Source organism: Saliphagus sp. GCM10025317, from assembly GCF_042663665.1.
Lineage (GTDB): Archaea > Halobacteriota > Halobacteria > Halobacteriales > Natrialbaceae > Natronosalvus.
The window spans coordinates 1,445,783-1,536,266 of record NZ_JBHTAQ010000007.1; the positions used below are offsets into that span (position 1 = coordinate 1,445,783).

The 90,484-nt window shown below is 64.6% G+C and carries 67 protein-coding genes, 1 tRNA gene, 4 rRNA genes and 12 pseudogenes (1 of these 84 only partly in view); 35 read left to right on the forward strand and 49 right to left on the reverse strand.

Features of this window, described 5'->3' with window-relative positions; translation table 11 throughout:
• Both ACFQS4_RS21795 and ACFQS4_RS21800 read left to right on the forward strand, forming a co-directional pair.
• Positions 1-1,506, forward strand: the 3' portion of a protein-coding gene (locus tag ACFQS4_RS21795; RefSeq protein ID WP_500196550.1) for a S8 family peptidase. It extends 1,305 nt beyond the left edge of the window; the window shows 1,506 of its 2,811 coding nt (coding positions 1,306-2,811); its start codon lies off the left edge, out of view; the stop codon is at positions 1,504-1,506.
• 93 nt (positions 1,507-1,599) lie between these two features.
• On the forward strand, positions 1,600-3,786 hold the full coding sequence (locus ACFQS4_RS21800; RefSeq protein ID WP_500196552.1) for a S8 family serine peptidase: 2,187 nt from the start codon (positions 1,600-1,602) through the stop codon (positions 3,784-3,786).
• Between the two features lie 77 nt (positions 3,787-3,863).
• Here the strand turns inward: ACFQS4_RS21800 and ACFQS4_RS21805 are convergent, their stop codons facing one another.
• Positions 3,864-4,979, reverse strand: a complete 1,116-nt coding sequence (locus ACFQS4_RS21805) for a Gfo/Idh/MocA family protein (RefSeq protein WP_500196554.1) — start codon at positions 4,977-4,979, stop codon at positions 3,864-3,866.
• A 155-nt stretch (positions 4,980-5,134) separates the two neighbouring features.
• Here ACFQS4_RS21805 and ACFQS4_RS21810 point away from each other — a divergent pair, with 155 nt between their 5' ends.
• The gene (locus ACFQS4_RS21810; RefSeq protein ID WP_500196556.1) at positions 5,135-6,370 is read left to right on the forward strand and encodes a trans-sulfuration enzyme family protein; all 1,236 of its coding nucleotides are present in this window, start codon (positions 5,135-5,137) and stop codon (positions 6,368-6,370) included.
• A 56-nt stretch (positions 6,371-6,426) separates the two neighbouring features.
• Here the strand turns inward: ACFQS4_RS21810 and ACFQS4_RS21815 are convergent, their stop codons facing one another.
• Positions 6,427-7,512: a M48 family metalloprotease gene (locus ACFQS4_RS21815; protein WP_500196558.1), complete on the reverse strand. Its 1,086-nt coding sequence runs from the start codon at positions 7,510-7,512 to the stop codon at positions 6,427-6,429.
• A 127-nt stretch (positions 7,513-7,639) separates the two neighbouring features.
• On the opposite strand from ACFQS4_RS21815, the gene ACFQS4_RS21820 reads away from it, so the two are divergent.
• The 6 genes from ACFQS4_RS21820 to ACFQS4_RS21845 all read left to right on the forward strand — a co-directional run bounded on the left by ACFQS4_RS21820 (position 7,640) and on the right by ACFQS4_RS21845 (position 14,179).
• Complete coding sequence (locus ACFQS4_RS21820) at positions 7,640-8,776, forward strand: DUF4129 domain-containing protein (RefSeq protein WP_500196560.1); 1,137 nt, start codon at positions 7,640-7,642, stop codon at positions 8,774-8,776.
• Positions 8,773-9,435 carry a DUF7269 family protein gene (locus tag ACFQS4_RS21825; RefSeq protein WP_500196563.1) on the forward strand — a complete coding sequence of 221 codons (663 nt, stop codon included), beginning with the start codon at positions 8,773-8,775 and terminating at the stop codon, positions 9,433-9,435. The genes ACFQS4_RS21820 and ACFQS4_RS21825 overlap by 4 nt, the downstream gene beginning before the upstream one ends.
• Positions 9,432-11,078 (forward strand): DUF58 domain-containing protein, encoded by a 1,647-nt coding sequence (locus ACFQS4_RS21830; RefSeq protein WP_500196565.1) that lies wholly within the window; start codon positions 9,432-9,434, stop codon positions 11,076-11,078. The genes ACFQS4_RS21825 and ACFQS4_RS21830 overlap by 4 nt, the downstream gene beginning before the upstream one ends.
• Positions 11,075-12,718: a DUF7519 family protein gene (locus ACFQS4_RS21835; protein ID WP_500196567.1), complete on the forward strand. Its 1,644-nt coding sequence runs from the start codon at positions 11,075-11,077 to the stop codon at positions 12,716-12,718. The genes ACFQS4_RS21830 and ACFQS4_RS21835 overlap by 4 nt, the downstream gene beginning before the upstream one ends.
• 222 nt (positions 12,719-12,940) lie before the next feature.
• Positions 12,941-13,531, forward strand: a complete 591-nt coding sequence (locus tag ACFQS4_RS21840) for a 50S ribosomal protein L15e (RefSeq protein WP_500191642.1) — start codon at positions 12,941-12,943, stop codon at positions 13,529-13,531.
• A 213-nt stretch (positions 13,532-13,744) separates the two neighbouring features.
• The gene (locus ACFQS4_RS21845) at positions 13,745-14,179 is read left to right on the forward strand and encodes a universal stress protein (protein ID WP_254157156.1); all 435 of its coding nucleotides are present in this window, start codon (positions 13,745-13,747) and stop codon (positions 14,177-14,179) included.
• A gap of 58 nt (positions 14,180-14,237) precedes the next feature.
• Here the strand turns inward: ACFQS4_RS21845 and ACFQS4_RS21850 are convergent.
• From ACFQS4_RS21850 to ACFQS4_RS21860, 3 genes and pseudogenes are all read right to left on the reverse strand, one after another.
• Positions 14,238-14,830 (reverse strand): annotated as a pseudogene (locus ACFQS4_RS21850) (NUDIX hydrolase).
• A 12-nt stretch (positions 14,831-14,842) separates the two neighbouring features.
• Positions 14,843-15,493: a DUF7109 family protein gene (locus ACFQS4_RS21855; RefSeq protein WP_500191634.1), complete on the reverse strand. Its 651-nt coding sequence runs from the start codon at positions 15,491-15,493 to the stop codon at positions 14,843-14,845.
• Between the two features lie 26 nt (positions 15,494-15,519).
• Positions 15,520-16,658 (reverse strand): annotated as a pseudogene (locus ACFQS4_RS21860) (glycosyltransferase family protein).
• 230 nt (positions 16,659-16,888) lie between these two features.
• On the opposite strand from ACFQS4_RS21860, the gene ACFQS4_RS21865 reads away from it, so the two are divergent.
• Positions 16,889-17,059, forward strand: a complete 171-nt coding sequence (locus ACFQS4_RS21865; RefSeq protein WP_253436567.1) for an HVO_0758 family zinc finger protein — start codon at positions 16,889-16,891, stop codon at positions 17,057-17,059.
• Here ACFQS4_RS21865 and ACFQS4_RS21870 read toward each other — a convergent pair.
• The 4 genes from ACFQS4_RS21870 to ACFQS4_RS21885 form a co-directional block, all read right to left on the reverse strand.
• Entirely contained in the window at positions 17,056-18,168 is a 1,113-nt protein-coding gene (locus ACFQS4_RS21870; RefSeq protein ID WP_500196570.1) for an aldo/keto reductase, read from the reverse strand. The genes ACFQS4_RS21865 and ACFQS4_RS21870 overlap by 4 nt on opposite strands.
• Positions 18,169-18,258: 90 nt before the next feature.
• Positions 18,259-19,404 carry a DHH family phosphoesterase gene (locus ACFQS4_RS21875; protein WP_500191666.1) on the reverse strand — a complete coding sequence of 382 codons (1,146 nt, stop codon included), beginning with the start codon at positions 19,402-19,404 and terminating at the stop codon, positions 18,259-18,261.
• A gap of 137 nt (positions 19,405-19,541) precedes the next feature.
• Entirely contained in the window at positions 19,542-20,447 is a 906-nt protein-coding gene (locus ACFQS4_RS21880; RefSeq protein ID WP_500196572.1) for an SDR family oxidoreductase, read from the reverse strand.
• Positions 20,448-20,487: 40 nt separating this feature from the next.
• Positions 20,488-20,913, reverse strand: coding sequence for a DUF5791 family protein (locus ACFQS4_RS21885; protein ID WP_500191625.1), 426 nt, complete (start codon positions 20,911-20,913; stop codon positions 20,488-20,490).
• Positions 20,914-21,238: 325 nt separating this feature from the next.
• On the opposite strand from ACFQS4_RS21885, the gene ACFQS4_RS21890 reads away from it, so the two are divergent.
• Positions 21,239-22,252 (forward strand): outer membrane protein assembly factor BamB family protein, encoded by a 1,014-nt coding sequence (locus ACFQS4_RS21890; RefSeq protein WP_500191622.1) that lies wholly within the window; start codon positions 21,239-21,241, stop codon positions 22,250-22,252.
• A 21-nt stretch (positions 22,253-22,273) separates the two neighbouring features.
• On the opposite strand, the gene ACFQS4_RS21895 is transcribed toward ACFQS4_RS21890, so the two are convergent.
• From ACFQS4_RS21895 to ACFQS4_RS21905, 3 genes are all read right to left on the reverse strand, one after another.
• Positions 22,274-25,564, reverse strand: coding sequence for a DUF7286 family protein (locus ACFQS4_RS21895; RefSeq protein ID WP_500191618.1), 3,291 nt, complete (start codon positions 25,562-25,564; stop codon positions 22,274-22,276).
• Positions 25,552-26,577 carry a DUF7284 family protein gene (locus tag ACFQS4_RS21900; protein WP_500196574.1) on the reverse strand — a complete coding sequence of 342 codons (1,026 nt, stop codon included), beginning with the start codon at positions 26,575-26,577 and terminating at the stop codon, positions 25,552-25,554. Before ACFQS4_RS21900 ends, ACFQS4_RS21895 begins: the two co-directional genes overlap by 13 nt.
• 134 nt (positions 26,578-26,711) lie before the next feature.
• Positions 26,712-27,272, reverse strand: a complete 561-nt coding sequence (locus ACFQS4_RS21905; protein ID WP_500191615.1) for a DUF7285 family protein — start codon at positions 27,270-27,272, stop codon at positions 26,712-26,714.
• 88 nt (positions 27,273-27,360) lie between these two features.
• On the opposite strand from ACFQS4_RS21905, the gene ACFQS4_RS21910 reads away from it, so the two are divergent.
• Positions 27,361-28,446 carry a tubulin/FtsZ family protein gene (locus ACFQS4_RS21910; protein ID WP_500196576.1) on the forward strand — a complete coding sequence of 362 codons (1,086 nt, stop codon included), beginning with the start codon at positions 27,361-27,363 and terminating at the stop codon, positions 28,444-28,446.
• A gap of 109 nt (positions 28,447-28,555) precedes the next feature.
• Here ACFQS4_RS21910 and ACFQS4_RS21915 read toward each other — a convergent pair whose 3' ends face one another.
• The 5 genes and pseudogenes from ACFQS4_RS21915 to ACFQS4_RS21935 all read right to left on the reverse strand — a co-directional run bounded on the left by ACFQS4_RS21915 (position 28,556) and on the right by ACFQS4_RS21935 (position 32,142).
• Positions 28,556-28,912 (reverse strand): hypothetical protein, encoded by a 357-nt coding sequence (locus ACFQS4_RS21915; RefSeq protein WP_500196579.1) that lies wholly within the window; start codon positions 28,910-28,912, stop codon positions 28,556-28,558.
• Positions 28,913-29,016: 104 nt separating this feature from the next.
• A pseudogene (locus ACFQS4_RS21920) lies at positions 29,017-30,251 on the reverse strand (DR2241 family protein).
• A 55-nt stretch (positions 30,252-30,306) separates the two neighbouring features.
• Positions 30,307-31,188: a CbiX/SirB N-terminal domain-containing protein gene (locus ACFQS4_RS21925; protein ID WP_500191608.1), complete on the reverse strand. Its 882-nt coding sequence runs from the start codon at positions 31,186-31,188 to the stop codon at positions 30,307-30,309.
• Between the two features lie 108 nt (positions 31,189-31,296).
• On the reverse strand, positions 31,297-31,935 hold the full coding sequence (locus tag ACFQS4_RS21930; RefSeq protein WP_500191606.1) for a DUF7524 family protein: 639 nt from the start codon (positions 31,933-31,935) through the stop codon (positions 31,297-31,299).
• A gap of 9 nt (positions 31,936-31,944) precedes the next feature.
• The gene (locus ACFQS4_RS21935; RefSeq protein ID WP_500191603.1) at positions 31,945-32,142 is read right to left on the reverse strand and encodes a methytransferase partner Trm112; all 198 of its coding nucleotides are present in this window, start codon (positions 32,140-32,142) and stop codon (positions 31,945-31,947) included.
• Between the two features lie 411 nt (positions 32,143-32,553).
• Here ACFQS4_RS21935 and ACFQS4_RS21940 point away from each other — a divergent pair, with 411 nt between their 5' ends.
• Together ACFQS4_RS21940 and ACFQS4_RS21945 are read left to right on the forward strand one after the other, a co-directional pair.
• Complete coding sequence (locus ACFQS4_RS21940; RefSeq protein WP_500196581.1) at positions 32,554-33,963, forward strand: sensor histidine kinase; 1,410 nt, start codon at positions 32,554-32,556, stop codon at positions 33,961-33,963.
• A gap of 264 nt (positions 33,964-34,227) precedes the next feature.
• On the forward strand, positions 34,228-36,318 hold the full coding sequence (locus ACFQS4_RS21945; RefSeq protein ID WP_500196583.1) for a hypothetical protein: 2,091 nt from the start codon (positions 34,228-34,230) through the stop codon (positions 36,316-36,318).
• Positions 36,319-36,406: 88 nt separating this feature from the next.
• Here the strand turns inward: ACFQS4_RS21945 and ACFQS4_RS21950 are convergent, their stop codons facing one another.
• Positions 36,407-37,795, reverse strand: coding sequence for an adenylosuccinate synthase (locus ACFQS4_RS21950; protein ID WP_500196587.1), 1,389 nt, complete (start codon positions 37,793-37,795; stop codon positions 36,407-36,409).
• Between the two features lie 271 nt (positions 37,796-38,066).
• Here ACFQS4_RS21950 and ACFQS4_RS21955 point away from each other — a divergent pair, with 271 nt between their 5' ends.
• Positions 38,067-38,372, forward strand: a complete 306-nt coding sequence (locus ACFQS4_RS21955; protein WP_254157134.1) for a hypothetical protein — start codon at positions 38,067-38,069, stop codon at positions 38,370-38,372.
• Position 38,373: 1 nt separating this feature from the next.
• Here ACFQS4_RS21955 and ACFQS4_RS21960 read toward each other — a convergent pair.
• From ACFQS4_RS21960 to ACFQS4_RS21985, 6 genes and pseudogenes are all read right to left on the reverse strand, one after another.
• Positions 38,374-40,936: pseudogene (locus tag ACFQS4_RS21960) on the reverse strand (DUF7527 domain-containing protein).
• Positions 40,937-41,020: 84 nt separating this feature from the next.
• Positions 41,021-41,299, reverse strand: a complete 279-nt coding sequence (locus ACFQS4_RS21965; RefSeq protein WP_253436521.1) for a UPF0058 family protein — start codon at positions 41,297-41,299, stop codon at positions 41,021-41,023.
• A 119-nt stretch (positions 41,300-41,418) separates the two neighbouring features.
• A complete protein-coding gene (locus tag ACFQS4_RS21970; protein WP_500191593.1) occupies positions 41,419-42,108 on the reverse strand; it encodes a uracil-DNA glycosylase in 690 nt (229 codons plus the stop codon).
• 92 nt (positions 42,109-42,200) lie between these two features.
• Positions 42,201-42,422: a DUF7976 family protein gene (locus tag ACFQS4_RS21975; RefSeq protein ID WP_254157129.1), complete on the reverse strand. Its 222-nt coding sequence runs from the start codon at positions 42,420-42,422 to the stop codon at positions 42,201-42,203.
• Positions 42,423-42,451: 29 nt separating this feature from the next.
• Positions 42,452-43,561 carry an Mrp/NBP35 family ATP-binding protein gene (locus ACFQS4_RS21980; protein ID WP_500191590.1) on the reverse strand — a complete coding sequence of 370 codons (1,110 nt, stop codon included), beginning with the start codon at positions 43,559-43,561 and terminating at the stop codon, positions 42,452-42,454.
• A 93-nt stretch (positions 43,562-43,654) separates the two neighbouring features.
• Positions 43,655-44,002 (reverse strand): DUF7969 family protein, encoded by a 348-nt coding sequence (locus ACFQS4_RS21985; RefSeq protein WP_500191587.1) that lies wholly within the window; start codon positions 44,000-44,002, stop codon positions 43,655-43,657.
• A gap of 135 nt (positions 44,003-44,137) precedes the next feature.
• Between ACFQS4_RS21985 and ACFQS4_RS21990 the strand changes: the two genes are divergently transcribed.
• From ACFQS4_RS21990 to ACFQS4_RS22015, 6 genes and pseudogenes are all read left to right on the forward strand, one after another.
• Complete coding sequence (locus tag ACFQS4_RS21990) at positions 44,138-44,989, forward strand: eIF2B alpha/beta/delta subunit family protein (protein WP_500191585.1); 852 nt, start codon at positions 44,138-44,140, stop codon at positions 44,987-44,989.
• 7 nt (positions 44,990-44,996) lie between these two features.
• A complete protein-coding gene (locus tag ACFQS4_RS21995; protein ID WP_500191582.1) occupies positions 44,997-45,173 on the forward strand; it encodes a hypothetical protein in 177 nt (58 codons plus the stop codon).
• On the forward strand, positions 45,174-46,100 hold the full coding sequence (pyrB, locus tag ACFQS4_RS22000; RefSeq protein ID WP_500196589.1) for an aspartate carbamoyltransferase: 927 nt from the start codon (positions 45,174-45,176) through the stop codon (positions 46,098-46,100).
• Positions 46,090-46,578: pseudogene (gene pyrI, locus ACFQS4_RS22005) on the forward strand (aspartate carbamoyltransferase regulatory subunit); the annotation flags it as partial. The gene pyrB and the pseudogene pyrI, both read left to right, overlap by 11 nt.
• A gap of 247 nt (positions 46,579-46,825) precedes the next feature.
• Positions 46,826-47,653, forward strand: coding sequence for a hypothetical protein (locus ACFQS4_RS22010; RefSeq protein WP_500191577.1), 828 nt, complete (start codon positions 46,826-46,828; stop codon positions 47,651-47,653).
• A 65-nt stretch (positions 47,654-47,718) separates the two neighbouring features.
• Entirely contained in the window at positions 47,719-48,171 is a 453-nt protein-coding gene (locus ACFQS4_RS22015; RefSeq protein WP_500191573.1) for a universal stress protein, read from the forward strand.
• 21 nt (positions 48,172-48,192) lie between these two features.
• Here ACFQS4_RS22015 and ACFQS4_RS22020 read toward each other — a convergent pair whose 3' ends face one another.
• The 5 genes from ACFQS4_RS22020 to ACFQS4_RS22040 form a co-directional block, all read right to left on the reverse strand.
• The gene (locus ACFQS4_RS22020) at positions 48,193-48,639 is read right to left on the reverse strand and encodes an RNA-binding protein (RefSeq protein ID WP_500191571.1); all 447 of its coding nucleotides are present in this window, start codon (positions 48,637-48,639) and stop codon (positions 48,193-48,195) included.
• Between the two features lie 68 nt (positions 48,640-48,707).
• The gene (locus ACFQS4_RS22025; protein ID WP_500191568.1) at positions 48,708-48,941 is read right to left on the reverse strand and encodes a DUF1918 domain-containing protein; all 234 of its coding nucleotides are present in this window, start codon (positions 48,939-48,941) and stop codon (positions 48,708-48,710) included.
• Between the two features lie 84 nt (positions 48,942-49,025).
• Entirely contained in the window at positions 49,026-49,307 is a 282-nt protein-coding gene (locus tag ACFQS4_RS22030; protein ID WP_500191566.1) for a hypothetical protein, read from the reverse strand.
• Entirely contained in the window at positions 49,304-50,125 is an 822-nt protein-coding gene (locus ACFQS4_RS22035; RefSeq protein WP_500191564.1) for a succinylglutamate desuccinylase/aspartoacylase family protein, read from the reverse strand. Before ACFQS4_RS22035 ends, ACFQS4_RS22030 begins: the two co-directional genes overlap by 4 nt.
• A 112-nt stretch (positions 50,126-50,237) precedes the next feature.
• Positions 50,238-50,930 carry a type 1 glutamine amidotransferase domain-containing protein gene (locus ACFQS4_RS22040; RefSeq protein ID WP_500196591.1) on the reverse strand — a complete coding sequence of 231 codons (693 nt, stop codon included), beginning with the start codon at positions 50,928-50,930 and terminating at the stop codon, positions 50,238-50,240.
• Positions 50,931-51,178: 248 nt separating this feature from the next.
• On the opposite strand from ACFQS4_RS22040, the gene ACFQS4_RS22045 reads away from it, so the two are divergent.
• Positions 51,179-51,637, forward strand: coding sequence for an Hsp20/alpha crystallin family protein (locus ACFQS4_RS22045; RefSeq protein WP_500191560.1), 459 nt, complete (start codon positions 51,179-51,181; stop codon positions 51,635-51,637).
• A gap of 5 nt (positions 51,638-51,642) precedes the next feature.
• Here the strand turns inward: ACFQS4_RS22045 and ACFQS4_RS22050 are convergent, their stop codons facing one another.
• The gene (locus ACFQS4_RS22050) at positions 51,643-52,659 is read right to left on the reverse strand and encodes a DHH family phosphoesterase (protein ID WP_500191558.1); all 1,017 of its coding nucleotides are present in this window, start codon (positions 52,657-52,659) and stop codon (positions 51,643-51,645) included.
• A 310-nt stretch (positions 52,660-52,969) separates the two neighbouring features.
• Between ACFQS4_RS22050 and ACFQS4_RS22055 the strand changes: the two genes are divergently transcribed.
• From ACFQS4_RS22055 to ACFQS4_RS22065, 3 genes and pseudogenes are all read left to right on the forward strand, one after another.
• The gene (locus ACFQS4_RS22055) at positions 52,970-53,224 is read left to right on the forward strand and encodes a hypothetical protein (protein ID WP_500191554.1); all 255 of its coding nucleotides are present in this window, start codon (positions 52,970-52,972) and stop codon (positions 53,222-53,224) included.
• Positions 53,225-53,274: 50 nt separating this feature from the next.
• On the forward strand, positions 53,275-54,570 hold the full coding sequence (gene hisD, locus ACFQS4_RS22060) for a histidinol dehydrogenase (protein ID WP_500191552.1): 1,296 nt from the start codon (positions 53,275-53,277) through the stop codon (positions 54,568-54,570).
• Between the two features lie 55 nt (positions 54,571-54,625).
• A pseudogene (locus ACFQS4_RS22065) lies at positions 54,626-54,993 on the forward strand (HesB/IscA family protein).
• A 5-nt stretch (positions 54,994-54,998) separates the two neighbouring features.
• Here ACFQS4_RS22065 and ACFQS4_RS22070 read toward each other — a convergent pair.
• From ACFQS4_RS22070 to ACFQS4_RS22095, 6 genes are all read right to left on the reverse strand, one after another.
• A complete protein-coding gene (locus ACFQS4_RS22070) occupies positions 54,999-55,199 on the reverse strand; it encodes a dodecin (protein WP_254157105.1) in 201 nt (66 codons plus the stop codon).
• 243 nt (positions 55,200-55,442) lie between these two features.
• Positions 55,443-55,564 (reverse strand): 5S ribosomal RNA (gene rrf / locus ACFQS4_RS22075).
• Between the two features lie 69 nt (positions 55,565-55,633).
• Positions 55,634-55,755: ribosomal RNA gene (rrf, locus tag ACFQS4_RS22080) — 5S ribosomal RNA — on the reverse strand.
• A gap of 139 nt (positions 55,756-55,894) precedes the next feature.
• Positions 55,895-58,807 (reverse strand): 23S ribosomal RNA (locus ACFQS4_RS22085).
• Between the two features lie 209 nt (positions 58,808-59,016).
• Positions 59,017-59,088: transfer RNA gene (locus tag ACFQS4_RS22090), tRNA-Ala, on the reverse strand.
• A gap of 116 nt (positions 59,089-59,204) precedes the next feature.
• Positions 59,205-60,674, reverse strand: a 16S ribosomal RNA gene (locus tag ACFQS4_RS22095).
• Together the 16S, 23S and 5S rRNA genes with 1 tRNA gene alongside form the textbook arrangement of a ribosomal RNA operon.
• Before the next feature lie 985 nt (positions 60,675-61,659).
• On the opposite strand from ACFQS4_RS22095, the gene ACFQS4_RS22100 reads away from it, so the two are divergent.
• Positions 61,660-62,145 carry a plastocyanin/azurin family copper-binding protein gene (locus ACFQS4_RS22100; protein WP_500196594.1) on the forward strand — a complete coding sequence of 162 codons (486 nt, stop codon included), beginning with the start codon at positions 61,660-61,662 and terminating at the stop codon, positions 62,143-62,145.
• 98 nt (positions 62,146-62,243) lie between these two features.
• Here ACFQS4_RS22100 and lpdA read toward each other — a convergent pair.
• The 5 genes and pseudogenes from lpdA to leuS (ACFQS4_RS22125) all read right to left on the reverse strand — a co-directional run bounded on the left by lpdA (position 62,244) and on the right by leuS (ACFQS4_RS22125) (position 71,989).
• Positions 62,244-63,669: pseudogene (lpdA, locus tag ACFQS4_RS22105) on the reverse strand (dihydrolipoyl dehydrogenase).
• Positions 63,670-63,755: 86 nt separating this feature from the next.
• Positions 63,756-64,976 (reverse strand): threonine ammonia-lyase, encoded by a 1,221-nt coding sequence (gene ilvA, locus ACFQS4_RS22110; RefSeq protein ID WP_500196596.1) that lies wholly within the window; start codon positions 64,974-64,976, stop codon positions 63,756-63,758.
• 76 nt (positions 64,977-65,052) lie between these two features.
• Positions 65,053-65,721, reverse strand: coding sequence for a YqjF family protein (locus ACFQS4_RS22115; RefSeq protein ID WP_500196598.1), 669 nt, complete (start codon positions 65,719-65,721; stop codon positions 65,053-65,055).
• Positions 65,722-66,125: 404 nt separating this feature from the next.
• Positions 66,126-69,080, reverse strand: a complete 2,955-nt coding sequence (gene leuS / locus ACFQS4_RS22120) for a leucine--tRNA ligase (protein ID WP_497902117.1) — start codon at positions 69,078-69,080, stop codon at positions 66,126-66,128.
• Between the two features lie 246 nt (positions 69,081-69,326).
• Positions 69,327-71,989 (reverse strand): annotated as a pseudogene (gene leuS / locus ACFQS4_RS22125) (leucine--tRNA ligase).
• 267 nt (positions 71,990-72,256) lie between these two features.
• On the opposite strand from leuS (ACFQS4_RS22125), the gene ACFQS4_RS22130 reads away from it, so the two are divergent.
• Positions 72,257-72,604, forward strand: coding sequence for a hypothetical protein (locus ACFQS4_RS22130; RefSeq protein ID WP_497902118.1), 348 nt, complete (start codon positions 72,257-72,259; stop codon positions 72,602-72,604).
• Positions 72,605-72,903: 299 nt separating this feature from the next.
• A complete protein-coding gene (locus tag ACFQS4_RS22135; RefSeq protein WP_500196600.1) occupies positions 72,904-73,209 on the forward strand; it encodes a hypothetical protein in 306 nt (101 codons plus the stop codon).
• Between the two features lie 190 nt (positions 73,210-73,399).
• On the opposite strand, the gene ACFQS4_RS22140 is transcribed toward ACFQS4_RS22135, so the two are convergent.
• The 3 genes from ACFQS4_RS22140 to ACFQS4_RS22150 form a co-directional block, all read right to left on the reverse strand.
• Positions 73,400-73,819: an Hsp20/alpha crystallin family protein gene (locus tag ACFQS4_RS22140; protein WP_497902120.1), complete on the reverse strand. Its 420-nt coding sequence runs from the start codon at positions 73,817-73,819 to the stop codon at positions 73,400-73,402.
• An 89-nt stretch (positions 73,820-73,908) separates the two neighbouring features.
• Positions 73,909-74,715 carry a prephenate dehydratase gene (gene pheA / locus ACFQS4_RS22145; RefSeq protein ID WP_500196602.1) on the reverse strand — a complete coding sequence of 269 codons (807 nt, stop codon included), beginning with the start codon at positions 74,713-74,715 and terminating at the stop codon, positions 73,909-73,911.
• A gap of 90 nt (positions 74,716-74,805) precedes the next feature.
• Complete coding sequence (locus ACFQS4_RS22150; protein WP_497902121.1) at positions 74,806-75,795, reverse strand: AI-2E family transporter; 990 nt, start codon at positions 75,793-75,795, stop codon at positions 74,806-74,808.
• 228 nt (positions 75,796-76,023) lie between these two features.
• On the opposite strand from ACFQS4_RS22150, the gene ACFQS4_RS22155 reads away from it, so the two are divergent.
• A complete protein-coding gene (locus ACFQS4_RS22155; protein ID WP_497902122.1) occupies positions 76,024-76,743 on the forward strand; it encodes a DUF547 domain-containing protein in 720 nt (239 codons plus the stop codon).
• A 54-nt stretch (positions 76,744-76,797) separates the two neighbouring features.
• Here ACFQS4_RS22155 and fni read toward each other — a convergent pair.
• Positions 76,798-77,862 (reverse strand): annotated as a pseudogene (gene fni / locus ACFQS4_RS22160) (type 2 isopentenyl-diphosphate Delta-isomerase).
• A gap of 293 nt (positions 77,863-78,155) precedes the next feature.
• On the opposite strand from fni, the gene ACFQS4_RS22165 reads away from it, so the two are divergent.
• The gene (locus tag ACFQS4_RS22165) at positions 78,156-78,584 is read left to right on the forward strand and encodes a hypothetical protein (protein ID WP_497902124.1); all 429 of its coding nucleotides are present in this window, start codon (positions 78,156-78,158) and stop codon (positions 78,582-78,584) included.
• 98 nt (positions 78,585-78,682) lie between these two features.
• On the opposite strand, the pseudogene rpiA reads toward ACFQS4_RS22165, so the two are convergent.
• Positions 78,683-79,394: pseudogene (gene rpiA / locus ACFQS4_RS22170) on the reverse strand (ribose-5-phosphate isomerase RpiA).
• Positions 79,395-79,551: 157 nt separating this feature from the next.
• Between rpiA and ACFQS4_RS22175 the strand changes: the two are divergent.
• Together ACFQS4_RS22175 and ACFQS4_RS22180 are read left to right on the forward strand one after the other, a co-directional pair.
• The gene (locus tag ACFQS4_RS22175) at positions 79,552-80,469 is read left to right on the forward strand and encodes an ABC transporter ATP-binding protein (protein ID WP_497902126.1); all 918 of its coding nucleotides are present in this window, start codon (positions 79,552-79,554) and stop codon (positions 80,467-80,469) included.
• Entirely contained in the window at positions 80,469-81,782 is a 1,314-nt protein-coding gene (locus ACFQS4_RS22180; protein ID WP_497902127.1) for an ABC transporter permease, read from the forward strand. Before ACFQS4_RS22175 ends, ACFQS4_RS22180 begins: the two co-directional genes overlap by 1 nt.
• A gap of 28 nt (positions 81,783-81,810) precedes the next feature.
• On the opposite strand, the gene ACFQS4_RS22185 is transcribed toward ACFQS4_RS22180, so the two are convergent.
• Entirely contained in the window at positions 81,811-82,359 is a 549-nt protein-coding gene (locus tag ACFQS4_RS22185) for a DUF5518 domain-containing protein (RefSeq protein ID WP_497902128.1), read from the reverse strand.
• Between the two features lie 328 nt (positions 82,360-82,687).
• On the opposite strand from ACFQS4_RS22185, the gene ACFQS4_RS22190 reads away from it, so the two are divergent.
• From ACFQS4_RS22190 to ACFQS4_RS22200, 3 genes are all read left to right on the forward strand, one after another.
• A complete protein-coding gene (locus ACFQS4_RS22190; protein ID WP_500196604.1) occupies positions 82,688-83,428 on the forward strand; it encodes a hypothetical protein in 741 nt (246 codons plus the stop codon).
• 220 nt (positions 83,429-83,648) lie between these two features.
• Entirely contained in the window at positions 83,649-84,407 is a 759-nt protein-coding gene (locus ACFQS4_RS22195; RefSeq protein ID WP_500196606.1) for an ABC transporter substrate-binding protein, read from the forward strand.
• Positions 84,408-84,740: 333 nt separating this feature from the next.
• Entirely contained in the window at positions 84,741-85,007 is a 267-nt protein-coding gene (locus tag ACFQS4_RS22200) for a hypothetical protein (protein ID WP_500196608.1), read from the forward strand.
• A gap of 175 nt (positions 85,008-85,182) precedes the next feature.
• On the opposite strand, the pseudogene ACFQS4_RS22205 reads toward ACFQS4_RS22200, so the two are convergent.
• Positions 85,183-87,656 (reverse strand): annotated as a pseudogene (locus ACFQS4_RS22205) (ATP-dependent DNA helicase).
• Positions 87,657-88,190: 534 nt separating this feature from the next.
• Positions 88,191-89,535 (reverse strand): annotated as a pseudogene (gene hemL, locus ACFQS4_RS22210) (glutamate-1-semialdehyde 2,1-aminomutase).
• Positions 89,536-90,484: the final 949 nt, after the last annotated feature.

Here is a 90,484-nt window from a genome sequence, read left to right on the forward strand (position 1 = left end):
GGCCCGACCGAGGACCTGGGCCGACACGCCGCGGACTTCGCCGACCTGTTCAACATGCGCGCGGTCAACATGTCCTGGGGCTACGTCGGCGGCCTGCCACTGGGGGCGGCCGCGGGGACGCTCGATCGCATCCCAGCTCGGATCAAGGAGATCGCCGACGCGGGCGTGCTGACGGTCGCGGCGGCAGGAAACGCCGCGACGCCGGTAAACGGGAACGGTTCGCCGGCCGTCGCCGACGAGGCTATCTCCGTCGTCGCGACCGGTCCGCTCGACGGCATCTCGGCGTACTCGAGCGGCGGCATCGGTGGCATCGACGAGGAGGACTACGACACGTACATGAAGCCCGACGTCACTGCGCCGGGCGGGTACGTGACGGATACGGCCAACGCGGCCGACACCGGCGTCGCGGACCAGCCGGAGGACGAACAGCCGCCGATCCGGGGCTACACCGGCAAGGCCGGCACGTCGATGGCCTCGCCCTACACGAACGGCACCGCCGGGCTGGTCGCCCAGGCGATGGAGGAGGACGCCCCCTCGAGCATCGCGCTGCCCGAACCCGCGGAGACGGACTTCGACGACGTGATGCGCCTCAAGCAGGTGCTGCTCGCCACGGCGTCGGAGACGGCGCTCACCGCGGCGCCGTACCACCGCGCGAAGGCACCCACGTACGACTTCGGCGGGCGGGACCCGTTCGAGGGGTACGGCCGCGTGAACCCCGGCCCGGCCATCGACGCCGTTACTCGAGAACTGTCGGGCACCTCGAGCGAGGTCGTCGGCCTGAACGTCCCCGAAGACGAGCGCGCCGCGGCGGGGTACGTGCAGGCCGGACCGGGTACGGTTACCGCCAACATCGAGGTCAGTCACCTCTCGGGCGGCGACAAGGGCGCGGCGAAGGGCGACCCGCACATCGACCTGTTCGTCTACGACGCGGCGAACCCGGCCGACAACGGCGAACCGAACGTACTCGGACGGGCCCAGGGACTCCAGGGATCGGCCGAGACGTCCGTCTCGTTCGGCCGCGACGCGGGCGAGCAGACAGTGTTCGTCGTCGCGAAACTGGTCAACGTGCCGGGCTGCGTCAACGGCGACGACGTGCAGGTCCACCTCGACCTCTCGGTCGACGTCGAGGACGGCTTCTTCGTCGACGGCACCCGCGACGACGACGCCAGCGTCTTCACGGGCGGGCAGACCAACCACGTCCAGCTGACCGCGAACCCGAGCGCGGACGCTGAACTCCGGGACGTCGTTCCCGCCGAGTGGGACGTCCTGACCGAGTACTCCGACGACGTCGACCGCGTCGAGGCGGGCGAAGGCGTCCAGTACGTCTACTTCGGAACGGCCGCCGCCGACACCGAGACGTCGGTCGAGTACTTCGTTGAGGCGCCCGACGAACTGCTGCTGAGCGACACCTACGACTTCGGCCCGGCCGAGGTCGACGCGGGCGACGGCTGGGTCGCGATTACGGGAACGAGCGACTCGAACGTCGTCGTCGGTCAGAGCACCTAGAACCCGGTTCACCGCCTCGAGCCTCGAGTCCGCGGCCCGAACGATGGCTCGAGTCTCGAAGCGGACCACTACCGATACGAATCTACTTCCACGATGTCAGAGGACACGTCACGACACGTAAACCGACGCACAGTACTCAGGACCGCCGGCGCCACCGGCGCGGCCTCGTTACTCCCGTTCTCGGGAACCGCGGCAGCCGACACGGACACGTCGGTGCTCGACGGCCTGCTCGACACCGCGAGCGACGCGCTCCAGGAGGTGATCGTGGTCTTCGACGACGCCGAATCGGTCGGCCTCCTCGGAGACCTCGACCTGCAGGCGGGCCTCGTCGAGTACGAGGTGCTCCCGATGGCCTACACCGCCCTGACCGGCGACCAACTCACCACCGTCACCGACTGGGACGCGGTTCGGCGGGTCAGCAAGGCCGTCGAACTCGAGTTCTACAACGACGACTCCCGCGAGGCGACGGGCGCTGACGTGGTCCAGTCTGATTTCGGCTACGACGGCTCGTCGGTCGATACCGTCGTCATCGACTCGGGCTTTTCCGGCCCACACCCGGACTTCGACGGGCGACTCGAGTCGAACTGGCAGTGGGTCGATGATCCGCTGGGCGATCCCGACCCGGACTGGATCGACCTCGGTGCCGGCGCGGACACCGACGACCTGGGACACGGCACCCACTGCGCTGGCACCGTCGCCGGCGACGGCTCGGCGAGCGACGGGCAGTACCGCGGGATGGCCCCCGGGGCCCGCGTGTCGGTGTACTCGACCAACGAAGCCGTCTACCTGCCGTTCGTCGTCGGTGCGTGGGATCACATGCTGGCCCGGGCAGACGACCCCGACGACGACTTCGACCCCGACGTAGTGTCGAACTCCTACGGCGTCGCTCGCGACGTGCGGTACAACCCGAACGACCCCGTCAACGTCGCCTCCTGGGAGGCGTTCCGGCGCGGGATCGTCTCCGTGTTCGCGGCGGGAAACGACGGGCCCGATTCGGACACCCTCTCGCGGTTCGCCAAGGCCCCGCACGTCCTCGGCGTGGCGGCCACCCGCGACGACGCGCACGTGACGGACTTCTCCTCGCGCGGACGAACGCCGGACGAGGATCGCGAGACGAACTACGACCGCCGGACGGCCCTGCGAAACCTCGAGAAGTTCCACGCCGCGATGACTCGTGGGCAGTACGTCGTCGACACCGAGTCGTGGGCGGGCGAACTCGGCCCTACGGGTACCGGCAGCGACTACTACGAGTGGGTCGCGCCGAACAACGCGGACGTCCTCGAACTCGACCTCTCGTTGACGCCGGACGGCGAACAGATCACGCTCACCGTCCACCGGGATTCGAAAGACGGCGAGGAGGTCGCCAAACTCGGCGAAGAGCCGGTCTACCAGCACCAGACGCTGACGACGGACGTTGAGGGTGGCGAGACCTACTGGATCGAGGTCGAACCCGCGACCAACGTCCTGGTCACCTACGAAATCGCCCTCGAGGCGTTCGAGCAGCTCGGCGAACCGTTTCGGTACCGGCCGGTCGGGCTCTATCGCCCCGGCGTCGCGACCCCGGGCAACGCCGTGATGAGTACGGTCGGCCCAACCGACGCGCTGGACGCGCTCGAGCCGGACGAGGAACTCTACTACTCGCCGATGACTGGTACGAGCATGGCCTGCCCGGCCGCGGCTGGCATCTGTGCCCTGGTGATCGACGCCGCGCGCAAGAACGGCCACGACTGGTCTCCCGCGGACGTCATCTACACGGTCGAAGCTCAGGCCCGCGACGCCCACACCGCCTACACGCCGTGGAACGCCGGTGCCGGCTTCGTCGACGCGCCGTCGGCCGTTCGGCGAGCGGCAGCCGGCGACTTCGCGAAGCACAACGAGGTCGACCTGGTCGACCCCGACACGCCCGAGACGCTCGAGGTGGCGGGCGGTCGCGAGGACGACGGGTCGACGTTCACCGCGGGCCAGACCAATCGCGTCGACGTGACCGTCGAGTCGGTCTCACACGAAGCAATGGTGCGGGACGTCGTCCCCGTCGAGTGGTCGGTCGACGACGCCTACGGCGACGTGGAGCGAGTCGAGGAGGACGGCGACGTGCAGTACGTCTACTTCGGGACCGCGGTTCCGGGTGAGACGGCCACGTTCACCTACTTCGCGGAGGCACCTGAAGAGACGGGGACGTACACGTTCGGCCCAGGTGAGGCGAACGCAGCCAAAACGGACGACGACTGGGTGGCGTTCGGCGATGCCGACGACAACACCGTCCTCGGCGTGGAAACCTGAGGCGGCCCCTTTCCGTTTCGGTTCGAGGTTCGACTCGAGCGGCATCTTTCAGGAAACAGTTCCGCGACGCTTCCCGGCTACTCGAGGCCCACCCACTCGCCACGCTCGTCGCTTCGCTCGACGGCGTCGAGGACCCGCTGGGCAGCCAGTCCGTCCTCGAAGCTCGGTTCGTACGCCTCGCCCGCGTCGACGGCCGAGAGGAACTCGTAATTCTCGTGGACGAAGGTGTGCTCCCAGCCGATGACGTGCCCCGGGGGCCACCAGTGATCGACGTAGGGGTCGTCCTCGTCGGTGACCAGCACGGTCTCGTAGCCACGGTTGCCCTCGCGCAGGACCTCGAGTTCGTTCAGCCGCTCGAGGGAGAACTTCAAACTGCCCTTCGAGCCGTGAACCTCGATCGTGTGGTCGTTCTTGTGCCCCGTGGCGAACCGCGAGGCCTCGAGCGTGCCCATCGTCCCGTTTTCGAACTCGACTTGCGCGGAGTAGGCGTCGTCGACGGTGACCGGCCGCGTCTCCCCGTCCCCGGTGGGCCGTTCGTCGACGAACGTTCGGAGGTGTCCGCTGACGCGTTCGATCTCGCCTGCGAGGTCGTCGCTCTCGACGAGGAATCGCAGGAGATCGACCGTGTGCGAACCCAGGTCGCCGAGCGCGCCGGATCCGGCCAGTTCCTCGTCGTTTCGCCAGGACCACTCGGCTTCGGGGTCGACCAGCCAGTCCTGGAGGTAGCGCCCGCGGACGTGGTGGATCTCCCCCAGTTCGCCCGCCTCGAGCAGGTTCTTCGCGTACTGAATCGCCGGCACGAACCGGTAGTTGAACGCGGCGCCGGCGGGGACCCCGGCCTCGCGAGCGGCCGCGGCCATCTCCTCGGCGGTCTCGAGCGTCGGGGCGAGCGGCTTCTCACAGAAGACGGGGGTGCCAGCCTCGAGGGCAGCGATGGTTGGTTCGGCGTGGACATGGTTCGGCCCGAGGTTGTAGAAGACGTCGACCTCGTCGACGATGTCGGCCCAGTCGGTGGCCGTCGACGCGAAGCCCAGGCGGTCGGCGGCGCCCGCGAGGGCGTCCTCGTCCCGGCCGATCAGCACCTGTCGCTCGACGTCCGGCGCGTCGGGGAAGAACATCGGGAGCCGTGCGAACGCGTTCGCGTGTGCCCTACCCATGAATCGATACCCAAGTACGCCGACGGAGAGACTCATGGCCGTATATTCATTCGCACGGTAGTTATTGGTTTGCGTCTCGGCTCGATTCTTCCTGCCTTCGGGTGAAAGATAGCTACCGATAATACGAGAGCGAGGCAAATATTACTGGTAGATGGAAAGTTATTACCGGCAATCCATCGTGGACGTCGAGTATGGAACAGGAAGATCGCGCTGCGTTCGAGACCCGGGCCGTCACCACCGGCGAGGAGCCGTTCCACGTCGGGAGCGAGGCGGGCGACGTCACTACCCCCATCCACCTCTCCTCGACGTTCGCCCTCCCCGGACTCGACACCGACCTCAGCCTCGAGGACGTCGACCCCGACCGCGGCGAGTTCCTCTACTCTCGACTTTCGAACCCAACGCGACACGCCCTCGAGAAACGCCTGGCGAGCCTCGAGGGTGGTGAGCACGCGATGGCCTTCTCATCGGGTACTGCCGCAATCTTCACGACCCTGCTCTCGAGCGTCGAACCCGGCGATCACCTCGTCGCCGGCGACGACCTCTACGCCGGTACCCGACGGATGCTCGAGTTGGTGTTTCGCGACCGCCTCGACGTGGACGTGACGTTCGTCAACGGGAGCGACGCGGCGGCCGTCGAGGCCGCTGTCACCGACGAGACGGTCGTGATCTGGATGGAGACGCCGACGAACCCCCGGATGAGCCTGTGTGACGTGGCCGCGATCGCAGAAATTGCCGAGAGCTACGACGCTCTTCTGGGCGTGGACAACACCTTCGCCAGTTCCTACTTCCAGCGCCCCCTCGAGTTGGGCGCCGACGTCGTCGCGCACAGTACGACGAAGTACCTGAACGGTCACTCTGACTCGATCGGCGGCGCCGTCGTCACGAGTGACGACGACCTCGCGAATGAGATCAGGTTCCAGCAGCAGGTCGGCGTCGGCGACATGCTCGCGCCCTTCGACAGCTACCTCGTCCTCCGAGGGCTCAAGACGCTCCCGATGCGCATGCGCCAGCACGAGGCGAACGCGATGGCCGTCGCCGAGTTCCTCGAGGGCCACGACGCCGTCACCGACGTCTACTATCCTGGCCTCGAGTCCCACCCCCAGCACGACCTCGCCACTCGACAGATGGAGGGCTACGGCGGCATCCTCTCGTTCGAACTCGACGGCGAACTCGAGGACGCCAAACGGTTCCTCGAGGCGCTCGAGGAGTTCACCCTCGCGGTCAGCGTCGGCGGCGTCGAGAGCCTGATCGAACTTCCGGCCGCAATGACCCACGAACCGGTCCCGCGGGAAGAGCGAGAAGCCGTCGGTATCACCGACACGCTGATTCGTGTGTCCGTCGGGGTCGAGTCGGTCGACGACCTGCTCGCGGACCTCGAGTCGGGGTTCGTGGCGCTCGATGCGCCGTCCGTGGCGGCCGACGACTGAGGCCGTTTTTTTGGTTCTGTCTCCGATACCGTCTGAGGTATTCCTGTCCCGGAATTTTACTCCACGTAAGGCGTGCGTTCTAGTTCAGCAGCCAGTTTTCGAAGCCGCGCGATACGCTCGGTCGTCGAGGGATGGGCGTAGGTGTCCACCTGGAGCGGGCCGCCACCGTCCGTCGCTCCCTCCCGTGACCGCTCGAACCCGTGCGGAAGCAAGCACATTCCCTCGAGACCGCGGTAGTGCCCGCCGGACGTCGCCTCCGCATCGGTCCGCGCGTCTTCCACGGGGGCGCTCGAGCCTCCGTCGAGGCGCTCGAGGACGCTCGCGAGCGTCGCCGGGTCGCCGGTGACGATGGCGCCGACCCGGTCGGCGACGAACTCCCGCTGACGCGAGAGGCTGCGGCTGAGGAAGACGACGGCGGTTGCTACGACGCCGAGAACGATCCCGCCGACGACGACGGTGACCGCCAGGGCCACGGCGAGTTGCAGGAGTCCGCTCAGGGTGAACACGGGCGCGTCGATGAACGACGACCCGAGGAGTGCCGCGACGAACAGGAGTCCACCGTAGACGTACGGACGGGTCCACCGCGGCAGGTGGTCCCCGAAGACGACGTGTTCGTCGGCGATCAACGCCGGGAGGAACGAGGCGAGGGTCATCACCGCCGCATCACGGTTTTTCAGGTGGGCGAGTTCGTGGGCGAGGACGGCGTCGAGTTCGGCGGGCTCGAGCGCCTCGAGGAGCCCCTCGCTGACGACGATGGTCCCCGAGCGGACGCCGCCGACGGCGAAGCTGTTTGCCACGTCGGTGTCGGCCACCGCAACCGTCGGTACGGCAACGTCTAGCTGGGCGGCGAGTCGCGTCACGCGGTCGGTCAGTTCCGGCCGCTCGTCGGGTCCCAGTACCGCGGCGTCGGCTTCCTCCAGCAACTCGAGGCGTGCGTACCGCAACTGGACGGCGAGTAGACACCCCAGACAGAGCGCTGCCGAGAGAAGGTATACGACGCCGCGAGAGAGCCCGACGCCGTCGAAGACGGGGACGAGCCAGGGCTCGAGCAGTGCGACGAAGACGAGGGCGAGCACCAGGTTGGCAAGGACGACGGCGCCGAGGGTCGTCGCCATTCGCCCGAGGAGTTCGCGAGAGACCATGCATCGGGTTGAACCTGTCGCTCGAAAATAGTTTCGTCGCGCAGACGTCGCGACCGTCAAACTGTCCGATCGACTACCGGTCACAGTGGCAACATTTTTACGGGTCGACCACGCACGAAGCGATAGTGTGGGATACGACCGCCACAACGCCGCCCTCGTCGTCTGTTGTGTCCTCGCGATCGTCGCCGCCGCCGCGTTCCTCCCCGCGGCCGGCTACGGCGACTACCCCGACCAGGACGCCGTGAGCGACGACCACTACCTCGACCTCGAGTCTGGACCCGAGACCGACGGCGAGAACGGCACCGACGACCGCGACAGCGAGCGGAGCGACGGACCCGACGCGAACGAGTCGACGCCCGACGAGGAGAGCGACGACCGGGCGAACGACTCGAGCGACGAGCCCGACGACTCGGCCGACGAGGCGTCGAACGAGACGGACGGCGAAAACGAAACCGCTGCCGACGAGAGCGGTGGCGCCGATACTGACGACGGCAGCGCCGGCGTCGGTTTCCTTCCGGCCGCCGGTCTGCTCCTCACCGGGTTGCTCGTCGTCCCGATTGGCCTGCTCTGGCGGGCAACGCACCCCTCTCGAGCCCCCGGCGTCGCGAACGCCGACGTGACGATTCCGGACGGTTTCCTCCCCCGATTGCAGTTTCGACTCAAGCGAATTCCCCAGGTGACGATGACAGCGACGATTGGACTCACCCGGGTGACGCCAGCGGTCGTCGACGGCGTCGTCGGAACCGGGCGAGCCATCGGATCCGGGATCGGGCTGGTCGGTCGGGGTCTCGGGCGCGGGCTCGGCTCCGTGCTCGTCTCGATTCCGGCCGGTTTGTCGGGGACACTGGGTTCGCTCGGCGGGCTCTCGCTCTCCGGCGGCGTCGCGTCGCTCTTCGGTGGATTCACCCGTCGCCGGGCGTCCAGCCGTTCCGGATCGAGAACGGCCACTCGAGGCAACGGCGACGAAGACGAGGACGAGGACGAAACTCGGGACGACCCCGGTCCGCAAACGATCGAGGATGCCTGGGCCGCGCTGACCGAACTCGTCTCCGTGCGGCGGGATCGATCGAAGACGCCGGGCGAATACGCCAGTGCGGCGGTCGACGCCGGCTTCCCCGAATCCGCCGTGTCGACGCTCACCGAGACGTTCCGACAGGTACGGTACGGAAACTACCCACCGACGGACGACCGTATTCGTCGGGCTCGAGCGGCCTACGACCGAATTGTCGCGACGGCTTCCCACGAGGACGGTGATCGGGAGTGAAGCGAACGCTCCTGCTCCTCGTCGGGGCGGGCGCCCTGCTGGCGACGCTCCTGGCGACGACCGAATCGATCCCCTCGGCGGTGGGCGCCATCGCCCGGGATGGGGTCATCCTCGTCGGCGGCGGCGTCGCTGCCCTGCTGGGGCTGGGCGTCCTGCATTCGGCCGCGGGCGAGACCGATACCGGACCGAACGAACGATTCGGGTGGGCGGACGAGCGCGTCGAGTCGAACGTCGAGCGGATCGGCGCCGACCTCGAGCGTGCGCTCGAGCGAGGGCCCCTCGACGAGCCCCGGGACCAGCGTGTGCTCCGGGTGCGGGCCCGAAACCGGACCCGGGTCGCCGTAACCGACGCGGTGATGACGACGCTGATGGCCGACGGCCACGGCGTGGACGAGGCACGAGAGCAGGTGCAGTCGGGGACGTGGACCGACGACGTGCGGGCGGCCGCCTACCTGTCTGGATCGGTGTCGGTGCCGGCGAAGATGCAACTGTTCGACTGGCTCGCCGGTCGCCGAGAACAGCGACAGCTCGAGGCGGCGCTGGCCGAGCTAGCGGCGTTGCGGGAGGTACCGATCGAGAATCACCTCGCGACGCGGTCGGATTCCGGAACCCGTCGATTCGACGCGTCTTCCCGATCCCGAGGGAGGGCGGACCCATGAGCGACGCGAACGCGCTTGATCTCGGCGGCGACGGGGGTCGCAAGGGCGGCTCCGAGACGGTTCTCGACCAGGAGACCGGCGCCGACTTCCGTTCGGAAACGGGATCGCGGGTCTCACAGACGGCGGCTTCGACGGATTCTGGTACCACCTCCGGTGAAGAGAGCGAATTATCACGATCCTCGAGTGATGGCAGGAGCGGAGACGAGAGCGCTGGCGGGAGCGGAGAGGAGACCGAGCGTACAGGCGCCCTCACAGACGACAAACGGTCCGTTCGAACGGCGGGGACCGTCGCCGACCAGCAGACTGACTCGAGCGACCGCTGGACGGTCGCGCTCGGAATCGCTCTGCTCGCTATCGGCACCGGCGTCCTGGCTCGCGACGCAACCATCTTCCTCTCGTCCGTCGTCGCCTTCACGTACGCGGCTTACGGCTATGCGACGACACCGCCGTCCTCGACGTTCGACGTCGAGCGTCGACTCGAGCCGTCAGCCCCCGTCCCCGGCGAGTCCGTTTCGGTCTCCGTCGAGGTGACCAACCGGGGGAGCGGCGCCGTTCCGGACGTTCGGGTGGCCGACGAGCCGCCGGTCGACCTGGCGGTCGAGGGGGAAACCCGGGCGATTGGCAGTCTGTCTCCGGGCGAATCGGTCGCGCTCGAGTACGTCGTCCGCCCTCGACGGGGCACGCACGTCTTCGGTGACGTCGTCGTCGAAACCCGGAACGTCAGCGGGAGCGAACGGCGGGTGACGCGGTACGAGTTCGGGAGCGATGACGATGACGATGACGATGGCGACAGTACCGGCGACGGCGAAGACGGCAGCAATAGCGATGACGAGGGAGCGGAAGCGAACGCGGACCGCCTGTCGTGGGACGACGCACTCGAGCGGCTCCCGCTCGCAGGCCAGACGATCCAGCACACCGGCCGAGTCGAGACCGACGTCGGGGGCGAAGGGCTCGAGTTTTACTCGCTTCGCCCCTTCCAGCCGAGCGACCCGATGCGTCGCGTCGACTGGAAGCGACTCGCCCGCACCGGCGAGTTGACGACCATCGAGTTCCGCGAGGAACGGGCCGCGTCGGTCGTCGTGGTCGTCGACGCACGAGACGACAACGCGGTCGTTCGCGAACCGGGCGAACTCGACGCCAGGGCGCTCTCGATCCGGGCGACCGAGTGGCTGTCGACCACCCTGTTGGCCGAGAACAACCGCGTCGGCGTCGCCCTCTACGGCGGTCGCGGCGATTACCTCCTCCCACGAACCGGTCGCGACCAGCTGGCTCGCGTTCGCCGGTTGCTCGACGGGGAGTGGTGCGGATCGTTCGGTCGCCCCTCGTGGCTCGCCCACGGCGATCGCGCAGTCGACCGGTTCTGCCGGCACCTGGCCGACGAGAAACAGCTCGTCTTCGTGACCCCGCTTCTCGACGACGACCCGGTCGCGTCTGCCCGGCGATTCCGCGCGTACGGCCACGAGGTGACGGTCGTCTGCCCTGCGGTGGCCGAACGGTCCGACGGCACGGCGGCACTCGAGCGCCTCGAGGCGGACCGTCGGCGGTCGACGCTTCGCAGCCACGGCGTTCGCGTCGTCGAGTGGCACCCCGACGAGTCGCTCCACGTCGCGGTCGACCGAGGCAAACGGCGGTGGTCCTCGTGAGTGCGGAGTGCACGAACGAATCCGCGGATCTCGGAACGGCCGCCACACTCCTGGCGGTGCTGACGACGGTCGGCGTCTGCTGGGGGGCTGGCGTCGAACTTCCGGGGACGGTGGCTGGCCTCGGCGCACTCGGAGTAGTTTGGGGCGTCGCGCTCGCCGCGTCGGATCGGCTCGGTCGACGGGCCGTCGGCAGCGTGCTCGTTACGGGAGGTCTGTTCGCGGTTTTCGTCGGGTTCAACGTGGCCGTCGTCGAGGGTGTCGTCGAGGCGCTCCTGGTCGCCGGGGCTTCCCTGGCGATCCTCGCCGTCGGCGCCGCCGGGGTCGACGCGACGACCGACTGGGCGTCGTTCGCCTGGCCGGTTCGCGATTCCACGGTGACGTCCCTGCCCGTCGTGGCCGGGACGCACCTGCTGGCGACTGGCACTGTCGGCACGCTGTTTTTCGCGACGGCGGTGATACTCGAGGCGTTGACGAGCAGTACCCACTCGAGTGTTCTCTCCGTCCTCGCGTTGCTCGCCGTGGCGGTGCTCCTGGCTTCGTGTGCAGGGACCGTCCTCGAACTGGCCTGTCCCGACCGGACGTCACCGCAGACGTTTCGGTCGGTGGTGGGCCGCGTCGCCGACCTACCAACGGGTGCGTACTACGTCCTCGTCGTCGCCGGCTTCGTTCTGGCGGCCCCGGAAACGGGTGACGCGATTGACTCGGTGCTGCGGGCGATGGGACCAGTCGGACGGTTCGTGCTAGCCGTCCTGTGGAGCGGCGGCCTCCACGTCGTTCTCCTGGCCGTGGCCTTCGGCGCAGTGGTGATCTGTCTCGGCTGGCTGGCCACACCGCCGCTTCGCGCCTGGTTCGGTTCGTACCCGCTTCGAACGGCTGCGTTCGCGACTGGCGGCGTGGTCGTCCCACCCGTGGCGTTCCTCGTCGCATCGGTCGTCCCGTCGATCGACCCGCTGTTGGCGATCTGGGCGGTGTTCGGTTCGCTGCTGGCCGTCGTCGTCGTCGAGCTGGGGATCGCGTCGCTCGCCTCGGGAGTTGACGAACCGCGGAACTGGCTTCGACGACTCGGCTGTGGCTCGATACTGGGCGTCGCGTTCGTCGGCTCGCACGCGGGAACGAACTCGCTCGGGGTATTCCTCGCCGTCGCCGCGGCGATCTCGGTCTGGGACCTCACCGAGCGAACCCAGAGGATACGAACGCACCTCGGGCCGTCGATCGACAGCCGGCAGACGGAACTCGTTCACGCGACGGCGACGGTCGTCGTCGGGGGCCTCGGCGTCGGCCTCGCCGCTCTCGCGATGTACGGCATCGGCGCCGTCAATCCTCCGAGTCAGCGCTGGCACGCCCTCGCTCCGGTGACGCTGGCGCTCCTCGCCGTACTCGCGCTCGCCGGTTCGATCGGCGTGAACGCCGACTGGGCCTCGACGTCGACACTCAGCGGCGTCGCTCGAGACGGCCTCCGGAGCCAGGTCGCCGCCGTGCTGGTCGTCACCGTGGTCGTGCTGGCCGCCGCGACCCTGGTCGACGCGGTCGACGCGCTACTGGCGGTCGCTCTGTTGATCGGCCTGCCGATTGCGGCACTATGGATCGTCGGTCGGCTCTCCCGCGGCGACTTCAAACAGCCACCGCCGGGCGGATATTGACGAACGAATTCGGTGCCTCGAGCGATCCCGTTCAGTCGAGTGCACTCGCGAACGGACGGTTCGAAGCGCTTATACCCGCCACGCTGATAGCACCAACCGACTCGTCGGTCCGCGGGCGACGGCGGGCACCTGTTCGGCTCGCGCCACAGGTTGGAATGTGGAAGCTACTCGCGTGTCGAACGCGAGATCGCTTCTGAACCGGGAAACGCCCGCAGACTACCAATGGCACGAAGCTTCTACTCCCACATCAAGGAGGCATGGAAGAACCCGGGCGACGGTAAGCTCGGCGAACTGCAGTGGCAACGAAAACAGAAGTGGCGCAAAGAAGGCGCCATCGAGCGCATCGAGCGCCCGACGCGACTGGACAAGGCGCGCGAACTCGGCTACAAAGCGAAGCAAGGCATCGTCGTGACGCGCGTCGCCGTCCGTAAAGGGAACGCGCGCAAGCAGCGACACAAGGCCGGGCGCCGGACGAAGCGCCAGGGCGTCAACCGCATCGGGCGCCGGAAAAACATCCAGCGCATCGGTGAAGAGCGCGTCTCCCGAAAGTACCCCAACCTCCGCGTCCTCGCCAGCTACTGGGTCGGTGAAGACGGCGGGCAGAAGTGGTTCGAAGTGATTCTCGTCGACCCGAACCACCCCGCCATCGAAAACGACGACGACCTCAACTGGATCTGTGCCGACACGCACAAGAACCGCGCCTTCCGCGGGCTGACCAACGCCGGCAAGTCCAACCGTGGTCTCTACAACCGCGGCAAGGGAACCGAGCAGGTCCGTCCATCGCTGAACAGCGGCAAACGCAGTTCCGAGTAATCGCGGACTCGGCCACTCGAGCACTCGTCCATTCGAGCACTCGAGACTCACTTTCTGTGAACGCGTTCTGCTCTTCTCGAGCAGCGGCGCCATTTTCGTGGCGCGGTCGACCGTGCAAGAGACTTCAGCCTGCCGAGAACGGGAGATGCTGGCCGTTCCATCCCGCCGGGAACGGTGGCCGATATTAACATACTGGAGCGTATACGTTCACCCATGCGAAACCGAATCCTGGTTCCAGTCGACGGCTCCGACCGTGCGGCAGACGCCCTCGAGTTCGCGTTCGAGGAGCACCCGGACGCGACCATCGTCGGCCTCCACGTCATCGACCCGGCCGACCTCTACGGGGCGCCGGGTCTCGAGGGCGGCGCGATGATCAACTACGAGGAGATCCACCGACAGAGCAAGGAACGTGGCGAAACACTGCTCGAGAACGTCGCCGAGAAGGCGGCCGACCGCGGCGTCGACTGCGAGACCGAACTCGTTGTCGGTCGCGTCGCGCACTCGATCATCGACTACGCCGAGGAGCACTCGGTCGATCAGATCGTCATCGGGAGCCACGGTCGACGGGGTGCGAGTCGCATCCTCCTGGGGAGCGTCGCGGAGACGGTCGCTCGTCGGTCGCCGGTCCCCGTGACGATCGTTCGGTGAGTCGGTCAATACAGATCTTCTGGTACATACCTACCTACCCACCTACCACGGCGGGTCGTCAGTACTGCGAGCGTTCGACCCGCTCGGGCGCCTCGAACGGCGTCGACAGCTCGAGCAACTGGACGAGAATGCGCCCGGTTGCCCCCCAGACGGTGTAGCCGTCGACGTGAAAGTAGTGGATGACGATGTCGCCGTAGTAGGGGTGGTCGCGTCTGTCGTACTCGTAGTTGTCCGGGTCGAGAAATCCTGAGAGCGGCAGGACGACGATTTCGGCCACCTCGCGCTCGTCCGGGTCGTACGAACGATCCGGAATCCGCCCGACGAACGGCGTGACGGCGTACTCCGTGACCGTTCGAATGTCGTCAGCTGGCCGACCACGTCGACCGCCGACGGCTCGAGACCGATCTCCTCGTCGGCCTCCCGGAGGGCGGTCTCGAGGATCGAGCCGTCGTGTGGCTCCCTGCCGCCGCCGGGAAAACTCATCTGGCCGGGGTGTTCTCCGAGGTGGTCGGCCCGGCGCGTAAAGAGCAGGTGGTCCTCGCCGTCGCGGTCGACCACGGGGGCGAGTACGGCGGCATCGTACGGCTGGTCGTCGATCTCGGTGGGCTGAAAGTCGGTGACCGCCTCGAGTGTGAGCCGTCGTGTCGTCATACGGATCCCTGGTCAGGCGTCCCCGAGCGCCTCGACGAGTCTTGTTCGTTCGGCCGTCAGGTCGAGCGGAGCCCACGCCTCGAGGTCGTAGCTCAGATCGATCAGGTCCTCGATGGCCGTTTCGTCCACGCTCTCGGTTTCGTTGTCGCCCCCGTCTACGTTCTCGGTTTCGTCGTTATCCTCGTCCACCTTCTCGCTACCGTCGTCACGCCCGCCCTCATCCTCGAGCACCGCCTCGACGTCCGCCAGAAACCGGTCTCGAGCGGCCTTCCCGACCGCGTCCTGGTCAGGGTCGCGCGGAGACACGTCGAGGATGTGCGGAAGGTCCTCCGCGTGCTCGGGGGTGCGAGGGAACGCGGTCGGACCGGGGACGAAGAGTGCGTCCTCGTCCCCATTGCCGTTGCCGTCGACGTCGACGTCGCTGTCCTCGGCACCTCCGTCGGTGGCGTGACCGTCACCACGGGGTTCGTATCGAACCAACGCGAACGCGTCCAGCGACGCCTCGATCGCTCCCGCTGCAGCGTCCTCGTCGACCGACTGCCCGTCCGCGCGGAACGCGACCTCCGAGAGGGCGCGCTCGAGTTCCGTCCGGGTGAGGCCGCCGAAGAGGTCGACGATCCCGGCGAGTTCGTCGCTCGTCCGCTGGTCGAGTCCGGTCCCCATAGCTCCTGCAACGAACGAAGCGGTGATTAGTCTTGCGTGGTCGACTCGAGCGAGGCGGCCGAAGGCGTCCACGGTGTCGCCGCCTGGGCGAGCGCGTCCGGATCGATGGGAGCCGCCGTCCAGGGCGGGAACCGTCGTTCCCCTCCGGGTGGGGTGAGCGACCTCGCGTAGCGCGTTACCTGCTCTCGTTCCCCGTCTCGATCGTACGAGAGGTCGTTGAATGCGGCGTCGGCCCCGTACTGGTCGATCAGACGGTCGGCGACCGCGCGGTAACGCGTCGCCAGGGTCTCGTAGTCGATGTCGACGTCGTTGGCCTCGAGTACGCGAAGAATAGAGGAGGCGACGTCCCGACTCATTCCCTCGAGGCCGGATTCGCCGTCGACGGTTCGGTGATCGTGTCGGTGGACGCCGAGGTCGACCTGCGCGGATCCCTCGAAGCCAGCGTGCTCGAACGCGTCGCCGAGAGTCGCCACCTCGAGTCCCCACGCCCGGGGCGGCCGGAGTCGGCTGGCGAGGTCGGCCGTCATCCCGAACTCGCCCGCCAGCGCATATCGAAACGCGGCGAGGTACTCGACGACGGGGTCGTCGTGCTCGGTGCGCAGCGCCTCGACGAGGGGCTCGTAGAGGAGCCGACAGAGCCGCCCGTAGAGTTGGCCGTCTTCGACGCGCGCGTAGTACCCCTTCGAGAAGTCGTAGCCCATCGCCAGCGGCTGGAGCAACCGGGCGACGTGGTCCGGCCGAAAGCTCGTGGCGTCGGCGTCGTGGACGACGACGTACTCTCCCTGGGAAATCGCTGGACCGAGCGCGAGCCACACGTCCCGACCCTTCCCTAGATCGCCGTCGAGTCCCTTCCTCGCCAGCAGATTCTCGACGGCGGGTGCGTTACACCACAGCACCTGGACCGGCAGGTCGAACGACTTGGCCCACTCGCGAAACGACTCGATCCGGTCGGGGTCGGCCCGTACCGGAACGATCACGCGTTCGGGGGCCGCCGAATCGACTCGAGCGCCGACAGGACGCCCGTCGCCGCGGGACGCTCCTGTTCCCGATCGGTCATCGGCACGACGACGACGGTCCGCTCGAGAACGGGCTCGAGGCCGTCGAATCCGACGGGGGCCTCCGTCAGTCGGTGGAGAGTGGCGACGCGCTCCTGCGTGTACTCCATCGATGAATCGTTCGGCTGGAGGGTAAAAACGGCGACGAATTCGGCGAAGCCCGCCTCGAGGCTGTTATTTCGACTATCTCAACTCTACGAACGGGACGACCAGCCCGTACGCGGCCCGAAACCCGGTGGCAACGCGCTTTGGCCCGTATCTACGCGGGGTCAGTGACATTCGAATCGAAATAGTTCCGAGACACCGGTCTTTTTCTTCTCCACCTTCGTAGGTGGTCAACATGAAATCTATCCGGAAGGCGCTCCGCGAAGGGGAACTCGAGAAAGACACCTACGAGCGAGTAACCTGCGCCGAGTGCGGGAAACCGCTGAAGACGGAGAACGACCCGGACACGATCACCACGATCCGGCGGTGTCCAGACTGCGAGCGGGAGTGGAAGGAGATTCGCTAGGCCTCGCCGGAATCGCTGTCGGGCCCGACGAAGAGGTCGTCGAACGTCGACGCGCCGAGCGGGTCGAATCGCCCGGTATCGACGTTCTCCTCGACGTGTTCGGGCCGACTCGTGCCGACCAGCGACGTCGTTACCCCTGGCGCCGACCGCGCGAAGTTGATCGCCCGCTGGACCGGCGAGTCCCCCTCGAGAACTGTCGCCACGTCTTCTGGAAGGTCGCTCGCGAGTTCACCCTGGGCGATGCTCGCGCTCGTGAACACGTTGAGCCCAGCTTCGGTGGCAAACTGGAGGACGCTCTGGGGCCCCTCCGGACCGGGCTGACTCGCGACCGTGAACGCGTCGGCCATCGCGACGTTGAACGGCAGCTGAATCGCTCGGAAGTGCGTGCCACCCGTGCCCGCTTCGCGCGCGGCGGCGCGGGCCCGTTCGACGATTTCGCCGATAGAGAGGTACGACGGGTGATCCTCCGGGACCCGGAACGCCTCCCAGGTCGCCACGCCGTAGTGTGAGAGGTCTCCCGCGGCGGCCCGCTCCTCGAGACGGACGAACGTCGCCTCGAGCTGGTCGTAGACGGCCTCTCGGGACCGTTCTCGCAACTGGGTCTCCGGGTTGTGCACGTAGTAGAGGTCGACGTGCGTGTCGAGGTTCTCGAGGGATCGATCCAGCTGGTCCTCGATGTAGTCGGGAGCGATGCAGTGGCTCCCCGCAACGAGGTCCTCGCGGTCGACGAGCCCGGGCTCCACGTACGTTTCCCTGACGTACTCGCCCGGGTTGTCCGGGCGCTCGCCGTCGAAAGGGACGAAGCCGCCCTTCGTCGCGACAAAAATCGCGTCGCGGTCGATATCCGTCCGCTCGAGGGCCCGCCCGACGACGCGTTCGCTCCGCTGGCACCGGTAGTTGATCGCGGTGTCGATCACATTGCACCCTCGCTCGAGCGCTCGCAGGATGGCGGCCTCGTAGTCCTCGTCGACGTCGTCCGTCGGTTCGCCGAGGTAGGTCCCGAGACCGATGCTCGAGAGTAGCCCGTCGCCGTAGCGCCTGAAGTAGGTTCGCCCGAACTCCTCGTAGTGGTCGTCGCGGTATTCCCACGTCGCCGGTCCGGTAGCCATGCTCATGTCTTGGACTGTCGACGGTAAAAGACCGACTCTCCCCCGGGCTCTCGAGTCGTTCGGGTCGGTGGGCTGGCAATAGCGACGGCGTCAGGAACGCTCGCCCGCCATCGCCGAGAAGACGCGTTTTTCGAACTCCGGTTTGCTCACGCCGTCGGAGGGACCGATGCCGTTCATGTGATCGACCGACACTTGGCCGCCGCCCATACGCGCGTGACCGCCCGCGTTCGCCATCGGGATGTCGCTGACGGCGTGGCGCAGCGCCTCTCCCATGTGAACGCGGTCATCTCGAGAGCGACCGGAGAGGTGAATCGTGCCGTCGTGTTCGCCGTAGACCACGACCGCCGTCACGCCCTCCAGGTGCATCAACTCGTCTGCGGCCTGGGGAATCGCGTCGACGTTACCGATCTCGCCGACGTCACAGATGGCGAACGATCCCTCGATGCGCTTCTTCTGGATCGCGTCGGCCTTGATCTGGAGCACGTCGTCGCTCACCTGCGGGTTCGCGATCCGGTCGAGTTTCTCCTCGTCGATGGCCCGAAAGAGAAACGACGCGGCCTGGAAATCGGCCGCCGAACACCCTTTCGTGAGGTGGTTCGTATCCGAGAGGATGCCGTAGAGCAGCCCCGTCGCCAGTTCCTCGGTCAAGTCCACGTCGCCACCACCGGAGTCCTCGCTATCGACCAGGTCGACGCCGATCTCCTCGAGGTACTCGACCAGGATCGTCGACGCGGCGCCGTACTCCGTTCGCACGTCGGTAAACGTCGTTCCTGTACCGTTTCCAGGGTGGTGATCGACGACGACGAGCGGTTCGACCATCTGGGCGCCGGTGAATCCTCTCGGCGTGTTGTGATCGACCAGCACGACCGTCTCTGAGTCGATGTCCGAGGCCGATTCGACGGTCTCGAGTTCGAGTTCGAGTACGGTTCGAAACGCTCGATTCTCCTGGTGGCGGATCTCGCCCGGATAGTAGAGCGTCGCGTCGGTGTCGACGCTCTCTGCGATCGCCGCAACGCCCATCGCCGAGGCCATCGCGTCCGGATCGGGGTTCGGATGCATCACGACCGCCACGTCGTCGTACTTCGTGAGGAGTCGTCGCAGCCGATTCCCCGGCGATCGGTTGAACCAGCGAAGAACCCACCAGCCACCGAGTGCGAGTGCCACGAGTCCGACGACCCCCAGCGAGAGGACGAGCGGGTCGATCACCCGTAACGACTCGATGGACTCGCTGACCATCCCGACGCCACCACTCGCACCATCGGCCACGGGATCGATTCGTGTGCCGCCCCGGGTTCCCATACCCCACACTCAAATTGAATGCCCATGAAGGTTCCCCTCGATTGTAACGCCCACAAACCGCCCGTAACAACCGTCTACGAGGGCGTATTACCCGGATACGCCGCTATCGCTGACTCGTATCCCTCCTGATAGGTTGGGTACTCGGGCTCGTATCCCAGTTCGTGCAATTTTGCGTTCGAACACCGCTTGCTCGTCAGGATTCGTCGCCGAGCCGCCGCCGAGAGCTCCCCGGCCTCGAGTCGCTCCGCTTTCGTTCGCTTTTCGGGCAGTTCGAGCCCACTCTGCTCGGCCAACCAGTCCGCGAACGCCCACTTCGACGCCGGTTCGTCGTCGACCACTTGCACTACTTCGCCGCGACCGAGGTCGTGCTCGAGGAGGTATCGAACCGCACCGGCGGCATCGTCTCGATGGACCATGTTCAGGTACCCCGCGGTGACCGGTCCTTCGAGATAGCGCTCCAGGCGATACCGGTCCGGTCCGTAGAGGCCGGCAAAGCGGGCGACCGTTCCCTCGAAGCCGTCCCCGTACTCGGGCGGCCCCTCGAGGGCGATTCGCTCGGCCGCCGCCAGGACCTCGGTCTTTTCGGTGGTTGGCTCGATCGGTGTCTCCTCGTCGACCCACTCGCCGTTGTGGTCGCCGTGAACGCCCGTCGAGGACGTGTAGACGAGGCGTGTCGGCTGGTGGTCTCGTTCGCCGAATACTCGGATCGCAGTTTCGAGCCCCTCGACGTACACCTCTCGAGCGGCCTCCGCACCTCGTCCACCGCTGCTTGCGGCGAAGACGATTGCATCGACGTCGGGGACATCCTCCAGCGCCGACGCGTCGGTCACGTCGGCCTGGACGCCCTCAAAATCGGCGTCCTCGATCGCTTCGATTCCAGCCGCAGACCGACGAACGCCGATCGTCTCGTGGCCTCGTTCCTCGAGCTGACGGCCCAGTTCCAGGCCCACGTACCCACAGCCGAGAATAGCGACGCGCATATCTGTACTCGGGAAGCCGAGTGCATAACGACTGCGCTCTTCACATACCGCGATCGACGATCGCGTACTGAATCGCGACGTACTCCTCGAACGTCATCGGGGCGCGGCGCTCGATCTTCTGTTGAATCTCCGTGGCGCCGAGACCGCCGTCGAGGTCGGCCGCAAGCGTATCCACGTCGACGACGGCCGTCGTCATCCCCAGTAGCAGGTGTTCACCCGCGAGTTCGACGATCGTCTCCGGGTCAGGTTCGCCATCCTGAAGCGACTGAATTTGGGCAGCCTCCTCGAGAGTCAGGTCCGGTTCCTCCCCGTCGCGGAGCGCCTCCAGTTTCGATCGGTCGACGTCGGTTTCGGTCTCGGCTTGCTCGAGGCCAGCGTGCTCGAGTGCCGATCGAAGGTCGTCGTCGTATTCGGTTCGAAGCGAGTCGCGAGTGTCCGGGACGGAAAGACGCTGCTCGTAGAACATACGTGGGGAAAGGTCGGTCAACACCAAGTCGGTTTTCATCGACGTGTTTCGGTTCGATATTCCTATATGAAGGTTATAAAATCAAGTCAATACATTATTATAGTTTTACTGCATCTGTCGGTCAATGCCTTCCCAGACGAGACGACGATGGCTCGCAACGTGCGTTGGTGCAAGCGTCACGAGCCTCGCCGGGTGTACCGATTTTGGCAGTTCCGATTCGCCGAAAACCGACTCGAACGACTCTCAATCCACTGGCTCGAGCGATGGCGGACTCGTCTCGGGATTATCCGGCGAGGAACCGACTATCTCAAGCGACGAGTGGCCGATGGCCGGTGTCGACATCCAGAATACGGGATATCATCCGACCGCAACTGGCCCGACGGACTCGGTTTCGGAGCGATGGCGACTCGAGACTGGTGGCCGGATTACGGGTGGAGCGGCAATTGCTGATGGGACGGTGTATATTGGAAGTTGGGATTCAACATTTTACGCGATTGATTTGCTCGAGGGAGGAGTCGAATGGTCAGTAGATCGAGGTGCGTCAATGTTTCCAGAGAGTGCTGCAGTAAATGGGGAAGAGATCTTTGCGGTTGATGGAACAGGTAACTTAATTGCATGGAATAGACAAACCAGCAAACGCGTCTGGGATACGTTCAGTGAAAACCTTGCTATATTGAGTAGCCCACGAGTATTTGGGGAGACAATTTTTGCAAATACAGACGACAATCTAGTTGTTGCGATAAATTCTGAATCAGGAGAAATTCTGTGGACATACGAAGTCGAAGGTCGAGGATCAGAAGTGATCGCTGTATCGAACGATACCTTGTACGCAGCGAGTATCCCTTCAGCAGTATATGCTATCGACATTAACACGAAGGAGTTAGTATGGAAAACAGATATTGACGAAAGGATTATGGGGTTGTCTGTTGGAGAAAACCATGTTTACGCCGGGGTCCGTCAAAGTCAATCCGTATACGCATTAGACTTAGAGACTGGTGATATTGAATGGCAATGTGATGTTCGCAATACAATTGTCACTCCAATTAGTTATCATAATGGTTTCGTCTTTGTCACCACTCGAGACGGTGTTGCATGTGTAGACGCAATTGCTGGGGAACTACAGTGGACCACTCAAACTGGTGGAGTTTGGGGGAACGTTTCCCTCTCAAACGAATTAGCATATACGGGATCAAAAGATGGCGTCTATGCATTCGACAGAACAACTGGTGATGAACGGTGGTACTTCGAGACCGATGGAGAAGTCGCGTCGGAACCAGCTTTTGTTGATGACACCCTTCTCGTCGGAACGAGAGAGGGAACGATCTATGCACTCGAGTAAGTGGACTTTCGAAGAACTCTCTTAGGAGCCACAGGCTACTGTCTCGCTGTTTTCGAGATGCCCAACATCGGGCCACGTTTCCGTACATTCAGTTCTAACCCCTGTACGATCACCAACTCCTTGTCCACCAGGTGGAACAACAATTACGACGACCGTGCTCCCTCGAAACGATATCGCCTTATTCGAACCTAGTCGCTTCTGGTTGCCACCGATATTTACTGAAACGTTCTTGTCCTCTCGAACATAGGTCGTTCCTCCAGTAACCAGCGGCGTTCCAGTATTGGCTGCGATTTCAAATCGAGCGTACTTTGCTGCCACATCCACGTCCCAGACGTTCGCCGTCGCAACCCAGTATCCCGGAACAGGTGTAATTGGAATGCCAGCAGGAACACGTTTCGGTGCATCGCCTGTCAACCATTTCTCTTCATCATTAATGACAATATCGCCCTCTTCGTTGATGATCTCTGCATTTTCTAACCGTTTCTCGATTACGTCATCAGTTATCTGGTCAATCTCTGCTCGTATTTCAGCGTCTATCTCTTCTAATCCAGATTGGAAAGAGATAGTCTCGTTCGCGATATTCTCAGTAATAATTGGGCGGGAAATCGCCTTAACCTTTGCTTCCCATGCAGTTTGTCGCCCATCAAAGTCGCTGGGGTAATCATCAGCCACTTCTTCTACAATTGCTTCGGAAATTGGTTTCGTAATATTCCCATTCCCGAAGTCGATAGCTGTTTTATCGATCGATCCATGCCCGTCGAGATATGATTCAATAGCTGATTCGATGTTAACACGTTTCCGTTCAAAATTTGGATCTTCACCTCCATCTAACTCCGAAGAGACACTGTCTGAGATATCGTAAGAGATACTTGAGAACCCGGTTCCAATTGCAGATTCAATCTGTGTTATTTCCCCCTCTAAATCAGCCCCTACCGCCTCTGCCAACTTCGCCGCCCGCAACGTCTCCCCCGCCGTCCGCATCGGCACCCGCTGCTCTTCCTCCCCGAGATCTAACCTCGGAATCTTCGACAGAATACCCGTCATTACCGAATCGTACGGAATCGAGAAGTAGTTCGCATTTCGCGTCGCCATCGGCGCAAATTCCGAATCGTTCCCGACAGCCGGCACCCGCTCGGCCGTCACGTTCTCCGTCACCAGATACGACGGCGACCCCGACACCCGGTAGGTCACTCCCTCAAGCAACGGAACCTCCTCGATCGGCTCCGGCTCCGGTTCTGACGTACTCATCGCCTCCTGCATGTACGCCGTCGCATCCGCTAATCCGGAGTTCGCCTCCTCGAGTTCGTCGTCCAGTTCGGCCATCACGTCGTCGTGCGTTTCGGCCACAGCCTCCAGGTCAGAGAGCAGGAGTTCGAAGTATGCGAGCCGAGCCTCGTACATCGCCTTTTCCGCCGGGTCGGCGTACGGACTTTGTCGGTCGAGGTAGTCATCCCGTTCGGCCTCGACCTCCGCGATCAAATCCTCGACGGGTCCGTCCTCGCCAGGTTCTTTGATCATGTCTGCACGTTCGAAGGTCACCTCGAGGCCCTCCAAGTCGGCCTGGATCGCAGTGATATCCTCGACCACGTCGGCCTCCAGGACCCCGTACTCGTAGTCGGCGTCGAGTCGTTTTCGCGTCGGGATTGCGAGGGAACGCTCGAGGTCGGCTCCGGAGTGAGCCTCGACGGCGGCGTCCGAAAGTAGCCGTTCGAAACCGGCTCCGGTGCGTGCGCCGACGAACGCGTTCGCAGCCTTGTCTGGGACGTCGCTGAAGTCGCTCGAGTAGACGCCGGTCCCACCGTATTTTCGCTGAATGCCGTACTCGGTATGGGCCTTGATCCTCGAGTCCGGGCTGTGATCGGCTTCGTACAGACGAACGCGCACGTCGAACGTACTCGTCGCAGTCGCGTTCGTCTCGATCCGTTCAGTCTCGTTCGTGCGGGTGTCGTTCCAGGTCGCGGTGCGTTCGTAGCCGTTGACGACGGTGGCGTCGTAGGTGTAATAGGCACTCGCCCGACCTGAATCGCGGACGGTGACGTCGGTTACCGTCGTGGTACGATACGTTCTCGGCGAGCGGTCCAGACGCTTCCAGTGTGCGCCTTCGTCGGGCGGGGCGGGTTCTGCTCGCGTATGCGTCTCGTCGATCGTGACACTCGAGGCGGCGTCGACGGTGTAGACCCGATCGAACGCTGCCGGAATCGAATGCTCGTTTTCCTCGTCGAACATGTATCGAAGCGGCATGTACGCACTCTCGCTGACCGCGATCGTCTGTTCTTCGTCCATCCCGGGTGCGTGACCGGAGAGGTCCTGCAGTGACGGCGCCTCGGGCGGATTGCCGCCGACTTGATCGCCGTAGACGTACTGGAGGGAATCACACACGTCCTGGCTGTCGATGCTCGGCGACTCGCCGTCGTTGTAGCCACCGTAGAGGTCGTCGCCGTCTTTGGCGGCGAGACAGAGCCAGGCCTGGCGTATGGCGTCGCCACCGTCGACGTCCTGGGTCCCGAAGACGCCGCGCTGGGTCGCGTAGGCGGCGCTGTTGGCCGTCACCTCGACGTGGCGATTGGCGATCACCTCCGAGACCGGCATCCCGGCGTACTGGGCGTAGCCGCGGGCCCACGCGAGCGGGTACAGTCGCCCACTGAATTGCCGACCGAAGCCCGATCCCTCGAGCGCACCGGTGTTGAGAGCGGTCTCGTAGGCGGCCGTCCGGCGCTGGAGTTCGAATAGTGGCGTCGGCACGGAGACCGTCACGGGTTCGACGCGGCTTGCGACCGTCTCGCCGTCGCGTTCGACGGTCGTTCGGACGCCGTCGATCGTCACCTCGAGTCGGCCGGCGTCGTTCGCCGAGACCGTCACCCGGTCCATCCCACGTTCGAGCGACTCGAGGTCGTTCGCTGGCGGGACAGAAACGGTCGTGGTCGTTCCGCGGACGTCCTGCCCGGCGCCCGCGAGGTTCCTCTGTACGTTCAAGTAAATTCGAAGGGCGAGGTAGTTCTCGAGAATCTCGCGGTCGCTACTGGCGTTGACGAGGTCCCCGTAGGAAGTGTTCGCGGGCTCGATAATCGGCTCGCTGGCGACCTGATCGGTCGCGTCCAAGGTCGCGTGTCGGATGGCCGTTTGCGTCGCCGCGGTCGTTCGGTCCATCGCGACAGCGGGATCGACGTCGGTTTCGGGGGTCGGTCGCGACTCGAGCGCGCCGACGAGGGTGATACTGCTGACGAGCAACAGCACACCGATGAGCGCGAACGGGACTCGCCCGCGGTCGTCGTCCGCGAGCGAGATGGTGGGCGTTCGGGTCACGTCTCCCACACCCGTACGACGATGGTGACGTCCTCGACCGCGACGGCCTCCGCGGCTTCTTCGGGGGTATCGAACCGCGCTTCCATGTCGGCAGCCATCGACCGAGCGAGGGCGTCGACGAGGTGTGCGTTCGCCGCCTGTGCGTCGCTATTGGACTGTTCGAGTGGGTCCTCGAGGTCGGCAGGGTCGATGCCGTCCAGGGCGGTCGCGAACCGTTCGTATCGATAGACGGTTCGGTCCCGGTCGAGACCCCCGCGCTCGAGTACGAGCGACGTCTGTTCCGGCGGGAAGTATCCCTCGACGATCGCCGTGGAAACGCTGGTTGCGATAGGGTGGTACGCCTCGACGTCTGGATTCTCGTCGCTCCCAGCCTTGTTCTCACCCTCGCCCCCGTCCTCGCTCTCGGTGTCGTCCTCGTCTCCGCCGAAATCGGCGGAGTCGAAGCGGTCGAAATTGAAGCCGCTAGGTACGGTCATCGAGACGCTACTCACGTCGGCCGTCGGCGATGGGGTCGGGCCGATGCGCGCTCGTCCCTCGAGCGGCGCCCCCTCGTAGGGCGTCCAGTGGGCCGCCACGGCGACGTCACCGTCGACGACCGCGAACTCGCTGGCGATCGGCCCCTCGATCGCCATCGCGAAGAGGCGACCCTCGTGCGTGAGCGGTTCGTCCTCGAGCGACACGTTCGCGAGTGCGGCGTCAGCGAGGATGCCGGCGGCCGGGCCGTGTGTCACGCGCGTGAGTTCGCTCCTGGTGTAGTCGTCCGGGTCGTCGTAAGCGTCCTCGGAGGCGCGCTCGAGGGCCGGTCCGAGCGTGTATTCGACGCTGACCGTCGTCGAGCCGAGCAGTTCGACCGCGTGGGTCGCCGTTTCGGGGGTGTGGCTGGTATCCTCGTCGCCTGCGAGATAGATTCCGAGAATGCCGACGGCGGCACTCATCAACACGAGACAGAGTGCGACGTCGAGGACTGTACTGACGGCTCGGTCGTCGCCGATGCAGTGCCTCCGGGCGCCGGTATCAGCCACGGCCGTCTCGATATTATCGGTCGTGGACGGCTCGGTATCGTCCGTGGACGACACGATTTCGGCCGTGGACGACTCGAAACCAGATACTGACGACAGGAGGTCAGGCACTGATGACAGGCGGCCGGATGCTGACGTCACGACTGGACCTCCACGTGGAGCGTGGCGCTCGACACTTTCCCCGAGGGCTCGAGGATGGCTATCGCACGGGTCGCGGTGTCGTCAGCACTCCCTCCGGGTGTCGGGGCGGATGAGGGCGGGCGGTTACCCGTTGCAGAGCCACGCTCGTACTGACCGTCGACGTACTTCGCCCAGCGGCGCGTTTCTGGCTGGCCATCCTCGAGCGCCAGTACCGTCACCGTCACGGTCCGGTCGCTGGGCAGTCGATCCGTCGGGACCTTTGCGACCGGGTCGTCCGGCCCGTTCGGATCATAGACACCGTCGGCAGCGATGGTCGCGTGCACGGCCTCGAGCGTGGGCTCTGCAACGGAGCGATCGCTGCTCGTCTGCCCCATTCCTGAGAGTGCTCCAGCGTACACGCCGAGTGCGAGACAGACCGTGGCGACGGCCACGAGTGCGGCGAGCGGTTCGGTTTGCCCGCGCCGGTTCGAACGGTCCATCGGTGGAACCGTACTCGAGTGAGGCGAGCCCTCGCAGTACCGTCGAACCACCCGGCGGGCGGTGGGAAACAGGAACATGGCCCCCTCTGGCCGCGCCATCGCATATAAACGTCAGACCGTGAAAATGATCCGGAACGTTCAACTTGATTCCCTCGGATTCCTGAATATGAAAGTAGCCCTGATTGGTATCGGCCAGGCCGGTGGGAAGGTGGTCGAACGCCTCACGAAATTCGACGCTGAAATGGACTTCGACGCCGTCCAGGGAGCGTTCGCCATCAACTCCGCCACCCCGGACCTCCAGTCGCTCGAGCACGTCGAGACGCACCTGATCGGCGCCGACCGGGTGAACGGTCACGGCGTCGGCGGCGACAACGAACTCGGTGCGGAGATCATGCAGTCGGACGTCCAGGAGGTGCTCGGCGACCTCGATGGCCACGTCACCTCCAGGTCCGAGGCCATCTTCGTCGTAGCCGGTCTCGGCGGCGGCACCGGGAGCGGCGGCGCACCGGTCCTCGTCCACCACCTCCAGCAGGTCTACGACATCCCAGTCTACGCGCTCGGCATCCTCCCCGGGCGAAACGAGGGGTCGCTGTACCAGGCGAACGCGGGCCGATCGCTGAAGACGATCGTTCGCGAGGCCGATGCGACGATCCTCGTCGACAACGACGCCTGGCACAGCCAGGGCGAGAGCGTCGAGAGCGGATTCGAGTCGATCAATCAAAACATCGCGCAGCGATTCGGCCTGCTCTTCGCGTCGGGCGAGGCCGTCGAGGGCGTCGGTGAGAGCGTCGTCGACTCGAGCGAGGTCATCAACACACTCCGTCAGGGTGGGATCGCCGCGCTGGGGTACGCGAGCGCGCCGTCGAGCGACGATAGCACGCAGAACATTCGAAGCGTGATGAGCGTCTCCAGGCAGGCGTTGCTCACCGGGACGAGTTTGCCGGAGGCGCGGGTTGGCGACGCGGCGTTGCTGGTCATCGCGGGGAAGCCGGAGACGATTCCGCGCAAAGGAGTCGAGAAGGCACGGCGCTGGCTCGAGGATGAGACCGAGAGCATGCAGGTTCGAGGTGGAGACTTCCCCCTCGATAGCGATCGAATCGCCGCGCTGGTCCTGCTGGGCGGCGTCGAACGCTCCGACCGGATTCAGGAGTTCCTCGACCGCGCGCGTGCGGCCCAGCGAGTCGAGGACGAGAAAGCGGCCGGCGACCCGGCTGACGCCTTCGCGAACGACGAACTCGAGAATCTGTTCTGAGGGCTGTCGGCCTTCAGGAGCAGCCTGATTCCCTCGACCGTCGAGATCCCTCACTCATCAACCATCGATCACTCGACGCGGATCCCGCTCACCGTTGACCGCTGACCGCTCACTCGCTCGGATTTTCGTCCTGCACCTCGACGATCTCCGCCTGTTCGAACGTTTCGATGCCCCCCTCGAGCCTGACCTGGATGGTCTTTCCGGGGAGCGCCGAGTCGTCGTCCTCGTTCGATCGCTGGGGAACGGAGACGGCAGTGACGCCGTCGATTGTGACGTCGCGACGTTGGATGGGATCGCCCTCGTACTCGATGGTTTCCCAGGTTTCGACGTCGAAATCCTCGATATCTTCGCCGAAGTACTCCTCTGACTCCCGTTCGATCGAGTCCGCAGTCTGGGATTCACCGGTCGTTCGGTTGTCGTCGAACTGGACCTCCTCGTGTTTGTACTGCTCGAGCTGGACGAGCATGCCATCAGTTACCACTCGAGCGGGCAAAACGCTGTGTGCGGCGTATGCAAGAGACCAGTACCTCGAGCGTACGGAGAAGGAGCGGCGCTCGGGACTCGAGGAGGTCAGCGCTCGAGACTCGAGGAGGCCGACGATCCCATCTCGAGGGGTTTCGACTCGCAGCGACCGGCCGCTTCCTCGCCGAGCGAACCGTCGTCCATTCGCTTCGCGCGGAGGTATCGCGCACGGTAGCGGTTCGCGCCGTCGTAGACGTCCGCCTCGCGGATCTCGTCCACTCGTCCGTCGGCGACGGCGTCGACAATTTCGGCCAACTGATTCATCTCGGTGGTCGTCAACTCGAGTTCCCACGTCTTCTCCTCCTCGCTTTCGAGGATGGCCCACTTCCGGGCCGCCGCGATGACGAGCGAGCAGGGTTCCCGGCAAGGGAAGACGCCGTCGCCGGGGTCGGTGTCGATCGGATCGTCGGCCGCGTACTCCCACTCGCGGCGTTTGAGACACTGGGAGTCGACGCAGCAGGCCTCGGTCAGCCACTCGATGGCCTCTCGCGGGAGTTCGTCGATCACGTCGTAGATGCCGGTCTGGCGCTCGGCCGTCTCGAGCCAGTGGTCGACGTCGAGGTCGCCGCGTTGCTCGCGGTGCCAGTTGGCGACCGTGGCCGGGTAGATCGTGCGGACGGTTTCGACCAGGTCGTCACCCGACAGGCCGGCGAAGCGCCACCCCGTCACGAGCGTCGGAGCCGTCTTCAGCGGCCGGTAACGCCCGTCCTCGTCGTAGGTGACGATTTCGCGAGCGTCGCGAGGGTCGTCGTGATCCTCGAGCGTCTCGTCGGTGGCGTCGGCGTCCTCGACGTGTCGGATCTCGTAGCTGCGTTCGCCACGGCCAGCGCGGTCGCCGTTTTCCGTTGCGAGACGAGTCGTGGCTCGAGTTCGCCCCAGTGACGGACGACGCCCGACTCGAGGGCGTCGTATCGCTCGAGGACGTCGTTCGCGTCCGTTTTCGACGCTGCCTCGACCTCCGGATCGTCCAGCGGCGCTTCCTCACACCATCGCAAGAACGCGCGCCGGGCGGTTTCGTGGCCGCCGACCGTTCGCTCCCAGACGTACCAGTTCGTGACGAAGGGGGCGATCGGTTCGAGCGTCCGGCGGAGATTGTCTCTCGACGCTGAGCCTGCGTTCGCGTCGGCGACGGTCGATGCCTCGAGTTCGACGATCTCTGTCGGGGTCTCGAGTCGGTAGGCTGACCCGTCCGTGACCCGTTTCGTGATCAGTCCATCGAAGTCGATCGCTGGCTGGCCGTCCTCGTCAGACTCACGGATCGTCTCGAGGAGCGTCTCGAGCACCTCGTCGGCGACTCGTTGGTTCGACGCGTCAAAGTCGGGAGCGTCTTCGACCACGTCAGTCACCCGCCGCCGGCGTCTCCTTCTCGTTCGTCCAGGATCCGACTTGCTCGAGCGCGTCGCCGACGTCGGCGCCGGCGTCGACTGCGCGCTCCAGGATGACGTCAGCCATCAACGGTTCGGTGCCGACGGCCCCTGCGTACCAGATGCGCTGGCCGTCGACGATGCCGGGCACGTCCCAGCCCGTTCGGTAGTCCTCGGTGAGCCCCATGTCTTCGGGGATGTCCTCCTGGGTGTGAAAGCCGTCGGCGACGAACAGTGGGACGACGACGACGTCTTCGCTCTCGAAGTAATCGGTGACGTCGTCGACTTCCGGCTCCTCGTCCATGTAGAGGGCTCGCACTTCGTCGAAGCGATCCATCTCGCGGATGCGCTCGGTGTGGTGTTCGATGGCTTTCGCGGAGTTCTCGTTTCGCTCGGTCCCGTGACCGACGACCGCGAGTCCGAAACCGGGGCCGACGTCGGGGTCGTCGGTTACCGTCTCGGCGCGCTTGACGATCACGTCGGTCATCGCGTCGTGGGTCCCGACGGGGCCGCAGTAGTGGACCGTCTTCTCGGCGTCGCCGACCTCAAGCGTGACTTCGGTGGCGTCGGTGCCGTCCGACTCCCACAGGTCGGGGTCCCAGCCCTCGAGGCGGAGTTCTCGCGGGATCACCTGTTCGGTGAAGTACCCCTCGCTGATGAACAGGGGAACGACGAACACCTCGTCGGATTCTACGGTCCGTATCACCTCCCGGAAGTGGGGCTCTTCCTTCCAGAACCCCTCCCGGACCTCGTCGAAGGCGCCCGTCTTCCGGATCGTATCCGCGTGGTCGTACGTCGGCTGTGCGGAGTCCGGATTCAGGTGCGATCCGTGTGCCGCGATGACCAGCGCTTGCATACTCGGTCGTTAGGATGGCAGCGGTTTATCGACTTCGCTGTCGGTGCGTTCGGTGTTGGCGTCGGTGTTTCCTCCCTTCTACCCTTTACCCTCTATCCTCTACCGCCCTTACCCCGGCGGCTCGAGCCGTCCGACCAGCAGGGCGACCGCGACGACGACGCCGATCGAGACGATCAACACGCTGGCGTACGCGACGGTTCCACCGACTACGGCCGCCGTCGACCAGGCAATCGCAATCGCGAGAACCGCGAGAGCGAGGACGCCGAGGGTACCGGGCTCGAGCCCGCTGACGGCTCGAAGCTGTTCGACGCCGCGCTCGAGCGCCGTCGGCTCCGGCTCCTCACGAGCGGGTTCGCCGAGCGTCTGGTCGACGTCGACCGGCCGGGTCGTCGGGAGTAACGTCACCGCGAGCGTCGTTTCGGTCGCGCCGTACCCCGTCGAGAGGACGATCGATCCCTCGAGCGGCGCCTCGAGCGCCACCGGATCGAAGTCGATCAGGATGGGGGTCGGTCGATCGGGGTCGACGTAGTGGTTGCCGTCTCGAGCGTTCCCATTGCCCGCGTTCAACCCCTCGATCGACGCGGCGCCTGTTAGCTCGCCGGTCAGCCGGCAGTGAACGTGTGCCGGCCCACCCTCGCTCTCGAGCCGGATCTCGAACGGGTGGCTCGCCTCGAGCGAGCTGGCGCTGGCGGTGAGGCTGTCGGACCCGGTTCGATCGACGGTGACGGTGGCCGCGTGGCGGGACACGAAATCACCTTATGCCGGCGATGTTTCGCGCATGTCCGGTGGGAGCAGGTTCGGAATGCCGTCTTCGATCGGGTACGATTCGCCACAACCGGTGCAGACGAGCGATCCCGAGATGATCTCGTCGTCTTCGCCGTACTCGGGGTCCTCGAGTTCGAGGTCGTCTTTGTCGAGCGGGCAGCAAAGGATCTCCAGCAACGACTCGTTCATGGTTCGACAGGGGACCGCATCCAGCAAAAGGTTTCGGGAACGGCCGCGTGCCGATGATTGACTGACGGTCGTGAACATTTATATGAGTGGATGCGAAGAATGAAACGAGACGACGGCGTGAACGCTGGTCTCTCTCCTCTCGACTATGGTTGCTTCGAAGACCGTCGAATCCATCGGACGACTCGGCGATATCGCGACGACGCTCGATGCGTGTACGTCCGTCGAATCGGTCTACGAACACGCGCTGATCGCGGCGGCGGACGCGCTGTCGTTCGAAGCCGCGAGCATCTGTACACAGCGAGACGGGCGCTTGATCCCCCGGGCAGTGTACGCGAACCACCTGATCCCAGGCCAACCCCTCTCGGCTGACGCCGGCATCGCCGCCGAACGCTCGCAACCGGGTCCACCATCGTGGTCGACGACCTCCGAGACGACACCGACGCCGCCCCGACGTGTGACTCCTTTCGCTCAGTCCTCTCCATCCCCATCGGCGACGACGGCGTATTCCAGGCGTTCTCGTCGGAACTCGGCGCGTTTTCCGACCTCGAGCGGCGAATCGGCGAGACGCTCGTCGCAATCGTGGTCAACGCTCGAACCAGCGTCGAATACGAGGCGGCACTGGAGACCGAACGCGATCGATTCGCGGCGCTGTTCGAGAACGTTTCCGACGCGGCCGTCCAGTACCGAATCGAAGGCGAGAGTTATCGGATCGAGCGCGTCAATTCCGCGTTCGTTCGCGTCTTCAGGCGTGACGCCGAATCGATCGTCGGCGAATCGATCGCGGACGTACTCGAGGCGCCCGACGACGGTGCCGACGAACCCACTCGAACGCCGCTGATCGAACACGCACCCGACGGAGAGACCGAAACCGAAACCGAAGTCGTCAGAAACACGCCCTCCGGACCGCGGCCGTTCTTACGCCGAACGGTCCCGATTGCAACGGGCGACGAAACGGTCCGAGGATACCGGACCTACACCGACCTCACCGAGCTGAAAGTCCGGGAGCGCGAACTCGAGCGACAGAACGAGCGCCTCGACCAGTTTGCGAGCATCGTCAGCCACGACCTCCGAAATCCCCTTACCGTCGCGAACGGCTATCTGGGATTCGTCCGGGACGAACTCGGCGACGACCACGACGCCGTCACCGCAATCCAGCAGGCTCACGACCGAATGGAACAGCTCATCGACGACGTGCTGGCGGTCGCTCGCACGGGTGACGCGACGGGGAGTCTCGAACTGGTTAGACTGTCCACCGTCGCCGAGCAGGCCTGGGAACACGTCGACACTCGAGACGCCCGTCTCGAACTGGACGACGGCGGTGTCTGGGTCGAGGCGGACCCGACGCGCTTGCTCCAGTTGTTCGAGAACCTGTTCCGGAATTCGGTGGAACACGGCTCGGCACGCGATCAGCACGGGTCTCGTGCCGACGATGCCGTTGAGCACGGTACCGCTTCGGTCCCTTCCGGGTCCGAATCCGAACCTGGCGACGATTCACCAGAAACTCGAGGCGAATCAACGGTCTGCGTCCAAGTCGGCACGTGCGACGACGGGTTCGCAGTCGAGGACGATGGTCCGGGCATTCCGCCGTCTGAGCGCGAGGTCGTATTCGACTCCGGCTACAGTACGGGCTCCGGAAGTACTGGACTCGGTCTCGCGATCGTCGAGCGAATTGCCGACGAACACGGCTGGAGCGTCGAGTGCACTGACGGATCGGCTGGTGGGGCGCGATTCGAGTTCACGGACGTCTATCTCACCAGCGAATCCGCGGTTGAAACGCCTGATTCGTCGACGGTGACGGAATCGAACGGTGATGTCCAGTGATTCGGTTCACTCGACTCGCACGACTCGTCGGATTCGCTCGATCCATTCGAATCACTCGATCCACTCGGCTCGCTCGGTCCACTCGAGCCCCCCGAAAGGCTACCACGTTGACGTCGGGGGTGGTAGCGTGAACGGCGACTGTGTCGATCCCAACCCGGACATCAACCTCGTCGACGTCACGTTCCACACCGCCAGTTCGTCCCTCGACGTAACCGACATCGCAGGGAACGGCTCTCGTTTGAGCTGACCGGCTGGGACCCGTTCGTGGACGACTGCGACATCGACGAGCAGGTCGACGCGGCGGTCACGGCTCGAGTCACGGAGATCAGGTACGACCTGCAGAACTTCCTCAAAGTCACCCGGTCCGATGGCTCGTTTCAGGTCGAACGGAACGGGCAAACGACGGCCACTGTCCGCGACGACGTCGGCACCGACCGACCGGTCCGGTACTCGTTACCCGAGGGACAGTACCGGTGTTCGGTCGAATCGAGCATCATCGTCCACCTCTGCTTCGACGGGGCCGGAACGATCAGGTACCGACCGGAATCCGGTCTCACGATATCGTTCCCGCACCCTACGACGGTCACCTTCGGTTTCAAAACGTACGTCGACTACCCCCGCCACGAGTTGACCGTCGAACCCACGACAGCGGGGTTTGCAACGGCCGTGTCGCACCTCGGCGCTACCATTACGACGACATCGGTCGACCGAGTCCACCGTAACAACCGGGGCTACCCGCCGACGATTCGCCTCGGTTCTGAGACGACCGTGCCAGCGGCCGTCGAGGCCTCCACACCAGATACCGGCATCGAACTCCTGATCCCGGACTCGCTCTCGGCTCTCTTGCCGGCGGCTCCACTGGCGTACTATCTGGGGGCTCGCGTCCGCGTCCAGGACAACTCGGCACCGGTCCTTCGTGCGCCTGCTGTCGACGTCCACCGCGAGTTCGACCCGCTTCCGGCGTTCGAAGGCCAGGCGGCGGCGCTGTTGAAGCGCGTCTTCTTCCTCGACATGCTCGCCACGTGGTACGACGATTCGGAGTGGACCGTTCGGGCGCACGGTCTCCTCGAGTCAGCGGAAATCGACCTCGAGCCGTGCGTCGAAGCACCGCTCGCCGAGCGTCTCGAGGCCTATCTCTCGTTTCCAGGGCCGCCGCTCGAGGAGGCGCTTCCCGCCTGGCCGTACCGGATGACGGTCGAGCCGTCGCCGGAGTCGGTCGCTCAGCTTCCCCATCTGTTGTACGATATGGCGGCGATCGAACTTCCGAAGGCGATTGAGGCGTCAGAGGTGACAGAGGCGTCAGAGGCGACGGAGACGAAAACGACCGAGAAAACTCGACCGGCAGCCGGTTCCTCCTCGAGCGACGAACGGCATTTCGAGGCAATTACTCGGCTGCGAGGTCGCCTCCAGTCGGGTAGAGCCGCGTCGGATCCAACCAACGCTGCGTTTACGTCGATGCCCGCCGCCTACCGCAATCGCCTCGAATACCTCGGACGCGACCGTCGACAGCGGGCGGTGGCCGTCGTGTTCACAGACGAAGTCGGCGACGCGGAACGAGCCTCTGTCGTCGATCGCTACCGCCGACGAGACGACGTGCTCTCACCGACCGTGACGGCACTCGAGACCCCTTCTCGCAAGGAACTCGCCGACGTCTTCGAGACGGGGGTGGACTTCCTCCACGTCGTCGGCGACTGCTCCGAGACCGGTATTCCCTGTCGTGACGGCGTCCTCGAGCCGGCGTCGCTGGCGGAGAACAACGTCCAGCTGTTTCAGATCGACGGTCCTCGATCGCTCGCCGTCGACCTCGTCGAGCGCGGGAGCGTCGCTGGGGTTGCCGGGGTCGCCGGGATCGCTGGAGTGAGTAAAAATGGCGACGACAATGGCGACCGCTCGAGCGACACTACTGTCGGCGAACTCCTCCTGTACGGTCACAGCCTGGCCACGGCGACGCAGTGTGCGGCCAGAACCGACACCGCCCAGCCACGAGCCGTCGTCGGTGACGGCAGCTGCCGGTTCGTCGCTAGCTGGTGGCCAACCCTGGTTTACGTGCTGACCGCTGGCGGCCGTCGAGCCAGTACTGAGGACGGTGACGAGTGCGCAGCCAGCGACGGAGACACCCGAGGAGAGCCGGACGACCTCCGGGTAACCGCCGTTCCGTTCCCGATCGATCCGGTTGGCGGATACGCGGTCCCGAACTGGGACGACGAAAAGCGCCTGCAGCCGAATCCGCTCTCGTTCGACGTCGATCCCGGATCGGTGACCGACTTTCTCGCAGAGTCCGAAGCCCCGATCTACTACGACGGTCGATTTTACTGGCCGGAAGAACACCTCCTGCTCGCCTATCCAATCGCGTGAGTCGAGGTCGTGACGAAACGGACCCGGACTGTGCTCGAGAACGCGCCAGAAAACGGCTCAGTTCTTCGAACGGGCGGCCTGGAGGACGCTACTCGTCGTAAGGTGACTCGAGGACGACCGTCTGTTCGCGTCCGGGACCGACGCCGATGGCGTAAAGCGGCGCGTCGAGTTCCGTCGACAGGTACTCGAGGTACGTCCGCGCATTCTCGGGGATGGCCTCGTAGCCCTCCTCGGCGACGGCCGCCCAGTCGACGTCCGGCCAGCCCTCGAAGGAGCGGTAGGTGGCCTCACAGCGTGCCCACTGTTCGGTCGTCGGCGGGACGGTGAAGATTTCCTCGCCGTCGAACTCGTAACTGTGACCGACCTTGACCTCCTCGAGTCCGGCGAGGACGTCGATGTGGTTGACCGCGAGGCCGGTGAAGCCGTTTGCGCGGGCGGCGTGGCGCAACATGGGGATGTCGAGCCATCCGACGCGGCGGGGACGACCGGTGACGGTCCCGTACTCGCCGCCCTCGTCGCGGATGTAGGTTGCGAGTTCCTCTTCGTCTTCGTCCTCGTTCTCGTCAGCCGCATCAGCCTCGTAGCCGGGAGTCTGACCCTCGACACCGCCGAGTTCGGTCGGGAGCGGGCCCGTGCCCACCCGGGAGAGGTAGGCCTTCACGATGCCAATGACCTCGCCCTGGCCGACGACGGTCGGTCCCAGTCCGGTGCCGACGGTCGCGCCCCCGGCGGTCGGGTTCGAGGACGTGACGTAGGGGTAGACACCGTGGTCGATGTCGATCGAGGTGCCCTGTGCACCCTCGAGCAGGACGTTTTCGCCCGCGTCGACGCGCTCCTGGAGGAAGGTGCCGCAGTCGATGGTCATGTCCTCGTCCTCGAGACGCTCGCCGTAGTCGCGGTAGGTCTCGAAGAGGTGGTCGACGTCGAAGGCTTCTGCCGTCTCGCCCTCGAGGGTCACGCCAAAGACGTCCTCGGCGAGTGCGCGCTTCTGGGGGACGACGTACTCGAGGCGCTCGCGCAGGACCTCGGGGTCGAGGAGGTCGCCGATGCGGACGCCGCGACGGCCCGCCTTGTCCTCGTAGGTGGGGCCGATGCCGCGTTTGGTCGTCCCCGCGGCGAGGTCGGCCTTCTCTTCCTCCTCGATACCGTCGAGTACGCGGTGATACGGGAGTATCACGTGCGCGCGCTCGCCGACGCGAACGTCGGGCTCGAGACCGCGTTCACGGAGTTGATCGAGTTCGTCGAACAGCGTCTCGGGGTTGACGACGCAGCCGTTGCCGAGGACGCCGGTCTTGCCGCGCACGGCACCGGACGGTACCAGCGAGAGTTTGTACGTTTCGCCGCCGTGAACGACGGTGTGGCCGGCATTGTCGCCACCCTGGTAGCGAGCGACGACGTCAGCAGCGTCGCCATAGAGGTCGACGACGCCGCCTTTGCCCTCGTCGCCGAGTTGCGACCCGACGATTGTGACAGTCATACAGGCGCCGGATTCTTGCCCGGCCGATAAACCGGTTACGGTCTGTGGGGCGCGATGGGCGACATTCGATCCACGTTCGTGTATAGGAGACCCCTTTTCGAAGAGAAAATCTGGGTAGTCGTGAATATCTCCTCGAGAATCCGTCGCCCTCTGCCCCGATATTCGAACCCGAAACGTTAACTTCTGTCACGACAAACTATCAGGTGACGGTTCATTTTGCCGCGACTCGAGGGCAATCTTTAAAAGGTGCAAAGACAAGTTAACAAATGCCATGATAGACCGACTTGAGAAGGAAGTCGATATGCTGGAACGACATCTGCAGGTCCTGAAGATGGTCATCGAGAACGAACCGATCGGGATCGTCAAGATGTCCAACGAAACCGGGTACCCCCACCACAAGGTTCGGTACTCCCTGCGCGTACTCGAAGAAGAGAACCTCATCGAACCCTCCAGCCAGGGTGCGATCAAGACCGAGCGGACGGTCGAGTTCGTCGACGAACTCGACGGGAAACTCGACGAGATCGTCGACAAGCTCGAGGGCATGAAGATCGAAGACGTCGCCGAAGTCGAAGGATAGCCTAGAGTTCTGGGACGTTCATGTGGAAGCCGCCCGAACGCGACTCCACGAGACACAGGTGATATCCACCCTGTTTTCGCGACAGCGACACGTAACTCAGCCGTGAGTCTCGCGTGAGGAAGCCGCCGCCGCCCGTCGCCTGCTCGGTCACCTCGAGGGCGCCTGGTTCGAAGAAACTCGAGGTGACGAAAAACGCCGCGGCGAGTTCGCCGTGGTTGGCCTTGACCGCCGAGACGGACTCCTCTGCGTCTCGAGATCCGTCTGGGTGGCGGGGTCGCGTGACCCGTCGAGGTTGGCCGCGAGCAACGGGTTCCCCATCTTGTCGAAGGCGACGACGTCGAATGCGACTTCGTCGGGGACGCCCTCGGTGTCGTCCCCGTCGAGGGAGACCGAGGCATCGAGTTCGGCTCGATCGATGCGGGGGAGGGCGTCGTACAGCTCACCGAGGCCGTCCGCGTGGCCGGTATCGCGGATCTCGAACGGCAGGGTCGCGACGAGCCACTCGACGAACTGGTACTCGATCCGCGACCCGAGGAACGCCTCGTACGATTGGCCGTCGACGACGACCTCGCTCGCGTCGAACTGCGTGTGGTGTTCGAGACGGAGGTTCTCCGCGACGTCCTCGCGACTCACGTTCTCGTCGTGGGCTGTCGTCAGCGTCGGCTGGCTCTTCGAGGCGTACCGAACGAACAGGTTAGTCCTGACAGCGCCTCCTGGGGCGAGAGGCTGGTCCCGTCGACGGGGACGCCCGCGGCGTCGGCCGCTCGAATCCGCTCGAGTTCGGTCTCGAGCGTCTCGATGCGCTGTTGCAATCGGTCGACGGTCGCCGAGAGTTCCTCGGCGCGTTCCCGATACCGGTCGCGCTCGGTCGCGAGTTCCTGCTGGCGCTCTTCGAGTGTCCCTTTCTCTCGCTCGAGTTCGTCGACGCGCTGAGTGAGTCGATCGATCTTGTCCTCGCGCTCGAGCATGTCCTCCTCGAGAGCCTCCCGGGGGACGTTTCTGGTGGTGCTGGCGTTGGATCGAGCGCGCCCCTGTCCCGATCCGCTGGGGGTTCCGTCCCGCTGTGGCTTCGATCGGTCCTTACTCGAGTTCGACGCCTGGGTCGACGAGGCCCCACCGGCCGCCGACGAGGTGGTCGTCGATCCGGTCTGGCGCGACTGACCGCTCGCCGTTCGGCGCCGTCCCCCGGCGTTCGATTTCGACCGTGATCCGTCCTCGTCCATCCGGTCGGGACGCGAAGACTTCTTCGGGTCGATCGAGGGGATGTTTCGGGTTTCTCGCCACTGCTCTTCCTGTTTGAAGCGTTCGTCGAGCGGATCGCTTTCAGACGACTCGTTGTCGGTTTCGGGTGCTCGGTCGTCTGCCTCTCGTTCGTTGCCGTCCTGGACTTCGCGGGCCTCTCGGGCTTCGTGGGCCTCGCGGGCCTCGGCGCCCCCGTCGTCTTCGTCGACACCCTCCCAGGGAACGCCGTCGGCGCCGAGTTCCTCCGCGGCTGCCTCCACCTCCTCGGGATCGGGCGACTCGCTCGAGGCCGGCGGCATCGGTTCGGCATCCTCCACGGGCGTCGCCGCGTTCGGCCCGGCGTCGGTCGGCGTACCGGGTGCGTCGTCGTCTCCGCGATCGGACTCGCCACTCGCGTCTGATCGGCTCTCACCCCCCGCCGGCGGCATCGGCTGCGCGTCGGCAGTCGACCCGTCGTCGACCGTCTCGGCGTCCTCGAGTCCGTCGTGTTCGTCGACTTCGTCGCGTTCGACGGTCGGATCGTCGTCCGCTCGAGCGTCGGCTTCGGTCGCCGGTTCCGTGATCCCGGACGATTCGACCGGCTCCGGGTCCGGTTCGGTCGTCGCACTCGTCGTGATCCCGCCGGGGGTATCGTTCGTCCCCTCGGAGGCCGGTTCGGACTGCGTTTCGACGTCGCGCTCGCCATCGGTCGACGGACTGGACGCACCGGCCGCCCCGCTCGCAGCGCCGGACCCGCCCGCCGGTGTCGTCGAGCTCCCGGACGTCGGCTCTGTTGCTGGCGCCGATCCGGGGACGTCATGGATGTCGATATCCACGTCGACGACCTCGTAGATGCCGACCTCGTCGTCGGCCCGTTCGAACGCCTCGTCGCCGGTCAGGAGTCGCTGTGCGTTCCCGATGTAGGCCGCAGCCATCCGGCGACCGCCGTAGTACACGAGGTAGTAGTCGCCGCTGAGCACCTGCTCGCTCAGTTCGATGTAACCGGTGAACGACCCCTCCTGGAGCGTCTGGTCGACCTCGCTCAGTGGCGTGTCGTTCGTGTAGTACTTCGCCCTGGTCTCGCCGCCCTGTTCGTCCATCGTACACAGCAACGGGAGCGAGGGGTGGGGTGCGACGTACGTCGTGCCGCTCGCTCCGTCGAACTGTTCGAGAGCGCCGTCGACGACGCCGACGATACGTCCGTTGAGCATGAACGCCCAGGCACCACCGGACGTCACGGCACCGGAGAACTCCTCGTCGGCGAGTGAAGAGAGACCGTCGTAACCGCCGGAAAACGGACGGGAGTCCCATCGCTCGACGCGCTCTTGCGTGCGCGGATCCATATCTCAACAAGCGGGAACCGGTGTAAATACGTTTCGCCTGGTTCGGTGGCGAATCGGAGGTCTATCGTCAGCCTCGAGTCCCAGCTAGATCTTCGACTCGGCGTCGTCGGCCAGTTCCTTCATGCGCTTGCCGATCCGGCCCGCGCTCGAGAACTCGTCCTCGCTCATCGCGTTCGCGAGCGCGTTGCCGAGGACGAAGACGGCGTGTTTGTGCTCGCTCTTCGACTTGTGGACGTCGTCGGGGTCGACGTCGAGTTGGTGATAGGCGTCGAAGAGGCTCTCGTCGACGTGCTCTCGCTCGGAGAAGTACTCCATGATGACGACGAGTTCGTCGTGGAGCTCGAGCAGTTCGTCCTTGTGCATACTCGCGACTATGAACGGTTCCGATTTAAGCGTTGTGTGGCTCAGCGTGCCAAATTCGGGCGATCAGTCCCGGCAGTCCCGGCATCTGCGGCCTCCACTTGGCCCTCCTGGCGACCTCGTCAGCGCCCCTGTCGTCCCTTCGTCTGTCGATAATCGGACGCCATCAGGTCGACGAAGTGCTCGAGCCAGGCCTGGGTCTGGGCCTGAGTCTGGGCCGCGGGCTCGAGCATGGGCACGAGTTCGAAACCGCGGCCCCGGATCGTCGTCGCGTGGTGGGTCTCGATCTCGAGGTCGTCCGCGGCCGTCGTCGTGTACTCGGTGCCGATTTCGGTGAGCGCGCGCTGGCCCACGGGGACGATGATCTCGGGGTTGATCATGCGAATCTCGGCGTTGAGGTACGGTTCGCAGGTGACGACCTCCTCGTCCGTCGGCGGGCGCTCGGGGTCGCGACAGCGAGTCAGCAGGGTGAGGTAGACGTTGGCGAGTTCCGGTTCCTCGGGGTCGCTCGCGCTCGCGCAGAGGCCGAGGCGCTGGAGGATTCTGTAGAGGCCGCCGTTGGCTCCGTCTCCACCCGTTCCGCCGTCGTCGCCGGTCTCGCGTTCGCCTTCGCTTTCGGGACCCGCCTCGAGGAACGGAATCCCAACCGTGTCGGCCCGCGCGCTCGGTCGCTCGCCGACGAACAGGAAGTCGGCCCCCACGTCGCCGTAGCCGTGGACGACCTGCGTGCGCGATACACAGAGTTCTGGGCAGTTCTCGCAGGCCTCGTCCATGCCGAACGGGTTCGCCGTCGACTGCTGATTCGCGTCCACGGTCGTTCTGGGGTCGGCGGCTACAAAAACGACGCGCTCCGGCCTCCGTATGGCCCTCGGCGCTCGACCCTCGAGAAGTCGAAAACCGAATCTCAGCGCCCGAGCCCGCCGCGTTCCGTGACCTCGAGGATGAATTTGACGTTCCGTACAATCTCCTCGGGCGAGGTGTCCTCGGCCTCGTCGTAGAGGTCGCTCGTCCGGTAGAGGATGTTCGCCAGTTGCTTGCTCTCGCTCGAGTCCCCGCGCACGTCGTCGGCGATTTCCCGGAGCAGGGTCACGCGCTCGGAATCGGGCTCGAACTCGTCGCCGCTCATGGTCTCTCAGTGTGCTCGCTCATGTCGGCTCAGTGCTCGCCCTCGCCCGCGCTTGCGCCTTCGCCCGCGTCGACCGGCGGCGTTCGCTCGGCGACCGATTCGGAGACGGCCCGCCGGTGGACGATGCCGGTGTTGTTCGCGACGGCGGCGGTCAACTCCCGGAAGGCATCGCTGGTCTCGCTCTCCTCGTCCAGGACGGTCGGCTGTCCCTCGTCGCCACCCTCTCGAACGCGGGGATCGAGCGGGATCGACCCGAGGAACGGCAGGTCGTGCGTCTCGGCGAACGCCGACCCGCCGCCAGTCCCGAATATGTCGTGTTCGCCGCCGCAGTCGGGGCAGACGAACGTGGCCATGTTTTCCGCGATGCCCAGGACGACGGTGTCGTGGCGGGCGAACATCTGGAGCCCCTTCCGGGCGTCGTCGAGGGCGACGTCCTGGGGGGTGGTGACGATCACCGAACCCGTCACCGGGATGGTCTGGAGCATCGTCAGCTGGGTGTCGCCCGTCCCCGGCGGGAGGTCGATCACGAGGTAGTCGAGGTGGCCCCACTCGACGTCCTCCGTGAGTTGCGTGATCACCTTGTGGACCATCGGGCCTCGCCAGATGACGGGGTCGTCCTCGCCGACGAGGAATGCCATACTCATCAGCTTCACGCCGTACTTCTCCGGCGGGATGAGTGTCTCGTCCTCCGTCGCCATCGGCGGCTCGTCGGCGTCGACCATGCGGGGGACGTTCGGCCCGTAGACGTCGGCGTCGAACAGGCCGACGCGGGCGCCCCGACGGGCGAGCCCCGCCGCGAGGTTGACCGCGACGGTCGATTTCCCGACGCCGCCTTTGCCCGAGGCGACGGCGATCACGTTCTTGACGTTCGGGAGCACCTCGTCGCCGCTCGAGTCGTCGCGGTCGGGGATGCTCGCGGAGAGTTCCGGGTCGACCCCGTCCTCGGCGAGGGCGTCCCGGACGGCGCCAGCGATGGCAGTTTCGGTCGGCGAGTACGGCGCCCCGAGGGCGAGGTCGACGGCGACCTCACCGTCCTCGCTCACGGTCACGTCGTTCACGAGGCCGAGCGTGACGATGTCGTCCCCCAGTTCCGGGTCCTCGACCGTTCGCAGACGGTCTCGGACGGCGGCTTCGTCCATACCTACTGGTGGCCGCTGGCGCTCGAAAAGCGTTGTGTTGTCTTCAGCAAGCGCCGGCCTCGAGTGCTCGTCGCCACGCTCGAGGCTGCCGTCTCACGTTCGGAAGTCGAACCGCGGCCCCCCGTAGGTGGGCGGCTCGGGCTCGAGTTCGACGCCGTGCTCGAATCGCACGAAGTTGAGGTAGTAGGGGCGGCCACAGCCCTCGATTGCGTTCCCGTCGCGGTCGGTCACCGGCCCGTCCTCGCCGCAGCGAAAGGCGATGCCGTCCGCCGTCTCGCGAACCTCGATCGGGTCGGTTCGCATCGCGTACTCCCAGCCGGGCTGGCGGACGGTCGTCACGGACCGATCCGCGAGGTCGGGGGCTCGCTCGAGGCTCACGACGGCGTCACAGTGCGGGCAGGTGTAGCGAACGGTGACGGTGTCCGTGTCGGCGCCGGTCATACCGGGTTCCACGCCGCGGCGGGCCAAAAGCCGTGTGCCCGATTCCGGTCGGCACCGACGTCCCATTCCAGTCGGCACCGACGGCAGAACCACCCACCCGGAACACCTTTTGTGCTGACCGCAGTCTGCTCGAGTATGATCGACGAGACGGCCGAGGAGATCAAGGAAATGCAGACGCACAGTTCCTCGGTGGTAGCGATAAAGGCGACGCGCGCGCTGACGGACCTCCTCGAGCGGGAGTTCGCGACCGTCGAGGAGTACGTTCGCGACCTCGACCGAAACGCGACGGCCCTCCGCCGGGCCAACCCCTCCCACGCCTCGCTCCAGAACGCGGTCCGCGAGGTCGTCCACCAGGTCGAAGACGCCGACCCCGACACCGTCTCGGAGGCCAAGACGTTCACCGAGACGGCCATCGAGGACGTCGTTGCTCGCGTCGAGTCCGGGAAGACCCGAGCCGCCGAGAACGCCATCGAGTACCTATCAGACGGCGAGACGATCCTGACCCACGACTTCTCCTCGACAGTCATCGAGGCCCTCGAGCTGGCCACCGAGCGCGGGATGAGCTTCGATGTGTACGTCACCGAGGCCCGGCCGCGATACATCGGTCGCAAGACGGCCCGGCGACTGGCGACGCTTCCGGGCCTCGACGTGACTCTCATCACCGACAGCGCCCACGGCCACTACCTGCCCGAATGTACGCGCGTGCTCATCGGCATGGACTGCATCGTCGACGACTTCCTCTACAACCGCGTGGGCACCTTTCCGATTGCGTCGACGGCGGCCCAGCTCAAGGTTCCGGTCACGGTGCTCGGCTCCGCCGCGAAGATCGTCTCCGAGGGCTTCGCCTTCGAGAACGAGTATCGGACGCCCGTTGAGGTCATGGCCGAACCGGCCGAAGGCTTCTCCATCGAGAACCCCGCGTACGACGCGACTCCCGTCGCCCTCCTCGAGAGCGTGATCACGGACGAGGGGCGGAAGACGTTCTGAGGCTACGGTGGAAAGCGAACGAAGTCGGAGCCGAGGCCAGTACCGGAACGAACTGACGGCAAACGGGGTGGCGAACGAGGGTGAAGAAACGGACGCCGAACGGGGGCGGTGGATGGGGATAGACAAACGGACGGCGAACGGGGATGGGGAGATTCAAGAGGCCCGCGCGTGCCATCTCGAGTAGATGCGCCACGATCACCTCATCACGAGCAAACACCTCACGCGGGAGGACGTCGAGGCCGTCCTCGACCGGGCTGCCGAGATCGACGCCGATCCGGACGCCGTCGCCGGAAAACACGAGGGGACGATTCTCGGCCTGCTCTTTTTCGAACCGAGCACCCGGACGAAGATGAGCTTCGAGACGGCCATGAAACGCCTCGGCGGGGACGTCGTCGACATGGGATCCGTCGAGTCCTCGAGCGTCAAGAAAGGGGAGACGCTCGCCGACACCGTCCGCGTCATCGAGGGATACGCCGACGCCATCGTCGTTCGCCACCCGAGTCAGGGCTCCGCGAAGATGGCGAGCGAGTTCGTCGACGTCCCGCTGATCAACGCCGGTGACGGGGCGGGCCACCACCCGACCCAGACGCTGCTCGACCTCTACACGATCCGGGAGAACGCCGGTCTCGACGACCTCTCGATCGGGATCATGGGCGACCTGAAGTACGGACGGACGGTCCACTCGCTGGCCTACGCGCTGTCGAACTTCGACGCTCACCAGCACTTCGTCAGCCCGGAGAGCCTGCAGCTGCCGCGGGAAGTCGTCTACGACCTTCATCAGGAAGGGGCGTCCGTGCGCGAACACGAGAGCCTCGAGGAGGTCCTCGACTCCCTGGACGTCCTCTACGTGACCCGCATCCAGCGCGAGCGGTTCCCGGACGAAAACGAGTACCAGCGAATCGCCGGCGAGTACCAGATCGACCTCGAGACGCTCGAGGCCGCGAGCGACGACCTGACGGTGATGCACCCGCTCCCGCGGGTCGACGAGATTGCGCCCGAGATCGACGACACCGACCACGCGGCGTACTTCGAACAGGCGCACAACGGGGTGCCGGTTCGGATGGCGCTGCTCAATCGCCTTCTCGAAGGGGTGTGTCTCGATGAGCGATAATCACGATCACGACGACGACCCAGACCACGACCACGAACTCCGCGTCAGCAAGATCCGAAACGGCACCGTCATCGACCACGTGCGGGGTGGCCAGGCGCTGAACGTCCTCGCGATCCTCGGAATCGACGGCAGCCAGGACGAGGAGGTCTCCGTCGGGATCAACGTCCCCTCTGACCGACTCGCCCGCAAGGACATCGTGAAGGTCGAGGGCCGCGAGTTGAGCCAGGAGGAAGTCGACGTGCTCTCGCTGATCGCGCCCGACGCGACGATCAACATCGTGCGAGACTATGAGGTGGCGAGCAAACACCGCGTCGAACGACCCGAGGAGGTCGAGGGCGTGCTCACCTGCCCGAACGCAACCTGCATCACGACCGAGAACGAACCCGTCACCTCCCGCTTCGACGTCCTCGAGGACGGGGTTCGCTGTTCGTACTGCGAAACGATCGTTCGCGACGAAATCGCCGACCTGATCGACTCGCGCTGGGTGACGAACGAATTTCTCGTTCTATTTCCGAGACTATCCAGAATCTCTAAGTGTTAGGAGATTGACTCTCCACGCGTACATGTCGCGTACGATCAAATTCCTGTTCGTCCTGGTCGCCGTCGTCGTTCTCTGGAAAGTCGTCTTCAGCACGTCCGAGGTCGACGTCGAGTACGAGCCGATCGAGTAGAGAGGAACCGAGCGAATCAGAACCGCTTACCGTCTCGACGTCCTATCGCCGCCCATGTACGGCGTCGTGACGCGAAACCCCGACGAAGTCGTGTGGGACGACTTCGGCCGGGCGTTCTACGAAGTCAAAGACGTGACCGGTCGATCCGCCGAACCGCTCCCCGACGCAGTGAACATGGTCTCCTGTTTCGGTGACAACGCGGCGGCCGACGCCGACCCCTCGCTCGTCCCCGTCGACGACGAGGGCCGTCCCGCCACGCGAGAGCGGCCCTACTTCGACTGGGCCTACATATGCCCCTCGAGAACCGAGTACCGGGATGGACTCCTCGAGATCATCGACGACTGCGTCGCCGCGAACGAGGACGTTCGTCTCGACGACGTCGGCTTCCCGCGCCCGGAGTACTGTCGATGCGAGGTGTGCGAGCGACGTTTCGCCGAGAGCGAGTTCGAGGATCGATTCGCGTGGCGCGCGAACGTGATCACCGAGTTCGTCGAGGCGGCGGCCGATCGTATCCCCGGCCGCGTCTACCTGACGCTGTATCCCGACCCCTACCCGGGACACCTCTACGAGCGATCCGGGCTCGACCTCGCGGCCCTCGAGCCCCACGTCGACGAGTTCGTCGTCCCCCTCTACGACATGGGGTACACGACGACCTACTGGCTCGAGACGATCGCCAAAGGGTTCGAGAGCGCGCTCGAGACGCCGTTCAGTATCGAACTCTACGCGGTGAACGTCGACCTCGAGAACCTGTGTCAGGCGGCCGAGGTGGCCGGTCACTACGGGAATGACGTCATCTTCGGCTACGAGGCGGGCAACGCGCGGGCCGCGGTGCGGCGACTCCAGGCCGACCAGCGCGAGGGCGTCTCACACGGCGACCCCTGACGCGACTGCGGCAAACGCCGACACATACTATTTGACCGTGGGTCTCGAACACACGACTCACAGCGATGTACGAGCGAATCCTCCTCCCCACCGACGGCAGCGAGACGACGGGTCGCGCCCTCGAGCACGCGATTGACCTCGCGAACCAGTACGACGCCGCGTTACACGTCCTCTACGTGATCGACAAGGCCGTCTTCGCGGGCGACGTCGAAACCGGCCCCATCGTCGAGCAGTTCGAGACCGTCGGCGACTCGGTCCTCGAGGACGTCTCCGGCGAGGCTGCCCGGGCTGGCGTCGAGCCGGTTATCACCACGCTCGAGCGCGGCAGTCCTCACACGAAGATTCTCGAGTACGCCGAGAGTCAGGGGATCGATATGATCGTGATGGGGACGCACGGCCGGACCGGGCTAGATCGCTACCTGATCGGGAGCGTGGCCGAGAAGGTGGTTCGGCTCTCCGACGCGCCGGTGTTGACGGTTCGCCAGGCAGAAGACGTTTCGGGCGGAGGCGAACGATAACCGGTAACGAAGCGTTATCAGTCACTCCTCGCCAGCATCGGCCGCCAGTTCCTCGAGCACCGTCTCGGCGTTTTCGACGGCCTGTGGCTTCTTCGCCGGGTAGGCCTCGACTTTCGCGCGGAACGTGATCCCCTCGCCGAGTCGGACGTCCCCGCCGAAGGCGGCCTGCTTGTCAAGGCGGAGAAACAGTTCGCAGTTGTCGGTGACGCGGTCGTCGAGTTCCGCCAGCAGCCGGTCGAACGTCTCGAGGTCGGTCAACTGGGCGAGCACGTGGCGAACGTCGTCGGCGTTCTCGACGCGGGCTGAAAGCACGAGAATACGGTCCCCGTAGTGGCCCTCGCTCTCGACGCGTTCGATCTCGGCCTCCTCGGGGAGGAAGCGTCTCAGCGCCGCCTCGACGCGCTTGTCGTCTTCGGTGGCGTAGCAGAACGTTCGCAGGTCGACGTAGTGAAGCGGAATCTGTGGCATCGGCGTGTCCTCGAGTCGGGGTCGAACGGCGGTGGTGAGACGCGCTACTGGGGGCGAATCGAGACTGGTTACGCGTCGTCTTCTTCGTCTTCGTCCTCGACGACATCCTCGTCGGCGGCCTCGTCCTCGGCTGCTTCGAGGGCATCCTCCGGAACGCCGGCCTCCTGGCCGTCCTCGAAGCTGATCGTGTAGGTCGTGTCGCCGAACATCGACTCCATCGTCTGGGTGATGGTGCCAGTTTCGCCGTCGAACTCGCTGTGCTTGTCGTGTAAGACGACGCGGTCGTCTTCGTCGAAGCTCATACCGGCTTTTCCCCGTCGTCGGGTAAAAAGGGCGTGATTCCCGCCAGCCTCGGCGAATCCGTTCGAGCTGGGCAGACCGACGGATTACTGGGAGATCGCGGCTCGCGCCCACTCGTATACCGTTCCGACGACGACCGAAATCCCGTAGCACCCGGCGACGAAGGGGATCCAGTAGACCCAGAGCTCGAACTGTGGCGCGAGCCTGTGGCCGACCGCCGACCCGATCGCGTAGATGATGTAGCCGGGAAGCGCGAGCGGGGAGAACAGGGCCGTCTTGAGCCAGCCGAGGCCAAACGGAACGACCAGGAAGAGAAACGTGGCGACGGTCGCCGGGCCCGCCAGCACGCGTCGGAGAGTGAGGGTCATCGGGCCACCACTGCCTCCGTCTCGAGTAGGCCGTGTAGTGCGAGGACGCGGGCCGCCGCTGCCCGCGTGAACGCGTTTTTCGTAGATCGGTCGAGCATGAAGCGGGTCGTCTCGAAGAGGTAGGCGGTCGACCCCAGTTCGTGTGCTGCCTTCTTGAACAGGAGCGGACTCGGTTGAGTGCTCTCCATGGCCACGAACCGGTGAGCGGGCATGTACCAGGGAACGAGGTCATCGTTGAGAGACGTCGCGAGTTCGTCGCCGTGGGCGTCAGGCGTGTGGAAAACTGCCTGGCCGACGTATCGGTCGTGAAGGCCGAAGATGCCGAGCGATCGGTGTAGATCGAGGACGACGTCGGGGTCGTAGCGTTCGACGGCGTCCCAGATGCCGCGAGCGAGGTCAGTTATCGGTTCGCGGTCCAGTGGAAACATCCGGTTGAGGTCTCCGTCAGTGCCTTCTCGCTGCTCGTTCTCGACGGCGACGCGGTTCGTCTCGGGGACGACGACAAGCGTCCCCGCGTCGGGGTTCCAGTCGGTGATTTCGTGAGCGACGTCGATGCCGTTGTGCTCGTCGCCGTGGACCCCGCCGAACACCATCACCGTCGGGCCTTCTTCCGGCGCGTCGATCGCGTGCAGCGGCGTCTCGTGCTCAGTACCAGAGAGGAGGCGTTCCGTCTCTCGTTCGACCCTATCCGCCGCTGGCGGCGCTCGAGCCGCCGAAACGAACGCGTCGTCACGCGACGTCTGACTCGCGGCGGTCGCAACCGTGACCACCCCAGCGGCGAGCGCCCCACCGGCGCCCAGGACCGTCCGTCGTTTCATCGTTCAAACCGATAACGTGCTCCCTTAAGCGGGTTTCCATCGGCGAGATCAATGTCAAAATAGGTACGATTTGACGATTCTCGTCCCCTGGTACGAACGCTCGAGCGCGTTCTTACTGACCGTTCTGTTCGAGTTCTTCGAGCAACGTCTCGGCGGCTGCCCGGGAGGATTCCGGCCCACGGCCCGTGATCAGGTCGCCGTCGACGATCACGTCCGTGTCGGCCTCGGCGTCGGCGTCCCAGTCAGCGCCGGCGGTAGTGACCTCGTCTTCGACCCAGTAGGGAAGCTTGCGGCCGTCGGGGAGCAGGTCCCGGTCGTCGACGATGTCTTCCTCCCAGGCGTTGGGGAACCCGGTGACTCGCCTCCCGTTGGCGACGAACGCACCGTGGCTGTCGCGGGCGAACGCGAGGATGCCGACGGCGTGGCAAACGACCAGAGCCTTTCCCTCGCCCTCCAGAATCGTCCGCAGGGCGGCCCGGGCGTGGTGATCCTGGTTGACGTCCCACTCGGTGCCGTGGCCGCCCGGAAAGACGACCGCGTCGAAGTCCTCGGCGTGGACGTCCGCGATTGCCTCCGGATCGCTCAGCCGTTCGTCCGTCTCGTGGCGCTCCTGAACACGTTCGGCGGTCTCCTCACCGACCGTCTCGGGATCGATCGAGCGCTCGTCGATCTCCGGCGGCCCGCCAGAGGGCGTCGCAATCGTCACCTCGACGCCCGCGTCCTCGAGCGTCTCGAGCGGGTCGATACACTCCTCGCCCCAATAGCCGTACTCGCTCACGACGAATAGTGCGTTTGCGTCCGTCATCGAGTGAATGAACGGGTGCCACGGGGGAGTATCCTCCCCTGTCGTGTGCAGGGGGTGCCCTCGAGTGCTCCGCGTCCCGATGCCCCCGCACCCCGACGCCCAGCACCCGGTGCCCCGGCAGCCGGTCTCCCGACCCTCCTGCACCCCGACGCCCCAGCGCCTCGGCATCCCGGTGCACTCAACTTTTCTGACGGTCACTCCGACGTGCAGAGGACTTTTCGGTCCCGACAGCGTTACTCGAGACGACCATGTCACGACGTCCCAAACCACTCGACGACCTCGGTGCATTCTTCGAGCGACTCGGCCGCGAGTTCGGCGCCGCAACAAGTTCGTGGAACCCCGAGTTCACCCCCAGAGGCGGCCTCGGCTGGTCGCTCCACGATCGCGAACCCAACGTCGACGTCGCCGACTACGGCCACGCGTTCGTCGTCAGCGCCGACGTTCCCGGCTACGACGCGGACGACCTCGAGATCCAGGTGTCGGCCGAGAGCCTGCAGATACGGGGCACCCGGAGCCAGACGCGAGAGCGCGACGATGCGAACATTATCAGACACGAGCGACAAGCCAGTTCCTTCAACCGGCGGGTGGCGCTTCCCGACCCGATCGAGACCGCCGCCGTCGACGCGACGCTCAACAACGGCGTGTTGACGGTTACGCTCGCAAAACGCCAGCCAGCGGACGAACCCAGGCGGATCGACATCGACTGAGCAACTCACTCCCTGGAACCGTTCCCGGAATCCAGATTCAGCGCCTCGAAAAATCGTCGCCGAACCCGGGTGCCGACGAACGCCAGCACGCTCTCGTCGTCGCTGGCTTCGTCTGCGAACAGTCCAAGCCCAATTCGGCCGCCAGCCATGTCGTGGTGGCCGCCAACTGACCCGAACTCGCCGTAGGCATCCACGAGTACGTCGCCGATGTTGACCCGCGGATCGATCGACCGCCCGCTCAGTCGAACCGTCCCGTCGACGATGCCGTAGGTGAGCGTCGTGTCGACGCCCTCGATGTTGAGGAGGTAGTCCGCTGCCTGGGGAAGCGCATCCGTCTCGACCGTTCGACCGACGCTCGCGGTGACGGCCGATCCGCGGCGCTCGCGGGTGGTAATCGCCCGACCGATCGCGTCGATCGTCGCCGGCGAGAAGGCGCTGCCGTACAGCTGTTCGAGCGTCTCGAGGTCGGCCTCGGGATACACCGCCAGTGCAGCTTCGTACTCCCGCTGGGTCGGCTCGCGGACGAAATCCAGGCGTTCGCGGTGAAGCGCGAAGAGCAACGCGGACGCCAGTCGCGTCGTCAACGGGACCTCGAGTTCGTGGAGGTACTCGACGAATATCGTCGCCGTCGCCCCGTAGTCGGTTCTGACGTCGACGAACGTCGCGTCGGCGGATTCGCCGGGGTGGTGGTCGACGATCACGTCCGGTTCGAACCGCGCGTCGAGCGCCGTGTTCGCCGTCGGCATGGAGTGATCGACGAACGCCAGACAGTCGTATTCGCCGATCTCGAGATCCTCAAGCGGTTCCACGTCGATCTCGAGGCGGTTGACGAACGCCCGGTTTTGCTGGTGGGATATCTCGCCGCCGTAGGCGATGGCCGTCTCGGCGACGTCCTGGTCGGTCGCGATCGCCTCGAGTGCGAGCGCGCTCGCGAGCGTGTCCGGGTCGGGGTTGTCGTGACAGACGATCACGAGCGACGAACTGTCGGCGAGGACGTCCGCGAGGTCCGCTGCACGAGACATACCCGACGTAGGAGGGGGAAACGCTTCAACGTCGCTCCTGAATTCGATGTATCGTCGTCGAAACGAATACTGTCGGTCGCCGATCGACGTTTCTCCTCGAGCGGCGTGCTGTCGGTCGTCGTTTTCGAACCGTCTCGTACGGGAGGTAGTGCGATCGTCGTCGGCTATCGCTCTCTGAGCCCGCCGAAGCCGCCGAATCATCGACCCCATCGAACCCACGACCCCTTCGAAGCCGTTGGAGCCGTTGAATCCGTCGACACCGTCGACGACGTTCCGATACCACTTAGCGACGACGCCATGAACTTCGAGTATGGACCAGCACGACTTCGTTCGGCTCTCGCTGCTCGCCTTCGGACTCGTCGTCCTGAGCTTCGTCGTGCTCGGATTTGGTCGGATCGTCCTCCCGTTCCAAACGGCCCAGACGGTCGCCGCCCCCATCGGCCTCGTCGGGTTCGCGCTCGTCGTCTTCCTCTTCCTCCGGGCGACCGCCGCGGCGATCGGCCTCGCACCGATCGAGGAAGACGCGGACGGGGATGCGGATGCAGGTGGGAACGAGAGCGCGTAACCCCGGCCGCGAACGCAACCGTTTTTCACCGTTCGCCCGAATCCGAGCGTATGAGCGCGTTTTCCGTCACCGAAATCGCCGACCTCGGTCTCGAGACCCGGGCGGCCCTGTTCCAGCGCGACGCCGGAGTCGACGCCGCCAGGAACGACGCCCGCGAGATCGTCGAGCGTGTCCGCGAGGAAGGCGACGTCGCCGTCCGGGAGTACTGTCGCGAGTTCGACGGCGTCGACGTCGGCAATCTCGAGATCACCGACCAGTGCGAGCGTGCCGTCGAGGACCTCTCGGACGACATCCGCGACGCCATCGACACCGCCATCGAGAACGTCCGCGAGTTCCACGAGGCCCAGGTGCCGGAGGACTGGCGGCGCGAGTTCGACGACGGGCGCGAACTCGGTCGACGATTCCGGCCACTCGAGCGCGTCGGCGTCTACGTCCCCGGCGGTACAGCGGCGTACCCCTCGAGCGCGATTATGGGTGTCGTCCCCGCCGTCGTGGCGGGCGTCGAGCACGTCTCCGTGGTGACGCCACCAGCCGAGGAGATCAATCCGGTCACGCTCGCGGCGATCCACCTCGCCGGGGCCGACGCCGTCTACAGCGTCGGTGGCGCCCAGGCCATAGCTGCCCTCGCTTATGGAACCGAGAGCGTCACCTCGGTCCAGAAGGTCGTCGGCCCCGGCAACCGCTGGGTGACCGCCGCGAAAGCCGAGGTTCGCGACGAGGTGGAGATCGACTTTCTCGCGGGGCCGAGCGAGGTCGTCGTCGTCGCCGACGAGATCGCCGATCCCGACTACGTCGCCGCCGAACTCCTCGCCCAGGCCGAACACGACCCCAACGCCTCCGTCGTGGCCGTCACGGACGACGAAGCGACCGCCGAGGCCGTCGTCGACGCACTCGAGGATTCGCTCCCCGACCGCGAGCGCGAGGAGACGATCCGGGAGGCGCTCGAGAACGACGCCAGCGCCGTCTTGCTCGCCCGGTCGATGAGCGAGGCGATCCTCTTCACCGAGGAGTACGCCCCCGAACACCTCGCCATCGTCGCCGGCGACGACGAGTCCATCCTGGACCGCGTCGACAGCGCCGGGAGCGTCTTCCTCGGCCCGAACACCCCCGTCGCGGCGGGCGACTACGCCAGCGGCACCAACCACGTCCTCCCGACGAACGGCGGCGCGAAAGTCGCGGGCGGCCTCTCGGTGGAGCACTTCCTCCGGAGCACGACGGTGCAACGGCTCTCCGGCGACGGACTCGCGGAACTCGCGCCAACCATCACGACGCTCGCCGACGCGGAGGGCCTCGAGGCACACGCCGAGAGCGTCCGCGTCCGTCTCGACGACCGGGACGACGAGTGAGTTCCCCACCTCGGCGAGCGTCACAGTTAACACCGAGGCAGCCGTGGAGTGCACTATGAGCACGGAGAGCGCAGACGGTGGATCCGCCAACCCACGAATCGAGGTGACCGAGACCGCCGCCGAGCGCGCCCTCGAGTTACTCGAGGCCGAAGACTACGACACGACGGAGGCCGGACTCCGACTGTTCGTCCAGCAAGGCGGCTGCGCCGCCTCTCCTACGGGATGCGATTCGATGAAAAGCCGGAGGCCGACGACGCGATCTACAACCACCACGACCTGCGGGTCTTCGTCGACCCTGCGAGCCTCAAGTACATCGAGGGTAGCATCCTCGACTACGAGAGCGGCCTCCAGGCCGAGGGCTTCCACGTCGAAAACCCGAACGTCGTCAGCGAGTGTGGCTGCGGCGAGTCCTTCCGGACCTGATTACGCTACTCCTGTAGTTCGAACGCGACCGTCACTTCCGCCTGGTACTGTCGCTCCTCTACCGACGCGATTTCGACGCCCAGTTCGTCGACTTCGACCCAGTAGACGTTGTTCAGCGTCGACTCCGCCCGGTCGATGGCGTCGTCCGCTGCGGCGTCGAAGCTCTCCGTACTCGTTCCGATCAGCGTGATCTTCTTGAAGACCATTGCACGGCCCCCTACATCGGTCGTCGCCTTAAACGTACGCTGAGCACTGTTCGAGCACGGGCACCGCCGCTGGTACCCGCTTCTGGGCTCAAGGTGGGCCCTCGAGTTCGGTATTCGCCGCCAGCGCTTGCGTTCTCGACGTCCTGAAGTGTCCGAGTTGGTCGTCCAGGCGTCCGCTTGAGGTCGACCGTTCGGTGGTGGCTCGAGGGGTGCTGCGGCTCTTCAGTATGAAAACGATATGAATGGAAGCGGCGAGTCGGAGTTTCCAGCGGATCTCTCACGCCAGTACTGGCCGAAACGCGGGCGGGCTTATCTGCCGTGTTCGGGATGGGTACGGGAGGTACCCCGCCGCTGTGGCCGCTCTAATGCCGATCGGCGGAATCGAACCGCCGCGAGGACGCCAGTATCGGTGGATGCTGTATGTGGTATGAGTGGGTCGGCGGCGAGCCGGGGTTCCCAGCGGGTCTCCCACGCCAGTACTGGCCGAAACGCGGGCGGGCTTAACTGCCGTGTTCGGGATGGGTACGGGTGGTGCCCCGCCGCTCTGGCCGCCGTAATGCCGACTCGCGGAGTCGAACCGCGACAGTACCAGGGTCGGTTACGGTGTCTAAGGTTCTCTGGTCGGTTGTGACCGTGTTGTACGTGTAGTCCAATTAGCGCCTGGACCCGTTCTTACGGGTTGATCCATGCGAAATGAATGGTGGCTTGATCTGTTAGTGCTCGCGGGCTCAACACCTCGTTGCCTCGGTGCGTACACCCCGAGTCTATCGAACTCGTCTTCTACGAGTGATCTCGGTGGCATCTCTTTTTCGGGTGGGTTTCGAGCTTAGATGCGTTCAGCTCTTACCCCGTGGTGCGTCGCTGCCCGGCACGTGCCCTCTCGGACAGCCGGTACACGAGTGGCACCCATTCGGAGTTCCTCTCGTACTATACGAACGTTCCCGTCAGATACCGTAGCACCCCCAATAGATAGCAGCCGACCTGTCTCACGACGGTCTAAACCCAGCTCACGACCTCCTTTAATAGGCGAACAACCTCACCCTTGCCTGCTTCTGCACAGGCAGGATGGAGGGAACCGACATCGAGGTAGCAAGCCACCCGGTCGATATGTGCTCTTGCGGGTGACGACTCTGTTATCCCTAAGGTAGCTTTTCTGTCAGCAATTGCCCGCATTGGGCGGGCTAATTGGTTCGCTGACCACGCTTTCGCGTCAGCGTCCGTTGTTGTGCCGGACACTGTCAGGCTTCCGTATGCTCTTGCGCTCTTTCTCGGGTCTCCGACCCGAGTGAGGAAACCTTGGGGCGCGCTCGATATCTTTTCAAGCGCGTACCGCCCCAGTCAAACTGCCCGGCTACCAGTGTCCTCCGCCAGGAGTGAGAGTCGCAGTCACCATCGGGTAGTATTTCAGTGATGCCTCGGTGGCCCGCTGCGCGGGTACCTGTGTAACGGCTCCTACCTATGCTGCACAATGGCGACCACGTCTCAGTGACAGCCTGCAGTAAAGCTCTATAGGGTCTTCGCTTCCCCTTGGGGGTCTCCAGACTCCGCACTGGAATGTACAGTTCACCGGGCCCAACGTTGGGACAGTGGCGCTCTCATTGATCCATTCATGCAAGCCGCTACTAAAGCGGCAAGGTACTACGCTACCTTAAGAGGGTCATAGTTACCCCCGCCGTTAACAGGTCCTTCGTCCCCTTGTACGGGGTGTTCAGATACCTGCACTGGGCAGGATTCAGTGACCGTACGAGTCCTTACGGATTTGCGGTCACCTGTGTTGTTACTAGACAGTTGGAGCGCCCGAGTCACTGCGACCTGCCACTTTCCGTGGCAGGCATCCCTTATTGCGAACGTACGGGACTAACTTGCCGAATTCCCTAACGTCGGTTGCTCCCGACAGACCTTGGCTTTCGCCGCCACGAGTACCTGTGTCGGATCTCGGTACGGACAGTGTGCTTGCCTTTTCACGGGCTCTGGGTTGACCTCTCTTGCGTTATCCAGCCATTCGACCGCTTCGTGCCATTACGGCTTCCACGGTCTTGGACTGTTCACCCGGGCGAAAGCCCGGAGAGGCGGCCCCAAAGCGTCGGCTTTGAGTGCACACTGGCATAGGAATATTAACCTATTTCCCTTTTGTCAGCTTCGAATTGCGGGCTGACTTAGGACCGGCTAACCCTCAGCTGATTAGCATTGCTGAGGAACCCTTACTCGTTCGGCCGTCGGGGTTCTCACCCGACTAACGCTGCTACTATGACCAGAATTTTCGTTACTGCACGGTCCACACGAAATCTCTTCCGTGCTTCCACCCGAACAGTACGCCAACCTACGGAATCGTGCTGTGACGCACGTCGCTGGTCTCGGTGATGGACTTGAGCCCCGATCATTTTCGGCGCCGCAAACCTCGGCCGGTAAGCTGTTACGCTTTTCTTAGAGGGTAGCTGCTTCTAAGCTCACCTCCCGGCTGTCTAGGGCTTGCGACCACCTTCGATCGCACTTAGTCCATACTTGGGGACCTTAACCCAGCTCTGGGTTGTCTCCCTCACGGTACACAGGCTTACCCCGCGCACCGGACTCCCCGCGTCGACGGCGTTCGTAGGTTCGGAGTTGGACAGGGGGGCGAACTCCTCTCGGAGTCCGGTCCCCCAATCCGTCGCTCTACCCCACGAACTACCTCGGCGGAGGTCATGCTTCGACATGTTTCGGTTGGAACCAGCTGTTTCCGGATTCGATGGGCCTTTCACCCCTGGACATAGGTCACGCGAGGGTATTGTAGGACACCAACGCTGCGGGCCTCCACGTGGCTTTCGCCACGCTTCACCCTGCCCATGCCTAGATCATCCGGTTTCGGGTCGTGCCCGCCTGACTCCCCGCGCTTGAACACGGTGACCCTGGTCGTAAGACTGCGGTCATATCGGTTTCCCTCTGCCTTCCCCGATACTCGGGTTAGACTCGTCAGACAGGCACACTCTCTGGTTCGTTTTTCAAAACGTACGACGGAACACCGGCTTCCCTCTCGGCTTACTACAGGTTCGCACCTGGTTCATTGTGAGAGGGACCTTGTATGCCCCGTCGCTCTATCGCCAACTGAGTTCACGCCCTATTGCACCTCCCTTTTTGGGGTGCTTTTCAGCGTTCGCTCACGCTACTTGTTCGCTATCGGTCTCGAGGAGTGTTTAGTCTTCGCGGTCAATGCCCGCGGGATTCACGAGGGATTTCCAACCCCCGCTACTCTGGGCTGACTCCCATCGTACTGATCGACGGTACGGGACTGTCACCCTGTTTCGTACCCTATTCCAAGGGATTTCTCGTCGATGGTCGGATGTTGCAGGTCAGTCCGAACACCACATTGCCCGTGAGGGCTTCGGTTTGGACTGTGTCGGGTTCACTCGCCGTTACTAACGACATCGCGGTTTGCTTTCTTTTCCTGTCGATACTAAGATGTTTCAATTCTCGACGTTCCCCATTGCGCTAAGCAATTGCAAGAGGATTCCTATTCGGAGATCCCAAGTTCTTCCCCTCCGTGCGGGTCCCTTGGGCTTATCGCAGCTTGGCACGTCCGTCATCGGCTCTCGAGCCGAGCGATCCACCAGTTGGCACAGTAGCCACGTTCTTTCGGATCGGTGCTGCACAGAATGCAGCGGTTGTGACCCGGGAACGGGTCCAGTGGACGCCTGGACTACACGTACATACGGTCTTCATCTGCCACCAGTAGACGGCTGGTGGCATCGACCCTTCCCACCCACGCTTGCGCGGGGTGGTGCATCGGTTCATTCGGGATCAGACGCCGTACTCAAAGAGTACAGCATCGTCACCCGAGAGATGGACCCACAGGGATTCGAACCCTGGGCATCCTCCTTGCAAAGGAGGCACTCTACCACTGAGCTATGGGCCCACCCCCTCTCGGGGGCACAACGTTAGCCTTGGTAGTTCAAAGGTGCTCGCTCGGCCGATCGAGCGGTCGGTGAACGGACCGCGTGTGGGCTGGGGCGTCGCCCCAGTCCCGGTCTGTGGAGGTGATCCAGCCGCAGATTCCCCTACGGCTACCTTGTTACGACTTAAGCCCCCTTGCGAAGCCCAGATTCGACCGGCGTTACGCCGGCCTCATCCGGACCTCACTCGGGTGCTTTGACGGGCGGTGTGTGCAAGGAGCAGGGACGTATTCACCGCGCCCTTCTGAGGCGCGATTACTACCGAATCCAGCTTCATGCGGGTGAGTTTCAACCCGCAATCCGAACTACGATCGAGTTTAGGAGATTAGCGTCGCCTCTCGGCGTAGCATCCCACTGTCTCGACCATTGTAGCCCGCGTGTAGCCCAGCACATTCGGGGCATACTGACCTACCGTTGCCCGTTCCTTCCTCCAGTTTGGCACTGGCAGTCCTCCTAATGTACCCAACCACCACAAGGGTGTTGCTGGCAATTAGGAGTGCGGGTCTCGCTCGTTGCCTGACTTAACAGGACGCCTCACGGTACGAGCTGACGGCGGCCATGCACCTCCTCTCAGTAGCTCCACTAAGCTCATCACACTGAGCTTCACAGCATACTGTCGGTGCTGGTGAGATGTCCGGCGTTGAGTCCAATTAAACCGCAGGCTCCTCCGGTTGTAGTGCTCCCCCGCCAATTCCTTTAAGTTTCATCCTTGCGGACGTACTTCCCAGGCGGTCTGCTTCACGGCTTCCCTACGGCACAACGCTGGCTCGTAGCCAGCGTCACACCTGCAGACATCGTTTACGGCTCGGACTACCCGGGTATCTAATCCGGTTCGTGACCCGAGCTTTCGTCCCTCACTGTCGGATCCGTCTTCCTGAGGCGCTTTCGCCACCGGTGGTCCGTCCAGGATTACGGGATTTCACTCCTACCCCAGACGTACCCCTCAGGTCTTCCGGTCCCAGCCGAACAGTTTCCGCCGGACGTCTACTCGTTAAGCGAGTAGATTTCCCGACGGACTTGTACGGCCAGCTACGGACGCTTTAGGCCCAATAATAGCGGTCATCACTTGGGCTGCCGGTATTACCGCGGCGGCTGGCACCGGTCTTGCCCAGCCCTTATTCGTGTACCACCTTACGGTACACAAAAGCGAGGACTATATGCCCTCGCACTTGGAGTCCCCTTATCGCACTGTCGTGCAGTGTAAAGGTTTCGCGCCTGCTGCGCCCGTAGGGCCCGGAATCTTGTCTCAGATTCCGTCTCCGGGCTCTTGCTCTCACAACCCGTACCGATTATCGGCACGGTGGGCCGTTACCCCACCGTCTACCTAATCGGCCGCAGCCACATCCTGTCGCGCCTGAGCATTTCGAGCGAGCCAGTTCCAGGCATCGAGCCGTATGGGCTATTAGCCTCAGTTTCCCGAGGTTATCGCCCTCAACAGGGTAGTTTGGCCACGTGTTACTGAGCTATCTGCCACGAGTCTGAACTCGTGCGACTAGCATGGCTAAATCGGACTCCAATAGCAATGACCTCCGGCAGGATCAACCGGAATGCTATCCCTCCAGCAGAGCTGGAGGAGTTGGCGGTGAATGTAGGTACACACTCACACTAAATGGGTCCGTTCGGTGACCAACCTCGATAAACCGATCGAGCGTCACCGAACTACCAAGGCTAACATCAGATCCCATCTGTACGGCGGACCGCAGGGGTGAGATCCTCATTTCCTTCGGACTACATTGTAGGTCGTCCGGGGTACATAACCCCTTCGAACCGAGTCCGAGATGATGGAGCGAGTTGAACGCCCCATCGATCACGCGTTCTTTGCGTTTGCATCCGAGTGCCCTCGTTTACTTAAGGGCGTCGGATCGGATCGAAGCCGGCGAAGCCGACCTCGTTCACATCCAATCCGAGTAGCCTTACACACTTAAGGGCATCGGATCGCGGCCCGGCCGGAAATCGCATCCGGCGAGGCGTTCGCGTTCCAATCTGAACGCCCCTAAGTATATAAGGCCGTTGGATCGGTGTGGCCGGCGAGGCCGACCACGGTTGCGTCCAATCCGAATTGGCTTACACACTTAAGGTCGTCGGATCGGTTCGACGCCCGGTGTAAGGGTGGAATGCAGTGCCAACCTCCGTGCCGGGAAACGGCCAGAGGGGACGTGGCCGCGTGGGCCACGTCGTTTGCATTCTATTCGAGGAGAGGGTTAGTATATAAGGCCGTCGAACCGATAGCTCCGTGGGAACTCGCTACCATGGCACGGTTTTTCACCGACCACGGGTGCTCTAGGAACGTCAAAATGATAATAAATGTATCCCCTGATTCGGGGGCAGGTCCGTCGAACGGCGCGGCTGCTCGTCGAGTGGTGTCTCGCGGGCGGAGATCGATCGGTCATCCCTCCCTGGCAGGTGGGGTCAGATCGAGTGGTACCCGCGTACGTTGTAGGTCGTGCGTGCACGCGTAAGAAGACGTTGACATACGTTGTACAGCGGGAGCGAGAGCGAGAGAGCTATGGCCACGAAGCCGAACGCCTAGGTATATGCGCGAGCGAGCGACCAGGCGGCGGGTTCTCGAGGGAATCGGACTCGTGGCGACCGCGGGACTATCGGGGTGTCTCTTCGGACGCGGTGACGACGACGACTACTACGAGGGCGAATCGTTCGTCGCCGAGGACGACGAGCCCCATTTCGATGGACACCTCGACGGGATCGATCATCCGGGAACCGTCGACTGGACGGAGGCCAGCGAGGAAGAGCTGGTCGTCGCGGTCGGCACCGGTCGCGAGGGGATGGGATACGCCCCGCGGGCTGTTCGCGTCGAGGCTGGCTCGACGGTCACCTGGGAGTGGACGGGTGCGGGCGGTCGACACGACGTGGTCGATACCGACGATGCGTTCGACAGCGGCGAGCACCACGGCGAGGGGAGACGTTCTCGTTCACGTTCGACGAGCCGGGTGTCTACACCTACTACTGCACCCCTCACCACCACCGGGGATGAAGGGGGCACTCGAGATCGTCGAGTCTGAAACCGGCGATTGAACGAGGCAGCGCTCGAGTGTGTACGTATAGAGCAGGAACGAATTCTGGTGGTCCGTCCGTCGGTCCGTTCGTTGGTTCGTCGGTCCTACCGGTTCAGCGTGTGGATCGCGTGTCCGAGCGCGTTCTCGGCGGCTTCCATCACGGCCTCCGAGAGCGTCGGGTGGGTGTGAATCGTGGCCGCGACGTCCTCGAGGGTGGCTCCGAGTTCGATGGCGAGACCGAGTTCGGCGATCAGTTCGGAGGCCTCGGGGCCGACGATCTGGGCGCCCAGAACGAACCCGGCGTCCTCGTCGGCGACGATCTTGACGAAGCCGTCGGTGTGGCCCGTGGTGAGCGCACGGCCGCTGGCCTGGAACGGGAACTTCCCGGCGACCGTCTCAAAGCCCATCTCCTCGGCCTCCATCTCGGTCATACCGACGGTACCGATTTCGGGGTCGGTGAAGACGGCCGCGGGCATCGCCTGGTAGTCGAGCGCCGAGGGTTCGCCGGCGATGACCTCGGCGGCGACCTGGCCCTCCTTGCTGCCGGCGTGGGCGAGCATCGGTTCGCCGGCGACGTCGCCGACGGCGAAGATGTGTTCGACGTTCGTCCGGCCGCGGTCGTCAGTCGGGATGAAGCCCCGTTCGTCGGTTTCGATGCCGGCGGCCTCGAGTTCGAGCGTGTCGGAGACGGGTGCGCGGCCGACGGCCACGAGGACCTTCTCGGCGTCGATCTCGAGCGTGTCCTCGCCGTCTTCGGAGGCGGCCTCGACGCGAATGCCGTTGCCGTGCTCGCTCCAGCGGGAGGCCCCGTAGCCGAAGTGGAAGTCGATCCCGAGGTCCTTCGCGCGCTTTTTGACCGGGCGGGCGAGGTCGGGGTCGAAGCCGTTGAGCGCTTCGTCGAGCATCTCGACGACCGTCACGTCGGTGCCGAGTTTCGCGAAGACGGTCGCGAGTTCCATCCCGATGTAGCCGGCGCCGACGACGATCAGGGAGTCGGGGACCGAATCGAGCGCGAGCGCCTGCCGCGAGTTGAGTACGGGCTCGTCGTCGTAGGAGAAGTTCGGGATCTCGATCGGGCGAGAGCCGGTGGCGACGATTGCGTGTTCGAAGTCGATGGATTCGCTGCCCTGCCCCTCGCCGCCGTGGGAGACGCGGACCGTGTTCTCGCCGTCGAAGTGGGCGACGCCCTCCATGAGGTTGACCCCGTTGGCCTTACAGAGCTTCTCGACGCCGCTGGTCAGTTGATCGACGACGCCGTCCTTCCAGGAGACCATTCCTCGAGGTCGATGGCCGGGTCGGCGTGGATGCCCATCTCCTCAGCGTTGCCGGCCTCGTGGGCCAGGTCGCTGGCGGTAATGAGCGCCTTCGAGGGGATACAGCCGTGGTTGAGGCAGGTTCCCCCGTAGGCCTCCTTCTCGACGAGCGTGACGTCGAGGTCGAGTTGGCGGCCCGAATCGCGGCCACGTAGCCTGCTGGGCCCGCGCCGATGACGAGTACGTCCGTTCCAGTCGAAATGTCTCCGACGACCATTATGCTGAGCAAATCCAATCGAGATATAAAAACGGGCAGGTATTGCGCCGACCGACACGCGGCTCGTCCCTTCGATCGAGACGGCGTCAGTCGACTCGAGTGGCGTCGTACCCGCGCGATTCGATCGCGTCGAGGACCTCCCTGGCGTGCTCGCGGCCGCTGGTGACGACCTGAAAGACGAGGTAGGCCTCCCCCACTCGAAGATTGCCGACGGCCCGGTCGTGACGGACCGTCCGGATGTTCGCCCCGAGGTCCGAGATCACGCCCGAGATTTCCTCCATCTTGCCGGGCTGATCGGCGATGCGGACGCGCAGTCGCAACAGCTGGTCGCGGTCGGTCAGCGCGTGCTCCAGGACCGTCTGGAGCATGGAGATGTCGATGTTGCCGCCGCCGAGCACCGGAACGACGGTCTCGCCGCTGACGTCGAGGTCGGGAGAGAGCAGGGCCGCGACCGAGGCCGCCCCGGCCCCCTCGACGAGTTGTTTGGCTCGCTCCAGGAGGACGAGCGTGCTCTGGGCAATCTGGTCGTCGGTGACGGTGACGACCTCGTCGACGTGCTCGCGGATGATCTCGAAGGTGAGTTCCGAGATGCCGCCCGTGGCGATCCCGTCGGCGATGGTGGTCGGATCGTCGATCCCCTGTGGGAAGCCCTTGTCGAGGCTCTCGGGCACCGTCGCGGCGGAATCCGCCTGCACGCCGACGACGCGGATTTCGGGGTCGAGGCCGGCGAGCGCGGTAGCAATGCCGCCGATCATGCCGCCGCCGCCGATCGGCACAATGACGGTATCGACCTCAGGGAGCGCCTCGTGGATCTCGAGTCCCAGCGTCCCCTGTCCGGCGACGATGTCGGGGTCGTCGTAGGCGTGGACGAAGCCAACGTTCTCGGCTTCGGTGAGCGTCTTCGCGTGGGCCATCGCCGCCTGGAAGTCGTTGCCGTGGAGTTCGACCTCGCCGCCGTAGCTCCGGGTGGCGTTGACCTTCGCCTGCGGGGCGTTCTTCGGCATGACGATGGTCGACTCGAGGCCCGTCTTGGTCGCGGCGAGGGCCACCCCTTGGGCGTGGTTGCCCGCGCTGGCGGCGACGACGCGGTCGACGGTTCCTTCCTCGGCCACCTGGACGAGCTTGTTGTAGGCGCCTCGCGTCTTGAACGAGCCAGTTCGCTGGAGGTGTTCCATCTTCAGGAACACCGTCGCGTCGGCCATTCCGCTCAGCGATCGGTTTGACTCGAGCGGTGTCTTGCGGACGACCGATTCGTCGTCGAAGCGTTCCCGGGCCGCCAGCACGTCTTCGAAGCGGACCTCGACCATATCGGTAAAATCGTTGCGTTTCGCGCAGTATTTCACCTTCGGTTTCGCCCGTCGCCTTCCGGAACCGAAATCGAGATCAGAGAAACCGCGGAATCGACCCCGTTATCTCGAGTCGCTCGCAGTAGTGAGCGAGCGGGTCGCCCGCGGGCGTCGGCACGTCCGCCGCCTCGAATAGGTCGTTCTCGCGGATCGTCACCTCCGCCGGGGCGAGTGACCAGGGTTCGTGGGCGATCTCGGCGACGAGCGTTCGATCGCCGTAGGGGACGAGCATCCGTCGGCGTTCGGTGAGCCAGTGGGTGAGCGAGTCGGGCTGCGCTCGAGTCGGAGGCGCGATCGGTCGGTATTCCGCGTCGAATCGTGCGGAGTCACCGCTGGCGTCGTCACGCTCGCTCGAGAACGCGACCTGGCCGTCAGTGCCGTCGACACGCTGGCGAGCGTCGAAGCAGGGGACGTTGAGTCCCCTGCGAGCGAGGAAAGCCAGCCATGGTCCGTCGATGTCGATGCTGAAGAAGTACAGTCCGGAGACGTCCCGGTAGCGAACGTACGTCCGGAGGTTGAGTTCGGGACGCGTGACGCGCATCGCGCTCGGCGTGTCTCGAACGCCTGCTCGAGCGAGGACGAACGGGACGATCGAGAGCCAGGCCCGGTCCTCATAGGTCTCGAGGTCGAACCGATCGGGAACGTGCGGTCGAAGACGGTCCGGGTTGACGGGCCAGTGGAGGAAGGCCCCGTCTCGCCACACCATCGAGAAGGGGTGTGGCAGCCAGGGAGGGACGCCGGTTCCGTTTCGGCGGTCGTCGAATCGGGATGCAGGATTCGCTGTTCGGTCATGGTTGATGCGAGAGTGCGACCTCTCGTTCGAGAAACAGTCGGGCGAGCCCCCCGAGCGAGACGGGTCCGAGCGCTTTCGTCGGCGGCGAGGGGTCGGTCGCAGCGGCGTTATTCATATACGTCTCTACGTTACCTGCGGGGATAAATCACTCAGGAACCAATTAGTTCAGGTGAATGTATCGAAGCGCTATACGAACTCGATCGGGAGCCTGAATCGGGAGAGTGTGCGGAGTCCGGACCGGTAACGAGTGCACAGAGGCCGCCGCTCCGAACGAGTAAGTTCGAAACGAATACGGACAGGATCGCCCGTAAAACGGCCTACTCGAGGTAGATCGCCGGGCGAAACGGTCGGGCCTGGCTCGCCTTGTCGGCGGGATCGATCGGATCGGCGTCCTCGGCGTCGATTACGACGTCGGCGTCGAACTCGCTCTTGAGGAAACCCGCGGACGCCTCGTAGACGGCCCGCTCGTCGATTCCGGCGAGCGTCTCGAGTGCGGCATCCTCGCGTTCGCGGACGAACGAGACGAGGTCGCCAACGAGGTCGTTGACGGCACCTCCTCGCTCACGAAGGGCAGGATTTTGCATGACCTGCTCCATCACGGCTCCCTGGTCCGGACCGGTTTCCACGACGGTGCCGAACACCTCGCGCTTCCAGTCGGCCGCGACGTAGACGCGGATCGTCTCGGGATCGGTGTCGGTCACCTCGACGATGTCGCGAACGTCCTCGAGCAGCGCCGTTACCAGCCGTTCCTCGGCGATGACGCTCGAGTCCTCGAATTCGGGCACCGACTCGGGCCACGGCACGTCCTCGGCTGGTTCGCCCGTCAGTCGCTCGTGGAGTTCGTTCGCCGTGAACGGGATGACGGGCGCGAGCAGGCGCAGTCGCGTCTCGAGGACAGTACGAAGGGTCCATCGCGCCCCCGCGCGTTCGAGGTCCGTCCGGCGGCGGTACCACTTCAGGTGCTCCTCGAAGCGGTAGAAGGCTCTCTGGCTGGCTTTCCGGGTCTCGAATCGGTCCATCGCGTCGGTGACCTCGCGAACCGTCTCCTGGAGGTGGGCGAGGAGCCAGCGATCGATCCGCTCGAGGTCACGTTCACCCGCGGGTCCGTCGATCAGGTCCACGGCACGGTTCCAGAAGCGCTCGAGTTGATCGCGCGTCGCGACGACGGCCTCGGCCCGCCAGTCGTAGTCCTGCCAGGGTTCGGCGCTGTTGAGCAAGAAGAAACGTACGGTGTCGGCCCCGTAGCAGTCGATGGCTTCCCCAGGGAGGACGACGTGCCCTCGCGAGGAACTCATCGACTCGCCCTCGAGCAGGCCCATGCCCATGACGGTGATTCCCCGGGGCCACTTCGCCTGCTCGAACAGTTCGGCGTGGTGGGAGAGGAAGAACGTCAGGTGATTCGAGATCAGGTCGTTGCCCGAGCACCGATAGTCGACCGGATACCAGTACTCGAACTCCTTGCGAAGTTCCAGGGCGTGCTCGTCCGGCTCGTCGACGGACTCCGGACCCAGCAAGAGCGCGTCGAAGAACTCTCGCGTGAGGTCCTCGACCGGGACGTCTCGGATCCGGTGGGCGATGGTGTAGTAGGCTGTGTAGATGGTCGAGTCCGACAGCGGTTCGATGACGAACTCGTCGTCCCACGGCAGTCTCGTCCCAAGGCCGTAGTTGCGGATGCAGGGCCACTCCTCGAGCCACTCGATCGTGTGGTCGTACTGCTCGCGGGTGTTCTCGGGAATCGCGTCCAGGTTCGCGACGGCCCGGTGGGCCTTCTCGCGCCAGGCTGCGTCGTTGTACCGCAGGAACCAGGTGTCCTGTTCGGCGACCTCGACGCGCCCGCCGCAGCGACAGACGACCGTCTCGGCGAAGTCGTACATCGCGTCGAAGGCTCCCCGTTCGCGGTAGTGAGCGTCGAGGTCGTCGCGGACGTCCTCGATTACCGCACCGGCGAACTCCCCGTATTCCTCGTTCAATTCGCCCTGGTGGAACTCGCGGGTGTACAGCTCCTCGGTCGCCGCCTCGAGGGCGGGGTCACTCGCGGACTCGATGCCGTACTCGGCGACGGCGTCCGCCGCGGGGAACTCGCCGTAGCCTTCGACGGCCAGGACGGCCCGCGGTTCGATGGCCCGCACCGCCTCGGGGTCGAGACCGTACTCGACCAGGTCGCCTGCGCGGGCTTTCGCCGCCTCGAGGGCGACCCAGTCGTCGGGCGAGTGGGCGGGGACGGACATGACGACGCCGGTAGCGCTGTCGGTGTCGACGAACTCGGCCGGGAGGACGACGATCTCCTCGTCGGTGACGGGGTTCCGGACGCGGGTGCCAACGATCTCGGCCCCCGGGAGGGTCTCGAGCACCTCGACCTCGCGCGCCTGCAACGCGAGTTTCTCGGTCGCCTCGAGGGAGACGACCCACTCCCTGCCGTCCACGCTCGCGCGAGCGTAGGTCGCGTCGGGGTCGACGAAGGCGTTCGTGACCCCGCGGACGGTCTCGGGGCGCAGGGTCGCCATTGGGTAGACGGTGCGTTCGCTCTCTGCTCCCGGTACCGCCTCGCCGTTCGCTCCGCTCGAGTCGTCACTCGTGGCGTGGAACGCGATCAGCGAGTACTCCTGGAATTCGGCGTCCTCGCCCTCGTAGATGTCGTGGGTCGTGACCGGCTGTTCCTCGTTCGTACAGTAGTTCACCGGGTGCAGCCCCTTCTCGAGGAGGCCGCGCTCGTACAGGGTCTCGTACTGCCAGGCGATAAATCGCGAATAGCGCTCGTCTTCGGTAGTGAACTCGCGGCGCCAGTCGATCGACAGCCCGAGGCGGCGCATTCCCGCCTCGTAGTGGTTCTCGATGAAGTACCGGGCGAACCCCATCGGCGTCTCGAGGTCCCAAAGGTCGGACTCGGGCACCCCGAAGGCGTTTCGCAGGCTGTCGAGCTGGTGGGCGTCACCACGTTTCAGGCGCTCGACAGCGCCGATGATGGGCGTGCCGGTGACGTGCCACGCGATGGGAAAGAGGACGTTGTCGCCCCGCTGACGACGGTAGCGGGCGTACGCGTCGGGGACGGTGTACGTGCGCGCGTGACCGATGTGCATACCGCCGTTCGGGTACGGGTAGGGGACGGTCACGAACGTTGCTTCTCCCGAACTGCGGCCGTCCGGGTCGGCCTCGTACCGGCCCGACTCGGCCCAGCGCTCGCGCCAGCGCGCCTCGAGTTCCTGCGGCTCGTAGCCGTCGCTCTCCTCTGAGGTGGCGGTTCGGGAATCCCGGCCTCGAGCGTGCCGGTTCACGTCGATCCCTCGATGGTCGACCGGGCGATTGGCCACGGCGTTACTGGCGGTTGTTGGATCCGTTTCGGCTGACCGTCGCAGTCGGCGTCGAGTCGTCGTCTCATGCTTTCGCTTACTCGAGTGACGGACAAAGAGCTAGTGTTGACAGGCGCGGCCTGTCACCAATCCCGGTCTCTCGGTTTCTCGGCGGCTCGGTGGTTCGGTGTCTCGATGGCTCGGTCTCTCGGTAATTCAAAATCTCGAGCGCTACTCCTCGATTTCGATCGCCGGCCGGCCTGGCTCCGCGTTCGAGAGCACCGAATCGTCGGCGTTTTCGGCGCGAACCACGCTGACTGGCGCGTCGAACTCCCGTTCGATTAGCCAGGCGGCCGACTCGAGAGCCGCGTGCTCCTCGTCCGGGCCGAGCGTCGTCGAGAGCGCCTCTCGCTCTACTTGCAGGTCCTGGCCGTAACTCGCGGCAGCGTCACCCTGCTCGCGGATGTGCGATTCCTGCATGAGTTCGCCGATCAGGTTGTCCGCGTCGCTCTCGATCGCGATCTCGAGGGCGTCGTACTTCCAGTCGGGGGCGACGACGACGTCGATCCCCTGCGGGTCGTCAATGCCGGCCACGTCGATAATCTGGCGGACGTCCTCGCGAGTGTTCTCGACGAGTTTGCGGCGCTTCTGGACGTGATCGCGGTCGACTGTCGCGGTCGGCCAGTCGGCCTCGACGACGAAGCCGCCGTCCTCGCCCTCGAGTTGCTCGTAGAGGTCCTCCGCGAGGTGCGGGGCGACCGGGGCCAGTAGCCGAACGACGGCCGACAGCCCGCGCTCGTAGGTCTCGGTGTAGGGTTCGGCGTAGTCGGCGTACTGGCGGAGCGTTCGGACCAGATCCTGAGTCTCGCGAAGCGCGCGGTTGAACGTCAGGTCGTCGTACTTCTCGGTGGCGATGGCGAGCGTCGCGTCGATTTCGCTCTCGACGTAGCTCGCGACGGCGTCGTTCTCGCCCGCGGGCGCGTCCGCGATGTAGTCCTGGACCATCCCCGCAATCGCGTGAGGAACGCGTAGGTCGACCGGACGCCCTCCTCGCTCCAGTCGAAGTCGCGCTCGGGCTGAGCGGCCTGCATCATGAACAGCCGGGCGGTGTCGGCGCCGTACTCCTCGACGATCCGCTGGGGCGAGACGGTGTTCCCCTTCGACTTGGACATCTTCTCACCCTCGAGCTGGACCATCCCCTGGGCGAGCAAGTTCGTGAACGGCTCGCGGTGCTCGAGGCCCTCGTGGTCGGAGAGCACCTTCGTGAAGAACCGCGAGTAGAGCAGGTGCATCACGGCGTGCTCGATGCCGCCGACGTACTGGTCGACGGGCATCCAGTCGTTGGCCCGCTCCAGGTCGAAGGGAGCATCTTCGAGGTCGGGCGAGACGTACCGCAGGAAGTACCACGAGGAGTCGACGAAGGTGTCCATCGTGTCGGTTTCGCGCTCGGCTGGACCGCCACAGTCGGGACAGGTCGTCTCCTTCCACTCCTCGGCGGCGTCCAGCGGGTTCCCGGTGGTGTTGATGAACTCCGGTAACTCGACGGGCAGATCCTCCTCGGGAACCATTACGGGGCCACACTCCTCACAGTGGACGACCGGAATCGGCGTCCCCCAGTAGCGCTGCCTCGAGATGCCCCAGTCTCTGAGCTGGTACTGGGTGGCGTGCTCGGCGCTCTCGATATCCTCGGTCAGGCGCTCGCGTGCGGTTTCGCTGTCGAGACCCGAGTATTCGCCCGAGTTGACGAGGGCCCCGTCGTCGGTGTAGGCTTCCCCACTCACGTCCGGTGCGTCGGGCACGGACTCGCCATCCCAGTTCTCCGGTTCGGGAGCGACGACGGGAACGATGTCCTCGCCCATCTTCGTCGCGAACGCGTGGTCGCGCTCGTCGTGGCCCGGCACGGCCATCAGCGCGCCGGTCCCGACGTCCGAGAGGACGAAGTCGGCGACGTAGACCGGAATCTCCTCGCCCGTGGCTGGGTTGGTGGCGGACAGGTCGGTGGCGACGCCGTTCGGCTCGTCGCCCTCGGGATCGGCCTCGTGTTCGACAAAGTGGCGGACCTCCTCGTCCTCCTCGGCCAGTTCCTGGCTGATCGGGTGGTCCGGAGCGAGCGCGAAGAAGGTCGCGCCGAAGAGCGTGTCGACGCGGGTCGTGAATGCCCGGACGTCCCCGTGGTCTTCGATTTCGAAATCGAGTTCGGTCCCGTGCTGGCGACCGATCCAGTTGCGCTGCATCTGTCGGACCGAGTTCGGCCACCCCTCGAGGTCGTCGATGGCCTCGAGCAACTCGTCGGCGTACTCCGTAATTCGGAGGAACCACTGCTCGAGTTCGCGGGTCTCGACGGGGGTGTCACAGCGCCAGCAGAGTTCGGCCTCGCCCTCGACCTGCTCGTCGGCCAGGACGGTCTCGCAGTGGGGACACCAGTTGACCTCGGCGTCGCGGCGTTCGACCAGCCCTTCCTCGTGGAAGCGGGTGAACAGCCACTGGTTCCAGCGGTAGTACTCGGGGGTGCAGGTGGTGATCTCGCGGCCCCAGTCGTAGCCGAATCCCATCGATTCCATCTGCCCACGCATGGTGTCGATGCAGTCGAACGTCCAGTCGCGCGGGTTGGTGTCGCGCTCCTTGGCCGCGTTCTCGGCCGGGAGGCCGAAGGCGTCCCACCCCATCGGGTGGAGCACGTCGTCGCCGCGCATCCGTCGGTAGCGGGCGTAGGCGTCGGTGATCGTGTAGTTTCGAACGTGGCCCATGTGGAGTTTGCCCGAGGGGTAGGGGTACATCCCCAGGACGTACGTCGGATCCTCGACGTCGTCGGGCGTTCGGTACACGTTCGCGTCGTCCCACGCCTCCTGCCAGCGTCGTTCGACCGTCGCGTGGTCGTATCCCGAGTCGCTCATTTGCTTATATAGGATTGGCGGAGGCGAGGTTCTATACCTTTCCATTGGTGGACAAACGGACGGTTCCCGCTCGCCTCGAGGCGGGCGCCCGAAGCAGGGGTTCCGTTCCGGTTCGGTTTCGAACCAGCTCGAGGGGACGAAGTGGGACCGTTCTCGAGAGTGAAACCGCTATACGTCGGCAGGAAGGTTCGAACGAGATGGAACGAGCAAAATCCGATGCAACCGTCGCGGTTTTATATACGTTCGCCGGTGGAATCACGGACCACAATGGCACCACTCATCAGCGCACTGGTCGCGTTCATCGTCGCACTGCTGGTCGGCGGCCTGGCGATTTACCTCGCCGCAAGCGTCGTCGTCGACGCTCACAGTTACGAGCACGCGATCGTGACGGCCATCGTCGGCGCCATCGGTTGGGCGCTCACCTCGTGGATTCCGCTCCTGGGGCCGATCATCGCCCTGATCGTCTGGATCGCCGTGATCAACTGGCGTTACCCCGGCGGCTGGGTGACCGCCGCAGCCATCGGCGTGATCGCCTGGCTGTCGGCGCTAGTGATTCTGTTCGTGCTCAACGCGATCCTGGGTCTCGGCGTCGGCGCGTTCGGCGTGCCGATCTGACCCGTCCGGAGCGATTTCCCGTTTCGCCGTCGAAACGCGTCGTCCGCTCGAGTGCATCCGACCCGGCCAGGCGTATCGTTTAACTCGACAAAACGTGTCGTTTGATCCGAACGTTTTTCTCGAGTACCGCGGAAACAGACGTCCATGCAACGGCGCCGCGTGCTCGTCGGGGTTCTCGCTTGCACCTCGCTCGGTTCCGGCTGTCTCTCGAGCGCCGACGAGGCCGAGAACGAGCCGGCGACGGTCGAGGACCCGCCCGAGTGGCTTCGAGAGCGTGGCCGCTGTGAAGACGAGTGGGCATGGGGAGCGCAGAACTCTCGAGAACGGACGTCGAGTCGAGGTACGGTACCGCTACCGTCGCGTACGAGTTCCTCACCGAGGAATCGAAGCGCCTCGTTCGCTTCGCGATCCGCAACGACGGGGCCGAAGCGTGCACCCAAACTGGAGGGTCCTCCTTTCAGACCCTTCTGAGCGACGTTCGCGATCTCGCGTATCGGCCCTACCAGGAGGAACACGGTAAACGCCCTCACGTGTTCGTCATTCGTACGACCGAAGCGGCCTTCCGGATCGAACGGCTGGAGGCATTTGATGCAGTCCTCGTCTGAATCGGCGGCCAGACCCCGGTCACCGGATCCTCTCTGGATTTGCGGTCGATACGCCCGCGTCGATCCTCGCCACGTCAATATTCCTCCGTCGGTACTCGCGAATCGCCAGCACCCCGCTCGAGAGAGGCCGACGGCTCGAGCACGTATTTTTGGATGAAAACGCTTCGAGAACGCCTGAATCCGCGGTTTCCTAGTCGATGTCGATGCGTTTCGAATCGTCGCTCTCCTGCAATTTCGGCAGCGTGACTGTCAGCACGCCGTTGTTGTAGTTGGCCTTTATCGACTCCTCGTCGACCGGTTCGGGGAGGTGGAGCCGTCGACTGACCGACTTGTGCGACCGCTCCCGGCGGAGGTAGCGATCGTGCTCGTCGGTGCGGTCGGTCTCCTGTTCGGCCTCGAGGCGGAGCGTCCCCTCGACGAGAGTCAGCTCGATGTCCTCGGTCTCGAAGCCAGGGAGGTCGGCTGTCACGACGTACTCGTCGCGGTGGTCGGCCACATCGACAGCGACCGAACCCGGAAACGAGAGGCCGTTACCGCCGACGCCCGTTTCGATCTGCTTGCTGACTCGGTTGAGCATCTCCTCGAGGTCGTCGAACGGATTGCGTCGCATGCGAGTCGATAGGCGCTCGAAGAGGATAAATTGTGCCCCGGCGAGGACGACAGAACTGGCAGGGTCGTGTCGAGCGGATCTCGCGATTCTCAGTCGACGACGTGCTCGAGGTCGTACGACCCCAGGCGGCGAACCCACCCCCTCTCGGCGAGGGACTCCAGGTCGGCGAGAGCCTCCTGGGTACGTTCCTCGTAGAGGCCGGCGTCGACGTCCATGTGGAAGACGTAATCGCCGAGTCGCTCGCCGCTTGGGCGGGACTCGACTCGGCTCAGGTTGATGTCGCGGTCGGCGAACGGCTCGAGGAGTTCGAGGAGCAGTCCGGGGTAGTTCGCGTTCGGATAGACGACGAGCGAGGTCTTCCCGCCGGCCTCCGAACGCTCGGAGGCGGGTGCGAGTGCGAAGAACCGCGTCGCGTTCGACGTCTGGTCCTGGATGTCGGCGGCGAGGACCTCGAGGTCGTCGCCCGCCGTGGCGGGGTGGGCGATGCCCGCGACGGAGGGGTTCTCGCGGGCGTATTCGACGCCCTGGGCCGTGCTCGAGACGGCCTCGAGGGTCGCATCGGGGTACTCGGACTCGAGGTAGGCGCGACACTGGGCGAGCGCCTGGGAGTGGCTGGCGATGGTGTCGAAGTTCGGCCCCTGTGCAAGCAGGGCGTGGCGGATCGGCGTGACGATCTCGCGGACGACGGCGACATCGTACTCCGCGAGGGCGTCCTGGCTCTCGGTGACGCTCCCCTCGATGCTGTTCTCGATGGGGATTACCCCGCGGTCGAACTCGCCGGCGGCGACGGCGGCGACGATGTCGGTGACCGACTGGCGGAAGACGACGTCGTCGTCGATCGCTCGCGTCGCACGGTGTGAGTACGTCCCCTCGGGGCCGAGCGTGACGGCTGTCATATCCGCAGGTGGGAGTCGAACCCCGAAAAGCGTGCCGAAGGTGGTGATTTCTCGAGTTCGCAGTCGGCCATCTCCACTTTTGACTCGACGCTAGAGCGACCCGTAATCGTCGCTGAAGATCTCGAGCGTGGCGACGAGCGCACCGAGGACGATGGGGCCGTAGAACAGCCCCATGAACCCAAAGGCAGTGACGCCACCGAGGACGCCGATAATGATCACGGCCGGGTTGAGTTCGGCGTAGCGGTCGACGACGATCGGTCGCATGTAGTCGTCCGAAAGACCGACGATGATGGTACTGTAGATCGCCAGCCCAATCGCGAACGCCGGCTGGTTGATCAGGAGCAGGTAGACCACAGCGGGGCCCCAGACCAGGAACGAACCGACGATCGGAATCAGCGAGAGGACGATCATGATGACCGTCCAGAACAGCGAGTTCGGGATGCCGACGACGAACAGGCCGATTCCCGCCAGTCCGCCCTGGACCAGCGCGATGAGGACGTGACCGGCCAGCACCGCCCACGTCACGTTCTCGAGTGAGTCGAAGAGGTCGGTCTGGACGGCGTCCGGAAGCGGCGTCACCTCCCGAAGCCACCGGAGCAAGGAGTCGCCGTCTCGGAGGAGGTAGTACAGCAAGAAGAGCGCCACGCCGATGCCGATGGCCGTGTGCGTGAGCCCCGCCAGCAGTTCCGGACTCCGTTCCAGGAGCGTCTGTCCCGCGGTTCGGGCCCACTCCATGGCCGTCGACTCGAGGTCGACCCCGAATCGCTCGGCGACCGACTGGAAGGGCTCAAGCGGAAGCGAATCGGCGTCGGCGCCTTCGACGAGGGCGCGGGCGTCGCGAAAGACGTACGCCACGACGATCACGACGGGGACGATGGCGAGAAGCAGGGCCAGCAAGACGAGCGAAAACGCGGCGATAGCGGGCGACGTTCGTTGCTCCAGGCGACGCTGGGCTGGCGTCAGCACGAACGCGAGGAGAACGGCGGCCAGCACGTACTGGATGTACGGGAGGACGAGTTGCGCCGACAACAGCAGGAGGACGGTGATGAGAACGAGCAGCGTCCCTCTCGATCGGTTCACACCTCGAACTCAACGGGGAGGGGGTTAAAAGCGGTGGCAGCAGGTACAGGCCGAGGCGGTCCCGCCGAGAGCAGCGACCCAGCCCTCGCCGAAGGCGCCTGCGTGAAGATCCGATTACTGCTGGGTAATCGGGGAAACATGGGATTGGCGGCGTAAACGGTTCGTACGTCTCGACTGTCTCGTCGCTCGTCACACGGGTTCAAGGCCGTGGTTCACGAGAGATCACGTATGTCGACCCAGCTCGACCCGCTCTCGATCTCGGCCGACCTCCTCTACACGGTCAAGACGGACGGGGAGCGGGGCGCCCTCCGCGACCATCTCGCCACGCTCGAGCGGACGCGACTCGACCGGGCGCTCGGCGGCCGCGCGGAGAAACTCGCCTTCTGGCTCAACTGCTACAACGCGTACGTGCAGATCCTCCTCGAGGACGATCCCACGCTGCTCGAAGGTGGTGTGCTCGACCGCTGGAAGTTCTTCGCCAGGGATCGCGTTCCGATCGCCGGCGTCTGGCTGAGTCTCAACGACATCCAGCACGGACTCCTTCGTGGCTCGAGACACCCCTGGGGGATGGGGTACCTGCCGCGACCGTTCCCGACGGCCTTCGAGCGCCAGTTTCGGCTCGAATCAGTCGATCCCCGGATCCACTTCGCGCTGAACTGCGGCACCGAAAGCTGTCCGCCGGTGGCCGTCTACAGCCCTGCCGACGTCGAGACGGAACTCGAGACGGCGACCGACTGGTTCCTCGAGGAGAACGTGAGCTACCAGCCACGAGAGCGCGTTGCCCGCGTGCCGCGCGTCTTCCTCTGGTACCGCGGTGATTTCGGCGGCTCGAGCGGGATTCGGTCGTTCCTCGAGCGCTACGACGTGATTCCGCCCGGCGTGACGCCGACGTTGCAGTACGACGAGTACGACTGGTCGATGGATCTGGGGGACTACCGACAGAAATAGCTCGGATCGCCGCCAGCCCGGCGATCTCGAGGGGTCTCGATTCTCCGAAAGCCGTCAGTTCCCGTGCCCTCGACCCTCGAGGTACTCCTTCGTTCGCCCGAGCAATACGTACTCGGCCCGCTGGAGGTCCGCTACCGATTCCGACCCCGTGACGAACATCGCCGTCTCGAGTTCGACGCGGAGGGTCTCGAGGAGGTCGACGACCGCCTCGGTTCCCTGCCCCGCCGGCGAGAGGAACGGCTTGGCGAGACCGCCAGCTTGCGCACCGAGGGCGATGGTCTTCGCCACGTCGAGTCCCGAGCGGACGCCGCCGCTGGCGATCACGGTGTCGTGGACGCTCGCGGCCTCGAGCGTGCTCACGGCGGTCGGGACGCCCCAGGCCCGGAAGCGTCGCCCGACGTGTTCCTGGCGGGTCGCGCCGACGGCGGCAGCCCGGTAGGACTCGATGCCCGACCACGTCGTCCCGCCCTTTCCGGCGACGTCGATGGCGTCGACGCCCGCCGCCGTCAGTCGCTCGGCGGTGCCCCGTGCGATGCCGTTGCCCGTCTCCTTGACGATTACCGGCACCGAGGCTCGCTCGCGACCGTTTCGATGGCCTCGAGACAGCCACGGGCGTCGACGTCGCCCTCGGGCTGGACCGCCTCCTGGAGGAAGTTGAGGTGGATCGCCATCGCGTCCGCGTCGATCATCTCCACGGCGCGCTCGACGTCGCTCACGTCGTACTCGAGCAACTGGGCGGCGCCGACGTTGCCGTAGAGGAAGGCGTCGGGGCGGCCTCCTGACCACGGTGTAGGACTCGAGGAGGTCCGGATCGTCGAGTTCGAGGCCGGCGCGCTGGCTGCCGACGCCCATCGCGACGCCCGTCTCCTGGGCCGCGGCGGCGAGCGATCGGTTGATCTTCGTGGTGTTGGGGTGGCCGCCGGTCATGCTCTCGATGACGATGGGGGCCGCGAGTTCGTGGCCGAACAGGTCCACGCTCGTATCGATCTCGTCCCGGTGGATCTCCGGCAGCGCCTCGTGGACGAGTTCGATATCCTCGAATCCGGTCCCCGAGGTCTCGACGTCTTCTTCTTCTATAATGCGGATGTGGTCGTCTTTGCGGTCGGATGTCTCGGGCATCGCTTCGTCTCTGCTGTGTCGTTCGCCGGCGGTATTGAAAAGGTGTCCATTCGCGACGGTCGGTCGCCTACCCATTGCTATCGCCGGGTACCGCCTAATCGCCACCGTCGCTGGACCAATTGTGACGTGGCCCAACTGTGGGCCGCTCGCGTGGTGTCGGAATCGTTCAGGGCCGCTCCGAGCCGTTCGCGACCCACTCGAGCGACGACGAGGCGGGGTGGAATCTCACCAGTTCAACGGAAAGGCGTCCGACCGTTTCAGGATTTTTGTGGCTGTCCGGCGAAGGCATCTCTATGTGGCGAGCAATCGTCCTCGGATTCAGCGTCGTCGAAACCCTGTTTCCCGACCGGATCATCGCCTGGGGAGAACGAAGAGCGTTCGAGAACCCGGACGCCGGCGAGTTGCGCACGTGGACCATACCGATGGCTCGGCTCGAGGGCGTGCTGTTCGCGTGGCTCGCCCTCCGTGAACGAGAACGCGCGCCGTCCGTCGGACCGGCTCTCGCCGTCCTCGGCGTACCAGCCCTCCTGGCCCCGGAGCGATTCGTTCGAACGGCGCTCGAACTCGCCTACCAGAATCCGGACGCCCTCGAGTTGAAACCGTGGGTGGTTCCGTTGACTCGAGCGATCGGTCTCTGCTACGTCGTCCTCGGCACGGTCGCCGGGCGTGTATCGGCACCCGCTGAGGACTCACGGTCAGAGGAGAATACTCGCCTGGAGTAGTGTCTGTTCCCGTCGACGGTACGCAGAACGTGATAAACAAGACGCGATACGCAGGATCCGATACGCAGGACACGCGTCTCGACGTACCCGGCTTCGAGCTAGTACGACCGCACTTCGAGTCCGTCGTCGGTTCCGACGTACGTCGCGTTCGCGAAATCGACGAACAGGCCGTGCTCGAGGACGGCGGGAATCGACGCGAGGTCGTTGCCGAGGGCGGCCGGGTCGTCGATCGAACCAAATGCGCAGTCAAGAACGAGGTTCCCGTTATCGGTGACCACGGGGCCGTCCTTATGCGTCGCCATACGGAGGGTCGGATCGCCGTCCAGGTCCTCGATGCGGCCCGCGACGACTGCGTGGGCCGCGGGGAGCACTTCGACTGGAACCGGCGCCTCGAGCGCGGGGACGAGTTTCGAGGAATCCGCGACGACGACGAACCGGTCGGCCGCGACGGCGACGAGTTTTTCGCGGGCGTGGGCCGCGCCGCCACCTTTGATCAGCGCCCCGTGGGCAGGGGTCGGGGTCGTCGACGACCTGGTCGGCCCCGTCGATAGCCAGGTCGATCCCGTCGACGGCGTCGAGATCCGTCAGCGGGATACCGACGTCGAGGGCCAGTCGCCTGGACTGAAAGGAGGTCGCGATTCCCCGAATCTCGAGGCCGTCCGCGACTGCACGGCCGAGTGCCTCGATGGCGTAGGCGGTCGTCGACCCGGTGCCGAGGCCGACGACCATCCCGTCTTCGACCTCCTCGGTTGCTCGTTCCCCCGCACGGCGCTTGTGGGCGTCGGCGCCGCCCGACGATTTCGCGCTCATACCGTCACGAGCGGGCGGCGACGGGAAAAACGTAGCCCTCGAGGTCGACCCTCGGTCGGCTGATCGAGACGAGTCGAGACCAACTCGGTCGGCGATTGCGGCGATTCGACCCCACCCCGCCAAAGTTTTTGGCTCGAGCGAGCCTTGTAGAGGGACGATGGGACCGAGCGACGACGCCGTGACGATGACCGACGTGCGGAAGACGTACCGCGTCGGCGAGCCGGTACACGCCCTCGACGGCGTCTCGCTGTCGATCCCGCGCGGGTCGTACACGGCCATCATGGGCCCGAGCGGATCGGGGAAATCGACGCTGATGAACCTCGTCGGCTGTCTCGATACCCCCACGTCGGGCACCGTCGCCGTCGACGGGGAAGATATTTCGACGCTCTCGGAACGCGAACGTACCCGCCTGCGGGGAACCAGGGTCGGATTCGTCTTCCAGACGTTCAACCTGATGCCGCGGTTGAACGCCCTCGAGAACGTGGCCCTCCCCCAGTTGTTCCGCAGCGTCGGTCGGACGGAGCGCCACGACCGCGCGCAGGATCTGCTCGAGCGCGTCGGACTCGGCGACCGACTCGATCACCTCCCGAACGAGTTATCGGGCGGCCAGCGCCAGCGGGTCGCCCTCGCCCGCGCGCTGGTGAACGATCCGGCGATCGTGCTCGCCGACGAACCCTCCGGCAACCTTGACACCGAGACGGAAGCGGACGTGCTCGACCTCTTCGAGGAGTTCCACGACGCCGGGACGACGCTCATCGTCGTCACGCACGAGCGCCACGTCGCCGAACGCGCCGAACGCATCGTCCACCTGCTGGACGGAAGCGTCGAGCGAATCGAACTACTGGAAGGTGGGGATGACAAGGCGTCCCCCGGTGGCGATTCTCGAGTGGAAACGAAGGGGTCTGCTGAGGGTGTTCGGAGCGAAGTTGCGAATGAAAAGACTGCTAATCGACCCTCGATTGATGGTGTGTCCTCGAACGACGATCTGTCCTCCGGCGATGACGACCCCGCCGCGAGCGATAATGACCCCACCGCGAGCCAAGACGACCCCACCACGAGCGAGGAGGAGCGCTGATGAACCCACTCGAGTCGCTCCGGCTCTCCTGGCGGTCGATTCGTGGCCACCGACTTCGGTCGGCGCTGACGACGCTCGGAGTGATCATCGGCGTCGCCGCCGTCATCGCCTTCGTCGCCCTCGGCGCGAGCCTGCAGGCCGGCATCATCGGCGACATCAGCCCCGACGACCAGCGGAACCTCTACGGCTGGGCGGCCGACCCGGATACCGAGGGCGGTCCGCTCGCCGGCGCCCAGTTCGTCTTCAGTCAGGACGACCTCGAGGCCGTCGAGGAACTCGAGGCCGTCGACGCCGCTTACGGCTATGCGACCATCGACGCCCAGTCGGTGACCCACGCGGGTGAGACCCGGTTACAGAGCAACGGCCTGATCGCCGCCGGCCCGTCCTACGTTCGCGAGTCCTCCCTGCGCGAGGGACGCCAGTTCGAGATGGGCGAGCGCGAGGCCGTCATCAACCCCGCAGCCGCCGAGCAGTTCGAGGAGAACGTCAGCGTTGGCGACGAACTCGAGGTCCGGATCGCTACCGGCGGAACCGAGACCGTTACCGTCGTCGGGATCACCGACACCTCGGAGGGGCTGAGCCCGTTCGAGGGGTTCGACGCGGCGCCACGAATGTACGTCCCGATGGATCCGTTCTACCTCGAGCAGGCGGTCGGTCCGGCGGGCGGAGGCGGCGGTTCGGGTGAGGGGAACGACGATAGCGAATCGGAAAACGACGAGGCCAGTTCGGAAACCGACGTCCGCTACCTCGCCATCATCGTTGAGGCCCCCAGCGCCGACGAGGGCGACGTCGACGCCGCTCGAGACGCTGCAACTGCGTACTTCAAGAGCGAGGAATCCGACGCAAGCGAGTTCCTCGGCGATGACGTCGCCGTCACCCTCCAGACCAGCACCCAGTTACTCCAGCAACTCGAGGACATCCTGGACATCCTTCAGAGCTTCATCGTCGGCATCGCCGCCATCTCGCTCGTCGTCGGTTCGATCGGTATCGCGAACATCATGCTCGTGTCGGTCACCGAGCGAACCCGCGAGATCGGAATTATGAAAGCCGTTGGCGCGCAGAACCGGGACGTTCTCGGACTGTTCCTCACGGAGGCCGTGATCCTCGGCGTGATCGGCGCGATACTGGGAACCGCCCTCGGACTGGCCGTTGCGGCCATCGGTGCCAGCTACATCGACATCCCGCTGGTGTACCCACTCGAGTACGTCGCCCTCGCCATCGTTGCCGGCATCCTGGTCGGCGTCCTGTCCGGGTTGTATCCGGCCTGGCGAGCCGCGAGGACAGATCCGATCGACGCGCTTCGATACGAGTGAGCGTCGGTCTCGGCCAATCGGACCGGAACTATCGGCGGTCTCGCTCGTGTCGCCGATTCGATTCTGGCTCGAGGTCCGTTCGTCGGCCTTCCGATTCGTATTCTAAATTGCGTTCTGAATCGAGTTCTCGACGATCCGGTCCGCGAGAAGTGTCGTCCGCACTGCTCGTCGGCGTGAGTCCGAGTGATCGCTGGAGTCGACGCCGTTCGTCCGGGTATTCGGCAGCGAGCATCGACCCGACGAAACCGCCGACGGCCGCGCCGCCAATGGTGTAGAGACAGGTGGCGACGCCGAACGCAAGGACGAAGAACAGTACCAGAGCGAACCCCTCTACGGGGAATCCACTAAGGGCGGCACCGAAGCCGAACAGACCGAGGAACAGGAAGAGTACGCCGGCAATCGGTACAGTCATGATCGCCCCCGCGAGCGCACCCGAAACGGTCCCCCTACGAGCGTCGCGGCCTTCGAGGAATCCGGACGCTGCACCGCCCAGGACGGTCGAAAACGGGAGAAACGAGAGAACGACCCCGACGATCGCTCCGATGACGGCGTGAACTGGCGTCGACGAGCGGACCATACGCCAATGTAGGACGCCGAATTGGAAAAATACCGTGCCCCCCGAGATAGGTATCTCATATCTGACACTCGTGGTGAGCGTCGGTCCTCGAGAAACGAGGCGACGCTCAAGGGTAGAGACCCGACTAGCTCAGTTGAAATCCTCGGCGGTTGATGCAAACGACGTGCTGCATACATGGCGCGAATGTCGCACGAGTCAAAGGCCGATTTACGAGGGTAGCGAACGGCCAGTATAGGTGAGATAGGTATCGAATAGTTGTGGCTCAAATCACTCCTTGAAGTTGGAGTACCTATTTAAGACACCTTATTGTACTGACAGACAATACAGTATGAATCGTCGGGAACTTCTCGTTGCGGGTGCTGTGAGTGTCCTCCTCGAGACGGGTGGCTGCATCGCCAACCTCAATCCACAGCGTGAAAATTCAGCCAATTTTGACGATAAAAACTCCACTGATGAGAACGTTATCCCGGGCTGTACGTCGAAAGCGGAGTGGGTAGATGACCATACCAACGGCCCGTTTCCCGGTCCAGACTCGATCGCCGGACGTCGCAATTGTGCGAACGCGGATCGCCCCGAACCTACCGGGGATGTTTGTGAGACGTTCGAGTTAGAGAAGCCGAACGGTGAAATCGACGAGTTACACAGCGTGGGTATCAAGCCGTATCCGGAGCCACCGAGTACGTTCGACGAAGAATCGCTGATAGAGTACGTGTACGAGTACGAAGACGCCTACCAGCAAAATAAGGCCGTGTCGGAGTACGGGAAACGAGCAATTGGTGCTGGAGCAGAGACCCTTGACAATTGGGGAGATCCGACACGAGTTCTTGAGCTCTACGATGAGATTACGGTCATCGGCATCCGTTTCGCTCCACCCGTAAATTACAGATCACACGACGGGAATTTCGTCGGTGATGATAATTTCAGCGACGAGGCAGTCTACGGGGTCGATGAGACCGGAGTCGTCCGCCTCCATGAACGGTATTTCGGCGATGAGAGAGCGGTCGTAAAGAGACGCCCGATCCAGTCGAAGACGGCGACCTCCTCGAATGCTTTTGATCAACACGTGTAGTGAGCGGATAGTTCACTGATTTCATCGTGAAATAACCGAAGTCGCTGTACTGAACTCATTCTATGTATTCAGCAAGACCGCTGAGAATTGTAAGCAATGAATGTTTTAACAAAGCCAAAGGACTCAATCTCGAGGGATCGAGAAGTGACGCAATCTCGAGCAAAAACCTTTGAACGCGCTGACATCGGACTTATGCACCAGCGCGTCGATATCTCGCACGATGGGACTGGATCGACGGTCGTACCTTCGCGTCGCAACCGGATCCACGACGCTCGCCCTGACGTCGCTCGCGGGCTGTGCCACCCGCGAATCGGAACCAGAGCCACAGGAGCCAAACGGCGACGACGAACCGGCCGAACCCGAGGACGAAGGCGTCCTTCGAGTCGCGACGACGGACGCGTTCGCCCACGGCGAGAATCCCGCCTCAGCCTGGCTCAAAACCCAGTTCGAGGAGACGTTCGACAACGTCGAAGTCAACTGGGTTATTCCCGAATCCGGCATCGGTCACTACGTCGAACGCGAGCAACGCGGATTTCTCCCGGACGTCGATGCCTACGTCGGCCTCTCGGCAGCCGACCTCGCGACCGTCGACCACGACCTCGAGGAGGGTGGCCTATTTCGCGAACTCAACCGGGATCGAATCGAGACGCTCGACGGTGTCGTCGACGAACTCGACCTCGAGGATCCAGACGAACGTATCGTCCCGGTCAGTACGCAGTACTCCTGTCTGATGGTCGATGAAACGCGTATCGACCCACCGACCAGACTCGAGGAACTCGGCGAATCGGCCTACGCCGACTCGCTGCTCACCCCGACGCCATCCCGCGGTCGCGGCGGCGCCTTCCTCGACTGGCTGTTCGAATCCGCCGGTCCAGACGACGCGCTGACTGTCTGGGCCGAGCCGAGGACAACGGACTCGACGTCTACGACACCTGGGTCGAGACGCTGCTGGCGTACGCCGAGCGCGCTCGACCGATGACCGTCGCCTACGCGGCGGATGCGCTCGTGGCGATCGATCGGGCAGTGACGTCAGATACCGACGAGACGCGGGGGCGAGCAAAACGAAACTGATGGCCCGGACAATGCGACCGACGGAACTGGGGCCGATGGCGACGATTCCACCGATTCGGGTGCAGACGACGAGTCGGATTCGGACGGCGGCGGTTCCAACGGCGAGGACTCGAGCGCAGACGACGACTCGGGGGACGACTCAGACGGCGAAGCGACCGACGAAACGGCCGACGTCGGCGGCGACCCCGATCAGTACCAGATCACGTACCTCGACGGGGAGGCCTACGCCGAACCCCTCCAGATGGCCATCTTCGAAAACGCGATCAACGTCGACCTGGCCTACACGTTCCTCGAGTTCGCGCTCTCGCCGGAGATTCAGGCCGGACTCGCTCCACGCCTCGGGCAGTACCCGGTGCGCCCGATCGCCGAACTCGAGTTTCCCGAAGAGTTCGACGTCTACGCCGACTACGCCGAGGATCCGCCGTCCGTCGTGACGTTTTCGTACGAAACCCGCCGGGACGACCTCCCAGCGTGGCGCGGTGCCTGGGAGGAGGAGTTCGATTACTGATAACACCCCGGAAGAGCGCTGAAGCGGGCGCTAGCGGAATTTCCTGTAGCGAGAAGTTTGAGACGTTTCGACGAGAAGTTGGGGCGTCGCGACAGGAGCTCGGGGCGTCGCGGCGGGAAGTCAGAGGCGACGCGGCGAGAACTCGAGAACATCTTGCCGCGAAAATTGGAATGCCTTACTGGCTCGACTCGAGCCGCTCGCGAAATCGCTCGAGGCCGAACTCGAGCATGTCGGGACTGACCGGCTGAAACTCGTCGTCGTCCGGAAGGAACTGACGAACCGAATCCCAGCTGTCGCGAGCGTACCGTTCGTCGAGCAGGATGCGGACACCAATGTCCTCGGGCGAGCGGATCACCCGACCGATCGCCTGCCTGGCCTTCCGAACCGCCGGGACCGTCAGCGCGTAGGTGAACCCGTCGCCGAACGCGTCGTCGTAGGCTCGTCGAATCGCCTTCGTCCGCGGACTCGCCGTATTGACGATCGGAACGCCGCAGATGACCGCCGCTGCGAGGCGATCCCCGCTGTAATCGACGCCCTCCGTCAGGGTCCCACGGAGGCTCGTGACGAGTATCTTACCCCCACCCGCGAAGAACTCGTCTTTCAGCGATTCAGTGGCGTCGTCGCTGCTCGAGGCATCGAGCAAGACGGACTTGTCGACTCCTGGACGCGCCTCGAGGACCGACGCGGCCCACTCCGCCTCGCCATAACTCGGCATTCCGACGAGGACGTTCCCCGGAAGTCGGGCGACCTGTGCCAGCGCGTCCGCGTACGCGGTTCGCGTCGGCGTCTCCTCGCCAGGCGGCCCCCGGTTGTCGTAGGTGAACTTCGGCACCGACACCGCGAAGCTCTCGCGATTAGCCTCGGGGAAGTGCAGGCCGTACTGCCGTTCGACGACCGGACGCCCTTCCTCGCGCGCGAGGTATTCGAGACCCGTGACCTCCCGGAAGGCGTCCATCGGCTCGAGAGTCGCGCTCATCAAGATCCCGCCGCCGAACGCCGACAGTCGCGACCCGATAGCGTCACTGGGAACGCAGCTGTGCAGGGCGAGTCGAGCCGTGTACGCTCGCCGCCAGGAGTCGGCCGGCTCCATCTCGTCCCAGGTTCGCTCGAGTTCGATTTCTCGGAAGTTCGTCGTGTGATCGCGACGGTACCACTCCCCGAGCAAGCGGCCGACGGCGGGCGAGGCCAGGTCTTCTCCTCGTCCTCGGCCTCGTTGAGAATCCGCTCGACGACCGCGCCGACCGACTCGGCTCGCACCCAGATCGCGTCGCTGTACCCCGCCTCGGCCGCCCACTCGGAAATCTCGTCCTCGGCGGCATCGTCGGGTCGCGGAGCGGATTTCGTCGTCCTCGAGGGACGTCAGATCCGACTGCCAGGCTCGATTTGTCCGCTCCAAGTGGGCACGAACTCGACGGTCGAGTTCCCCGCGGAGGTCCTGGACGAACTCGAGGGTGCGCTCGAGTTCCTCGATCGAGACGTCGGTGTCGTTCAGTTCGGCGCGAACGAGGTCCGCGTCGGCTGTCTTCGAGCCACCCTGGGCCTGGCGACCCTCCTGGTCGAATCGAACCGGCTGGAGCACCCGCGAGAGTTCGGTTTCGGCGTCCCGAAGCGTGGTGTCTGCGACCATGTCGCTCACCAGATCGCGAACCCGGGGCTCGAGCATGTGTGCTTCGTCGCAGACGACGAACGTCGATTCGTCGAGTAGGGCGCCGGTGAACGCGGCGGTCGTCGTCGGGTCAAAGGCGTGGTAGTAGTTGCCGATGACGACCTCCACATGGCCCAGTACGGCCCCCATCACCGAGTGCGGGCAAGTGCCGTGTCGAACCGACCCAGCGACGAGATCTTCAGGCGTGAGCAGCCCGGTTTCGGTCACGTCGAAGGGAGCCGCTTCGACTGGATCGGCGTCGCTTCCCTCCTCCGGCAGGTCCTCGAGATACTGGGCGTAGAACGGACAGTACTCGACCTCGCTTCCCGCGGGGCCGCCGGTGTTGTACTCCGGCATCTCCGGTGGGTACGGCGTCGGTTCGCCCGCCGTCTCGAGATAGCGCGCGCCGGCGTGGCTGACGGACGATCCGCTCGTTCCTGCGCCGCCGTTTCTGCCATCGACACCCCCTTCGGTTCCACTGGAACTGCTGCGCCCGTGCGGCTCCCGCGACCGCTATCGGCCAGGCCAATCTGCTGGCTTCGGGCCTGGGCGGCAAGCGCACCGGCCGTCGTCGAGCCACCCTCGCCGGTGAGGTCGCGCGTGCGATCGCGGAGGGTCTCGCATCGGTCGTAGACGTTGTCGTCACTGATTCCGCCTGCGTTTTCGCGGTTGTACGGGCAGACGTCGGCCTTGCCGACGAGCGTGAGTCCAGAAATCGGGTTCCAGTCGGTGGGCAGGTTCTCGTTGATCGTCTCGAGGTCCGTCTCGAACTGGCGCAGTTGCTGTTTGACGCTCGTGAGGACGAACACCCGTTCGTACTGGCTGTCGGGGTCACGAACGAGGTCGATGCCCGCCGTGAGTGCGATCATCGTCTTGCCGGTCCCGCAGGCTCCTTCGATGACCGTGTACCCGCCCTCAGTAGCGGTTTCGATGGCCGTCTCGATCCCGTCGACTTGCTCGTCGTAGGGTTCGTCGTGGCCGAACACTGGGCGCCAGTCCGTCATCTCCTCCGTACTCATCGTCGGTCGTGCATAGGGTTGACGGACTGATCTGGCCGCGGCATCGTATATAAAGGATCGGCAGCGGCGTTTGCAGTCGAAAAACGAATCGTCGGTCGGTAGCGACGAGATGAATCGTCGTCACGCGAGTTTGCAGTCGAATCGACTCGTAGGTTGAGCCCTGGTGGGCCGTCGTCTCGACTGGAACGCGAGGCGGTGCTGGTATGCAAAGCAGCGCTGGAAAGCGAGACTGCGCTGAAACGCGAGGCTCGCTAGAACACCACCTGACGATTCGGAAACCACCACTGTAACGCACCACAAAAGACACGGGCCGGCCATCGGAACGACCAGCCGCGACCCTGTATTCCCAGGTGGCCACCCCCCAGTGGCCACTCGAAGAGGCGATGGCTCGAAACGTAAACCTTTGGATAACTTTCACACAGTGAAACGACTGTGTCCAGGTTCACAGAGTAAGACGACGAACGTCCACGTTCACAGAGTGAAATGACGAGCAGCCGGCGACTCGAGGCGCGGGCACAATCAGAGCGCGTGCTTGTACGCCTCGAGTGTTCGCTCGACGTCTTCCTCGGTGTGGCCGTAACTGACGAACTGGCTCTCGAACTGGTTCTGGGAGAGAAAGATGCCCTGGTCACGCATCTCGCCCCAGAAGATCCGCCGCCAGCGTTCGGTTTCGGCTCGCTTGACGTCGGCTGCGTTCTTCGGACAGTACTCGTAGCGCGGACAGTCGGGATTCTGGCGACAGCCGGCTTCACACTGGCCCTCGAGTTCGTCCCGGGAGGGGCCCTCGCGCGTAAAGATTACTTTGAACATGCTGTCGGTTCCGACCACGGTGTAGTTCGGCGTCTGGTCCGCGAGGACGTCGGTGAGACCGGCCCGGAGCATCTCCCCGAGCCCGTTGACGTGGTCGTAGACGTCGTTTTCGGCCGCGAACGTGAGCGTCTCGAGTCCGGCGGCCATCGTCACGGGGTGGCCGGAGAAGGTTCCGGCCTGGAAGACGTCCCCGGTAGGTGCGAATCCTCGATCAACTCGGCGCGGCCACCGATGGCGCCGACGGGAAACCCGCCGCCGATGATCTTGCCGAAGGTGGTGAGGTCGGGCGTGATGCCGAAGTGACTCTGCGCACAGCCTAGCCCGCCGACGCGAAAGCCGGTGATGACCTCGTCGAAGATCAGGAGCGAGTCGTGATTGTCGGTGGCTCACGAAGGGTCTCGAGGTAGCCGTCGACGGGGTGGACGATGCCGTAGTTGGCGAGGATCGGTTCGACGAGGACGCCAGCGATGTCGCCTCCGTGTTCCTGGAAGACCTCGCGGACGGCCGCTTCGTCGTTGAACGGGACGGGAAGGGTGTGCTCGGCGAACGCCTGCGGGATGCCGGCAGAGGAGGGAGCGGGATGGTCGGCGTCGCCCTCGACCAGCGTCGACTCCTGGGCGCCGTGGTAGCCGCCCTGCATGATGACGATCTTGTTTCGACCGGTCGTTCCGCGGGCGAGGCGGACGGCCGAGACGGTCGCTTCCGTCCCGGAGTTGACGAACCGGATCTTCTCGACACTCGGGACGTGCCGGACGACGAACTCGGCGAGGTCGACCTCGAGTTCGGTCGGTGTACCGTACATCGGACCCTCGCTAGCGGCTCGCTGGACCGCCGCCTGGACGGGTTCGGGGAGGTCGTGTCCGAGGAGCAGGGGCCCGAGTCCCATGACCCAGTCGACGAGTCGATTGCCGTCGGCGTCGACGACGTGGCCGCCGTCGCCCTTCCGGACGAAAAAGGGATACGGCTCGATGGCCGCCCGGACGGCGGAGTTGACGCCGCCGGGCATGACGGACAGCGCCCGGTCGTACAGCGCGCGTGAGCGTTCGTCGTTCATGGTATGGTCGGCGCTTTGGTCGCGGACGGCAAAGATGTACCGAGGTCTGGTTCCGTCACGATCGGAGACTGGTGTGTTGGCGTTTGGATCGTGCCTGAAAGCGTAGTGATTCTCGAGTCGAAACGAAGGGGTGTTTGGTCCTACGTCGGTTCCTATTAGATGATTGATGTTAAAGGGAAGATGATTAAGTGAATTATTCTGAGGTGTTTGCCGGGGTTAGAACACCCCCACCCCTTCGTTTCGGGTGGAGACGGTCAGAGGGGTGGTGGGTTTCGTGGGCCGGGAGAGCCGGATCGGCGATCGAGTGGGGACGATTTCTGCTCGAGACGGCAGGAGAAGCCGTGAGAGTCGTGAATTCGGAGAGAACAGGCGGTCTAGTAACTCAAGCCGTCTAGAACGGCGTTTCTAGTAGAGTCTAGTAACAAAAACCAACCCACCTAGTAAGATGCGTTATTTGCTGCTGCGGACTAATTTATCGGGAGGTATCTTAAACCTTCCCGTCCTAGAAACCCCTCCCACCCCACCCCTCCTTTTCGCTCTCCACCTGAAACAAAGGGGTGGGGGGTCCCCTCCAAATCCCTCTCCGAGAGATCGTGTTATCGTACCTCATGGAACGTGGTTTTCACTCACAAATCTCTCTTTCAATCTCCAGTCTCGTTGGGACTCCCGACATCGTCCGATTCCCCCTCTGCCAAACCTTCGTCCTCTACCACACCCCGTTCTTTCCAATCCTTCTCCTACTCCTGCCTCGGCTCCTCTCACTCTCTGCCCTTGGCTCGCCTCACCCTCCGCTTTCGACTTCTCCAGCGCTCTGCGTTCAATATCGAGACCTTCACTGACCACTTGAAGCGACAGCCGGTCGTCACCACTGGCTCGAGGCGACGACGGCCAATCGCTCCATGACCGGAATCCCCAACACAATTATACAGTTCTCGTCGTTCGTTTACGT

Coding starts and splice junctions, on each gene's coding strand:
- pheA (WP_500196602.1), bottom strand. CDS start 74,715: ATGACAGCCGTCACGCTCGGCCCCGAGGGGACGTACTCACACCGTGCG.
- ACFQS4_RS22015 (WP_500191573.1), top strand. CDS start 47,719: ATGTACGAGCGAATCCTCCTCCCCACCGACGGCAGCGAGACGACGGGT.
- ACFQS4_RS22155 (WP_497902122.1), top strand. CDS start 76,024: ATGTCGACCCAGCTCGACCCGCTCTCGATCTCGGCCGACCTCCTCTAC.
- ACFQS4_RS21880 (WP_500196572.1), bottom strand. CDS start 20,447: ATGCGCGTCGCTATTCTCGGCTGTGGGTACGTGGGCCTGGAACTGGGC.
- ACFQS4_RS21905 (WP_500191615.1), bottom strand. CDS start 27,272: ATGTTCCTGTTTCCCACCGCCCGCCGGGTGGTTCGACGGTACTGCGAG.
- ACFQS4_RS22040 (WP_500196591.1), bottom strand. CDS start 50,930: ATGACGGACGCAAACGCACTATTCGTCGTGAGCGAGTACGGCTATTGG.
- ACFQS4_RS22050 (WP_500191558.1), bottom strand. CDS start 52,659: ATGTCTCGTGCAGCGGACCTCGCGGACGTCCTCGCCGACAGTTCGTCG.
- ACFQS4_RS22100 (WP_500196594.1), top strand. CDS start 61,660: ATGCGCGAGCGAGCGACCAGGCGGCGGGTTCTCGAGGGAATCGGACTC.
- pyrB (WP_500196589.1), top strand. CDS start 45,174: ATGCGCCACGATCACCTCATCACGAGCAAACACCTCACGCGGGAGGAC.
- ACFQS4_RS22190 (WP_500196604.1), top strand. CDS start 82,688: ATGAATCGTCGGGAACTTCTCGTTGCGGGTGCTGTGAGTGTCCTCCTC.
- ACFQS4_RS22130 (WP_497902118.1), top strand. CDS start 72,257: ATGGCACCACTCATCAGCGCACTGGTCGCGTTCATCGTCGCACTGCTG.
- ACFQS4_RS21950 (WP_500196587.1), bottom strand. CDS start 37,795: ATGACTGTCACAATCGTCGGGTCGCAACTCGGCGACGAGGGCAAAGGC.
- ACFQS4_RS22165 (WP_497902124.1), top strand. CDS start 78,156: ATGTGGCGAGCAATCGTCCTCGGATTCAGCGTCGTCGAAACCCTGTTT.
- ACFQS4_RS21885 (WP_500191625.1), bottom strand. CDS start 20,913: ATGTTCTACGAGCAGCGTCTTTCCGTCCCGGACACTCGCGACTCGCTT.
- ACFQS4_RS21830 (WP_500196565.1), top strand. CDS start 9,432: ATGAGCGACGCGAACGCGCTTGATCTCGGCGGCGACGGGGGTCGCAAG.
- ACFQS4_RS21845 (WP_254157156.1), top strand. CDS start 13,745: ATGCGAAACCGAATCCTGGTTCCAGTCGACGGCTCCGACCGTGCGGCA.
- ACFQS4_RS22140 (WP_497902120.1), bottom strand. CDS start 73,819: ATGCGACGCAATCCGTTCGACGACCTCGAGGAGATGCTCAACCGAGTC.
- ACFQS4_RS22045 (WP_500191560.1), top strand. CDS start 51,179: ATGTCACGACGTCCCAAACCACTCGACGACCTCGGTGCATTCTTCGAG.
- ACFQS4_RS21875 (WP_500191666.1), bottom strand. CDS start 19,404: ATGGTCAGCGAGTCCATCGAGTCGTTACGGGTGATCGACCCGCTCGTC.
- ACFQS4_RS21855 (WP_500191634.1), bottom strand. CDS start 15,493: ATGGGGACCGGACTCGACCAGCGGACGAGCGACGAACTCGCCGGGATC.
- ACFQS4_RS22035 (WP_500191564.1), bottom strand. CDS start 50,125: ATGAAACGACGGACGGTCCTGGGCGCCGGTGGGGCGCTCGCCGCTGGG.
- ACFQS4_RS22020 (WP_500191571.1), bottom strand. CDS start 48,639: ATGCCACAGATTCCGCTTCACTACGTCGACCTGCGAACGTTCTGCTAC.
- ACFQS4_RS22055 (WP_500191554.1), top strand. CDS start 52,970: ATGGACCAGCACGACTTCGTTCGGCTCTCGCTGCTCGCCTTCGGACTC.
- ACFQS4_RS21915 (WP_500196579.1), bottom strand. CDS start 28,912: ATGCTCGTCCAGCTCGAGCAGTACAAACACGAGGAGGTCCAGTTCGAC.
- ACFQS4_RS22070 (WP_254157105.1), bottom strand. CDS start 55,199: ATGGTCTTCAAGAAGATCACGCTGATCGGAACGAGTACGGAGAGCTTC.
- ACFQS4_RS22185 (WP_497902128.1), bottom strand. CDS start 82,359: ATGGTCCGCTCGTCGACGCCAGTTCACGCCGTCATCGGAGCGATCGTC.
- ACFQS4_RS21910 (WP_500196576.1), top strand. CDS start 27,361: ATGAAAGTAGCCCTGATTGGTATCGGCCAGGCCGGTGGGAAGGTGGTC.
- ACFQS4_RS21815 (WP_500196558.1), bottom strand. CDS start 7,512: ATGGTCTCTCGCGAACTCCTCGGGCGAATGGCGACGACCCTCGGCGCC.
- ACFQS4_RS21980 (WP_500191590.1), bottom strand. CDS start 43,561: ATGGACGAAGCCGCCGTCCGAGACCGTCTGCGAACGGTCGAGGACCCG.
- ACFQS4_RS22175 (WP_497902126.1), top strand. CDS start 79,552: ATGGGACCGAGCGACGACGCCGTGACGATGACCGACGTGCGGAAGACG.
- ACFQS4_RS21810 (WP_500196556.1), top strand. CDS start 5,135: ATGGAACAGGAAGATCGCGCTGCGTTCGAGACCCGGGCCGTCACCACC.
- ACFQS4_RS21805 (WP_500196554.1), bottom strand. CDS start 4,979: ATGAGTCTCTCCGTCGGCGTACTTGGGTATCGATTCATGGGTAGGGCA.
- ACFQS4_RS21985 (WP_500191587.1), bottom strand. CDS start 44,002: ATGACCGGCGCCGACACGGACACCGTCACCGTTCGCTACACCTGCCCG.
- ACFQS4_RS21925 (WP_500191608.1), bottom strand. CDS start 31,188: ATGCAAGCGCTGGTCATCGCGGCACACGGATCGCACCTGAATCCGGAC.
- ACFQS4_RS21975 (WP_254157129.1), bottom strand. CDS start 42,422: ATGAGCGGCGACGAGTTCGAGCCCGATTCCGAGCGCGTGACCCTGCTC.
- ACFQS4_RS21955 (WP_254157134.1), top strand. CDS start 38,067: ATGATAGACCGACTTGAGAAGGAAGTCGATATGCTGGAACGACATCTG.
- ACFQS4_RS22025 (WP_500191568.1), bottom strand. CDS start 48,941: ATGAGCTTCGACGAAGACGACCGCGTCGTCTTACACGACAAGCACAGC.
- ilvA (WP_500196596.1), bottom strand. CDS start 64,976: ATGGTCGAGGTCCGCTTCGAAGACGTGCTGGCGGCCCGGGAACGCTTC.
- ACFQS4_RS21965 (WP_253436521.1), bottom strand. CDS start 41,299: ATGCACAAGGACGAACTGCTCGAGCTCCACGACGAACTCGTCGTCATC.
- ACFQS4_RS21840 (WP_500191642.1), top strand. CDS start 12,941: ATGGCACGAAGCTTCTACTCCCACATCAAGGAGGCATGGAAGAACCCG.
- ACFQS4_RS21990 (WP_500191585.1), top strand. CDS start 44,138: ATGATCGACGAGACGGCCGAGGAGATCAAGGAAATGCAGACGCACAGT.
- ACFQS4_RS21935 (WP_500191603.1), bottom strand. CDS start 32,142: ATGAACGAGTCGTTGCTGGAGATCCTTTGCTGCCCGCTCGACAAAGAC.
- ACFQS4_RS22200 (WP_500196608.1), top strand. CDS start 84,741: ATGGCCATCTTCGAAAACGCGATCAACGTCGACCTGGCCTACACGTTC.
- ACFQS4_RS21865 (WP_253436567.1), top strand. CDS start 16,889: ATGAAATCTATCCGGAAGGCGCTCCGCGAAGGGGAACTCGAGAAAGAC.
- ACFQS4_RS22115 (WP_500196598.1), bottom strand. CDS start 65,721: ATGGTGTGGCGAGACGGGGCCTTCCTCCACTGGCCCGTCAACCCGGAC.
- ACFQS4_RS22135 (WP_500196600.1), top strand. CDS start 72,904: ATGGGGAGCGCAGAACTCTCGAGAACGGACGTCGAGTCGAGGTACGGT.
- ACFQS4_RS22010 (WP_500191577.1), top strand. CDS start 46,826: ATGTACGGCGTCGTGACGCGAAACCCCGACGAAGTCGTGTGGGACGAC.
- ACFQS4_RS22180 (WP_497902127.1), top strand. CDS start 80,469: ATGAACCCACTCGAGTCGCTCCGGCTCTCCTGGCGGTCGATTCGTGGC.
- hisD (WP_500191552.1), top strand. CDS start 53,275: ATGAGCGCGTTTTCCGTCACCGAAATCGCCGACCTCGGTCTCGAGACC.
- ACFQS4_RS21890 (WP_500191622.1), top strand. CDS start 21,239: ATGGCCGGTGTCGACATCCAGAATACGGGATATCATCCGACCGCAACT.
- ACFQS4_RS21800 (WP_500196552.1), top strand. CDS start 1,600: ATGTCAGAGGACACGTCACGACACGTAAACCGACGCACAGTACTCAGG.
- ACFQS4_RS22030 (WP_500191566.1), bottom strand. CDS start 49,307: ATGACCCTCACTCTCCGACGCGTGCTGGCGGGCCCGGCGACCGTCGCC.
- ACFQS4_RS22195 (WP_500196606.1), top strand. CDS start 83,649: ATGGGACTGGATCGACGGTCGTACCTTCGCGTCGCAACCGGATCCACG.
- ACFQS4_RS21870 (WP_500196570.1), bottom strand. CDS start 18,168: ATGGCTACCGGACCGGCGACGTGGGAATACCGCGACGACCACTACGAG.